The sequence below is a fragment of the Pseudomonas quebecensis genome (assembly GCF_026410085.1).
Taxonomy (GTDB): domain Bacteria; phylum Pseudomonadota; class Gammaproteobacteria; order Pseudomonadales; family Pseudomonadaceae; genus Aquipseudomonas; species Aquipseudomonas quebecensis.
On the sequence record NZ_CP112866.1, the window covers coordinates 1,080,046 to 1,193,582 of the forward strand.

Genomic DNA, 113,537 nt, shown 5'->3' on the forward strand with positions numbered 1-113,537 from the left:
CCTCAACGGCGTGATCGAGCTGGTGCCGGTGGCCAACCCGATGGGCCTTGGGCAGCTGCTGCAAGGCAGCCACCAGGGCCGTTTCGAAGTGGGCAGCGGCAAGAATTTCAATCGCGACTTCGTTGAATTGAGCGAGCCCGTGGCCGAGCTGCTCACCGGCAAGCTGGGGGATGACCCTCACGCCAATGTGCGCCTGATTCGCCAGGCGATGAGCCAGGCGTTGGACGCACTGCCCGAGCCGAGCAGTCAGCTGCAGGGCATGCAGCGCGTATTGCTCAAGCATGCGTGCACCGCCGATATCGTGCTCGACCTGCACTGCGACGCCGAAGCCGCGCTGCACATGTACGCGTTGCCCCAGCACTGGCCGCAGTGGCGTTCGCTCTCGGCGCACCTGAATGTGAAGGTCGGCCTGCTCGCGGAAGACTCCGGCGGCAGTTCGTTCGATGAAGCCTGTTCGCTGCCGTGGTTGCGCTTGTCGCGGGCATTCCCCGAGGCACAGATCCCGTTGGCGTGCCTGGCGACGACGCTGGAGCTGGGCGGTCAGGCCGACACCGGTCGCGACGAAGCGATCTTCCATGCCGAAGGCATCCTCGCCTTCCTCGCCGAGCAGGGCCTGATCAAAGGCGAGTGGCCGGCGCCGCAACACGAACCGTGCGAAGGCGTGCCGTTCGAAGGCACCGAGTTGCTGTTCGCGCCCCACGCCGGGGTGATCAGTTACCTGCGCAAGGCCGGGGACTGGGTCGACAAAGGCGAACCGATTTTTGAAGTGATTGATCCCCTGACCGACCGCGTGAGCATTATCTGCGCGGGCACCTCGGGGGTGCTGTTTGCCGTTGAACGGCTACGTTATGCCCAAGCGGGTTTCTGGCTGGCCAAGGTGGCGGGGCGCGAAGCGCTGCGACACGGGCGCTTGCTCAACGACTGACCACCTGTTTTTGTGAGAACCGACCGCATGTACAAGCTTGAAGTCCAAGACCTGCATAAACGCTATGGCAGTCATGAAGTGCTCAAAGGCGTGTCCCTGGCCGCCGCCGCCGGTGATGTGATCAGCATCATCGGTTCCAGCGGTTCGGGCAAAAGTACCTTTTTGCGCTGCATCAACCTGCTGGAGCAACCCCACGCCGGCAAGATCCTGCTCAATAACGAAGAGCTGAAACTGGTGGCCAACAAGGACGGCGCCATGAAGGCGGCCGATCCCAAGCAACTGCAACGCATGCGTTCGCGCCTGTCCATGGTGTTCCAGCATTTCAACCTGTGGTCGCACATGACCGCGTTGGAAAACGTGATGGAAGCACCGGTGCATGTGCTGGGCATGTCGAAAAAAGACGCCCGTGAAAAGGCCGAGCACTACCTGGCCAAGGTCGGCGTGGGCCATCGCAAGGATGCGTTCCCCGGCCATATGTCCGGCGGCGAGCAGCAGCGCGTGGCGATTGCCCGTGCCCTGGCGATGGAACCGGAGGTGATGCTGTTCGACGAACCCACCTCGGCGCTCGACCCTGAGCTGGTGGGCGAAGTGCTCAAGGTGATGCAGGACCTGGCCCTGGAAGGCCGCACCATGGTGGTGGTGACCCACGAAATGGGCTTTGCTCGTGAAGTGTCCAACCAGTTGGTGTTTTTGCACAAAGGCATCGTCGAAGAACGCGGCAACCCGCGTGAAGTGCTGGTGAATCCACAATCGGAGCGGTTGCAGCAGTTCCTGTCCGGCAGCTTGAAGTAGCCACTCCGTGTGAGCGCTGCTTTATGTGGGAGGGGGCAAGCCCCCGCCCACATTGGATGTTCATCGTTTTTGAGATTTGTGTTCATTTACGGGCTAGCATTGGCCCACGGCTTCTTTCACTGTTTCTGCTTCGGATAGCCTTCCATGACCGCCCACAAAATTGGTTTCCTGATCTGGCCCAGCACAAAAGCACTCACGCTTGCGCTGGCTGAGGAGGCCTTGCGCGTGGCCCAGCGGGTGCATCCGGAAGTGGTCTACGAGCTGTCGTTTCTGCTCGCCGAACCTGCCGCCGAAGGTGCCTGGCAACTGCCGGGCGAGCCGTGGGCCGGCAAGCTCGAAGGCTTTCAGAAACTGTTCCTGCTGGCCGACGAGCCGCCCACCGTCATCGCCTCTCAACTGAGCAGCGCGCTCAAGCAATTGGTGCGCGCCGGGTGTGTGATCGGCGGGTTGTCGGCCGGCGTCTATCCGTTGGCCCAGCTCGGTCTGCTCGACGGTTACCGTGCCGCTGTGCACTGGCGCTGGCAGGACGACTTTGCCGAGCGCTTCCCCAAGGTCATCGCCACCAGCCATCTGTTCGATTGGGACCGCGACCGCCTGACCGCCTGCGGCGGCATGTCGGTGCTCGACCTGCTGCTGGCGGTGCTGGCCCGTGACCACGGCGCCGAACTGGCCGGTGCGGTGTCCGAAGAACTGGTGGTCGAGCGCATCCGCGAAGGCGGCGAGCGCCAGCGTATCCCCCTGCAAAACCGCCTGGGCTCCAGCCATCCGAAGCTGACCCAGGCAGTGCTGCTGATGGAAGCCAACATCGAAGAGCCGCTGACCACCGACGAAATCGCCCAGCACGTGTGCGTGTCGCGACGACAACTGGAACGCATCTTCAAGCAATACCTCAATCGCGTCCCCAGCCAGTACTACCTGGAACTGCGCCTGAACAAGGCGCGCCAGATGCTCATGCAAACCAGCAAGTCGATCATCCAGATCGGCCTGTCCTGCGGCTTCTCTTCGGGGCCGCACTTCTCCAGCGCCTACCGCAATTTCTTCGGCGCCACCCCCCGTGAAGACCGCAACCAGCGCCGCAGCAGCAGCCCATTCGAGTTGTCGTCGGTGCCGGCCGAGCGCGGCTGACGGGTTACTCCTCCACGGGCTCCGGCGGTGTCGGCGGCGCCAGAGGGGCGCCTGCATCATCGTGGGCCGCATCCGCGACTCCCAGGTCATTGCCGGTCTGCAAGAAATAGGTTCTTAAACGCTCGATGCTGGCAGGCGAAAACGAGTTCCCACTGAAGTCAGACTCTTCATCGAAGGGCAGTTGCCGTTCGAGGATGTCGGCGGGCACCTCTACGATGGCGTTGTCGCTGACGTCCAATGTGGTCAGGTGATGCAGGCCAAATACGCCACTGGGAAACTCGGTGAGCCCGACGTCCTGCATATACAGCGACTGCAGGTTGGACAGCTGGCTCACGTCAATCGGCAGGCCCAGTGGGTTCTCGCTCAGGTCCAGGTACTCCAGTTGCGTCATCGCCGCCAGCGCGCCGGCGGTTTCCTCAGTCAGGATAATCCGGCATTCCTGAAGGCTCAGGGAGGTCAGGCTGGGTATGTCGAATATCGAGGAAGGCAGCTTGCTCAGGGCGTAACGGAACACCGACAGGCTTTTGAGTTTGGGAAAGCCTGCGAGCAACCCGTCGATGTCGGTGGTGATGTCGCCCGTGCTCAGGTCCAGTCGAGAGATGTGTTCGAAACGCGCGTTCAACCTCGGTAGTGCGCCACGCAGCGGTGTCTCAAACGTCAGCTCGTGAGTGGGTGGCTCGCCGCCATTGAGTTCATCCAACGGACTCTCGCGGCGCCAGCCCTGTTCCAGCAACTCTTTGAACATCAGGCGGTTGATCTGCTCCTGGGCCTGGAGCTGCTCATCCATCCGGGCGCCTTGCGTGGGCTCGGGTGCCGGGACATCCAGTGCCCACGTCTGCAAATCTGCGCAGAGCTGGCGGTACTCGGCTTCCAGGCTGTCGAGTGCTCGAGGTACGGCGTCCATATCGCCTGGCAGGTTGAACACAAAACGGTTGGCCTCCGCCGAAGAGAATGTTGGGTAAAGCACTGATACCCGCGCGCGCTCGTTGGCTGGCGCATCGGCTTGCAGATGCTCGCCCTGGGCCTGGCTGTAGGTTTTGATGTGCTGCAATGCCTGGCGCGACAGCGGGTTGCCCGATAGGTTGAAGGCTCTGGTGGCCGACGCAGGCAGTGCGAACAAATCCTCGGGCAACTGGCTGATCCGGTTGTGGCTCAGGTTGATTTCACGGCGTCCCGTGGGCACCAGCAGGCTGGCGGGGAGCTCGGTCATGCCGGTGTTTTGCAGCGATAGCCTGAACAACCTGGGCAGACGTTCGAAATCGGGTAGGTGGGTGAGCGGGTTGTGACTGAGGTCCAGGTGCTCAAGGTAGTACAGGCCGATAAGGCCTTGTTCCTCGCCGGCCGACAGGCGCACGCCGCAGCGTGGCAGCTGCAGCGAGACCAGGTAGGGCAGCTCGAAGACCGTGGGTGGAATGGCACCGAGCAAGGCGTTTTCCACCCGCAGGCTGGTCAGTTGAGGAAACGCTTTAAGGAACTGCGCCACTTGCAGTGGGCTGGCGTTACCTTGCAGCTCAAGCGATGAAACCTCGCGGAAAAGCACGCCCAGCGCCGGCAGGTCACCGGCAAGCGGCGAGGGAACACGCAGTGCGTAGGTCGGTACGATGCTGGTACTGCGCTCGTCCAACGCCGACTCCTTGCGCCAGCAGGCTTCAAGCAATGCCTTGAAGGTCTGGCGCGTCTGGATGTCCTGCGGACGTGGCGCTTGCGTGGCCCATTGGGTCAATTCTGTCTGCAGGGCTGCGTACTCCTGCTCAAGGCGTGTCAGTTCTATTCGCCCCATTTCCAAAGTGCCGTGCAGGCCAAAGATAAAACTGCGCACTTCACTGTCATTGAAGGACGGATAAAGCGCTTTAACCCGGGCGACGTCCAAGGCGTGTGGCGTGGCTTCCCAGTGGCTGCCGGTGCGTTGGAAGTAGATTTTCACCTGTTCCAGGGTCGTCGGGGTGAACGGGTTGTTCGCCAGGTCGAAGTGTTCGCTGACAGCCGCCGGCAAGGTGAACAGCTCGGCGGGCAACGCGCTGATGCGGTTGTTCGACAGGATCGCGGCTTCCAGTCGCGGGCGATTCGCCAGGCCTGGCGGTACTTCGGTGATACCTGTGTGGTTGAGGTCCAGAAAGCTCAGCTGCGGCATGTTCGTCACATCGGGCGTGATGCCCAACGGGTTGTTGTAGAGATCCAGGCTTCTGAGGCGCGTCATGGCCGACAGCGTTTGCGCGCTCCGGGCATTCAAGGTGATCGAACAGTTGCTCAGAATCAGTTCATTGAGGTGCGGCATGCCCGGTGTGGCGGCGGGAAGTGCGTTCAGCGGCATGTCGCGCACCGCCAGCAGGCGCAGGTTTGGAAACAGCGCCAGGAAGGCGTCGAGGTGCGCGACCGGGCGCTCGCTGCCTTGCAGTTCCAGGAGTGTCACGTGAGGCAAGCGTGCGGTCAGTTGTGGCAGCTCGCCTTCGATGGGGGCGCTGAGCAGCAGGCGCAGGCCGTTGCGGGTGATCGGCTCATAGTAGTCGTCGACCGTGGTTTCGTGGCGCCAGGCGCGCCGGATTTCATCGGCCCAAAGGCGGCGATTGCGCCTTGCATACGTGTAATCCTGATGCCTCAGGCGTTCTCCGGTGGTGGACCGCTGAGGTGTATTGCTTTCCCAGATATCCAGGTCATTGTCCAGTTGCGCGTATTCGACTCTCAGTGCCGCCACCGCGCTCGAGGGTCCACCGGGTAGGCGCTGCAGGGTGATGACCAGCGCATTGATGCGTTCTTGAGAGAGGCGGGGATAGAGCTGTTGCAACTGCGCCTGGATGCTTGGCACGGTGCCGGGCTGGTGCGCGGGTGCCGCTCGATAACCCTCCATGCCGCCGAGCAGGCGCATGGTACTGGGGTCATGGCTGGGCTTGAGAATGGGATCGGCCGCCAGTAACGGGCTGAGTTGGCGGTGTTCCAGTGCGTGTTCGGCCATTGCCTGCCTGAGCTGCGGGCCTTGGCCGATGTGCAGGCCCAGTGCGTCGCGTTGGGTGTCGGGCAGGGCCTGCAGGACGGCGGTGTACAGGTCGGTGACCCCGAGCAGCTCATCGGTGAGCGTGGTCGGTGTATAGCCTCCGGTTTCGTGGCGGATCAAGGTTCGGTGGATAGGGGCGCTGGCGCTGCCAATGCTGTCGCGCAGCGGGCCGCTGGCACTGTAGTCCCTGACCTCGATACGCACGTCACTCGACCAACCCGGCAGGCGCTGCAATGAATGCAGGGCCAGGCGGTGGGTGTCCAGCGAAGCCAGCGACTCCCGATACAGCCCTTCATAGGCGCGAGCCACGCGTACCTGATGCAAGGCGGCGCGTGCCCGCTGTTGAAGGGATTGCGGGATATTGCCCTGGTTCAGCTCACGCAGTTCGCTGGTGCTGGCGTGATGCAGCAGCGCTTCGGCGGCGCTCAGAGGCAGGCCGCGCTCTGCGTTGATAAGACTTTGCAACCCAGCGTCGGTGGTGTGTTCCAGGCTGTGGTAGCGCGACTCGAACAGCGCCGCATGTTTGTCCTGGGCCAGGTCGGCCAATCGAGCCCTGAGGGTCCCGGCTCGTGCCTCCAGGGAGATCGGCGGCAAGCCGAACTCTTCCTCCAGCAACTGTTTACGTTCAGGTTCGTCCAGTGCCTGCAGCAGGGTTTTCAACAGGTCGCCGTTCGTTAACTGTTCCTCGGGTATCTGCACCACGGCGGCATCCGGGTTGCCGACGACTTCCCAGGCAACGGTGCCGTGGCGGTCGAGAAAACGCAGGGTTTTGGTCTTGGGCCACAGGCCGTAACGGGTCAGCAGGAACAGCTGGGTCTGGGCATCGGCGTGACTATATACGGCCGGATCGTCGCTGCGCAGTTGAGCGGCGAAGGTGTGCAGGTCGTGGTCGATCTTGAAGCGCCTGAGGCTGTCGGCCAAGAGTGCCGGCGGCGGCTGCCGGTTCAGGTAGTGCGCGCGCAGCGCATCGTCATCGACCCCGCTGATGTGGCGAACCTGCTCCAGTTGGGCATCGCTCAGGGCATCGACCTGATGGCCGAGCCGGCGCAACAGGGTCGGGCGGTCCCACGCCAGCGGGTAGTCCAGTTCGGTGACCCAGGCACCGCGGTCATTGGTGTACAGGCGCGGACGGTAGGCATCGGGGCGTGAAGGATGTTGCAGGCGATAGTGCCCGGTTACAGGGTCCGTCGCTACGGCGTAGTGCTGGCCGGCCAGGGGCAGGACGTCTTTGCCGGCGTGGCGATACAGGCCCTTGGCATCGGGCATGGCGTCGGCGGGCAGCGACAGGTCGTGGGCATAGGGTGCCAGGTCCGCATTCCACAGCCTGGAGGAGCCATCCTTGCGCATGACCGGTGTGAGCGTGTCAAAAAATGCCCACACGTGCGCGGGCAGCGCCTGGCGCAGCAAACTTTCGGCGATGGGCAGGCCGGTGGCGAACAGGCCCAGTTGCACCAGTTGTTCAAGCACCGACATCAGGTGTTCGAAGGCTTGGTCCTTGACGCCTTCGGCCCAGTCGACAATGCCCTCGAAGGTCTCATCGAGCAATTGGTAGGCGGTGTAGCCGAGCATCAACAGCCCCAGTGGCGGCACGAAAGGCGCGGCGATGAAGGCGACGACCTGCAGCAAGGCCGAACTGATCTTACCCAGCAGGTCCCAACGCCGCCAGCGCGCCTGCTGGTCGACGCTGGCGGTAGCGATCGCCATGCTCCGCGCATCGTTGAGCAGCTTATTCAAGTGGCTGTGGTAGAGGTGCTCGAACAGGTCTTCGCCGAAAGGGGTGGAGACCGCTTGCAGGTCAGGAGCGGCTGTCGGTGTTTCGCGCCAGCTGGGGCGTGCGTCCCCCTGGGTGTGTGGATGCCAGGTGACTTCGCTGAGGCGCGTGTCCAGCAGGGTGAAAAAACGGCCCTGTTCCTCATGGCCGACAAAATGGCTGAAAAAGCGCTGGTACTTGGGATGGCGCAGTTTGATCGTCAGTTCCTGCATGAAGTGGGCGGTGGAGGGGTAGTACTTGAGCGGGTGTTCCGGGTCGCCGGGAATGTAGGCCACTACGGGCACCACGGTTTGACTGCGTTCAAGGTCTGCGGCAAACAGCACGATGCCGGTGAGCGGGGTGGACAGCAGGCTCAAGTCGTGACGCAGCAGCGAAGTGCAGTCCTGGCCATTGAACAGGCGCGCGAGGGGATCAACACTGGCTTGCGGGATGTCGCCCTTCATCCGTGCCATCTGCAAGGCGACCTTCAAGGCCGACTGGTGGCTCTGCCTGAGCTTGAGCTGCAGGGCCGCCTTGGCCGCCGCATCCTGCACCCCCAGGTACTGCTCGAGGTAGGCGCTGTACTGGCGGCCGATATCCAGCTCGCGGCATAGCTGGGTGAAGGCGGGTACGCTGATGCGGGTGGCGACGCCGGGCAGGCTTTCGAAATGGCCATCGGCACCGGGGCGGGTGATGAAGGTGGACGCTTCTTCGTACGCGCCTTCTCGGGTTTCCGATTCTTCGAAGTTGTGCAACGCCGCTTCCAGCAGCGACACCGTCCAGGTACGCGCGGCACCGGACTTGACCTTGAGCCAGGGAATGGTGGCGGGGATATAGAGCCGAAGGTAGGTGCTGCGCACATCACGCTCGACACCGAAGCGCTGCTTGAGGGCTTGTTGCAGAATCGGTGCGCCGAAGTCTTGGGGGGATTTGAGGCTGGTCATCACCCGGTCCACTTGGTTTTGCGCGGCCCACGCTTCGCCGATCAGCGGCTTGAGCGCGTCATGTTGCTCGGCGGTGGCATTCGCATGCCAGGGCTCGATGCGCGGGGTGACAGCCTTGAGGGCTGCCCGGCGAGCATCGGACGCGTTGCCCAGCCAGGCGGGAATGGCCTTCGCCAGTAGGTCGTGGTGAAGGTCGCGATAGGTGGGAAGTAAATCGAGCGGGGCGGTTGGGTCGGGTTGCACGGGCATCGGCTGGCGCCTTCATGTGGTAAATGAAGGCCTAGCAAGCCAGAGGGTGACATAGGGGCGGTGTTAGATAGTTGCGCGGCTTGTCCGGATTAAAACAATCCGCCTTGGCCTGCCTCTGCGGCTTTACACGGTTTAAACTGCGCCATTGCGACGCTATTTGTCGCATTGGCGTAAACCCACGAAAATCGCGGGTTGGCGCTATAAGAAGTTGTCGCTTGGCGGCAAGGCCGCGCCGAAAACTGTCCTTACAATCCCTGCATCGCCCGCCAGTTCCAGGCAGGCGTTCCTCTTCAGGAGACTCCGATGTCCGTTGAGCAAGCCCCGGTGCAACGTGCCGATTTCGACCAGGTCATGGTTCCCAACTACGCACCTGCCGCGTTCATTCCCGTGCGTGGCGCAGGTTCACGTGTATGGGACCAGGCCGGTCGCGAGCTGATCGACTTTGCCGGCGGCATCGCGGTCAACGTATTGGGCCATGCCCACCCGGCGTTGGTCGGCGCGTTGACCGAACAGGCCAACAAGTTGTGGCATGTCTCCAACGTGTTCACCAACGAGCCGGCCCTGCGCCTGGCGCATAAGCTGATCGACGCCACCTTTGCCGAGCGCGTGTTCTTCTGCAACTCCGGCGCCGAGGCCAACGAGGCCGCCTTCAAGCTGGCCCGCCGCGTGGCGTTCGACCGCTTCGGCAGCGAAAAATACGAGATCATTGCCGCGCTCAACAGCTTCCACGGCCGTACCCTGTTCACCGTCAACGTCGGTGGGCAGTCCAAGTACTCCGATGGTTTCGGGCCTAAAATCACCGGCATCACCCACGTTCCTTATAACGACTTGGAAGCGCTGAAAGCCGCCGTGTCGGATAAGACCTGCGCCGTTGTATTGGAACCGATCCAGGGCGAAGGCGGCGTACTGCCGGCCGAACTGGCTTACCTGCAAGGCGCCCGCGACCTGTGCGACGCGAACAACGCGCTGCTGGTGTTCGACGAAGTGCAGACCGGCATGGGCCGCAGCGGCCACCTGTTCGCCTACCAGCATTACGGCGTGACCCCGGACATCCTCACCAGCGCCAAGAGCCTGGGTGGCGGTTTCCCGATCGCGGCGATGCTCACCACCGAAGCGCTGGCCAAGCACCTGGTGGTCGGCACCCACGGCACCACTTACGGCGGCAACCCGCTGGCATGTGCGGTGGCTGAAGCGGTGATCGATGTGATCAACACCCCTGAGGTGCTGGCGGGCGTGAAGGCCAAGCACGCACTGTTCAAGGCGCGCCTGGAGCAGATCGGCAAGCAGTACGGCCTGTTCACCGAAGTACGCGGCATGGGCCTGCTGATCGGTTGCGTATTGAGCGATGCATTCAAGGGCAAGGCCAAGGACGTGTTCAACGCGGCCGAAAAAGAAAACCTGATGATCCTGCAAGCCGGCCCGGACGTGGTGCGTTTTGCCCCGAGCCTGGTGGTGGATGAGGCGGACATCAGCGAAGGCCTGGACCGTTTCGAGCGTGCGGTAAAGACGCTGACCCAAGCCTGATACACATCTGTCTGTCGGACCGGATCAAATGTGGGAGGGGCTTGCCCCCGATGGCGGTGTATCAGTCACAGATGTATCAACTGACAGACTGCTATCGGGGGCAAGCCCCCTCCCACACTGGAATATGCCCACTTGAAGCTATGTGGCGTTCCTGACCTGTCCGGTATTTTTTTCTGTGAATTTTCGAGTTAAGGAGTGACACCATGCTGGTGATGCGCCCCGCGCAAATGGCTGATCTGGGCGAGGTACAGCGTCTGGCTGCGGACAGCCCGATTGGTGTCACCTCCTTGCCGGACGATGTGGAACGCCTGAGCGACAAGATCGCCGCCAGCGAAGCGTCTTTCGCGGCCGAGGTGAGTTTCAACGGCGAAGAAAGCTATTTCTTCGTGCTCGAAGACACCGAGACCGGCAAGCTCGCCGGTTGCTCGGCCATCGTCGCCTCGGCCGGTTATTCCGAGCCGTTCTACAGTTTTCGCAACGAGACCTTCGTGCACGCCTCTCGCGAGCTGAAGATCCACAACAAGATTCACGTGCTTTCCCAGTGCCACGACCTGACCGGCAACAGCCTGCTCACCAGTTTCTACGTGGTGCCGGAACTGGTCGGCTCGCCGTGGTCGGAACTCAATTCCCGCGGGCGCCTGTTGTTTGTCGCCAGCCATCCGGAGCGCTTTGCCGATTCGGTGGTCACCGAGATTGTCGGCTACAGCGACGAGAACGGTGACTCGCCGTTCTGGGACGCCATCGGCCGCAACTTCTTCGACCTCAACTACGCCGCCGCCGAGCGCCTGTGCGGGCTCAAGAGCCGCACCTTCCTCGCCGAGCTGATGCCGCATTACCCGATCTACGTGCCGCTGCTGCCGGACGCAGCCCAGGAGGCGATGGGCCAGGTGCACCCGCGCGCGCAGATCACTTTCGACATTCTGATGCGCGAAGGCTTCGAGACCGATCATTACATCGACATCTTCGACGGCGGCCCGACGCTGCATGCGCGGGTCTCGGGCATCCGTTCGATTGCCCAGAGCCGCGTGGTGCCGGTGAAGATCGGCGAGATGGTCAAGGGCGTCGGCCGCCAGTACCTGGTCAGCAACGCGCAGCTGCAGGATTACCGTGCGGTGATGCTGGAGCTGGATTACGCGCCTGGCAAGCCGGTAACCCTGGACCTGGCCGCGGCTGAAGCCCTGGGCGTCGGCGAGGGCGCCAGTGTGCGCCTGGTCGCGGTTTAAACGCAGAGTTTCGCGGGTGGCCAAGAGCGGCCCGTCTGAGGAGATAGCATGATCGTTCGTCCCGTACGCAGCAGCGATTTACCGGCCCTGATTGATCTGGCGCGCAGCACCGGCACCGGCCTGACCACCCTGCCGGCCAACGAAGAGCGTCTGACCCACCGCGTGGGCTGGGCGGAGAAAACCTTTCGCGGCGAGGCCGGTCGCGGCGATGCCGACTACCTGTTCGTGCTGGAAAACGACGAGGGCCGCGTGGTCGGCATTTCCGCGATTGCCGGTGCCGTCGGCCTGCGTGAGCCCTGGTACAACTTCCGGGTGGGCCTGACCGTCAGCGCGTCCCAGGAATTGAACATCTACCGCGAGATCCCGACGCTGTTTCTGGCCAACGACCTCACCGGCAATTCCGAATTATGCTCGTTGTTCCTGCACGCCGATTACCGCAACGGTCTCAACGGCCGCATGCTGGCCAAGGCGCGCCTGTTGTTTATCGCGGAGTTCGCGCAACTGTTCGGCAACAAGATCATTGCCGAGATGCGCGGCGTGTCCAACGAGGCCGGGCGTTCGCCGTTCTGGGAGAGCCTGGGCCGGCATTTCTTTAAAATGGAATTCAGCCAGGCCGACTACCTCACGGGCGTGGGCAACAAGGCGTTTATCGCCGAGCTGATGCCGAAGTTTCCGCTGTACAGCTGCTTTTTGTCCGAAGACGCGCGCAGCGTGATCGGCAAGGTCCACCCCGACACCGAACCGGCGCTGAGCATGCTCAAGAGCGAAGGCTTCAGCTACCAGGGCTATGTCGACATTTTCGACGCCGGCCCGGCGGTGGAATGCGAAACCAGCAAGATCCGTGCGGTGCGCGACAGCCAGTCGCTGGTGTTGGCCATCGGTACGCCAGGGGACGACGCCACGCCGTTCCTGATTCATAACCGCAAACGCGAAGATTGCCGCATTACCGCCGCACCGGCGCGCCTGGCCGCCGGCACGCTGGTGGTCGACCCGTTGACCGCCAAGCGTCTGCAACTGGTGGTCGGCGATCAGGTGCGTGCCGTACCGTTGTCCGCTGCTCGGGAGTCGAAGTAATGAATTCGTTGTATATCGCAGGTAGCTGGCTGGCCGGCCAGGGTGAACTGTTTGAATCGCGCAACCCGGTGACTCAGCACGTGCTGTGGGCTGGCAACGGCGCCACCGCCGAGCAGGTCGAGTCCGCCGTACAGGCCGCGCGTCAGGCGTTCCCGAGCTGGGCTCGGCGCAGCCTGGAAGAACGCATCGCGGTGCTGGACGCTTTCGCCGCCACGCTCAAGCGCCGCGCCGATGAAATCGCCCGCTGCATCGGTGAGGAAACCGGCAAGCCGCTGTGGGAAGCGGCGACTGAAGTCACCAGCATGGCGAACAAGATCGCCATCTCCGTGCAAAGCTATCGCGAACGCACCGGCGAGAAGAGCGGCCCGCTGGGCGACGCCACCGCTGTGCTGCGCCATAAGCCTCACGGCGTGGTCGCGGTGTTCGGTCCGTATAACTTCCCCGGTCACTTGCCCAACGGGCATATCGTGCCGGCGTTGCTGGCGGGCAACACGGTGCTGTTCAAACCCAGCGAACTGACCCCGAAGGTCGCCGAGCTGACCGTGCAATGCTGGATCGAAGCCGGCCTGCCGGCGGGCGTACTGAACCTGCTGCAAGGCGCGCGGGAAACCGGAATCGCCTTGGCGGCCAATCCAGGCATCGACGGCCTGTTCTTCACCGGTTCCAGCCGCACCGGCAACCATCTGCACCAGCAATTCTCAGGGCGCCCGGACAAAATCCTGGCCCTGGAAATGGGCGGCAACAACCCGCTGGTGGTGGACGAAGTGGCCGACATGGATGCGGCGGTCTACACCATTATCCAGTCGGCATTTATCTCGGCCGGCCAGCGTTGTACCTGCGCCCGTCGTCTGCTGGTGCCGCAAGGCGCCTGGGGCGATGCGTTGCTGGCGCGGTTGGTGGCAGTCAGTTCGACCATTGAAGTCGGCGCGTTCGATCAGCAACCGGCGCCGTTCATGGGCTCGGTGATTTCCCTCGCCGCCGCCAAAGCTTTGATGGACGCCCAGGAATTGATGCTGGCCAATGGCGCCGTGGCGCTGCTGGAAATGACCCAGCCCCAGGACCAGGCAGCGTTGCTGACGCCGGGTATCATCGATGTGACCGGCGTGACCGAACGCGAAGACGAAGAACTGTTCGGCCCGCTGCTGCAGGTGATCCGTTACCACGACTTCGAAGCGGCGATTGCCGAAGCCAACAACACCCAGTACGGCCTGGCCGCAGGCTTGTTGTCCGATTCCGAAGCGCGCTACCAGCAATTCTGGCTGGAAAGCCGCGCCGGTATCGTCAACTGGAACAAACAGTTGACCGGCGCCGCCAGCACCGCGCCATTTGGTGGAGTAGGGGCCTCGGGCAATCATCGCGCCAGTGCGTATTACGCGGCGGATTATTGCGCGTACCCGGTGGCATCGCTGGAAACCCCAAGCCTGGTGGTGCCCGCGACACTGACCCCTGGCATTACCCTCATCTAGAGGTGGGAGGGGATGTGTTGAAGACTTTTGATGCCTATAAAAACAGATGTTCGTGGAGCCTCGCCGATGAAATCCTATGAAGTCAATTTTGACGGTCTAGTGGGGCCGACCCATAACTACGGCGGGTTGTCCTACGGCAACGTCGCGTCCCAGAGCAACAGCCAGCAGTCTTCGAACCCCAAGGAAGCGGCGTTGCAGGGCCTGCAAAAAATGAAGGCCCTGATGGACATGGGCTTCGTGCAAGGCGTGCTGGCTCCCCAGGAACGTCCCGACGTGGCCGCGCTGCGCAACCTCGGCTTCAGCGGCAGCGATGCTCAGGTGATCCAGCAGGCGGCCAAGCAGGCCATGCCGTTGCTGGTTGCCAGTTGTTCGGCATCGAGCATGTGGGTGGCCAACGCCGCCACCGTCAGCCCCAGCGCCGACACCGCCGACGGCCGCGTGCATTTCACCGCCGCCAACCTCAACTGCAAATACCACCGCAGCATCGAGCACCCGACCACCAGTCGCGTGCTGGGCGCCATGTTTGCCAACCCGCAGCACTTCGCCCACCACGCCGCGTTGCCGGCAGTGGCGCAGTTCGGCGACGAGGGCGCCGCCAACCACACGCGTTTCTGCCGTGACTACGGCGAGGCCGGTGTGGAGTTTTTCGTGTTCGGCCGCAGTGCGTTCGACACCCGCTACCCGGCACCGCAGAAGTACCCGGCGCGCCAGACCCTGGAAGCTTCCCAGGCCGTCGCCCGTCTGCATGGCCTGAAGGATGACGGCGTGGTCTACGCCCAGCAGAACCCGGCGGTGATCGATGCCGGCGTGTTCCACAACGATGTGATCGCGGTGGGCAACGGCGAAGTGCTGTTCTACCACGAGGATGCGTTTCTCAATACCGAGCAGATGCTGGGCGAACTGCAGGCCAAGCTGGGCAAGCTGGGCGGCAATTTCCAGTCGGTGTGTGTACCGCGCGCCCTGGTGAGCGTCGAGGATGCGGTGCGTTCCTACCTGTTCAACAGCCAGTTGCTGACTCGCGCCGACGGCTCGATGCTGCTGATCGTGCCGGAAGAGTGCCGCGCCAATGAACGCGTCTGGCAGTACCTGCAGGGCCTGACCGCCTCGGGTGGGTTGATCCGTGAAGTGAAGGTCTTCGACCTCAAGCAAAGCATGCAGAACGGCGGTGGCCCGGCGTGCCTGCGCCTGCGCGTGGCGCTGAACGAAACCGAACTGGCGGCGGTAAACCCAGGGGTTATCATGACCGCGCCGTTGTACGACACGCTGACCCAATGGGTCCACAAGCACTATCGCGACAGCCTGCGCGAAACCGACCTGGCTGACCCGCAATTGCTGCTTGAGTGCCGGACGGCACTGGATGAACTGACGCAAATCCTTAAACTGGGCGCGGTTTATCCTTTCCAGATCAATTAACGCCGCACGGCTGAGAGCATTTTATGACCGACACCCTGAAACTGATCCTTGAAGACACCGACGGCACCCAGCTGGAAACCTCCTGCACCCGCGTCGCCGTGGTGTGGCAGGGCAAGGAAATCTGGATTCAGCACGACGGCCGCGGCCAACTGCTGATCGGTGTGGACGTGGAGGAAGGCGACGCCGAGTACGCCAACCTGCTGATGCGCCCGTTGGCCACCAACCTGATGAGCCTGCAACTGGAAATGGAACCGGCCGACGTTGACGGCGATGATGACGATCACGTCCACGGTCCTGGCTGCAACCACTAAGGAAGCTTGCGTATGCTCGCCCTCGGCAAACTGCTTGAACTGACCCTCGCCGGTCGCGAACCGGCGCAAAAAATTCAACTGACTGTCGACGGCGTGCAGATGCGCTGGCTCAGCGAGGGCGCATTGGAAGTGCGACCTCCCGAGACAAGGGACAATGGCAGCGATCTGCTGCTGTCGTCCGGCATCCATGGCAACGAAACCGCGCCGATCGAACTGCTCGACCGCCTGTTGCATGGCATCGCCCGTGGGGACATCAAGCCCCGCACCCGTATTCTGTTCCTGTTCGGCAACCCCGAGGCCATGCGCCGCGGCGAGCGTTACCTGGAACTGGACATCAATCGGCTGTTCAACGGCCGTCACGAAAAAAACATCGGCCCCGAAGCCATGCGTGCCGCAGAGCTGGAACAACTGGCGCGCAGTTTTTTCAGCAAACCCGAGCGCACGCGCCTGCATTACGACCTGCACACCGCCATCCGTGGCTCCAAAATCGAGCAGTTCGCGCTGTACCCGTGGAAAGACGGGCGCCAGCATTCGCGTCGCGAGCTGGAACGTTTGCGTGCGGCGGGCATGGAAGCGGTGCTGTTGCAGAACAAAACCTCGATCACCTTCACGGCGTTCACCTACGAGCAACTGGACGCCGAGGCTTTCACCCTGGAATTGGGCAAGGCGCGGCCGTTCGGGCAGAACCAGGGGGTGGACGTTTCACGCCTGGAATCGCGCCTGACGCAGATCATCGAAGGCACCGAGCCTGCGACCGACAGCCTGGATGGGTTGAAACTGTTTGCCGTGTCGCGGGAAGTGATCAAGCACAGCGATGCGTTCCTGCTGCACTTGCCGGCGGATGTGGAAAACTTTTCTGAGTTGAAAAAGGGTTATCTGCTGGCCGAAGACGTGGCCAAGACCCGTTGGGTAATCGAGGAGGAGGGTGCGCGCATCATCTTCCCCAACCCGAAGGTGAAAAACGGTTTGCGGGCAGGGATATTGATTGTGCCGACCACGGACGTGGGCCTGGCATAGACCTGGACCGAATGTGAGAGGGGGCAAGCCCCCCTCCCACATTTTGTTTTGCAGTATTGCTTAGACTGCTACCGCCCGTGGCTCGCTGCGACGGATCGCCCGCACTTTGTGCAGCGTGTCGGCGCAGGTCCGTGCCGCTTCCTGGCCCTTGTGCACGAAGTGCTCGTAGAAGAACGTCGTGTGTTCGCTGCCGCCGTGGAAGTGATGCGGCGTCAGGGATACCGAGAACACCGGCACTTCGGTTTCCAGTTGCACCTGCATCAGGCCGCTGACCACCGATTGGGCGACGAACTCATGGCGGTAGATACCGCCATCCACCACCAGCGCAGCAGCGACGATGCCGGCGTAACGGCCGGTCTTGGCCAGCAGTTTGGCGTGCAGGGGCATTTCAAAGGCGCCGCCGACTTCGAAGAAATCGATGTCCGATTCCTGGTAGCCCTGGGCGATCATTTCGGCGAGAAAGCCTTTACGGCTCTGGTCGACGATATCCTTGTGCCAGCAGGCCTGGATAAACGCGACGCGCTCGCCGTGATGGTTTTTGCTTTTGCTGTCGATAGCGGTGGGTTGCATGTTCTGACTCCTGTTTAAGAAAAAAACAGGGCGTTATGAATCGAATGGGATTTAAGGGTACGCATGCGCAAACAGGCGTGCGGCCCTTAGGTGCCAATCCCGTTCTCTCTTCATCCGGACTATGACCGTCGGCCCCGGGATCACACCGGGTCTGCTGACCTTGGCGCCGGCCTGCGTGAGCAGTCCAAGGCGTCAAGCGCTCGCGGGCTATGCACATTGCGTGCAATTACCGCCGGTGGGGAATTGCACCCCGCCCTGAGAACGTTGCCGCCAGAACCCTGGCGGCGCAGAGTTTTTAACACGGTTTTTCAGAAACTGCACGGACGCCGTATCGATAAGCTATATCGGTTTGTTTGGTAGCTATTCGATTGACTGCACATAGGGCTTGATATCTCGCGGGTTTGCCCGCAGTAATCGTCAATACGACAAAACGCCCCACCTGCCCGAGGCCAGTTTGATGACCGTGATAGACCTTCGCAGCGATACCGTGACCCAACCCACCGCCGGCATGCGCGATGCCATGGCCAGCGCCGTCTGCGGCGATGACGTCTACGGCGAAGACCCCAGCGTCAACCGCCTGGAAGCCGAGCTGGCGCAACGCCTGGGGTTCGCCGCCGCGTTGTTCGTGCCCACCGGTACCATGAGCAATCTGCTGGCGCTGATGGCCCACTGCGAGCGCGGCGAGGAATACATCGTCGGCCAGCAGGCCCACACCTACAAATACGAAGGCGGTGGTGCGGCGGTGCTGGGTTCGATCCAGCCACAGCCGCTGGAAGTGCAGGCGGACGGTTCGCTGGATCTGGAGCACGTGCTGGCCGCCATCAAGCCCGACGACTTCCACTTCGCCCGCAGCCGCTTGCTGGCCCTGGAAAACACCATGCAGGGCAAGGTGCTGCCGATGGAGTACCTGGCCAGGGCACGGGCATTTACTCGCGAACACGACCTGGCCCTGCATCTGGATGGCGCGCGGCTCTACAACGCGGCGGTCAAGCTGGGCGTGGACGCGCGTGAGATCGCCGCGCATTTCGATTCGGTGTCGGTGTGCCTGTCCAAGGGCCTCGGTGCACCCGTAGGCTCGGTGTTATGCGGCTCAACCGCGCTGATCGCCAAAGCGCGCCGGCTGCGCAAGATGGTCGGTGGCGGTATGCGCCAGGCCGGTTCTCTGGCGGCGGCGGGCCTGTATGCACTGGACCATCAGGTGCAGCGCCTGGCCGAAGACCATGCCAATGCCCAGTGGTTGGGGGATGAGCTGCGCAAGGCCGGCTACACGGTGGAGCCGGTGCAGACCAACATGGTCTATGTGCAGGTGGGCGACCAGGCGCAGGCCTTGAAGGCGTTTGCCGCCGAGCGCGGGATCAAGTTGAGCGCCGCCCCGCGTCTGCGCATGGTCACTCATCTGGATGTAAGCCGGGCGCAGATGGCGCAGGTGCTGGAGACATTCGTCGAATATTCGCAAAAATGATCGTGCAGACCGTCTAATTGAACGTCGCTATCGCATAAACACGCTGTACCACCGGCAAAGGGCCGATATAATGCGGCCCTTTGCCGTCGCTCCGTCTGATGATGTTGCGCACTGGCCTTTGGCCGCAGCCTCCGTGGAAGAACCTAATGAAAAGCGCAGAAATCCGTGAAGCCTTCCTTCGCTTCTTCGAAGAGCAAGGTCACACCCGTGTCTCCTCCAGCTCCTTGATCCCAGGCAATGATCCCACCCTGCTGTTCACTAACGCGGGGATGAACCAGTTCAAGGACTGCTTCCTGGGCCAGGAAAAGCGCGCCTACACCCGTGCAGTCAGCAGCCAGAAGTGCGTGCGCGCCGGTGGTAAGCACAACGACCTGGAAAACGTCGGCTACACCGCCCGCCACCACACCTTTTTCGAAATGCTCGGCAACTTCAGCTTTGGCGATTATTTCAAGCAGGACGCGATCAACTTCGCCTGGACCTTCCTCACCGGCGTACTGAAACTGCCGAATGAAAAACTGTGGGTCACCGTTTACGAAAGCGATGACGAGGCGTACGACATCTGGACCAAACAGGTCGGCGTGCCGGCCGAGCGCATGGTGCGCATCGGCGACAACAAAGGCGCGCCGTACGCGTCCGACAACTTCTGGACCATGGGCGATACCGGCCCGTGTGGCCCATGCACCGAGATCTTCTACGACCACGGCGCCGACATCTGGGGTGGCCCGCCGGGTTCGCCCGAAGAAGACGGCGACCGTTACATCGAGATCTGGAACAACGTCTTCATGCAGTTCAACCGCACCGCCGACGGCGTGCTGCATCCGTTGCCGGCGCCGTCGGTGGACACCGGCATGGGCCTGGAGCGGATCAGTGCGGTGATGCAGCACGTCCATTCCAACTACGAAATCGACCTGTTCCAGAGCCTGTTGGCGGCAGCCGCCAAGGCTATCGGTTGCAGCAATGACAACCAGGCGTCGCTCAAGGTAGTGGCCGACCACATTCGTTCATGCGGCTTCCTGATCGCCGACGGCGTGCTGCCGTCCAACGAAGGCCGTGGCTACGTGCTGCGCCGCATCATTCGTCGCGCCTGCCGCCACGGCAACAAGCTGGGCGCCAATGGCAGCTTCTTCTACCAGATCGTCGCGGCCCTGGTCGCCGAGATGGGCGATGCCTTCCCGGAACTCAAGCAGAACCAGGCGCACATCGAGCGTGTGCTCAAGGCCGAAGAAGAGCAGTTCGCCAAGACCCTGGAACAGGGCCTGAAGATTCTCGAGCAAGACCTTGCCAACCTGTCGGGCAACGTGGTGCCGGGTGACGTGGTGTTCAAACTCTATGACACCTACGGTTTCCCGATGGACCTGACCGGCGACATCGCCCGCGAGCGCAACCTGACCCTCGACGAAGAAGGTTTCGAGCGCGAGATGGAAGCCCAGCGCGTGCGCGCACGTTCGGCCAGCGCTTTCGGCATGGACTACAACAGCCTGGTCAAGGTTGACGTGGCCACCGAGTTCACCGGCTACAAAGCCACCAGCGGAGCGGCCAAAGTGGTTGCCCTGTATAAGGACGGCCAGTCGGTCGACGTTTTGAACGAGGGCGACGAGGGCGTCGTGGTGCTGGACCAGACCCCGTTCTACGCCGAATCCGGCGGTCAGATCGGCGACTGCGGTTTCGTCAAATCCACCTCCGGCCGTTTCGACGTGCGCGATACCACCAAGACCGGTGGCGCCTTCCTGCACCACGGTGTGCTGGCTTCGGGCAGCCTGACCGTGGGTTCGCCGGTCGACACCCAGGTAGACGCCGATGTGCGTCACGCCACGGCGCTGAACCACTCGGCCACCCACTTGCTGCACGCCGCACTGCGTCAGGTGCTGGGCGAGCACGTCCAGCAGAAAGGTTCGTTGGTCGACAGCCAGCGCCTGCGTTTCGACTTCAGCCACTTCGAAGCGATCAAGCCTGAGCAGATCAAGGCGCTGGAAGACATCGTCAACGCCCAGATCCGCAAGAACACCCCGGTCGAGACCGAAGAGACCGATATCGAGACGGCCAAGGCCAAGGGCGCCATGGCGCTGTTCGGCGAGAAGTACGGCGACAGTGTGCGCGTGCTGAGCATGGGCGGCGACTTCTCGGTGGAACTGTGTGGTGGTATCCACGCCAACCGCACCGGCGACATCGCTTTGCTCAAGATCATCAGCGAAGGTGGCGTGGCGTCCGGTGTGCGTCGTATCGAAGCGGTGACCGGTGCTGCGGCCCTGGCCTACCTGAATGCGGCGGAAGAACAACTCAAGGAAGCGGCCAGCCTGGTCAAGGGCAGCCGCGACAATCTGGTCGACAAGCTGTCCGCCGTACTGGAGCGCAACCGTGCGCTGGAGAAACAGCTGGAGCAGTTGCAAGCCAAGGCCGCCAGTGCTGCGGGCGACGATCTGTCAGCTTCGGCCGTCGACGTCAAGGGCGTGAAAGTTCTGGCTGCGCGCCTGGACGGTCAGGACGGCAAGGCGTTGTTGGCGCTGGTCGATCAGTTGAAGAACAAGCTCGGCCGCGCAGTGATCCTGCTCGGCGGTGTCCATGAGGAAAAGGTCGTTCTGGTTGCCGGTGTAACCAAAGACCTGACTGGCCAACTCAAAGCCGGTGATTTGATGAAGCAGGCCGCCGCGGCAGTGGGCGGGAAGGGCGGTGGTCGTCCGGACATGGCGCAAGGCGGTGGTGTAGACGCCGGTGCCCTGGATGCGGCCCTGGCCCTGACCGTGCCGTTCGTCGAGGCTGGCATTTAAGGCGCTGTTAATCGGCCCGTGGTCTAGTCGCGGGCCTGACCAGTGCGGGTGGATTGGAAATTTAGGCGCCCCTTTACGGGCTGAGGCGGCTGGAAATGGCTTTGATCGTACAGAAATTTGGAGGCACCTCGGTCGGTTCTGTCGAAAGAATCGAGCAGGTGGCCGACAAGGTTAAGAAATTCCGCGACGCGGGCGACGACCTGGTGGTGGTGCTGTCGGCCATGAGCGGCGAGACCAATCGCCTGATCGATCTGGCCAAGGCAATCAGTGGCGACCAGCAACCGCTGCCGCGCGAGCTGGATGTGATCGTGTCCACCGGTGAGCAGGTGACGATCGCTTTACTGGCCATGGCCCTGAACAAACGCGGCGTGCCGGCGGTGTCCTACACGGGCAGCCAGGTGCGCATTCTGACCGACAGCGCGCATACCAAGGCGCGTATCCTGCAGATCGACGATCAGAAAATCCGTACTGATCTCAAGGCCGGGCGCGTGGTAGTTGTAGCAGGCTTCCAGGGTGTGGACGAGCAGGGCAACATCACGACCCTGGGGCGTGGCGGTTCGGATACCACCGGCGTAGCGCTGGCGGCGGCCCTCAAGGCTGACGAGTGCCAGATCTACACCGATGTGGATGGCGTCTATACCACTGACCCACGCGTGGTGTCGGTGGCCCAGCGCCTGGACAAGATTACCTTCGAAGAGATGCTGGAAATGGCCAGCCTCGGTTCGAAGGTGTTGCAGATCCGCGCGGTGGAATTCGCCGGCAAGTACAACGTTCCGCTGCGCGTATTGCACAGCTTCAAAGAGGGTCCGGGCACCCTCATTACTATTGATGAAGAGGAATCCATGGAACAGCCGATCATTTCCGGCATCGCTTTCAATCGCGATGAAGCCAAGCTGACGATCCGTGGCGTGCCAGACACTCCGGGTGTGGCGTTCAAGATCCTGGGCCCTATCAGCGGCGCGAACATTGAAGTCGACATGATCGTGCAGAACGTTTCGCACGATAACACCACCGATTTCACCTTCACCGTGCACCGCAATGAATACGATGCGGCGGAGCGGATTCTGCAGAACACGGCCAAGGAAATCGGTGCCCGTGAAGTGGTGGGCGACACCAAGATTGCCAAGGTGTCGATCGTTGGTGTGGGCATGCGTTCCCATGCCGGCGTTGCCAGCCGCATGTTCGAGGCTCTGGCCAAGGAAAGCATCAACATCCAGATGATCTCCACCTCGGAAATCAAAGTCTCGGTAGTGATCGAAGAAAAGTACCTTGAGCTGGCCGTACGCGCGTTGCACACCGCTTTTGAGCTTGACGCTCCGGCCCGACAGGGCGAGTGATGCACTGCCTGAAAGGCGCGGTTTACCGCGCCTTTCATTTTTTTGTAGGGCGCATGGTCTTTTGCCTGCGCTGGACAATACTTAGGTGGGTAGGGCTATGGCCTTCTGGTTGTAGGTCGATTGCCTTTTTTTTGCAGACTGTTGTTCCTGAACTGAAATGCGTGAGGAGAAAGGCATGCTGATTCTGACTCGTCGTTGCGCAGAAAGCCTGATTATCGGTGATGGCGAAATCACCGTGACCGTGCTCGGCGTCAAAGGCAATCAAGTGCGTATCGGAGTTAACGCTCCGAAAGAGGTAGCGGTTCACCGCGAGGAAATTTACCTGCGGATCAAGAAAGAGAAGGACGAAGAACCAAGCCTTTAATTTTTATCGTTTTTTATGTTTGCAAACGGGGATCAACGTGGTTAATATACGCCCCGTGTTGCGGAGAGCTGGCCGAGTGGCCGAAGGCGCTCCCCTGCTAAGGGAGTACACCTCAAAAGGGTGTCGGGGGTTCGAATCCCCCGTTCTCCGCCATTATTTGCTTAGTACGTTGCAATCTGGATTTATCGGTAAGTTGTTGAAATTACTCGAAAAAATCGCTTTACATAGAGATTGAACGGCCTATAATGCGCGGCAACAAATGCACTCGTAGCTCAGCTGGATAGAGTACTCGGCTACGAACCGAGCGGTCACAGGTTCGAATCCTGTCGAGTGCACCATTTAAGAGTTAGTTGCAGCAATGCAGGTAGCTTGGCTCCAACCAGTTGTGATCTGGTCTAAAAACACAATATGCACTCGTAGCTCAGCTGGATAGAGTACTCGGCTACGAACCGAGCGGTCACAGGTTCGAATCCTGTCGAGTGCACCATACAAACAAAAAGCCCGCCTAGTGCGGGCTTTTTGCCGTCTGGGTTTTATCTTTTTTCGCTCCAGTCATGTGTTTTCCTTTTCTGCTGCGTCGTCGCAGTTCATAGATGCGGCTACTACTCAACTTTGGCTTGCAAGCGCTTGTTCTTTCCAGTTTTTTAACATTAAAAGCGCCCGCAAAGGTGTATCATTGCGCCCGTCAGCCCCGCCGGGGCTTGTGGAATACCTCCATGGACTTACCCAGTAGTTACTCAGTACCGCGTTTTACCAATCATGAATTGACTGATTGATCCTTCCGGCGTGCCCTGCTGCTGGGAGTGGAGCTCGCCTATGACCGAAGTTGAAGTAAAGAAAACTCAAGAAAGCCTGCAGGATCGCCTTGCTCAAGTCATCGAGCTGCTGCAGCGCCAACGTGTGGTCGAAGACCTCACGCATCGCCAGGAAGGTCCGCACCACGACCGCGTCGAAAACCTGGTACACCGGCAAAACCTCGTCGAGCTGCAGCGCAAGCTCGACGACTTGCACTCCGCCGACGTCGCTTACATTCTCGAAGCCCTTCCGCTCGATGATCGCCTGACCCTCTGGCAGTTGGTCAAGGCTGATCGCGACGGCGACATCCTGCTCGAAGTATCCGACTCGGTGCGCGAAACCCTGATCGCCGACATGGACGATCATGAGCTCCTCGCCGCTGCCAAGGAGATGGATGCCGACGAACTCGCCGACCTGGCCCCTGAGTTGCCTCGGGACGTTGTCCATGAGCTGATGGAAGCGCTCGACGGTCAGCAGCGTGAGCGCGTGCGGTCGGCGTTGTCCTATGACGACGACCAGGTCGGCGCGCTGATGGACTTCGAGATGGTCACCATTCGCGAAGACGTCAGCCTGGAAGTGGTGCTGCGTTACCTGCGCCGGCTGAAAGAATTGCCTGGCCATACCGACAAGCTGTTCGTGGTCGACTACGAAGGCATTCTCAAGGGCGTCCTGCCGATCAAGCGCTTGCTGGTCAATGACCCGGAGAAAAAAGTAGCCGACTTGATGGCCAGCGACACGGTGAGCTTCCATCCTGACGAGGACGCCTATGAGGCGGCCCAGGCGTTTGAGCGGTATGACTTGATCTCCGCGCCGGTGGTCGACAAGAACGGCAAGCTCATTGGTCGTTTGACCATCGACGAAATCGTCGACCTGATCCGTGAAGAGAGTGAAACCGAAGTCCTCAACATGGCGGGTCTGCGTGAAGAGGAAGATATTTTTGCTTCGGTCTGGCGCTCGCTGCATAACCGCTGGGCCTGGCTGGCAATCAATCTGATTACCGCGTTTATCGCTTCACGCGTAATCGGACTGTTTGAAGGCTCCATCGAGAAACTGGTGGCGCTGGCGGCATTGATGCCGATTGTGGCGGGTATCGGCGGTAACTCCGGTAATCAGACCATTACCATGATCGTGCGTGCGATGGCGCTGGATCAGGTGAGCACAGCCAACTCCTCGCGGTTGTTGCGCAAAGAGCTGGCGGTTGGTCTGATCAATGGGCTGGTATGGGGTGGAGTGATCGGCGTAGTGGCTTACTTGCTCTACGGCAGCTGGTCGCTCGGGGTGGTGATGACGGCTGCCATGACCCTGAACCTGTTGCTCGCTGCCCTTATGGGGGTGCTGATCCCGATGACATTGGCGCGCTTGGGGCGCGACCCGGCCATGGGCGCCAGTGTCATGATTACGGCCATGACCGACAGTGGCGGTTTCTTTATCTTCCTGGGTCTGGCGACGATCTTCCTGCTCTGAGCCATGCCCATGCGCGGCGTTCCCGTCGCGGCGCTGCGGGAGCGAGCTCGCTCCTGCATTTCAACACTCAAATCCCAGGCAAAAAAAAGCCAGCACTAGGCTGGCTTCGGCTTTCAGTAGCGTATCAGTCGGCTTCTGCGGCCGCCTCGACGTCGTGCGCAATAAGCGAGACGAGCGCATTTTGCTGGCGGTGGGAGAGCTGACGGAAACGCTGCAGCAGTTCGCGTTCGTGCAGCGACAGCTCCGGGCTGTCCAGGCGCATGCTCAACTCTTCGCCCAGCGCACCTTCCTGAATAAGGCTCTGTTCCAGGCGCGCGATGATTTCGGAGTTCATGCTGCGGTGATGATTGCGAGCCACCTCGGCAATGCGTTCCCGCATTCCGTCTGGCAGACGTACGACGAACTTGTCAGCCGTACGGCTGGAATAAATTGCCTGTTTCAATGGGCGCATATATTTAACCGGTTAGTTCAGGGGAGCGGTTTTTGGAATTGGCCGCAAGATGAGTGTTAAGACAAGACTCACGACCAAAGTTCAACCCGAATTGCAAAGAGGCCGCATCATGCCTCAGATTTGCCAGTTCCTTGGCGTCAATTCTGTGACAAATATTGAACTGCCTGGAGGCTTTATGCCAGCACTGATTTACATTTTTGCGGACTGGTTGGAAAACTTCCCGTCGGGAGGATTTCAGTAATCATTCCTGAAAAACCAAGCCACAGCTGGGGTTGAGGGCCGCACATCCTAACGCAGAGTGGCCTTTTGCCCTTATGTTTAAGACTAGTGGCAATCTGCCGATTGACTAGGTCGAGGCGACGTAAGGTAGGGCGAAGGAGAGGGGGGGGTGGCAGGTGTCGGGCGAATATCCATGATTCAGACGCGAGAGTCAGCGCAACACTGGGTCGAACTTGATACGGCGCCCTACGATCAGGGTCAGCAACCACAGGCAGGCGCAGACGCTGCTGGCAATGAATGCCGTGGTCTGCTCGTCTTGGGCATGCGTTCCCAAGCCATATATGCAGGTTGCAGTGGTCAGGCAAAGGAAAAACCAGGCGGATTTACTCATCGATCGTGTCCTTAGAAAACCCAGTGTTCGGATGCGGGGGCGCCCTGGGTATCTTGTGCAAGGCGTACCGGGGATTGCGCGCCAGGCGTCATTACCGCCAGTTGCGGGCGTTGTTGCAGATGGTGCGGAATCGCCTGGCTGATCTGGGCCGGATCCGGCGCCTGTGACGACTGGAAGTGAAACATCACCAGCGCAGCCAAGGCGATTGTATTGAGGGCTAACAGAAGGGCACTGTTCATGGTGATGTACTCCGCTTACCGCCGTGGCTGAATAGGGTGTTTGCGAGAGGGATAGTGCAGGTCTCGTGCCAAACTATTTTATTAATGAAATCAACGGTTTGGTTGAGTATTGAAGGCTTTGGAGGTTGCAATTTGCAACATGGTCACTGAGGGGGAGTGCATTTTGCACGATGACGGCTATCTCCCGTGTTTGCTGGACGAAACTGCACATTCCGGCCTCGGGATCGCCCTACACTCAAAAAGCTGACGGACGACATGACAAAATGCACCTCGGCCGTTAACATGCACGCCGTCCATCGCCTTACCCGGCTTGGTGGCTGTCATTAGTCCCAGTAGCTCAATTGGATAGAGCATCCCCCTCCTAAGGGGAAGGTTGGCCGTTCGAACCGGCCCTGGGACACCATATAATTCAATGATTTAGCACTCCCACAACACTTCTGTTTTTGATCCGTGGGTGCATGGCGGGTGCAACGATCCGATTAGAGCCTCGCGCAACTCCTTGCGCGGGGCTTTTACGTTTGTGGTTCACGCATATATGCAGGAGGCAAAATGCACCCGTTGTTAGAAGAATTAAGTAGTGAGCTTGAGTTGCTAGCGCAGGAGATTGCCGATCAATTTCCAAGTGACGAGCCCCTTTCAACATTCCAGTCGAACTGGTCCTTTCCTGGTCTCACTGGCACTGAGCTAATGAGTAAGGCGCACCGGCTCGAACGCCTTATCACTGATAGGGGGGGCGATTTTCTTGGATCTTATGAAGAGGACCTTGCGAGCTACCCTAAACGCCTGCAGTACCTCAGGAAAGCAACTGTCCCGAATATGTGGGACAACGCTTCTCAGGCGGTGCCTGCCTATGTTTTGACGTTAGAAGGCTTGGAGCAGGCTCTTGAGCCGATCCTTCTGAGCGAGCACGACCTATCGAAGAGTATTCAGCAGTCGCTTAAGAAGGTTCGAGCTATCGAGGCGCGTGTTGGCGATTTAGCTGAGAGGTCGTTGGACTTAGATCAGCAGGTAGCGCGTATCGAAAACGCCAATAGTGCAGCCGAGGAATTACCTGCCGATCTTCAGTTGCTGAAGGAGGCTAGGCAGCGGGTCGACATCGTTGTTAAAGGCGCCGATTCCGACAAGGCAGCTATCGAAGCTGCCAAAAAACGGATTGAAGAGTTAGAGGTCACAATATCAAAAGCCGCTGAAGATGCCCGGAATGTCACTGAGCTTTGTGAGCAGGCTTATGCTTCTGCCACAAGTACGGGGCTTGCGGCTGCGTTCACTGAGCGATCCCGCGCATTAGATTTTTCAATGTGGGGCTGGGTGTTTGGGCTAGTTGTCGCTCTGGGGGCTGGGAGCTTTTTCGGGTCAATTCAAGTGGAGCGGCTTGGACGAATGATCGGTGACTCGTCAGCGAGTGGCTTTTCGATCACCGTTAACCTGGTGCTAGCGGTGCTTTCTGTGGGTGCGCCGGTATGGTTTGCATGGCTGTCAACGAAGCAAATTGGACAGCGCTTCCGGCTTTCTGAAGATTATGCATTCAAAGCATCCATTTCTCGTGCTTATGAAGGTTATCGTCGGGAAGCTGCGAAGATTGATCCAGATCTGGAAAAGCAGCTCCTGAAGTCTGCGCTGTCTAGGTTTGATGAGCAGCCACTCAGGCTTGTAGAAACCGACAGTTTCGGTAGCCCATGGCATGAGTTTCTGTCGTCTGGAATCATCAAGGACGCTGCCAAAAGCGTTCCTGGCTTTATGCAAAAAGTCACAGACTTGGCGGCGTCCTCCCTTGAGCGAAAAGGAAAGATCGAGCCCCCTAAAGTTGCGTCGAACGACCCATCTCCAGTAGAGGAAGCCAAGGCCTAGTTTTGATCGCGGATTCTTAAAACTGTCGTTGTCGAGTAGCCGGCGTGTCGTGCGGTTGCTCGAATTCCCAACCCGGCGTTAAGCAACTCTCTAACACGCCCATGTAGGTCTACGTCGATGGTCTACCTTGGTATTTTCCGGCAGCCATGGCCTTTTCAATGCCTTGGGCCTGACGCTGCCGGCGTTGCTCGTAATCCTTGCGGGCAATCGCTGCCATCATCTCCACCAGCATTAAGTTGATCGCCCCCAGTATTCTGCCGGTGTAACATCTGAGGTGCTGTAACACCCACTTCTACATCACGGCAGAGAACGTGTAACAAATAAAAATCCTTTATATTCAATTGTTTATGTTTTTTGTAACGTATGTAACACCAGTAACACGACTTGTAAGTCCCGTCCCCTTGCCCCTCTTATAGAGGTTCCTACAGCGAGAGTGACCTCCCTCCTGGTTGCAGCATTGAATACCTGACAGTGTTAGCCGGATCCTATTAGGCACCGATGTTGCTATCGGCCTGTACGACGCTTTGTCGCTAAGCGTTTGGGCATGTGCGATGTCCTGCCCTCAGGAATTGGGCAGGCGTGATGCGCTGAGTCCATGTCACACGTGGTCCGTAGTGCGACGTTCCAAATGGTGCACCGAAAAGTCGCCGGGGACCCTGACGACATCCTAGCGACACGGGGCATGAAACCCGCGGGATCGTGGTAGCGGCAACCACACCAGCTTACTGAAATTTCAATGTTGAAATTGAAAGGATCTTGAAGAAAAAAGGGCATCGTTACCGTGTTGGTAACGGTGCTCGCAGATGGCTGAAAGAGTAGGGCATATGCACAGGTGAACAGGAGTTCATCAGGTTCACCTGTTCACTAAGCTGGGTGCCCTTCCGCTAACATGATCCGGCGGGTTCTTTGCCCCGTACCTAGAAGAATTCTTCAGGGTCCCCACCATCGAACCCAAGCCAAGAGCATGATCCACCTCGCTTCGCTGAAGGAGCAATACCACAGGGGCTAGGGGGCTGCCCTAATAAAACCGTGTTACCGGTGTTACGCGTGTTACATAAGCATATAACTATATGATTTTAATAGGTTTATATGGCGTTACACAGCTGGGTCTGGTTTGCCGATATACGTGTTACATGGCGAAGAGGTGTTACATCAATTAATGCCTTGGCAGGAGCTGTTTGTGATGATTGCGGCGGGTGCCATCTCGACCGAGGGGCTTCGTTTAGAGGGGCAGCTACCGGCCAATAGCAGACAGATCGTTCTACAGCCTCGGCGCTTTGTATCAGCCAGCAGAGCACTAGCGCAGAGAGGAAAAATACTGAGTAGGCGGTTTACCCAGTGCTTTCTTGAACATAGTGATGAATGCATTAACAGAGTCATATCCCAGGATGCCCGCCACACGTTGCACGGATACCCCCTCCGCCAAATGACTCAGTGCGATCATCAAATGCAATTGTTGACGCCAGCGTCCGAAGCTCAGCCCGGTCGTGCTTTCTACAAGCCTGGCCAGCGTTCGTTCACTGGTTGCAAGCCGAGTGGCCCACTCGCGCAACGTGGTTCGGTCGCCTGGATCTGAGAAGAGCGTATCCGCGAGTTGTTTGATCTTGGGGTGGTCTGATATCGGCAAATGCAGCTCTTTCAGCGGGGCATCGGAAAGCTGCTCAAGCAGCACTGCAACCAGCCGAGCTGTCTTGCCCTCGGAATGGTAAGCAGGTTCCTGTTCAGCGAGATGCAGGACCATCTCCCGAACAAGGGGCGTAATGGCAACCGTGCAGCATTCTTCAGGCATGGCTGCCGCACCGGGCTCAACGAACAGAAAGCAGGTCCGGGCGTTTTCGGTCACTCGGCAACTGTGCGGCGTGCCGCCCGGGATCCATACGGCGTGCTGGGGAGGGACAAGCCAGAGTGCATTTTGCACCTCACAGCTCACTGCGCCATGCAAAGACAGGATGAGCTGGCCTTTGCGATGATCATGCGGACGGGCACCCGAATCATTGAGGTCAGGCGCAACCTTGAGGGCAATCGCTGCCTGGGCGAAAAGGTCTGAATCGAAATCTTCCGGCGAGGAAACGACATTTTTTGAGCTTGGCATAATTTAGATATCAGGTGTCTTGATATCTATATTAGCCGGTTCTGAAGTTCTCTACAGTTGTCTTCTTTTAAGAGGACAGATAAAGAATATGTCAGATACAAAAAACAAGTGGCATGCCATCGCGCTCGTCGCAGGCATTCTGCTTATCGCCGTGAACCTGCGCGTTCCCTTTACCAGCATCGCGCCCGTTTTGCCGCTGATCCAGATTGATTTTGGCTTGAGCGCCTCAGCTCTAGGCCTGCTTACTTCACTGCCATTACTTGCCTTTGCAGCCTTCTCCCCGCTCAGCGCATCGGTCGCCCGCAGGTTCGGCATCGAGCGCACGCTTTTCGGTGCACTGTTGGTCATTTCAGCGGGCATCCTGCTCCGCTCCGCAGGCAGCGCATGGGTGTTGTACGCCGGTACGATATTGATAGGCACTGGGATCGCCCTGGGCAACGTGCTGCTGCCCGGCCTGATCAAACGCGACTTCTCGACAAAAATGGCGTCCATGACCGGCGCTTATTCCATCACCATGGGTGCAGCGGGCGCTGTCGGTTCAGCCGTAATAGTTCCGCTGACCCAATCATGGGGATGGCCGATTGCCCTGAGTTTGTTGGTCGCAGCCCCGTTGTTGGCGCTGGTGGTGTGGCTGCCGCAGTTGAAAAAACACGAACACGTAAATCTGTCAGGTCCGAAACAAGCGCCAACCGTGGCCGTCTGGCGTTCGCCGCTGGCATGGCAGGTCACACTGTTCATGGGGCTGAACGCGATGCCTTTTTATGTCGCCGTCGGCTGGCTGCCGACCATTCTGATGGACCATGGCATATCCCCGGAGCAAGCAGGCACGGTACACGGCACGCTTCAACTGACGACGGCCATTCCCGGCTTGATTCTGGCGGCCACGCTTCGTCGTCTCAAAGACCAGAAACTGGCAGCCGCTACCGTCAGCCTGTTAACCGCCTCATCCCTGATCGGGCTCATTTACGCGCCAGACTACGCCATGTTGTGGGCCGCGGTCCTGGGCTTCGGCTCTGGTGCCAGCATGATGCTCGGCCTGACCTTCATCGGCTTGCGCACAAAAAATGCCGGTGACACGGCGGCACTTTCAGGAATGGCGCAGTGCGTCGGCTACCTGATGGCAGCCGCAGGCCCCTTGCTGCTGGGCCAACTGCACGACTGGACTGGTGGCTGGACAGGACCGCTGCTGATCACAGCCGCAATCTCCGTAGCCGGAGCATTCACCGGCATGCTGGCCGGGCGCAACGTTCAACTTGAATCTGCTGAATCATCGTCGCGAACAAGCCCAGCAATCCAGTCAGCGAATGCGCTCACAGCTGGCGATAAAAAGCGCTGATGCGGGTATAGCAGGTGAACAGGAACCGATGCGGGCTGCCAGTCAGCAAGCACTTCGACCAGTCGCCCTTCTCGCAGATGCTCGCTGACCACGTTCTCAGCGAGCTGCACCAGCCCGAAGCCTTCAAGGCACATTTTGATGTAAAGCCCAGTCTCGTTGACGGCCGCTGTGCCGTTCACCGGGACTGAGATTTTTTCGGTACCACGGGCAAAGCGCATTTCACCTGCTTGCCTTGCGCGGCCCGAGAAGTAATGGATGGCCCGGTGGTGAGACAAATCTTGCGGATTTTGCGGAGTGCCGTTCTCTTCGAGATAGGCGGCAGACGCACAGGTTACCCAGCGAAACCGACCGAGTGGGCGCGCAACGAGCGTTGAGTCATCGAGCTCGCCTGTACGAATAACGCAATCGACACCCTCTTGAACCAGATCAACCTGCCGATCGTTGACGCCTATCATCAGGTAGATATCCGGGTAGCGCCTGTAGAAGTCTTGCAGGTTTGGCATGACGATGAAGTGTGCAATGCCACCCGGCATATCGACACGCAAACGCCCCTGTGGCCGTTTTACGGAATCCGTCAGGCTGGTCTCTGTGTGTTCGATCAGCTCCAATATTTCCCGGCATTGCGCCAGATATTGTGCGCCCTCAGAGGTCAGGCTGACCCGACGCGTTGTTCTGTTCAGCAGGCGTACCTGCAAGTACTTCTCAAGATTTTTAACGCTGCTGGTAACTGTGGAGGCCGGCAGAGAGAGCGTCTGCGCCGCCTGGATAAAGCTTCCTGCTTCAGCCACACGTACGAAAACCTGCATCGCTTGAATACGGTCCATGACTGTTAGCAGCCTCAAAGCAGTGATCGGGTAAAGTCGTTATTATTCGTAGATATTGAATAATAAAAACAGTTTAACCATCTTTTTCCCGCAGTATCGCATTGCGTACATTGCTTCCAACGAAATTTGAAGAGGTGTACAGAAAATGGCTGAATATAACCGCAGCATTGTGCAGGCCCCGACCGCTCAGGCCGCCCGCACCCTTATCCGCGGCGCCACTGTGCTGAGCATGGACGGTGATATCGGCAATCTGGCGCGCGGCGATATCCTTATCGAAGGCAGCACCATCACGGCCATAGGTGAAAACATCGAGGCCGGCGACGCTATGGTTATCGAGGCATCCGGCATGATTGCCATGCCCGGCATGGTCGATACGCATCGTCACTCCTGGGAGGGCCAACTGCGTCGAATCAATCCGAATGCCGAAACCCTGGAAGACTACTGCAACGCAACGCACTTCTCGTTCGCCAAATACTATCGCCCGGCTGACATGTATATTGGCAATCTACTGACTGCATTGGGGTGCATCGATGCGGGCATCACGACCGTGGTCGATAACTCGCACAACAGCCGCACCGGCGCGCACTCCGACGCCGCGGTCGAGGCGCTGCTCGATGCTGGTATCCGGTCTGTACACGCCTCCGGTGCGCCAGTTTCTGGTGAGTGGGACAAAGCCCACTGGCCCGGCAACCTGGAGCGTCTCCAGGGGAAATACGTCAAGAACGGTGACAACCCGCTGCTCTCGCTGGCGGTAATGGCGCAGCTGGAGCCTGAGCTATGGGCTGAGGCCCGGCGCTTGGGGCTGCCTATCATTACCGAATTCTTCGGCGGGGACATGGCAGCTGAGTTGGAGGGTTTGCATCGCGAGGGTCTGCTGCGCCCCGATAACATCTTCAACCACTGCACAGCGCTGCCGGACGCCGGCTGGAAAATCATTCGCGAGGCTGGCGTGCGGGTCAACGTATGCCCGCGTTCAGATGCCCACTACGGCATTGAAGATGGAATGTTCGCCATGCAGTCGGCCCAGCGTCACGGCATCAGCCCGGGGCTGAGTGTCGATAACGAAACCTCCTATAGCGGTGACATGTTCATGGAGATGCGGGTGGCGTTCTACCTGCAACGCGTCATGGGCATGCACCAGCAGCGCTGCTGCGGCGCAGAGCATCATCCGGTGACCCTGTCGGCTCATGGCCTGCTCAAAGCCGCCACTCTTGACGGCGCCACCTGTGCAGGATTGCAGGACAAAGTCGGCACCCTGACCCCCGGCAAACAGGCCGACCTGATCCTTATCAATGCGCAGGACATCAACCTTTACCCGTCGGGTAACGCATTCGGCACCGTGGTACACGCGGCCGAACGCAGCAATGTCGACACGGTCATGATTGGCGGGCGCATCGTCAAGCGCGGCGGCAAGGTGCTGGGCGTGGACAGCGAAAGGCTGCGTGCAGCAATCGACGAATCCCGTGAGCATCTGTTTGCTGCCGCAGGCTACCAGCCGGATATTTTTGCCGAGACATTCATGCCGCTTGAGTCAGCCAAGTAAGGAGGCGCGAAATGAACGCAGCTTACTACCTGCTGGCCATCGCCGCGGGGCTTGGCATTACCCTGCAGACCACGCTGAATGGTCAACTCGCTAAAGGTGTGGGTGGAGATTCCGTAGCGGCGGCGCTGTTCTCATTTACTGCCGGAGCGGTGTGCCTGGGCGTCTTTTCATTGATGCGTGGCGGGATAGTGGCCTCACTGGCGGCTATACCTGCCCAGCCCTGGTGGAGCCTGCTGGGCGGTCTGCTGGGTGCCGGTGCCTTGCTTAGTTATGTGGTGCTTGCGCCAAAAATCGGCCTGTCAGCCCTGCTGGGCCTCGCTATCGCAGGTCAGATTATCTCCTCACTGGTTATCGATCATTTCGGATTGATGGGGGCATCGGAAAGGCCGGTGTCTCTCATCAAGTTGGCCGGGTCGATGGTGATGCTCGCAGGACTGGCCATCGCCCTGTTCGGTGACAGGTGGTCAGCGCTTTTCTCCAACTGACTGCCTTGTTTGCCCCATCCTGTTTCGTAGGACGCAACCATGTTTAAAACCCTAAGCGGCACCACCAGTCTTCTTGGCGAGTGCCCTGTCTGGTGTGAAAGAACGGAACGCCTGTTCTGGACCGATATCCCTGGTTGCGAACTGCTTGCTCTGGACCCCGTGAGCGGTGAAGTACAGCACTGGCGAGTGCCCGAGCCGCTGGGGTCGTTCGCCCTTACGACCAATACAGACGTATTGCTAATGGGATTGGCCTCCTGCCTAGGTTATTACAACCTGAGTACTCTTCGCTTCACCAAAATTACCATCACGCCTGGAGTACCCGGAACCCGGGTCAATGATGGCCGCTGCGACCGTATGGGCAACTTTGTGTTTAGCACTATGGATGCCGGTGAGGCGGTGCAAACTATAGGGCGATTTCACCGGTTCAATGCCGCGACGCTCAAGACTGAAACGCTGGACCTTCCCGAAGTGGCGATCCCGAACAGCATCTGTTTTAGCCCGGACGGTTCCACCATGTATTACGCGGACTCCCTGCAAGGATGCATTTTCTGCTGCGATTACCCGTCGCTAGAAAACCAGCGTGTATTCACTACAGTCAACGGTCAGGGTGCTCCAGACGGTTCTTGTATTGATGCGCAGGGCTTTCTCTGGAATGCGGAATGGGGCGGTAGCAGAGTCGTGCGTTACGCGACTGACGGCAAAGTTGACAGCGTGATCGACTCCCCGTGTATTCAGACCACTTGTCCGGTGTTAGCGGGACTTGGTTATGAAACGCTTTACTGCACCAGCGCACGGATAGGGCTGGATAAGCCGGCAGATTTCGATGGCACGCTGATAAAAGCCGAAGCCGTTTTAGCTGCCGGATCCCCTGAAGAGCGATTTACAGGACGACTGCACTGAATAGTAGTTTCTAGCCTGTCGCGCCGTTCTGAATGCCAACTTGGTAGACGCGTATGAATGACCGCTTCTGGCCGAAAGCGCTAGTCCGCGAGCGACTGCTATCGGCCATAAGCTGCCCTTTACAACTCGTCAAATCGACGTTGCTTTAGACCACTGAACAGGCTTTTGTAACTTTTTCTCGCTTCACAATGGCGTACGCCGGCTTCATCCTAAGCCGGTATAGATGGACGCGAGTCCGCTGACGGAACTGGGGGCGACTGCGTGCGCAAAACTCGACCGGGAAAAATACAGCCGGCGAAACTACCAACGCTGCGGATGCCAAAATGATGGCATTCGATAAGAACTTGACTAGAATAGAACCTTTACAAAAAGAGGGAGCATTCATCACCTCATTACTGTGCCGCTCTCTGTGACCTTGACTCGACCGTAGGGAATTGAAGAAAATGGATTTGTCCGAAATTAAAATTGCTCATTACACTGGACAGCGTATTTGGATGGTTCGCGCTCAGGGCGGAAAGTACTTACGTCATTTCAGAACGGGTTCAGTTATTTCTATTGAGCATTTGGATAGATTCTATAATCACCTAGACCATGGAAGTCCAAAGATCCCCAGTAACGAGCAGATCAGGCGCTTAATACTTGAAAACGAAAGATACATTGACAAAACCTCAAAAATACCGAAGTTTAACGCATCCGGCAGAAACTGCTTTCACCAGATAGATCACTTCCTCAACGATATTAAGAAAGGAGATTTAGTTGTCTCACTTGACACCACTCATATCATGATTGGTGTCTGCACATCATCAAAAGCCACACTTAGCAGTCGAGCTATTGCCTCTTCTGCCGATCCTGAGAAAATGACGACAGTCAAATTGAAACACCGACTCAGGAAAGGTGTCGAATGGGGGCCTATAATAAAAAGAGAAACTGTAGGAGGATTGCTTAAGGGAACATTTCAATCGCGTCATACCGTCACCAATCTAGACACACACTGGCGGGATATATTTGGACTGATCTATCCATTCTTCACCTATAACAATGAGCTCTATTTCTCCAATCGAATCGGCACACGATCAGACATTAACGGGAAAATAATTAGCAAGTTGTTTGACAATCTCTCAAGCGTCCAGGTAATACTTGAAGAGCTTCTAGAAAGAAAGCTTAGTGACGAATTTGTCAACAATCTTTTAAACGACGATATCGCTTGGGAAGAATTTGATTTAACCGCCAAGGCATATTTTGGATCGCCTGGAGGGATTTTTAACAAGGTTCCCCTTCCCCTATCTGTGAACCCTAAGTTCGTTTTACGAGCCTTTGCTCTGGCGTTTCTACTCACCTCGGGGCAGATAACCGCGGTAGCGGCGGCTGACCAACTTAGTCCCGCTGACGACGCGTTCAATATTTACACTCCTGCAGAAATAGTTGACGAACGGCTCTTACAGAGGGATGGAGACGAAAACGTAGACCGGTTATTAGGAGAGCTCGCAAGAAAGAATGCTGATGCATTCGGAAAAATCAAAACTGGTCAGAAAACGGCTAAAGTCAAGGCTAAGCTTCGCCTTTCAGTACCCAAGCATGACACGACGAACCTTGAAGACAAGGCGGGAATAAAAGTAACAAGAGTTGGCTCAAATGCGCAGTAATATTGTTGACATAGCCGGCGGAACATTCGTAGTAACAGGTATTTCCTACGCAACCGGAATTGCTTATTACAACTCCTTTTTCCGAAAAATAAACGGCAATCCAGATTTATTTTCCGTATCGCTTGAAAGAATATTGTTTGAGGGCGGGAGACAGCTTTTACATATTGCTTTTAAGCCGGCCTTAATTATAATCGCAATAACACTAGTATTAGCCATTATAAATTCCATACTCAAAAAACTTGGATCGGGCTTTTTAGAAGAGCTATTTGTAAATATAAAGAATTCAAGCATAGGAAAGTCCGTTCACACAATTAGCTGGGCGTACTTATTTGTAATGATGTCCATCATCACCAGCTACTCTTTTACCTCGGGGAAAGAAGCTGGTGAAAAACATGCAGCTTCTACTACATGCACTCGAGCAAGCATTGTTACAGAGAAAAAAACAATAGTCGGGTGTTTGATTTACAAGAGCGACTCTGAGGTCTGGGTGATTACTATCGACAAAGACCAAAAAGTTTTGCTAAACATACCAAACGATAAATATTTATCAATATCAATTTATTGATACCATCACGATTAGCTTAGTGGCCAAGGAAAAATTGCGCGCAGCATCCTGAGCGGGCTCTTATACAGGGGTATGCAGTCTGCGTACTCCGTTTTTAGGAGTGATAGATGAAGTACAGATATCGACTATCAGCAACTGCACAAGGGAAACCTGCGACCTTCTGACGATGGAGATGTCGTCGGTGTCGAATTTGAAAGCGAGTCGGGATTCGCTCTCATACCCAACGTTGGGGACGTGGTGCACGTCCCAGCGATGGAGGGGCACGTTAGCGTGAAAGGTCTGGTGAAAACGCGCCTTTGTTAGCTACACCCGCGTCGGCGCAGAACTCTTCTGTAGCATCAACATCGTGGTTGAAGAACGCGATGACATTGACTGGGGCGCTCTGACCAAAGAGTAAATCTAGGTAGTCCCGCGAGCGGGTCGGCTTTGTTGCAAGAAAAGGATGTTTAGGGGCGCGCCCTTCGTCCGCGAAACCTGTGACTGAAACTCCCGGTTTCGTAGGGGCGACGGAGTGACCGCTTCTAGCCGAAAGCGGTCCTAAGTCCACATCCGCCAAAGATCAGAAGCCGAAAAATCTGGAGGCTTTTTCGTAATGGGAGGACCTATCGAAGCGGAAGCTTCTTAGGCTTCCGCCTCTTTATCAGTCGCCCTTTCTTTTGAGTTGAAGGTCAATGAAATCAAGCTCTGCCTTGATTGCATCAATCGTGAGCGTCTCAACCTTGGTATTTTTGTTTGCTCTTGCGTTGAGCTTTTTCACGCCAGCTAGGACGACAATTATCCCGTTTAAATGGAGCTTTCGGGCCTTCAGGTAATCAGGCATCTGTGCGCTGTTCTGTGGTGGTTTGTTCATGATTGGACCGATGGTAGGCCCGAAGCAACCAGCCCTCGCCGGTTGCTTCGGGGTAGGTTTGGATTAGGCGGCCAGCAGGTCAAGCAGGCTGTGTTGGTGTGAGCGATCCACGAGTTCGCGCCAGGTCCAGCTTCCAAAGTGCTCGCCCTGTTCAGGGATATCCAGCTTCATCAGTCCCACCGGGTCACGACTAATCAGGTTGCGTGCTGCCCAAAGCTTGCCGCCTGTCTCCAGCAGTGTTTTCGCGGCCTTATTCCATTGTTCTTCTAACACTGTGTTCGCCAGATGAGCCGCTTGGTTTTCGATCTTGGCGCGCTCTTTTTGTGCTTCTGTGATATGCAGGTCAATCGTCACGAGCTCCTGCTCCAGCGCGGTGATGAGCAGTTGTTGGCGGCGGTGATGCTCAGCAGCACCCGTGAGGTTCTTTGCTGCCTTTTGAGCTTCTGCGTTAGCAGCTTTCTCGCCTTCGACATCGCCCCAGGCGACGGCCTGTGCATAGGCAGTGGCTGCGTCAGTTTCAGCTTGTCGGGCCTTTGCCATGTCTTCCTGATCGCTCTGGCGGACCTGCTGCAACCGGATCTCGATGCTGCTGCGCTTTTCGTTGAGTTCCATTTCGTCGGCTTTCCAGTTCGCCATATCGCTGAGATAGCCCGCAGCCAAGCTCTCACGGTTTGCCAATGTATCAAGGCGGTCTATCTTCTGGTTCAGTGCGCTGATCTCTAGATTTCGCGAGTCGATGCGTCTTTTGTGATCGTTGATTTCATCCTGCACGGCCCGTTGACGGCCCTGTTGGATAACCTCTGGGCTTTCTAGTGCCGCTTCAAAGGGTGCCAGGTCGAGCCGAATGCTCTCCATTTCGTGTGTCAGTGTGTCGCGGCGGTCTTTCAGTTCTTGGATAGTGGTCATCTGTATTATCTCTGGGCACTACGTTTGATAGGCATGGTCGTTGAACGGCTGGCGAGGCCGGGAATGAGCCGGCGCTACCTCGATCTGTAGGCTTACAGCTAGGCGGCTTTTGCCTCGCGTTCGTCCTTTCCTGGAACTGTCTTCACCACATAGCAGCGCTGAGGTCCTAACCCAGGTAGACGAATCAAGCTGTACGCCTTGCCATCGCTTCCCGGTTCGAGCATGCCCCGTTGCAGCAGCTCCTTATTTACTGCACTGATGTTCATGCCTCTGAAGATTTCGGCACGCCAGGCTTCAGGCAAAACGTAGTAGGTGTTGGTGGTGTGCAGGGCGTCGCCCATGCCGTGTTCCAGGGTCTTGCGAAAGCCCAACCGATCAATCGTGCGCGGCCCGTGCTCATCGATCTTTGCGGCGGTAGACTCCCAGCGAGTAAAGCGGCTTTCGCCAAAGCGCTCTATGACCTGACGCAATCGCGCCGAGATCGCATCGCCCTCGAAGTTCCCGGCGCCGCCGCGTTCGGTCAGCCATGCATGCAGACACACGCGGGCAGCGGTCGTAGCTGTGCCATCCGGCCAACCAGTCACATCGAAAGCGGTAGCCAGCTCTCCGGCCGCTGCCGCGAGGCCAAAGCGAAGTGCTGCACGCTGTGCCTGACCACTGGCCGAGGCGGGCAGGTTTTGGGTGATGAACTGCTCCACCGTGCGGCGCACGATCACCGACCACCTGAGCATTTCTCCTGGCGCGCACAGTGCGTGCAGGAAGGCGGTGAGGGGTGTGCCGTAGTATTTTGCTACACGGGCCTTGAGCGCATCGGAGAGGGCAGCAGCATCCTCAAAACCGTTCAGCACATCGAACATGCCGAGACCTTTGCTCGCATCCGCAGGCACGGCGAGCATGCGCACCTCCATACCGGCTTTCAGCTCCTTGTTGGCATCCGCCATGTGCTGCGCCAACGTTTTCTCGCCGGTCGAGAGAAACAGCAAGCGCCACTCCTGCACCTGTCGGCCCGCTTGTCCTCGATCATTCGCCCGGGCCTTACCAGTGCCGTTGCCGAGCATGTAGACCGTCTCGCCAATAATGCGCGGGTCGCACATGCCGATTTCATCCAGCACCAGAAGACCGTCTGAGTGGGCGGCGGCGATAGACTCCAGGGCGTTATCCGTGGAACGCCACGAACGCACCAGACGCGGCCCGCCATAGACCGAGGCAGCGACCTGCAAGTGGGTGGTCTTGCCGCCGGAGCTGTCGCCGTAGAGGTGGAAACCGCCCGACTCATGACCAAGCAGGTTCAGCAGAGGTCCCGCAAAGGCCACAGAGACGACAAACGCCAATCGGTGATTACCAACGCACAGCGCGCCGATTTGCTGCTGCCATTGCTCCAGAGAACCCGCTTCGCTGATTGGTGGAAGCTGCGCACCGGCTTCATAAAAATGCAGGTGTTCGGCGTGTGAGCCGATTTGCTGTTCGGGCAATAGGAATGCGTTGTCGTGCCAACCCAAGCGTGTGACCAAACGTGCGCGCTGGGCGCTGTCGAAGCCGCCGAGGTAGCTTTGTAGGTCGTTGCGGGCATTGCGTCCTGATCGGCTCCCGGCAAGGCGCAGGCCCATGTCTACCAGCGGACCAAGCACGTCTTTGCCGAAGTCGCCGGTCATGGTTCGGGCCGGAATGTTCCAGCGCTTTCTGGCGCCGTCTGGGTCGTCAAACTCGACCAGCAAGCCCCAGTTGTGACCCTTGTCGTCGCGAGTGCGAGCGATGATTTCGAGAGGTGAACACACGGGGCGCGCCTCGCCATCATCACCAGAGTAAAACACCCCTTCAGGTGTTAGGCGAAAGCCGCCCGGCAATGAGTCATTTTTCGATTTCGCAGGGCGTTTGGAAGGTGGCTTCCCCTTCGTTTGTTGAGGCTCAGTGGGCTCAACGACAGTGCCGAAAAACTCGCCGTTGCGTACCAACTCGGCGACGTGGCCTGCGGTCCAGCCTTTGGCTAACGCATCTGCTGCGTCGTCGCTATCCGCCCATTTTCCACCCTTAACGATCGTCGGTTTCCCGCCTTTGCTGCTTGGCTTGAGCTTGAACACGTCGAGCGAGATTCCTTGCACTGATGCAGCGCCCAGTTCTATCAGCTTGAGCTCAATGGCCTCCATGCAGGTCTTGCCGCTGGCATCGTTATCTGGCCACAGCACCACCGTGCGACCTTTGAGTGGCGTCAGGTCAGCCTTTTGCCAAGAGTTGGAGCCGTTCGGCCAGCAGGTGGCGACGTAGTCGGGCATCAGTTCAGCAGCGGCATCAGCGGCCTTTTCACCCTCACATAGCACCACAGGCGCATCTGCACGCTGTACCAGCTCATCCAGACGCAGCAAGGGCCTTGGCTGAGGCAAGCCTTGCCAACGCCATTGTGTGGTTTGTCCATCGGAGCGTTTGCACCAGGTCAACGGCGCAAAGACCTTTCGCGGTTTGCCATCTTCATCTGGGCCCAGGTCGAAGCGATACAACGCCATGACCGGCTGGCCCTGAGCATCGCGATAGATCCACACCTTGGACGGGGTGCCGTGTTGTCGGTGCTTGGCAGGGCACTTGTTCATGGCCTCGGCCGGGATCGGCTGAATCGCGACCCACTCAGGCACTGCGCTTTTCGTCGGTGCGCTTTTGGTGGTTGCAGATCCTGCGGAAACACTGAGCAGATCCGCCAGCTTTTTGCAGGCCTCAACGTCGGTGCCGCCATCGATGTAACGCACCAGGTCGATCAGGTCCCCGCCCTTATCTCCAGTGGCAAAATCCGCCCAGGTGCCTTTGCTCAAGTTGACCTTGAGTGAGCCTGCGCGTTTGTCCGTGCGCGTCGGGTTCGGTGCTGTGTATTCATTACCGCCGTCGACACGTTTGCCGTTTGGCAGCCAGTGAGTAAGGACGCGGTCGATATTCTTCAAAGCGGCACTTTTTACGTCGGCAAAGCTGGGACGTTTTGAGTTGTTGCCAGTGCGCTGAGTCATGGTGTGGTCCTCGACTCAAGCAACGCCTCGTTCACGTCGTCGATCAGTGCCTTTGCCATTTCGCCGAGGTAGAAGGCAGGCCAACTAAAACGCTCGCCCGCATCACTGATGGCTGCATCGAGGATCAGTTGATTGGCGTGGTGCAGAATCTGGGAGACGGCTTCAAGTGCATCCTCCAGCGGGATACCGGCATTCACCCGAAACAGGTTTTGGCCGTTACCGTTGGCAGGGGAAAACTCGGAGCGTCCACGCGTGCTGGAGTGGGTCACAGCGCACCGCCTTTCTGGCCCATCGGCACAGAGGAGGCATCACCGTACATGGCGAGTGTTTTGATCAAACCCAAGGTGCCGCGCACGTCCCAAATAACAGACGACAGCACGCGGTTGGAAAGCAGGGGTTTATCGCCGTCTAAGTGATCTTCCAACAGCATGAGAACTGAATCGGCACGGTCGAGCGCACAGGTGATGGCGTCGATAGGCAGACCGGCTTCGGCGTCCTGGCTGACGCAGAGCAAATCCTCGGGCAGTGCAAAGCCTGGGAGCATGCTCATTGGGCACCCCCAAAGACTCTCAGATTTTCATGTTTGATTGTTTGGGCGTTTGAGTCCGCCCATTCGGCGTATTGATAATCTTGCTTGTTGAGGGAGTTGAGCGGCACTTGAATTTTATAGGCGCCACAGCAACGAAGGACTTCAAGGTCAACTACTCGTGTCGTGTTCGACATTCTGCGTTGATCAAGAATTACCCCCATATGGTCTATCAAATTTATGGTGATATGCTTAGAAGGTTGCATTGCGGTCTGCTCAGATTTGCTGTGTGACAGTCGAGTCAGTGGTACGAACACTGACTCGACACCCTTTTCTTCGAGGGACAGGTATAGAGCTAAGCTGCGCGATAGAATTCTTTGCAGATTTGCCCCCTCGAATAACGACGCGCTCACCTTGATCCTTCCTTTGCTGCGCGTTCAATCCACGCCTTGAGCTCGGTCATCAGAATCAGACGCCGCCGTCCGAGTTTGAAAGCTTTAAGGTCGCCCGCAGCGATGAGCTCATAAACGCCTGATCTTGAATAGCCAACCACGCGGGCTGCGTCTTCAACGCTAACTGCAAGGGGGGAAATGTGTTCGGGATTGTTCATTAGCTTGCCTGTCCTTGATCGGTGGAGCGGACTGTACGATACTGGTCCGGACGTAAACATCCTATTTGTAAGTAACACGATCTGCAAGCAAAAATATTGTGGACATTCAGAGGAGGGAAAATGGCTAATCGTTCAAAGAAGGCGGTTTTATCAGCTAGGGTCGACCCCTACCTCAAAGCCGCGCTGGAGTTGCTGGCGGTCTCGCGAAACGAGAAAATCGTAAAGATCCTAGAGTCATGCCTTGAGAATGGGATGAATGACAGAATCATTGCGAATCCGTTTAAAACTCCGCAAAAAAAATTGGAGAAAGTCAGTTTCATGGTCGCATTCGCGGCGATCTGGTCGGAGAATGAAACGCTTTACAAATTACGCGCTGGAACTCTAGGGCCTGATTTTGCTGGCGAGGAGTTGTCGATGGTCGCTATGTTTATCAACGGCGATAAGTATTTCGACGGGGAATTCGATGTTTTTGGGGATCTAAACGGTTCGAAAGATACGTTTGGCTTTGAACCGCGAATGCAACCTCGCGTGAACCTTGCGTTGGTGGAGAGGGAATGGCCAATTGTTGAGGAATACGTGAGGTTCCTCTCGAACAACAAGCCACTTCAGCCGGGCTATGCCGATTACAAAAGTATGCGAGCTCACTCTCTGGCTAAATGAGTTCAACCGCAGCGGCTTTTGTTTCAGGCGCCAGATGGGCATATCGTAGTGTCATCTTAATATCGGCGTGCCCTAGCAGATCCCGTACCGTGTTGAGCGGTACGCCGGCCATTACGAGGCGTGAAGCGAAGTCGTGACGCATATCGTGCCAGCGGAACCCGTCGATCTGCGCCCGCTCAAGTAACTTGAGCCAGGCGCTTTTCACGTCTTCAAAGCGACCGCCGTCCTGGCCAGGGAACACATACGGCGATTTTTTCACCTGCTTCTTCCAGGCTTCAAGTACGCCCAACGCCTCCTTGTTCATCGGGATGTGGCGCGTATCGCTGGTCTTGGTGGTGGCCCCAGCGACTGTGATTGTCTTGGTGCCGAAGTTCACTGCTGACCATTTCAGGTCGAACAGCTCTCCGCGCCTCATGCCGGTATTCAACGATACCAACACCATTGGCTTCAGGTGATCGGTGAAAGGCAGTTCCAGCAGGCTTGGCATCGGCTCTCTGTGGCGGTCCGTCCGCCAGGTGTTTGCACTCTCGCGCTCGGCCCTCATTTCATCCTGTCGAGCGTCCAGGGCGTCGCGTAGACGCTTGGTCTCGTCAGCAGCCAGGTAGCGAATCACCCCCTTTGAATCGACTTTGAGCTGTTTCAGCTTGGTCAGCGGGTGTGTATCGATGTACTCCCACTCAACGGCACGACTGAAAACACCACTAATCGAGCCCATTTTTCGATTCACCGTCGAGGCCTTGTTGCCGGCCTGCATCCAACCGGTGCGGATCTGCTCCAGGTCTCGTCCGGTGATCGCGTCCAGGCGCTGGGACATGATTGGGTCAAAGTTATTACTGAGGGTGTGCTGCGTCTTCTCGTGGCCTTTGTGATGAGCCTTGAACCACGGCATATAGGTGTCTTCAATGAAGTCGCGTAAGGAGGGCAGGGTGGCGCCCCTTCGGCCTTGACTGACCGCCAGAGGCTCTCCATGTGCTCGGGCTTCTGCGAGGTACTGAGTGGCCTCAGTGCGCGCTTGATCAAGCGTGAGTATGCCGACACGGCCTAAAGTCTTCTTCCGGCCACGGGCCCAGGAGACGACGTAAGATTTTGCACCTGCGGCAGTAACACGCACGAATAGACCGCCGACGGTGGTATCGTGAACTTCGTATTCGTTGCCAGTGACGTGCAGTGATCCGAGCAGTTTGGCTGTTAGCTTCTCTTTCAATTTGTTCCCATGGGTGCATGGTGGGTGCAAAAAGAACTATACGTAGTCGTTTTTACGGACACAACCGGACGCTAGGGCCAATAAACGCTGCGCTTCCTCAATGGTGGCTGGGCTTTATATGACCCTCCTAAGGGGAAGGTTGGCCGTTCGAACCGGCCCTGGGACACCAGATTCAAAGCCCCGCACGGAGATATCCGGCGGGGCTTTTTTGTGTGCGCCGGATCTTTTCCAACCCCGGTCGAACCTTGGCGACGATCCAGGTTCACAGCAGGGGCTTGGCGTGTATTTAGTGCAACGTTGTAACTTGCACCTCACTGGGCAGCGTCTGAGCTGTAGCCAATCGTTTTAAACAAATTTTCCCCGGAAACCGCCCGTACCGCCTGTCCGGAACCGGCTACCCAGGACTATCATGCCGATAGCCCTGTCTCTCACTGCAAGGAGCCGCTCGGAACGCCGATGCGCCAGATCTGGAAATCTTTTCGAGCCCTTTATTTCGCCTCCTTGATGATGCTGATCGGCTCCGGCCTGCTCAGTACTTACCTGGCCCTGCGCCTGGCGGCCGATCATGTCGACAGCCTGTGGGTGGGTGCGCTGATGGCGGCCAACTACTTCGGCCTGGTGCTGGGCGGCAAAATCGGGCACCGCCTGATTGCCCGGGTCGGGCATATCCGCGCCTATGCTACCTGCGCCGGCATCGTCGGCGCCGCAGTGCTTGGCCATGGTCTGATCGACTGGCTGCCGGCCTGGATCGTGCTGCGGGTGATCGTGGGCCTGGGGATGATGTGCCAGTACATGGTTATCGAAAGCTGGCTTAACGAACAGGCGGATGCCAAGCAGCGTGGCGTGGTGTTCAGCGGTTATATGATCGCTTCGTACCTGGGCCTGGTGCTCGGGCAGTTGATCCTGGTGATGCATCCCCAGCTCGGCCTTGAGCTGCTGATGCTGGTGGCGCTGTGCTTTGCGCTGTGCCTGGTGCCAGTGGCGATGACGCGGCGCATCCACCCCGCACCCTTGCACCCGGCACCGATGGAGCCGCGCTTCTTTATCAAGCGCGTGCCGCAATCACTGAGCACGGTACTCGGCGCGGGGCTGATCGTCGGGTCGTTCTACGGCCTGGCGCCGCTCTACGCGGCCCAGCAAGGGTTGACGACCGAGCAGGTCGGTCTGTTCATGGGTAGCTGCATTTTCGCCGGCTTATTGGTGCAGTGGCCGCTGGGCTGGCTGTCGGACCGCTATGACCGCGCGCTGCTGATCCGCTGCTTTGCGCTGTGCCTGGCCGTTGCGGCCCTGCCGCTGGCGATCCTCACCCAAGTACCGCTGGAGGTGCTGTTCGTCGCCGGATTCCTGTGCTCGCTGGTGCAGTTCTGCCTTTACCCGTTGGCGGTGGCGTTTTCCAATGATCATGTCGAGGGCGATCGTAGGGTTTCCCTGACGGCCATGCTGCTGGTGACTTATGGCGTCGGCGCCAGTATCGGGCCGCTGCTCGCGGGCGTGGTGATGAAGCTGTTCGGCAGCCAGATGCTGTACGCGTTTTTCAGCCTGTGTGCGCTGATTCTGGTATGGCGCATTCGTCCTAAAGCGGTGACCAACCTGCACCAGGTGGACGATGCACCGTTGCACCACGTGGCCATGCCCGACAGCATGTCCAGTTCGCCGCTGGTAGCGGCACTGGATCCGCGGGTGGATGAGCAGGTGGTGCAGGACCAGATGCAGACCACCCCGCCTGAGGCGCAAACCGACCCCGAGCAGCCGCCGGTCGACGAGCCGAGCCCTGAACCGCCCACCGAACCGTTGGACCCGGACGAGCATCCTCACGACTTGAGCAGGGCGCGCCCCTGAAACAAAAAACGGGCAGCCCCTTTAAGGAGCTGCCCGTTTTTTTGTCGCTGACCGGACCGTTTAAAAATCGTCGTCTTTATCGAATCGACGGGCTTCGCGCTGCAACTGGTAAACAAATCGCTCAACCTGGCGCTGCACCAGGCCACTCATGTTGTGGAAGCGTACGCCGGCGAAAGTGGTGTTGATCTTTTCTTCGAAGTGCAGGTAACGCAGTTCGACTGAAGTGGTCATGCTGCCGAAGGGCAGGGCGGCGACAAAGCGGTCGTACACCTGTCCCAATTGCAGGCGCGCGCAGATATCACCCTCAAAACGCAATTTGCAGCCGGTAGCGGAAATATCCAGCAGCTTGCCGCTGACCGGTGCCTTGAGCTTTTCGCCGCCCAGCTCGATGTTCACCAGTTGCGCCAGTTTCAGAGCGGCGCGAAAGGCATTGCGCCGCTGATGGTAGACCACCTCGTCGGGCATGCTGCCGGTATAGATGCGATGGCCGTTTTTTTCGCTGATGGTCAGGCTGCCGTTGCTTTCCCAGGCGACACGCACGCCGTCGTGAAAGCCTTCGATGCGGAACGGCTCGCCGTTTTCAAGGTGGCGTTCACCGTCGCGGGGGATCATTTCGTCCAGCGCCAGGGTCTTGTTGTCCCGGTCGACATCCACCAGATAACTCTGGAAACGCTGGCTGCGCTCGTGGAAGGTGATGATCAGCGGGTCATGGCTTTCCTGCAGCATTCGCAAGGTGCCGGCGATTTCCAGGGGCGTGGTGAGGACCTTGGGGGGCTGCGGAGCATCTTCCGCATTAAGGGCGTTGAACACGGTTCTTCCATCTCCAGGCAAAATACGACTACACGCAAGAACCGGCATTTTGCCAGCATGTAGCGCGCCTTGGATAGGGCGCGCGATAAACGATGTCAGGCTTGGCTGCGAGTGCTTGGCTTGACCAGGCGCGAGGTGGAACCCTGGGCATTGTAAAGCGCCGGTGGCTCGCCGCCGTGGAGGATACGCAACTGGTTGGCCGTGGTGGCTTGCTGAAGCTGGATCGATTGGCCGTTAAGCTGGTTGGCTTCCTGGCACTTGGCAAGCAATTGATTGAGTTCTTTGCTCTGGGCCAGCAGCTGTTCGCCGACCGAGGAGTGGCTGGCCAGTTGCGCGAGCCCGTCGTGATTGGCCGGCAGGCCCAGGCTGATCAGGATCTGGCTGCGTTTTTTGCCGTGCTGCTCCAGCAGGACAATCAGCGACTGCTTGCGCGCGAGAATTTCTTCGAGCAGCGGCATGTCCCGACCGTAGAGGGCCAGGGACTCTTCTTTGAGCAGATCGAGCAATTGTTGCGTCGGCTCAAGATCATCGATGATCAGTTGAAGCAGATTTTCGTCGTGATGCATGGCTGGCCTTGGGATTTAAGCGTCCAGAAGCCCAGCGCAGGCCTTTGCCTAGCGCTCGGCTTCGAAGTTAAGCAGCTTGCTGGCGACACGGTTGCTGTCGACTTTGTAGCTGCCATCAGCGATTGCCTGTTTCAATTCGGCCACGCGGGCTTTATTGACGACCGGTTGATCGCGCAGCGAGTCAGTGACCTTCTGCAACTGTTGAGCCTCATTGCTCAGGTGTACCGATTCCCCGCTCTGGCTGGCGCTGGCCTGTTCTGCCTTGGCGGGCAGCGCAGCCTTGGCGTCTGCACTTTCCTTGGCACCTGAAGTGCGCGTGGCGCCGGACGTAGCCGGGGAGTTATTTAAACGACTGAAATCAATGACCATGATAAAAAACCTCTGGGTATTTGGACGCTTGCCATGTTTTCGGCCATACCCGGATTAACTTTAGGCGCGAATGACAATAAATCTCCACACGGGACTTGTCCGTGCACAGTGTAGGAAAACCCAGCGTCCTCTACCAGTGATCTATAAGGCCACCTCGACTTGCCCCGGCGCGGTCACGCGCGCCTTGATGACGCGATTGGAGTTGAGATTCTTGACGCGGATCTGTTCGCTCATGCCCCCGTTGGACAGCGCTTCTCCCGGCATTTTCACGTTCAAGGCGCCGCTGCTGGCGGAAATCACCACTTGATCGCCCTTGCGAATCACCTCGGCCTGCTCCAGATGGACCAGCGTGAGGAGCTGGTCGGTGACCACTGGTCGGGTCAACCTCTGGCCGATGGCCTGATCAACGGACGTCAGATAGCCCTGATTGATCTGGCTGATGTCGCGTTCACGCAGCACCACGTCTTCAAAACTGATGATGCCGGTGCGTTTGAGCGGTCTCGCTACCACGACCACATCGCGAAACAGTTTGACCTGCGCCGGCACAAATACGGTCCAGGGCGAGGCGCCGTCGCAGCGTACACGCACCGTCACGCGGCCGATGGGCTGGGCCGGGCTTTCCAGGGTCGCTGTCAATTCCTTGTCGCATAGTGGCATGCGCAGGCGTGGGTCCAGCTGGTTGACTTGGATTTCATAACGCCCCGGCGTCTGTGTGCTTGCCAGATAATCTTCTACAGTGAACTCAAGAAAGCCCTGAGTGACGCCGATAAGGAGATCAGGCAAGGTGACGTTCTCTGCGCGGGCCGTGGCGCCCAGGCAGAAAGCAAGCAATGCCAACGTGACGCAGAGCAATCTGCGGTGGCGGGGGTGTCGGGAAACTGTCGTTTTCATATCCATAGCCAACAAATAGCAAAGCTCGTGCCGTTTAGTGTTGGGTGCGCGTCGTACCCCCGAAGGTTTTAGCGTAGGAGTCTGGGCATGGCAGGTGTAATGGATTCAGTAAACCAGCGCACACAGCTGGTAGGGCAGAATCGCCTGGAATTGTTGCTTTTTCGCCTTGATGGCGGGCAGCTGTACGGCATCAACGTGTTCAAGGTGCGGGAAGTGTTGCAGTGCCCCAAGCTGACGATCATGCCCAAGTCCAGTCCGGTGGTGTGCGGCGTGGCGAATATTCGTGGCGCGACCATCCCGATTCTTGACCTGGCGTTGGCGACCGGTTCGTCGGGCCTGCAGGATCGCGAGAGTCCGTTCGTGATCATCACCGAGTACAACACCAAGACCCAGGGCTTCCTGGTGCGCTCGGTGGAGCGCATCGTCAACATGAACTGGGAAGAGATCCATCCGCCACCCAAGGGCACCGGCCGCGATCATTACCTCACGGCGGTGACGCGGGTCGATAACCAGTTGGTCGAAATCATCGACGTGGAAAAAATTCTCGCCGAAGTGGCTCCCACCTCGGAGACGATTTCGGTGGGAGTGGTGGACGCCGAGACGGCGCACAAGGCCGTGTCCCTGCGTGTGCTTACCGTGGACGATTCCTCGGTGGCGCGTAAGCAGGTGACCCGTTGCCTGCAAACCGTCGGCGTTGACGTGGTGGCGCTCAATGATGGCCGCCAGGCGCTGGATTACCTGCGCAAACTGGTGGACGAAGGCAAGAAGCCGGAAGAAGAATTTCTGATGATGATCTCGGATATCGAGATGCCGGAAATGGACGGCTACACTCTCACGGCCGAGATACGAAGTGACCCGCGTATGCAAAAACTGCATATCGTCCTGCATACTTCGCTGTCGGGCGTCTTCAACCAGGCTATGGTCAAGAAGGTCGGGGCGGATGACTTCCTGGCCAAATTCCGTCCTGATGACCTCGCATCCCGGGTAGTCGACCGGATCAAGGCAGCAGATCACAGCTAAGGTATTTCCTTGGCGGTCACACGATTTAAGAGGCGGTAGTATCAGTGTCTACGGGTAATTTGGATTTTGAACAGTTCCGGGTCTTCCTGGAAAAAGCCTGTGGCATATTGCTCGGTGAGAACAAGCAGTACCTGGTATCCAGCCGTCTCAACAAGCTCATGGAGCAGCAGGGCATCAAGTCCCTGGGCGAGTTGGTTCAGCGGATCCAGAGTCAGCCGCGCGGTGGGCTCAAGGAGATGGTGGTCGATGCCATGACCACCAACGAAACCCTGTGGTTTCGAGACACTTACCCCTTTGAAGTGCTCAAGAGCAAGGTGCTGCCGGAGGCCATCAAGGCCAGCCCCGGCCAGCGCTTGCGCATCTGGTCGGCGGCCTGTTCGTCGGGGCAGGAGCCGTACTCGATTTCCATGGCCATCGACGAGTTCGAGCGGACCAACATGGGCCAGTTGAAGGCCGGGGCACAGATCGTCGCCACCGACCTGTCCGGGACCATGCTGACCAATTGCAAAACCGGCGAGTACGACAGCCTGGCCCTGGGCCGTGGTTTGTCCCAGGAGCGTCTGCAACGTTACTTCGACTCCAAAGGGGCGGGGCGTTGGGCGGTCAAGGCGCCGATCAAGAGCCGCGTGGAGTTCCGTTCGTTCAACCTGCTCGACAGTTACGCCAGTCTGGGCAAGTTCGACATGGTGTTCTGCCGTAACGTGCTGATCTATTTCTCGGCGGAAGTGAAGAAAGACATCCTCTTGCGCATCCATGGCACGCTCAAGCGGGGCGGCTACCTGTTCCTCGGGGCCTCCGAAGCACTGAACGGCCTGCCGGACCATTACCAGATGGTGCAGTGCAGCCCTGGCATCATTTACCAGGCCAAGTAAACAAGGCCTGTGCAGTCAAAAATGTGGGAGGGGGCTTACCCCCGATAGCGTTTGGATCAGTCACCTATCCATGACTTGATACGCCGCTGTCGGAGGCAAGCCTTCTCCCACTTTTAGTTTCGCGGCAATCCCCCATTGCCGCTTTACTGGCGCCAGGCGGAAGCCGCTTGCCGCTTTTCTGGCATTGCCGCCGGCAATATCGGCTTAAGTCCTTGATATACGGGCGTTGAAAAGATTGGCATGCACCTTGCTATACCTCTGTTAACGAACAGCAGGTCAGCCTAAAGGTTTCCGCCATGAGCATCAGCTTCGATAAAGCGCTCGGTATCCACGAACAAGCCCTGGGCTTCCGCGCCCAGCGTGCCGAAGTCCTGGCCAACAACATTGCCAACGCCGATACCCCGAACTACAAGGCTCGGGACCTGGACTTTTCTGCCGTGCTCGCCGCGCAGCAGGACAAGACCAAGAACGGCACCTTCGCCTTGAACATGACCAACAACCGTCATATCGAAGCGCAAGGCCTGAGCAGTGGCGACGAGTCGCTGCTGTATCGCACGCCGATGCAGCCGTCCATCGACCAGAACACCGTCGATGCGCAGTTGGAGCAATCGGCCTATGCCGAGAACTCGGTGAACTTTCAGGCCAGCTTTACCCTGCTCAACAGTAAATTCAAAGGGCTGATGTCAGCCCTGCGTGGAGAGTAAGCCATGTCCCTGTCCAGTGTTTTCAATATTGCCGGCAGTGGCATGAGCGCGCAGACCACGCGCTTGAACACCGTCGCCAGTAACATCGCCAACGCCGAGACTGTGTCTTCGAGCATTGACCAAACCTACCGCGCCCGTCACCCGGTGTTCGCCACCATGTTCCAGGGCGGCCAGAGCGGCGGCAGCGATTCGCTGTTCCAGAACCAGGATGCCGCAGGCCAGGGCGTGCAGGTGCTCGGTGTGGTCGAAGACCAGAGCAACCTCGAAGCCCGTTACGAGCCGAACCATCCGGCGGCCAACGAAAAAGGCTACGTGTACTACCCGAACGTCAATGTGGTCGAGGAAATGGCGGACATGATTTCGGCCAGCCGCTCGTTCCAGACCAACGCGGAAATGATGAGCACCGCCAAAACCATGATGCAGAAGGTCCTGACCCTGGGTCAGTGATAAGGGGCGCCAACCATGGCCATTGTCGATACGTCTAACAATACGGCGGTTCAGGACCTTTTCAATTCGAAGGTCAAGACGGCGTCGGATAACACTAATCTGGCGAACGCCTCCAAGGCCGCGACCGGCAATCAGTCGCTGGGCAAGGACGCGTTTCTGCAGTTGCTGGTTACCCAGCTGAAAAATCAGAACCCGCTGTCGCCCCAGGACAACGGCGCGTTCGTCGCCCAACTGGCGCAGTTCAGCAGCCTGGAAGGCATCAACACCCTGAACGACTCGGTGAACTCGATTTCCAGCAACTTCAGCTCCTCCCAGGCGTTGCAGGCTTCGTCGTTGGTGGGGCGCTCGATCATCACCCAGACCGACAAGGCGCTGGTCGATACCAGCAAGAGCATGAACGGTTCGGTGGCAGTGACGGCGGCGACGGGCAATGTGTCCGTCAAGATCACCGACAAGGACGGCAACGTGGTCCGCACTATCGACATGGGTGCCCAAAGCGCCGGCACGTCCGACTTTATCTGGGACGGCAAGAACGACAAGGGTGAAGTGGCGGCGGCGGGTACTTATACCTTCGCGGCCACCACCAAGAACGACAAGGGCGAATCGGTGGCCCTGGCCACCTCGCTGCCGGCAACCGTCACCAGCGTGACATTGAGCAAGACCGGCGGCGAAATGCTGCTGAACCTGGCGGGCGGCATGGGCAGCGTCAAGCTGTCGCAAATTCAGACTATCGGTACATAGAGCCGGCTAAATACGGCAGAGGGAGAGAAACATGTCTTTTAACATCGGCCTTAGCGGCCTCTATGCGGCCAACAAACAGCTGGACGTGACCGGCAACAACATCGCCAACGTTGCGACCACCGGCTTCAAGTCGTCCCGTGCGGAATTCGCCGACATCTACGCCGCGTCCAAACTGGGCACCGGCCAGAACAGCATCGGTAACGGCGTGAACCTGGCGGCGGTGTCGCAGCAATTCACCCAGGGCGACGTCAACGGCAGCGGCGGTATCCTGGACATGGCGATCCAGGGCGGCGGGTTCTTCGTGCAGAAGGGCAGCGACGGTTCGCTGGAGTACACTCGTTCCGGTGCGTTCCGTGCCGACAAGGACGGCTACATCACCAACAACACCGGCACCTCGCGTCTGCAGGGCTACGCCGCGGATGACGACGGCAAGATCATCAAGGGCGGCCTGACCGACCTGCAATTGAACCTGTCCAACCTGCCGCCGAAGGCGTCCACCAAAGTGGACTCCACCAGTAACCTGAACTCCTCTGAGCCGGTGATCGACCAGACGCTCAAGCCGTTCAACCCGTCCGATACCAGTACGTTCACCACCCAGTACAGCACCACGTTGTACGACTCCCAGGGCAACGCGCACCCGATGGTGCAGTACCTGGTGAAAACCGACGGCAACAAGTGGAACGCCTATACCTTGATCGATGGCCGCAACCCGGACGGTTCGGCGCCGACCGGCACGCCTTCGACGCCGCCTGTACCGTCGACCCTGAGCTTTGACGGTGCCGGCAAACTCACCGGTATTCTGACCGGTACCGTTTCCAGCACGACCCTGAACGTTACTGGGTGGGTACCGGGTACCGTGACCAACGGCGTATGGAAGGCAAACGGCGCGGATGCCAACCCGACCGGTATCGCCATCAACATGGCTAACATCACCCAGTACAACTCGGCCACCTACCGTAACCCACCGGTGACCGACGGTTATGCCACCGGCCAGATCACCGGCCTCAAAATCGACGGCAACGGTGTACTGTTCGCAACGTTCAGCAACCAGCAGAGCAAGGCCATCGGCCAGATTTCTCTGGCCAGCTTCAACAACGAACAAGGCCTGCAGCCGGCGGGCGGCACTTCCTGGCGTGAAACCTTCGCCTCGGGCCAGCCAGGTTACGACACCCCGCAGTCCGGGACCTTGGGCTCGATCGTGGCCAACTCCCTGGAGAACTCCAACGTCAACCTGACCAACGAGCTGGTGGACCTGATCAAGGCCCAGAGCAACTACCAGGCGAACGCCAAGACCATCTCCACCCAAAGCACCATCATGCAGACCATCATTCAGATGACCTGATGCCATGGCGTCACGCGCTTGACTGAAAACCCCTCGATCGAGGGGTTTTTTTTTCTGACGAATATCGTATGGAACGCCCTACGCCCTCAATGCCACCCAGGAGGCGGCAAGCCGTTGAGCTTGTGATCTGGGGTGGGGACAGCGATGGGAAATCAGTGGCAGGTGGGTTTTGCCGGGGCCGCTGCAGCGGCACCGCTTTATTTGAGCGGCAAGGGCGCGACAGACGATATCAGCGAGGACGCGGGCGCAACTAAGAACGCCGTCGCAGCACTGCTCAAGGAACTGGACGACGCCCAAAGTACCGGCAAGAGCCAGACCGTCCGGGAGCTACGCGACAAGCTCAACGAGAAGCGCAAAGCGCTGGGGGACGATGCGTTCAAGAAGATCCTCGAGCAACTCAAGGACGAATGGTCCCGGCGATGGCTTGAGCTGTTGAAGATGCTGTTTCCGGATTTGTTTCCGGATGCGCCTTCTCCTTCTCCCGCGCCCCCATCGCCTGGTGGCGGCGGTGGCGGTGGCGGCGGTCATTTTCCTGGCCGCGGCGGGTTCGGTCCCAGCGAGTCGATGAGCCACAAGCCGATTACCGAAGGCTCAAGGCACTATAACTACAAGCCCGACACGAGCAGCCCCGGGCAGAAGCCGAACAATATCTGGAGTGGGTTCAGCCAGGGGCCTGACGGCAATTGCGTGACGGTATCGGCAATAAAGGCTGCAATGATGCAGTACGGCCAAAAACCTACGGACGTTTTCAAAGAGGTCAAGGAGGTTGGCAACGGCTATGAAGTGACCATGCGTGACGGCTTCCAGCTGTCTTTGTCCAAGGATGAAGTGAGGCAGGCGGCCACTCATGCGCGTTTCAAGGGCGATGACCCGGCAATGATGACCGATGCCAACTTCATGTATGCCGCGAGCGCCAAGCGGGCGCAGATGGAAAACAACGATGGTAGCGCCGGACGCAGTTTTCAGGCGGCCATGAACAGCCTCAACGATGGTGAACACTCGCGTGAAGGGCTGGATCGTTTGGGTTTGAGGGGACGTTACCGGCCGGCAACCGATGCTGACTTGAGAAGCAGCAAGGTGGGGACGGTGGAATACGACGGTCATTCGATGGCCGTGATTGAGGGCCGTATTGAGTTGTGGGGCAAACGCGGCGGCATGCCTCGATCGGGTATTGCAACCGTCTTGTTCTAGTCGCGGCGCTGTTCATCCGGCAAAACAAAGCCCCCGGTATGCGATAAGCATAACGGGGGCTGGTTAACCCAGCGGGCTCAGCTTATTGGCAAGCTTCGCAATCCGGCTCGTCGATCGCGCAGGCCTTTGGCACTGGCGCCGGGCCGGCCGGGGCGGCGAGTACCGAATCATCACCGTGGTTGCCGCTGGACACTGCGTTCAGCTTACCGGTGTTGATGGTCGACTTCTCGGTGCTGGTCGCGGCCAGGGCACGGAGGTAGTAAGTGGTTTTCAGGCCACGGTACCAAGCCATGCGGTAGGTCACGTCCAGCTTCTTGCCCGAAGCGCCGGCGATGTACAGGTTCAGGGATTGCGCCTGGTCGATCCACTTCTGACGACGGCTGGCGGCGTCAACGATCCACTTGGTGTCCACTTCGAACGCAGTCGCGTAGAGCTCTTTGAGTTCCTGCGGGATGCGCTCGATCTGCTGCACGGAACCGTCGTAGTACTTCAGGTCGTTGATCATGACCGAGTCCCACAGGCCGCGGGCCTTGAGGTCGCGCACCAGGTACGGGTTGATCACGGTGAATTCGCCCGACAGGTTCGATTTCACATACAGGTTCTGGTAGGTCGGTTCGATCGACTGCGACACGCCGGTGATGTTGGCGATGGTGGCGGTCGGTGCGATGGCCATGATGTTGGAGTTACGAATACCTTTCTGCACACGGGCACGTACCGGTGCCCAGTCCAGGGTTTCGTTCAGGTCAACGTCGATGTACTTCTGGCCACGGGCTTCGATCAGGATCTGTTGCGAATCCAGCGGCAGGATGCCCTTGGACCACAGCGAACCCTGGAACGTCTCGTAGGCGCCGCGCTCGTCGGCCAGGTCGCAGGAAGCCTGGATCGCGTAGTAGCTGACCGCTTCCATGGACTTGTCGGCGAACTCGACCGCAGCGTCCGAACCGTAAGGAATGTGCTGCAGGTACAAAGCGTCTTGGAAGCCCATGATCCCGAGGCCCACCGGGCGGTGCTTGAAGTTGGAGTTCTGCGCCTGCGGCACCGAGTAGTAGTTGATGTCGATCACGTTATCGAGCATGCGTACGGCGGTGTTGACGGTGCGCTCCAGCTTGGCGGTGTCCAGCTTGCCGTTGACGATGTGGTTCGGCAGGTTGATCGAGCCCAGGTTGCAAACGGCGATCTCGTCATTGTTGGTGTTCAAGGTGATCTCGGTGCACAGGTTCGAGCTGTGGACCACGCCCACGTGCTGCTGCGGGCTGCGCAGGTTGCACGGGTCCTTGAAGGTCAGCCATGGGTGGCCGGTTTCGAACAGCATGGACAGCATCTTGCGCCACAGGTCTTTGGCCTGGATGGTCTTGAACAGCTTGACCTTGCCTGGGTACTCGGTGAGGGCTTCGTAGTACTCGTAGCGCTCTTCGAAGGCCTTGCCGGTCAGGTCGTGCAGGTCCGGTACTTCGGAGGGCGAGAACAGGGTCCACTTGCCGTCATCGAAGACGCGCTTCATGAACAGATCCGGGATCCAGTTGGCGGTGTTCATGTCGTGGGTACGACGACGGTCATCACCGGTGTTCTTGCGCAGCTCGATGAACTCTTCGATGTCCATGTGCCAGGTTTCCAGGTAGGCACACACAGCGCCTTTGCGCTTGCCGCCCTGGTTGACCGCTACGGCGGTGTCGTTCACCACTTTCAGGAACGGTACGACGCCCTGGGACTTGCCGTTGGTGCCCTTGATGTACGAACCCAGTGCGCGCACCGGCGTCCAGTCGTTGCCCAGGCCACCGGCGAATTTGGACAACATGGCGTTGTCGTGGATCGCGTGGTAGATGCCCGACAGGTCGTCCGGCACGGTGGTCAGGTAGCAGCTCGACAGCTGTGGACGCAGGGTACCGGCGTTGAACAGGGTCGGGGTCGACGACATGTAGTCGAAGGACGACAGCAGGTTGTAGAACTCGATCGCACGGTCTTCTTTGTGCTTCTCTTCGATCGCCAGGCCCATGGCCACGCGCATGAAGAACACTTGCGGCAGTTCGAAACGGATACCGTCCTTGTGGATGAAGTAACGGTCGTACAGGGTCTGCAGGCCCAGGTAGGTGAACTGCTGGTCACGCTCGTGGTTGATCGCCTTGCCGAGTTTTTCCAGGTCGAAAGTGGCCAGGACCGGGTTCAGCAATTCGAATTCGATACCCTTGGCGATGTACGCAGGCAGGGCCTTGGCGTACAGCTCTGCCATTTCGTGGTGGGTGGCGCTGTCGGCCACGCCCAGGAAGCCCAGGCCTTCGGCACGCAGGGTGTCCATCAGCAGGCGCGCGGTCACGAACGAGTAGTTCGGTTCGCGTTCAACCAGGGTACGGGCGGTCATCACCAGGGCGGTGTTGACGTCGGTCAGGGCCACGCCGTCGTACAGGTTCTTCAGGGTTTCGCGCTGGATCAGGTCGCCGTCGACTTCTTCCAGGCCTTCGCAGGCCTCGGTGATGATGGTGTTCAGGCGGCCCAGGTCCAGCGGCGCGAAGCTGCCGTCGGCCAGGGTGATGCGGATCGACGGGTGCGCTTGTACCGCCGCTTCTTCGGCGGGCGTGCGCACGGCACGTTCCTTGGCGCGCGAATCGCGGTAGATCACGTAGTCGCGAGCCACTTTCTGCTCGCCGGCACGCATCAGGGCCAGTTCGACCTGGTCCTGGATTTCTTCGATGTGGATGGTGCCGCCCGAAGGCATGCGGCGCTTGAAGGTCGCAGTGACTTGTTCGGTCAGGCGGGCAACGGTGTCGTGGATGCGCGACGAAGCGGCAGCGGTGCCGCCTTCAACTGCAAGAAACGCTTTGGTGATGGCGACGGTGATTTTGTCATCGGTGTAAGGAACGACAGTGCCGTTACGCTTGATCACGCGCAGCTGGCCAGGTGCGGTGGCGGACAGATCCATAGTCGAATCGGCGGCCTGCGGCACGGAGCCCTGCGGGTTCTCACGAGTTGTGTCGGTTTGCATGGGGGGATGTCTCCACGTTCTATATTTGATTGCGAGTGCCAGGCTCTTCCTGCAACACCCGTACCGTTTTCCATATCGGGATGGAGAAACAGGTGCCATCCGCGTGAGCGGTTTGGTCTACTGAAAATCGGTTGGTTCCACGCTGCACTAACAAATAAAGCGCTTGAGTTTCGAGCCACTTGTGTGGTTGGGCGTTTAGGTCGAAAACGCTACATGTAGGGTCTTCGATGCCGCCGAGCTACAAGATAATGCGTTTTGGAGGGCTTAGCAACGCAGTAACCTGTGGATAACGCTGTGGGTAAAATGTGTATGAAAGGTGCAATGGTCTTGTAGGCCGCGTTACCACTGCGTCGGACCGTTTGTCATGAAATGTTTCGTCCAAAAAACCAGGGTGCCCTTTTCGAAGGGCGCGAACCCTATCACAAAAAAACACGATCACCGAATGGATTTCCGCCTTGTGTTTGAGGGCTGGCCCATGGCTACAATCGGCGCTAGTTTGTCCGCGCCACATGACAACTTAAGGCGCGTGCTTGCGGGCCTCTGGGCTTTTCGCGAGCGCGCTCGCTCCAATAATAAATACAACCGAGGTAGCTGATGGAGCACGACGCCTGGCACATACTGATCGTCGAGGACGACGAGCGACTGGCCGAGCTGACGCGCGATTACCTGCAAAGCAACGGTCTGCGGGTCGCAGTGGAAGGCAATGGGGCGCTGGCGGCTGAGCGCATCATCCGCGAGCAGCCGGACCTGGTGATCCTCGACCTGATGCTTCCCGGCGAAGACGGCCTGAGCATCTGTCGCAAGGTGCGTGAGCGCTACGACGGTGTCATCCTGATGCTCACCGCGCGCACCGACGATATGGACCAGGTGCTGGGCCTGGACCTGGGGGCCGACGATTATGTGTGCAAACCGGTACGCCCGCGCCTGCTGCTGGCACGGATCCAGGCGCTGTTGCGCCGCAGCGAGCCGGCGCAAGCGCAGGCCTTGGCGCTTGAGCGGCGCCTGCAATTCGGCCCGCTGGTGGTGGACAGCGCGTTGCGTGAGGCGTGGCTGCATGACGCCGGTATCGAACTGACCAGCGCCGAATTCGACCTGCTGTGGCTATTGGTCGCGAATGCCGGGCGCATTCTGTCCCGCGAAGAAATCTTCATCGCCCTGCGCGGCGTCGGCTACGACGGTCAGGACCGGTCCATTGATGTGCGCATCTCGCGCATTCGCCCTAAAATCGGTGACGACCCGATCCACCCGCGCCTGATCAAGACCATCCGCAGCAAAGGTTACCTGTTCGTCCCCGAAGCCGCCGTCGACCTGCAGCTGTGAACTCAATCTTCCTGCGCATCTATGGCGGTATGTGTGCCGCACTGATCCTGGTGGCGCTGCTCGGCGTGCTCGCCTTGCACCTGCTCAACGAGGTGCGCAGCGACCAATACCGCGAGCGCCTGGCCCACGGCACATTTGCCCTGATGGGCGACAACCTTCAGCCCATGAACCGCATCGAACGCCAGCGCGCCCTGGCGGTGTGGGAGCGTTTACTCGGCATACCGCTGGAGTTGCGCACCTTCGCCGACGCCCGCCTGGACCTGGGCCAGCGCACCAGCCTGCAGCGCGGCCAGGTGCTGGTGCAACAGACCGGCCCGCATGCGGCGCGGGTGGTGCGGTTGGTCAGCGAGCAGGAACAACTGGTGCTGACCGGCGAAGTCCAGCAAATCAGCGAACAGTTGGCGCGCGCGACGATTTACCTGCTGTCCGATGAACTGGTGCGCTATCCCGTGGCGGAACAGCCTCAACGGCTGGCGGCTATAAAGGAGACCAAAGGCTTTGGCTTCGACATGCGCCTGATGACCCTGGACCAGGCCGACATGGATGACGACCAGCGCCGGCGCGTCTCCGAGGGCGATACGGTGATGGCGCTGGGCAAGGGCGGCGACTCGATCCGTGTGTTTGCCGGCATGGTCGGCACGCCGTGGGTGTTGGAGATCGGCCCGCTGTACCAGATGAACCCGTATCCGGCGCAATGGCTGATCCTGATCGCCTTGATCGGCCTGACCCTGATCGGCCTGATCGTGTATTTCCTGGTGCGCCAGCTGGAACGTCGGCTCAAAGGGTTGGAAGCCGCCGCCACGCGTATCGCCAAGGGCAACCTGCATGTGCGTGTGCCGGCCCGGGGCGCGGACTCGGTCGGGCGTCTGGCGGCGGCCTTTAATGGCATGGCCGAGCACTTGCAGCAGTTGCTGGCGATCCAGCGCGAACTGGTGCGTGCGGTGTCCCATGAGCTGCGCACGCCGGTGGCGCGCCTGCGCTTTGGCCTGGAGATGCTTGGCGAGGCCGCTACGTCTGAAGCGCGCCGCAAATACCTGGAGGGCATGGACAGTGATATCCAGGATCTGGACGGCCTGGTGGATGAAATGCTGACCTACGCGCGACTGGAGCAGGGGTCGCCGGAGCTGAATTTCCAGCGCGTGGACCTGGATGGGCTGCTCGATCAGGTGATCGGCGAATTATCGCCACTGCGCCCGGCCATCGTCGTCAGTCGCGGCATTTGCCTGTCATCGGCCCTTTGGGACGGCGCCCGGGTCGATGCCGAGCCGCGCTACCTGCACCGCGCGCTGCAGAATCTGGTGACCAACGCCATGCGTCACGCCCGCAGCCAAGTGTTGATCAGTTATCAGGTGGGGCAGGTACGCTGCCGTATCGACGTGGAAGATGACGGCCCCGGCGTACCGGAAAGCGCCTGGGAGCGCATCTTCACGCCGTTCCTGCGCCTGGACGACAGCCGCACCCGCGCTTCCGGCGGGCATGGGCTGGGCTTGTCGATCGTGCGGCGCATCATTTATTGGCACGGCGGGCGAGCGTTGATCAGCAAAAGCAACAACCTGGGCGGCGCGTGTTTCAGCCTGAGCTGGCCGAGGGACCAGGATAAGCACGCGCACTGATCAGCACGCCTGGGCCTGCACGGCCACCAGGCTCAGCAACTGACCGTCGTCCAGTGCGAACTGGCCTTGCAGCTCCGTACCCTGGCACCATTCGTGGGACAGGTCCGTGAGCAACCGCAGGCGTGCATGGCCTGTGTCAGACCACTCCAGCAGCTCGGCATGCTCAAAGTAAAAGCGCTTGTGCACGAGCGGGTAGAGCGCCTTGAACAGGCTTTCCTTGAGCGAAAACGTCAGTGTCACCAGCAGCGCGACCTGCTCTGGCTTGAGTCTGGCCATGCGTTGCAGTTCATCGGCGGTCAGAATCTCCCCGGCCAGGCGTTGCGCCCGTTCGGCACTCAGCAGATTTTCCAGGTCCATGCCCAGGCCGCGCCATTGCGCCGTGTGCCCGACAATTGCGGCGGCGTGCCCGGTGCTGTGGGTGATGGAACCGCTGACAGAGGGGGGCCAAACCGGCGCGCGATCTGCGCCGATCGCCGGGATGCAATCGGGATGACCTAGCTGGTGCAGGGCGGCGCGGGCGCACACGCGGCCGGCCAGGAATTCGGCCTGACGCTTGGCGACCGAACGCTGGATGCTCGCCGGTGGCGGCACGGCGCAGCGTTGAAAATCGTCCACCGCCAGCATCGCGGGATCGAAACGGGTGCTGAGCAACACCGTGCCCGCCAGTGGATCGGGCAGGGGCCAGCGGGCGTCGAGCGGAGTGCAGCAAGCGGGTAGGAGATTCATGGGGCGGTATTTTGCCCAGTTGCCGTCTCACAGGATAGCCCGCGCCGGTTCAGGCCAGGTTCAGAGCCTGTTCAGGGGGAGTTCAGGGGCGCCTGCGTAGTCTGGCCGGACAGCCAAACGCGTATGAGGTAACACCATGACTGCGATCAAAAAGCTGATGCTGGCCTTGACCCTGCTGAGTGCCGCTGCCGGAGCGCAGGCGTCGGAGGGCGCCTTCGCCGAATTCGGCAGGGAGAAAACCAGAAAGCCCAGTAACCTGATCCATCGTGTGAGCTTCGAAGAAGCGGGCAGCCAGACCTCGCCGTGGGGCCAGGCCTTGGGCGCGACGACCCCGCAGCCAGCCTACCGCGTCGGTTATGCGCAGCTGACCGGTCAATTCAATGGCATCAAACTGCGCCCGCAAGACCTGCAGGGCCGCTATGATGTCACCCAGTCGGACAGTTGATACGCTTTGGAGAGCCCTATGAAATTGCTGGTGGTGGAAGATGAGGCGCTGCTGCGCCATCACCTGTTTACCCGCCTGACCGACAGCGGCCATGTGGTCGAGGCCGTGGCCAATGCCGAGGAGGCCTTGTACCAGACCGGCCAGTTCAATCACGACCTGGCCATCGTCGACCTGGGCCTGCCGGGCATGGGCGGCCTGGACCTGATCCGCCAGTTGCGCGCCAAGGGCAAGACGTTCCCGATTCTGATCCTCACCGCGCGCGGCAACTGGCAGGACAAGGTCGAAGGCCTGGCCGCCGGCGCCGACGACTATGTGGTCAAGCCGTTCCAGTTCGAAGAGTTGGAAGCCCGCATGAACGCACTGTTGCGCCGCTCCAGCGGGTTTACCCAGTCCACCATCGTCGCCGGGCCGTTGCTGCTGGACATCAACCGCAAGCAGGCGTCCCTCGACGAACAGCCCCTGGCGCTGACCGCCTACGAATACCGCATCCTCGAATACCTGATGCGCCATCACCAGCAAGTGGTCGCCAAGGACCGCCTGATGGAACAGCTCTACCCGGATGATGACGAGCGCGACCCGAATGTCATCGAAGTGCTGGTCGGTCGTCTGCGCCGCAAACTGGAAGGCCCGGCCGGGTTCAAGCCGATCGACACCGTGCGTGGCCTGGGCTATCTGTTTAATGAGCGCTGCCGTTGATTCGCTCGTTACGTGTGAGACTGATGCTGGCGGCCGCCACCCTGGCCGTGCTGTTTATGCTCGGCCTGCTGCCGGCGATGCAAGGTGCGTTCAGCCTGGCGTTGCAGGATTCCATCGAGCAGCGCCTGGCGTCGGATGTGACCACGCTGATCTCCGCCGCGCGGGTGGAAAACAACCACTTGCTGATGCCGGCGCAACTGCCGGATGAACGCTTCAACCTCGCCGACAGCCGGCTGCTGGGTTATATCTACGACCGCGAAGGGCACCTGGTGTGGCGCTCGCGCGCGACCCGCGAAGAAAACATCAATTACAAACCGCGCTATGACGGGCGCGGCAACGAGTTTGCAAGGATTCGCGAGGCCAATGGCCAGGAATTCTTCGTGTATGACGTCGAGGTCAAGCTGCTCGGCGGCAAGAGCGCGGCATTCAGTATCGTCGCCCTGCAACCGGTGCGCGAATACCAGTTGACCCTCGAAGGTCTGCGCGAAAACCTCTACCTGGGCTTCGGCGCGGCGTTGCTGGTGCTGCTGACTCTGCTGTGGCTGGGCCTGACCTGGGGCCTGCAGGCGTTGCGGCGGTTGAGCCAGGAACTGGACCAGATCGAAGGCGGTACCCGCGAAAGCCTGTCCGAACAGCATCCCCGCGAACTGCTGCGTCTGACCGGTTCCCTGAACCGTTTGTTGCACAGCGAGCGCGAACAACGCACGCGTTACCGCGATTCCCTCGACGACCTGGCCCACAGCCTGAAAACCCCGCTCGCGGTGTTGCAGGGTGTGAGCGAAGACATGGCCCAGCGCCCCGAAGACCGCGATCAGGCCCGGGTACTGCAAACGCAGATCGAACGCATGAGCCAGCAGATCAGCTACCAGCTGCAGCGTGCCAGCCTGCGCAAGAGCGGCTTGGTGCGCCATCAGGTGCGCCTGGAACCGGTGGTCCAGAGCCTGTGCGACACATTGGGCAAGGTGTACCGCGACAAAGCAGTGACGGTCTCCTTCCAGTTGCCCCAGGCGTGCGACGTGCCCATCGAGAAGGGGGCCTTGCTCGAGTTGCTCGGCAATCTGTTGGAGAACGCCTACCGCCTGTGCCTGAGCCAGGTGCGCATCAGCCTGATCGAAAACGAAGACGGCACGGAACTGTGCATCGAAGACGATGGCCCCGGTGTGCCGCCGGACCAGCGGGCGCGCATCCTGCAACGCGGCGAGCGCCTGGACCGCCAGCATCCTGGGCAGGGCATCGGCCTGGCGGTGGTCAAGGACATTATCGAAAGCTACGGCGCGCGGCTGACCCTGGACGATTCACCCCTGGGCGGCGCGGCGTTCAGGATTCACTTCCCCGCCGTGTGATCTTCAGTGGCTGGGCTGGCCATGCACGGGGCAAGCCCGCTCACCATAGCAAGCCCCCGATGAGGCCCTCACACACGACGCAGTGCTAGCTCTCCTGCGCCCGATAGGCGCCCGGTGTCAGCCCCGTCCACTTCTTGAACGCCCGATGAAACGCCGACGGTTCTGAAAAACCCAACTGCTCGGCGATCTGCTGCAAGGACAGATCCGCCCGACCCAGGTGGTAGATGGCGATGTCCCGCCGCAATTCATCCTTGAGCGCCTGGAAACTGGTGCCTTCTTCGCGCAGGTGCCGGCGCAGGGTTTGCGGGCTGATATGCAGATGCTGGGCGACCGCTTCCAGGTCGGGCCAGGGCGTGCGGTCGCGGCTCAGCAGGCGGCGCAACTGGCTGCTCAGGCTGTCGCCTTCATCCGGGCGCGATAACAGGTCGGCCGGGGAGCGCGCGAGGAAATGCTTGAGGGTGCGCTCGTCCTGCAGCAACGGCAGGCTCAGGTAGCGCACCGGAAACACCAGGCTGCTGTGCGGTGCACCGAACACCTGGGTGCAGGGGAACAGCAGGTCGTATTCGCTGGCATGGGGCGGCCTGGGGTAGGCGAAGGTGGCCTGGTGCAATCGGATACGCTGGCCGATCAGCCAACTGCCCAGGCGGTGCCAGATCACAAGCAGGCACTCGCTGAGGAAGTGGTCCGGGTCCCAGAGTTGCGAATGGTCCAGGCTCAGGCGCGCCATTTCGCCTTCGCGCGTCAGCTGCCAACGCGGGCCCTGCGGGAATAAGCTATAAAACAGTAAGCCGCGTTTCAGAGCCTTCTCCAGGGTGCGGCAGTGGATCAACGCGTGGCACATCATGGCGAAGGTGCCGCGTTTGCTGGGGCCATCGGCGAACCCCAGGTATTCGTCGTCCAGCGCCAGCCAGAGCATTTGCAACAACCGGGTAAATTGCTCCGGCGCGATGCGGGCGCGGGGTTCGGTCAACAGTTCCTGTGGGATGCCCACCTGCTGCAGCAGGGCCGAATAGTCATGACCGGCCCGACGCGCACCCCCCAGAGCGGCGCGGGCAAAGTGGCTGGCAATGGTTCGTTCACGCATGCGGGGCCCTCGTCCATGGAGTGGCGGATGGTAGCCACCACCCGGCGGGCGCGGCAAGGCGGATATCCGCCAAATTGCAGGGCACTGCAGAGCGGTGCGGCGGAAAACCGCCACGTATTGATCTGCGTTGGTGGCGGCTTGAAACCGCCGGCCCCGGTGTCTAAAGGCCCTCAGCGGATTTATGCAAAGTGGCACGGCGTTTGCGATAGGTCGACAGGTAAGGCAGTGAAAGATTTATCCCACTGCCCTCACAAACAACAAATCCCTCCAGTGCAGGAGGGTTCGCAATTCAAGTGTCGTGGGCAATGGCGGATATTTGCCACACGGGACGTTTGAGGAATTTTGCAATGACGACTCGTCAGCCACTCTACAAATCCCTGTATTTCCAGGTGATCGTTGCAATCGTTATCGGTATCTTGCTCGGTCACTTCTACCCGCAGACCGGCGTGGCCCTCAAGCCACTGGGTGACGGGTTCATCAAACTGATCAAAATGGTCATCGCCCCGATCATCTTCTGTACCGTTGTCAGCGGCATCGCCGGCATGCAGAGCATGAAATCGGTGGGCAAGACCGGCGGCTACGCGCTGCTCTACTTTGAAATCGTCTCCACGATTGCCCTGCTGATCGGTCTGGTGGTGGTGAACGTGGTGCAGCCGGGTGCCGGCATGCACATCGACGTAGCCACCCTGGACGCTTCTAAAGTCGCGGCCTATGTGACCGCCGGTGCAGACCAGAGCGTGGTTGGCTTTATCCTCAACGTCATCCCGAACACCATCGTCGGCGCCTTCGCCAACGGCGACATCCTGCAAGTATTGATGTTCTCGGTCATCTTCGGCTTTGCCCTGCACCGCCTGGGTGCCTACGGCAAGCCGGTGCTGGACTTCATCGATCGCTTCGCCCACGTGATGTTCAACATCATCAATATGATCATGAAGCTCGCGCCGATCGGTGCCCTGGGTGCCATGGCGTTCACCATCGGTGCCTACGGTGTGGGTTCGCTGGTGCAACTGGGCCAGCTGATGATCTGCTTCTACATCACCTGTGTGCTGTTTGTGGTCGTCGTGCTGGGCGCCATCTGCCGCGCCCACGGTTTCAGCGTGCTGAAATTGATCCGCTACATCCGTGAAGAGCTGCTGATCGTTCTGGGTACGTCCTCCTCCGAATCCGCGCTGCCACGCATGCTGATCAAGATGGAGCGTCTTGGCGCGAAGAAATCCGTAGTCGGTCTGGTGATCCCGACCGGCTACTCCTTCAACCTCGACGGTACCTCGATCTACCTGACCATGGCCGCCGTGTTCATCGCCCAAGCGACCGACACCCACATGGATATCACCCACCAGATCACCCTGCTGCTGGTGCTGCTGCTGTCTTCCAAGGGTGCTGCGGGCGTGACCGGCAGCGGCTTCATCGTCCTGGCGGCGACCCTGTCGGCTGTCGGCCACCTGCCGGTCGCCGGTCTGGCGCTGATCCTGGGCATCGACCGCTTCATGTCCGAAGCCCGTGCGCTGACTAACCTGGTGGGTAACGCCGTGGCCACCATCGTCGTGGCCAAGTGGGTCAAGGAACTGGACACCGATAAACTGCAGAGTGAGCTGGCGTCGGGCGGTACCGGTATTTCCGAATCCCGTGAACTCGATGACCTGGGCGTGGCCGAAGGTCCTGCACCGGTGGTCAAGTAAGACGCTGATGGCGTGAACTGACGCCCCCAGCCTTGCACAAACGCCCCGACAAGTTCGGGGCGTTTGCGTTTATGGCTCGGCACTTCGGGCGATTTTTTGATTTACAGTGAGCGCGATAGTGACCGCGGGAGGCTTGATGGACAGTGTGGATCTGAATGTTCTGCGTAGCGTGCTGGAGTGGCGCCGCGCCGGGCAGCGAGTGGTGTTGTACAGCGTGGTCCAGACCTGGGGCAGCGCGCCACGCCCACCGGGCGCCATGTTGGCGTTGCGCGGCGATGGCGTGGTGATCGGCTCGGTATCCGGCGGTTGCATCGAAGATGACCTGATTGCCCGCCTGCACGACGGCCGCCTGGTAGACGACGGTCCGCCGGTACAGTTAGTGACCTACGGCGTCACCCAGGACGAAGCCGCACGTTTTGGTCTGCCTTGCGGCGGCACCTTGCGCCTGACCGAAGAGCGGGTGCAGGACTGGCAATGGGTCGCCGACCTGCTGGCACGCTGCGAGGCCCATGAGATTGTCGCACGGGAGCTGAACCTGACCACGGGCGAGGTCACCTTGAGCGGCGCCACCAAAACCGATGGTCTGAGCTTTGACGGTGAACGCCTGCGCGCCATCTACGGCCCGCGTTGGCGCCTGCTGCTGATCGGCGCCGGGCAGCTGTCGCGCTACGTCGCGGAAATGGCGCGCTTGCTGGATTTCGAAGTGCTCATCTGCGATCCCCGCGAAGAGTTCGTGTACGGCTGGGAGGCGCAGCACGGGCGCTTCGTGCCGGGCATGCCCGATGAAGCGGTGCTGTCTATCCAGACCGACGAGCGTACGGCTATCGTCTGCCTGACCCACGACCCGCGCCTGGACGATATGGCGCTGCTGACGGCGTTGGACTCCCGTGCGTTTTACATCGGCGCGCTGGGCTCGCGGGTCAACAGTCAGAAACGCCGGGACAACCTGGCGGCGTTGGGGCTGACGGCGCAGGCGATTGCGCGGTTGCACGGGCCGATCGGCCTGCATATCGGCAGTCACACGCCGTCGGAAATCGCCTTGTCGCTGATGGCGGAAATTGTCGCGATCAAGAACGGCGTGGCGCCTATGCAGAAAAAACCCTTGCCGGTGCTGGCTGAGTGACCGTCACGGCGATAGTGCTGGCGGCAGGGCAGGGCAGTCGTTTTCGCGCCGAAGCCGGGGCTGACCAGGACAAATTGCTGGCGCCCTGCGTGGGGCTGGACGGTGTGACCCGGCCGGTGATTGAGCAGGTGCTGGTCAACCTACCCGCCGCTGTGGTTGAGCGCTGGGTCGTGACACTGCCGGAGCGCACCGACGTCATTCGGCTGGCTGAAGCCTACGGCTGCCAAGTCCTGACGTTGTGCTCCGCCGGCATGGGCGAAAGCCTTGCGGCGGCCGTCGCGGCCAGTGATAACGCCGAGGGCTGGCTGGTGGTGCTGGGGGATATGCCGTTTATCCAGGCATCCAGCATCGAGCAGGTGATCCAGGGGTTATCCAGAGAAGGCATCCGTGTGCCTGTGCAAGCCGGCCGTTATGGGCACCCTGTGGCCTTTGGTGGTGATTTCGGGCCGGGGTTGATGGCGTTGACGGGTGATCGCGGCGCCAGGTCTTTGTTCACTCAGGCAGATGTCACCCAGGTGCCGGTGAACGATCCGGGGGTGTTGTGGGATGTGGACGTACCTGCGCTGTTGAATTACCGCTGAGCGATACAAAAAAGCCCCGCCTGATCACTCAGGCGGGGCTTTTTAGTGGCTGATGGAATCAGGCGAGAGGTTTAGGCTCGTGCTCTGCTTCCTGGGCCTTGTGCTCTGCCGCTTCTTCGACGACGCGCGGGGCTTCGTCAGCGACAGGGGCGGCGGGTTCTGCCACCGGTTCAGCCGAGGCTTGAGCAGCTGCCGCAGCCGCAGCGGCAGCGGCTTCAGCTTCTTTGCGACGGCGACGCACTTCACGTGGGTCGTTCGGCGCGCGGCCATTTTCGGTCAGGGCAGTGACTGGCGCGGCTTCAACCACTGGGGCTGCAACCTCGGCGACCACAGGGGCCTCGACGACCGGCGCGGGCTCGACGACTGGCGTCGGCTCGACCACCACGTTTTCGGCAACCGGCGCTGGTGCTTCTTCTGCCACAGGGACAGGCGCTGGTGCTTCAACCGGAGCGGCAGGTTCAGCGTTCCATTGGAAGGCGGTCTGTTCTTCGCGAACTTCACGCACTGCCGGGGCGGCTTCTTCGGCGACCGGTGCTTCAATCGCTGCTTCCACCACTGCCTGAGGCTCAGCCTGCGGCGCAACCTCAACGGCTATCACATCGGTGACCGGCTGGGCGTCGCGAACCGGTGCTACTTCCACTTCCGGAACCACGGGGGCTTCGATCGGGGTCGTTGCTTCTACCGTCGGAGCTTCCACCACGGCAGGCTCAACGGCCGCAGTTTCGGTAACCGGGGCTTGCACGGCAGCAGTCTCTTCGACAGCGGCGGTTGCGCGTTCAGCCTGCTCGTGGGCCTGGGCTTCAGCTGGTGCGCTGATAACCGAGCTGGCCACGGCAGCGGTGACGGCAAGGCCGGCGGCCAGTTCGTCGCCAGTCGGTTGCTGGGCACCGGCTTCGGTGTGTTCGCCGGTTTCTTCCGAACCTTCGATCACGTTGCCGTTGGCGTCGCGCTGACGCTCACGACGGTTGCTGCGACGACGCTGGCCACGGGAGCGGCGGCGTGGACGATCGCCTTCGGCGTTGTCCTGGCCGTCTTCCTGCAGTTGCTCTTCGCCGGTCAGCACTTCTTCTTCGCTGGCGGCAGCGGCCTGTTCGGCGCGCGGTTGACGCTCTTCACGCGGGGCACGAGGCTGGCGTTCTTCACGCGGCGCACGTTCTTCGCGCGGCGGGCGAGCCGGGCGCTCTTCGGTGGCGGCGGCAGCGGCAACGGCCGGAGCAGCGTCCAGCGGCTCACGCAGTTCACGTACGCGCTCTTCACGCTCACCGCGAGGCTTGCGATCTTCGCGCGGAGCGCGTGGGGTGCGTGGCGCGCGCTCTTCACGTGGTGCACGTTCTTCACGGGCTACGGTCGGCGTGTCTTCGCGGGCTTCGCGAGGCTGGCGCTCTTCGCGTGGCGCGCGTTCTTCACGCGGTGCACGTTCTTCGCGCGGCTTGCGTTCTTCGTCACGGCGGCCGTTGCGGTTACGGCTCTGCTGGCGACCGTTGCGACGCTCTTCATTACGCGCCGGGCGCTCGGTGGCAGGCTTTTCAACCACGACCGGGGCGGCGGCAGGCTCTTCCTTGGATGCGAACAGGCTGACCAGCGACTTGACCAGGCCTTTGAACAGGCTCGGCTCAGGCATTGCGGCCGGTGCTGCAGCCGGCGCGGCGACTTCAACCGGAACCGGTGCATTGGCGCGCGCCGGCGCGGTCTTCACGGCAGCTTCCTGGCGAACCAGGGTGCGGGTCGCGGCGGCTGGCTGGACTTCTTCCACTTCCGCGGCGGCAGCGGCGATTTCGTAGCTGGACTGGCCGCTGTGGGCTTCCGGGCTGTCGTCACGCAGGCGCTGTACTTCGAAGTGCGGCGTCTCGAGGTGATCGTTCGGCAGGATCACGATGCGGGCACGGGTGCGCAGTTCGATCTTGGTGATCGAGTTGCGTTTTTCGTTGAGCAGGAAGGCCGCAACCGGGATCGGCACTTGCGCGCGGACTTCGGCGGTGCGGTCTTTCAGGGCTTCTTCTTCGATCAGGCGCAGGATCGCCAGGGACAGCGATTCAACGTCACGGATGATGCCGGTGCCGTTGCAACGCGGGCAGACGATGCCGCTGCTCTCGCCCAGGGATGGACGCAGGCGCTGACGGGACATTTCCAGCAGGCCGAAGCGCGAGATGCGGCCAACCTGCACGCGGGCGCGGTCGGCTTCCAGGCATTCGCGGACTTTTTCTTCCACGGCGCGCTGGTTCTTGGCCGGGGTCATGTCGATGAAGTCGATCACGATCAGGCCGCCGATATCACGCAGGCGCAGCTGGCGGGCGATTTCTTCAGCCGCTTCCAGGTTGGTCTGCAGGGCGGTCTCTTCGATGTCGCTGCCTTTGGTGGCGCGCGCCGAGTTGATGTCGATGGACACCAGGGCTTCGGTCGGGTCGATCACGATGGAACCGCCGGAAGGCAGTTCGACCACGCGCTGGAAAGCGGTCTCGATCTGGCTTTCGATCTGGAAACGGTTGAACAGCGGGACGCTGTCTTCGTACAGCTTGATCTTGCTGGCGTACTGCGGCATCACCTGGCGAATGAAGGTCAGGGCTTCGTCCTGGGCTTCAACGCTGTCGATCAGCACTTCGCCGATGTCCTGGCGCAGGTAATCGCGGATAGCGCGGATGATCACGTTGCTTTCCTGATAGATCAGGAACGGCGCGGAGCGATCCAGGGAGGCTTCTTTGATGGCGGTCCACAGTTGCAGCAGGTAGTCGAGGTCCCACTGCATTTCTTCGCTGCTGCGGCCCAGGCCGGCAGTGCGCACGATCAGGCCCATGTCGGCTGGAGCGATCAGGCCGTTGAGCGCTTCACGCAGTTCGTTGCGCTCTTCGCCTTCGATGCGACGGGAGATGCCGCCGGCACGCGGGTTGTTCGGCATCAGGACCAGGTAACGGCCGGCGAGGCTGATGAAGGTGGTCAGGGCGGCGCCCTTGTTGCCACGTTCTTCTTTTTCGACCTGGACGATGACTTCCTGGCCTTCGCTCAGGACGTCCTTGATGTTTACGCGGCCTTCGGGGGCTTTCTTGAAGTACTCGCGGGAGATTTCTTTGAGGGGCAGGAAGCCGTGGCGCTCGGAGCCGAAATCGACAAAGGCAGCCTCAAGGCTTGGTTCGATGCGAGTAATACGGCCTTTGTAGATGTTGGCCTTCTTTTGCTCGCGTGCACCGGATTCGATATCCAGGTCATAGAGGCGCTGGCCATCTACGAGTGCAACACGCAACTCTTCGGGTTGAGTTGCGTTAATCAGCATTCTTTTCATGTTGTACCGTCGGTTTCCGGGCTGCCGGAAACGGCGTTCGGCACACACGACTTCTCACGGTCGGTGTCAGGTGCGTCAAGAGTGGTTGGCCACTCCAGTGTCCAGCAAAATCGGCCAATTGGGCCGGTATGCGACGGACGCGTCCTGCTTGTTAGCGGTGGTGACAAAGGCACCACTTCAACAAAAGCTAAGGTCAGGAGGAGGAATCAACCGGCGACTGTGGACGAGATGAAGCGTCTAAATATAAGCCTAGTGCTACACGGTCCGACGGTTGTGCATCTCCACCCTACACGTATCCCTGATAATTCGGGTGCTGCCGCGCGCAGAATCCGCAGCGGGTTGGCATTTACCGTGTACTCCAATGGGGAGTTCACGCTCATGGCTAAACAGGCCTGAATGAAAGCGACTGCGCTCTCACTCAGCTCTTAACAGGCGTTGTTTCCGAAGCATTCGCCATGGTCTGGCTCAAGACTGACTGCACTTTGTGAACTGGCCGTAAATATCGGCGCAGAAGGCGAGTATTCACTCTGCTTTCCGCGCTCGCTTCAGGCCTCATGTCACCTGCGCTTGTTACAATCCCGAGCTTTCCAAGGTGGCGAACGCCCCGTAGGACGGCCTCGCGTCCTGATGAATTGCGATGGTCAGGGCCGGCAGTTTGCCGCAAGTCCTCTGGCCAGGCCGCTTTTGGCGGCGTTCGCGACTATAGCAGCAATGATTAAGTGCTTCAATTCCATAAAAAATTGTTATCATCGCCGCCATGACGACTACCACCCCCCCGACCCCCAGCGTCCAGCTGCTTGAGGTCTCGCCGGAATATGCCGGCCAACGCATCGACAATTTTCTCCTGGCCAGGCTCAAGGGCGTGCCCAAGACCTTGATTTACCGCATCTTGCGTAAAGGCGAAGTGCGCGTGAACAAGGGGCGCATCAAGCCCGAGTACAAGTTGCAGGCCGGCGATATCGTCCGCGTACCGCCGGTTCGCGTGCCCGAGCGCGACGAACCCGTACCGCTGGCCCAGGGCCTGCTGCAACGCCTGGAAGCCTCGATTGTCTTTGAAGACAGCAAGCTGATCGTGATCAACAAGCCCTGCGGGATTGCCGTCCACGGCGGCAGCGGCCTGAACTTCGGCGTGATCGAGGCCTTCCGTCAGTTGCGTCCGGATGCCAAGGAGTTGGAGCTGGTCCACCGTCTGGACCGCGACACGTCCGGACTGCTGATGATCGCCAAGAAGCGCAGCATGTTGCGCCATCTGCACACAGCTCTGCGCGGCGATGGCGTGGACAAGCGTTACATGGCGCTGGTACGCGGCAATTGGGCCAGTTCGATCAAGAGCGTCCGCGCGCCGTTGCAGAAGAGCAACCTGCGTTCCGGCGAGCGCATGGTCGAGGTGGACGAGGAGGGCAAGGAGGCGCTGACCCTGTTCAAGGTGCTGCGCCGCTTCGGTGACTTTGCCACTATGGTCGAGGCCAAGCCGGTCACCGGCCGCACCCACCAGATTCGTGTGCATACCCTGCACGCGGGTCATTGCATTGCCGGTGACACCAAGTACGGCGACGAAGATTTTTCCAGGGAGATTCGCGATCTGGGCGGCAAACGTCTGTTCCTGCACGCGTACATGCTGACGGTGCCGCTGCCCGATGGCGGTGAGCTGAAGCTTCAGGCACCGGTTGACGAGATGTGGGCCAAGACCGTGGAGCGTTTGAGTGTCGCACCGTGATTACAAGCTGCTGATTTTCGATTGGGACGGCACGCTGGCCGATTCCATCGGTCGCATCGTCGAATCGATGCACATGGCTTCGACCCGCTCGGGGTTCGAGTTGTGCAGCGACCTGGCGGTCAAGGGCATTATCGGGCTCGGCCTGCCGGAAGCGATTCGCACCCTGTATCCGCAGATATCCGATGGCGAGCTGCTGGCGTTCCGTGAACATTACGCCGAACACTACATTGGGCTGGAGGTCGAGCCTTCGCCTCTGTTCGAGGGTGTGCGGCAATCGCTTGAGGCTTTCCGTGCCGATGGTTATCACCTGGCGGTGGCTACCGGCAAGGCTCGTCGCGGCCTGGATCGGGTGCTCAAGGCTCATGGCTTTGAGGATTATTTCGATGCGACCCGCGCGGCCGATGAAACCGCCAGCAAGCCTCACCCTCTGATGCTGGAGCAGATCGTGGCGCATTGCGGGGTGTCGCCGCGCCAGGCATTAATGGTGGGCGATGCCAGCTTCGACCTGATGATGGCGCGCAACGCCGGCATGGACAGTGTGGCCGTCAGTTATGGCGCCCAGTCCGCCGAGGCGCTGCAGCAATACGAGCCGAGGGTCACGATTGATCATTTTTCGCAATTGCAGGCCTGGCTTGGTCGGGCCCAATAAGTCTTTGCTGGGGTTGATGGCATGAGTGACGAGTGGAAAGCGCCTGAGAAGGCTCAAAGCGGTGACGACAAGAGCTGGCAGTTGCTGGAGAAGACGCTCCTGGCCAGTGTCCAGGAGCAGCGGCGTGCGCGGCGCTGGGGGATTTTCTTCAAGCTGCTGACCTTTACTTACCTGTTGATCATGCTGGCGCTGTTCAGCCCGCTGATGGATATGGAAAAGAGTGCGACCCGTGGCGCCAATTACACCGCGTTGATCGAAGTACGTGGGGTGATTGCCGATAAGGAGCCTGCCAGCGCCGACAATATCGTCAGCAGCCTGCGTGCCGCGTTCGAGGACCCCAAGGTCAAGGGCGTGATCCTGCGAATCAACAGTCCCGGCGGCAGCCCGGTGCAGTCGGGTTACGTGTATGACGAGATTCGTCGCCTGCGCGGCCTGCACCCCGATATCAAGCTGTATGCGGTGATCGCCGATCTTGGCGCCTCCGGTGCTTACTACATCGCCAGTGCAGCCGATCAGATCTACGCCGACAAGGCCAGTCTGGTGGGCTCCATTGGCGTGACGGCGGCCGGTTACGGCTTTGTCGGAGCCATGGAGAAGCTGGGGGTTGAACGTCGGACCTACAACTCCGGCGAACACAAGTCCTTCCTTGATCCGTTCCAGCCGCAAAAGGCCGATGAAACCCAGTTCTGGCAGGGAGTGCTCGACACCACCCATCGCCAGTTCATCGCCAGCGTGAAGCAGGGGCGTGGGGATCGCCTGAAGGACAAAGACCATCCGGAGTTGTTCTCCGGGTTGGTGTGGTCGGGCGAGCAAGCATTGCCGCTGGGCCTGGTCGATGGACTGGGCAGTGCCAGTTCGGTAGCGCGGGATGTGGTCGGCGAGAAAGAACTGGTGGACTTCACCGTTGAAGAATCGCCGTTTGATCGTTTCTCCAAGAAGCTAGGCGCCAGCGTGGCTGAGAAACTGGCGCTGTATATGGGCTTCCAGGGGCCGGCGCTGCGTTAATATCTCAAGTCTGCCGTAGATCAACATGTGGGATGGAGCTTGCTCCCTCCCGCATTTGGTTGTGTTCTTAAGGGATTTGCACGCCTTCGCTGAGCAGCATGTCCACCAGCCGAATCAATGGTAAGCCGACCAGGCTGGTCGCGTCCGGCCCTTCGGTGCTTTGGAACAAGCTCACGCCCAACCCTTCCGCCTTGAAGCTGCCCGCGCAGTCGTACGGCTGCTCGATCTGCAGGTAGCGCTCGATGCGCGCTGCATCCAGTTCGCGCATGTGCACAGTGAACGGCACGCAGTCCACCTGGCAGTGCCCCGTCTCGCTGTTAAGCAGGGCCAGGCCGGTGAGGAAGCTGACGCGCTTGCCACTGGCGGCCAATAACTGCTCGCGCGCATTTTCGAACGTGTGGGGCTTGCCGATGACGCGGCCTTCCAGCGTGGCAACCTGGTCTGAACCGATGATCAGGTGGCCTGGGTGGCTGGCGGCGAGGGCATGGGCTTTCTGTTTGGCCAGGCGTTTGACCAAGTCTGTGGCGGACTCATTTGCAGCGTGGCTTTCGTCGATATCCGGCGAGCGGCAGATGAACGGCAGATGCAGGCGACTGAGCAGTTCCCGGCGATAAACCGAGCTGGAAGCGAGTAATAAAGGCAGCATATACGTCTCCTCAAGGCAGCCGCCGATTCTAGCGGGGCGACCGGCTGACGCACAGGGCTGAATTTCCTTTGACATGGCTGGGTGCATCCCTATAATGCTGCGCCTATGTTGAATGACCCGATTCCACCTCACGTTGACCCGCGCAAATTGGCTGATCGTGGCACCTCCCTTCAAGGTGAAGTGCTGCTGGCCGATTTGGAGAGACTCTGCGACCCGCTTTCCGACACTGTCGGTACGGTGCAGGCCAAATTCGATTTTGAACGAGATGAACGTAAATCTGTGGTGATCCACAGTTTTATCGACACCGAAGTCAAAATGGTTTGCCAGCGTTGTCTTGAGCTGGTCACCCTGCCGATCCACAGCGAATGCAGTTACGCCGTGGTGAAGGAGGGTGCGAATACCCAGTCGTTGCCGAAAGGTTATGACGTGCTGGAACTGGGCGAAGATCCATTGGATCTGCATGCACTGATCGAGGAGGAGCTTCTGCTCGCCTTGCCCATTGTGCCTGCTCATCATCCGGAAGAATGCCAGCAGCCGGCGGGCCTCGATGCCGAGCCCGAACCGAGCGAGGACGAGGTAACGCGGTCCAACCCGTTCAGTGTATTGGCGCAGTTAAAGCGTGACCCAAACGTTTAGGAGTTAATCAATTATGGCTGTTCAGCAGAACAAAAAATCCCGCTCCGCCCGTGACATGCGCCGTTCGCACGACGCTCTCGAGGCAAGCACCCTGTCCGTGGAAAAGACCACTGGTGAAGTTCACCTGCGTCACCACGTATCGCCAGAAGGCGTATACCGTGGCCGTAAAGTGATCGACAAGGGCGCTGACGAGTAATCACTTGTCTGCTCTCGTCATCGCGATTGACGCAATGGGCGGGGACTTCGGTCCCCGCAGCATTGTTCAGGCCTGCCTTGCCAGCCTGTGCGCTACACCCTCGTTGCACCTGACCCTCGTCGGTCAACCCTCCCTTCTTGAAGAACTGATTGCCAGCCATCCGGCGGTGGATCGCGCGCGCCTGAGCATTGTGCCGGCCAGCGAAACCATCACGATGGATGAAAAGCCGTCGGCGGCCTTGCGCGGCAAGCCTGACTCTTCAATGCGGGTGGCCCTGGAGCTGTTGCGCGACGGCAAGGTGCAGGCCTGCGTCAGTGCGGGTAATACCGGGGCCTTGATGGCGTTGTCGCGGCATGTGCTCAAGACGCTGCCCGGGATTGATCGTCCGGCGATGGTGGCGGCGATTCCGACGCAGAACGGCTATTGCCAGTTGCTGGACCTGGGCGCGAACGTGGACTGCAGCGCCGAGCACCTGTTCCAGTTTGCCGTGATGGGCTCGGTAGCCGCCGAAGCGCTGGGCGTGGCACGGCCGCGCGTAGCGTTGTTGAATATCGGCACCGAAGACATCAAGGGCAACCAGCAGGTCAAGCTCGCCGCGACGCTGTTGCAGCAAGCGCGCGGGCTGAACTACATCGGATTTGTCGAGGGCGATGGTTTGTACCGAGGCGAAGCGGATGTGGTGGTGTGCGACGGATTTGTCGGCAATATCCTGCTCAAGTCCAGCGAGGGCCTGGCGACCATGATCGCCTCGCGTATCGAAGTGTTGTTCAGACGCAACCTGGCATCGCGCCTGGTGGGCGCCCTGGCGCTACCGCTGATGCGGCGCCTGCAGGCCGACCTGGCCCCGGCGCGGCATAATGGGGCGAGTTTTCTGGGGCTGCAGGGCATCGTGGTGAAAAGCCATGGTTCGGCCGGGGTCGAAGGCTTCCAGAGTGCGATTGCCCGTGCGGTGATCGAGATTCAGGAAAACCTGCCGCAGCGCTTGCACGGCCGTCTCGAGGACTTGTTGCCTTAGGCGAATCGGCCCGGGAATGGTTAAATGTGACCGGCCAGTTCAATTGACCATCCAATCTGTCAGTTTCGTGCGCTCCCACCGTAGGAGCGACCATTTCCGACGACCAGATCATTAGGGGCTTGTTACATGTCTACATCCCTCGCATTCGTCTTTCCAGGGCAGGGTTCGCAGTCCCTCGGCATGTTGGCCGAGCTGGGCGCGCAATACCCGTTGATCCTGGACACTTTCAAGGAAGCTTCCGACGCCCTGGGTTACGACCTGTGGGCCCTGACCCAGCAAGGGCCGGAAGAGCAGCTCAATCAGACCGACAAAACCCAACCGGCCATCCTGACCGCTTCGATCGCCCTGTGGCGCTTGTGGTTGGCAGAAGGCGGCGCGCGTCCGGCGTTTGTTGCCGGTCACAGTCTGGGTGAATACAGCGCGCTGGTAGCGGCGGGCAGCCTGACCCTCGCTGAAGCGGTCAAGCTGGTCGAACGTCGTGGCCAGTTGATGCAAGAGGCCGTTCCGGCCGGGCAGGGCGGCATGGCCGCGATCCTGGGCCTGGACGATGCCGTGGTGATTGAAGCCTGCGCCGAAGCGGCCCGGGGCGAAGTCGTCAGCGCGGTGAACTTCAACTCCCCTGGCCAGGTGGTGATCGCCGGTGCCAAGGCCGCCGTCGAGCGCGCCATCGAAGGCTGCAAGGCTCGTGGGGCCAAGCGCGCGCTGCCGCTGCCGGTGAGCGTGCCGTCGCACTGCGAACTGATGCGTCCGGCTGCCGAGCGCTTTGCCGAAGCCATCGCCGCCATCGACTGGCAGGCGCCGCAGATTCCGCTGGTTCAGAACGTCAGCGCCGCCGTGGCTGCCGACCTCGACACCCTCAAGCGCGACCTGCTGGAGCAACTCTACAAGCCGGTTCGCTGGGTCGAATCGGTGCAGACCCTGGCGGCCAAGGGCGCGACCGAACTGGTCGAATGCGGCCCAGGCAAAGTGCTGGCCGGTCTGAACAAACGCTGCGCCGAGGGCGTGTCCACTTCCAATCTCAACACCCCAGACGCTTTCGCTGCCGCTCGCGCAGCACAAGCTTGAACAGGAGAAACCTGCATGAGTCTGCAAGGTAAAGTTGCACTGGTTACCGGCGCCAGCCGTGGCATCGGCCAGGCGATCGCCCTGGAGCTGGGCCGTCAGGGCGCCGTTGTGATCGGCACCGCCACATCCGCCTCGGGCGCCGAGCGTATTGCCGCCACCCTGAAGGACAATGGCGTTCAAGGCACCGGCCTTGAGCTGAACGTGACCAGCGATGAGTCCGTGGCCGCTGTACTGGCCGAGATCACCGCACAGTTCGGCGCGCCGTCGATCTTGGTCAATAACGCCGGCATCACCCGCGATAACCTGATGATGCGCATGAAAGACGACGAGTGGTACGACGTGGTCGATACCAACCTGAACAGTCTGTTTCGCCTGTCCAAGGGTGTTTTGCGCGGCATGACCAAGGCGCGTTGGGGCCGAATTATCAATATTGGTTCCGTAGTGGGTGCCATGGGCAACGCAGGCCAAGTAAACTACGCTGCCGCCAAAGCCGGCCTGGAAGGTTTCAGCCGCGCACTGGCGCGTGAAGTCGGTTCGCGTTCGATCACGGTCAACTCGGTGGCCCCTGGGTTCATCGACACCGATATGACTCGCGAACTGCCGGAAGCACAGCGTGAAGCCTTGCTGACGCAGATTCCGCTGGGTCGTCTGGGCCAGGCTCAAGAGATCGCGAATGTGGTCACTTTCCTGGCATCCGACGGTGCGGCATACGTGACTGGGGCTACAATCCCGGTTAACGGCGGGATGTACATGAGTTAAATTGTGACGGATCGCTTCAAAAAAATGTCATACGAGCTGTCTAAAATCCGTTATAAAGCTGCAACTTAATTTATAGGCGGGTGGCCGAGCGGGTTCGGGGTGAAGCTTTCAGTTGAAAAGCTGAAATGGCTTTCTATACACTTACCCACTGGCCAGCTGCCTGAATTTGTCCATTAGGAGTTAAACAAGGTATGAGCACCATCGAAGAGCGCGTCAAGAAAATCGTCGCCGAGCAACTGGGCGTTAAGGAAGAAGAAGTGGTCAACACTGCTTCCTTCGTAGAAGACCTGGGTGCCGATTCCCTTGACACCGTTGAGCTGGTGATGGCTCTGGAAGAGGAATTCGAGACCGAAATCCCGGACGAAGAAGCTGAAAAAATCACTACTGTTCAAGCTGCCATCGACTACGTTACTGCCCACCAGGCGTAATAGTTTGTAGTCGTCGCTTGCTGTCAGGGAAAAACCGCACTGCTGTAACGGCGTGCGGTTTTTTCTTTAGCTCCAATGAAAAGTGAGCGCTGAAGCATAGTGTCGTCATCATGAAAAAGGAGAGTGCTGTGTCGCGTAGACGCGTCGTAGTCACCGGTATGGGTATGTTGTCGCCACTGGGTACGGATGTGCCGAGCAGTTGGCAGGGCATTCTGGCTGGCCGCAGTGGCATTGGTCTGATCGAACATACGGACCTTTCTGCCTATTCCACCCGTTTTGGCGGCTCGGTAAAAGGGTTCAACGTCGAGGAATATCTCTCGATCAAAGAGTCCCGCAAGCTCGACCTGTTCATTCAATACGGCCTGGCCGCCGGTTTCCAGGCAGTGCGTAACGCCGGCCTGGAAGTCACCGACGCCAACCGTGAGCGCATCGGCGTAGCCATGGGGTCTGGTATTGGCGGTTTGACCAATATCGAAGACACCAGCCGCACGCTGCATGAGACGGGCCCACGTCGAATTTCACCGTTTTTTGTACCGGGCTCGATCATCAATATGATTTCCGGTTTCCTGTCCATCCACCTGGGCGCACAGGGGCCTAACTACGCGATTGCCACGGCGTGCACCACGGGCACCCACTGCATCGGCATGGCGGCGCGCAACATCGCCTATGACGAGGCGGACGTGATGATTGCGGGCGGCGCGGAAATGGCTGCCTGCGGCCTCGGCATGGGCGGCTTCGGTGCTTCCCGTGCACTGTCGACGCGCAACGACGAACCGACCCGTGCCAGCCGTCCCTGGGACAAAGGCCGTGATGGCTTCGTATTGTCCGACGGTGCCGGGGCTCTGGTCCTGGAAGAGTTGGAGCATGCCAAGGCGCGTGGTGCCACCATCTACGCCGAGCTGATCGGCTTTGGCATGAGCGGCGACGCCTACCACATGACTTCGCCACCGTCCGACGGTGCCGGCGCTGCGCGGTGCATCACCAATGCGCTGCGTGATGCAAAGGTCAATGCGGACCAGGTGCACTACATCAATGCCCATGGCACCTCGACCCCCACCGGCGACCTGGCGGAAGCCGAGGCCATCAAGTCGGTATTCGGCGAGCACGCCTATAAGCTGGCGGTCAGCTCCACCAAGTCCATGACCGGGCACCTGTTGGGTGCGGCGGGCGCGGTCGAGGCGATCTTCAGTGTGATGGCCATCAAGGATCAGGTCGCTCCGCCGACCATTAACCTGGATGAGCCGGACGAAGGCTGCGACCTGAACTTCGTGCCTCACGAAGCGCAGCCGATGCCGATCGATGTCGCCATTTCCAACTCGTTTGGCTTTGGCGGCACCAACGGCTCTCTGGTGTTCCGCCGGTTCGCCGAGTGATGCACAGCTGGGTCGACGGTCAGCCAGCGGACGCCGTGCCCCTGAAAGACCGCGGCCTGGCATACGGCGATGGTCTGTTCGAGACCATTGCCGTCAAGGCCGGGCAGCCTGTGCTGCTCGACCGGCATCTGCAGCGCCTGCACGAGGGCTGCAGGCGCCTCGCCTTTGCGGTCGATCACGTGCTCGTACGCGGTGAGGTGCAGGCCTATGCCGCCGCCCTCGGCGACGGTGTTCTCAAGTTGATCCTTACTCGGGGCGACAGCCTGCGTGGTTATGGCATCAACCCCGGCGCCCCCGTGCGTCGAGTGATTCAGGGCAGCCCGCCCGCATCCTATCCGCAGGCCCATGGAACCGTCGGTATCCGTCTGTTTTCATGCGCCACTCGCCTCGCCGAGCAACCGCTGCTGGCCGGTCTCAAGCACCTCAACCGCCTGGAGCAGGTGATTGCCCGCGCCGAATGGCAGGACGCCGAGCACGCCGAAGGCTTGATGCGGGATACGTCCGGGCGTGTCATCGAAGGCGTGTTCAGCAATTTATTCATTGTAAGCAACGGCTTGTTACTAACCGCCGATCTGAAGCGTTGTGGGGTTGCCGGCGTCATGCGCGCCGAGATTCTGGCCCAGGCTCAAGTGCTGGGCGTCCCGGTGGCCGTGGCCGACATCAGCCTGGAGCAGTTGCGTCAGGCTGACGAAGTCTTCACCTGCAACAGCATTTATGGCATTTGGCCGGTGCGTGAGTGCGCTGCGATGAGCTGGTCGGTTGGCCCGCTCACCCGTAAACTGCAGGGCATTGTTCGCGCGCTATTGGATATTTGAGTTGATACGAAAACTGGTTGTACTGCTGCTGATCGGTCTGTTCTGCGCCGGTTTGCTGTTGGGCTTTTCTGCCTGGAAACTCGACTCTGCCCTTACGCAGCCCTTGAAGCTGACCCAGGAGCAATTGCTCGATGTACCTTCCGGGGCAACGCCCACCGGCACCTTCAACCGCCTCGAAGCCGACGGTGTGCTTGACGACGCTTTCTGGCTGCGCCTGTACTGGCGCTTCAACCTGGACGGCCAGCCGCTGCACAGCGGCGAATATCGAATGACCCCCGGCATGACTGCCCAAGGGCTGATCGGCCTGTGGCAACGCGGCGAAGTGGTGCAATACGGCCTTACATTGGTCGAAGGCTGGAATTTCCGTCAGGTACGCGCGGCGTTGGCCAAGCACGAAAAGATCGTGCAGACGTTGTCGGGGCTGACGGACAGCGAAGTCATGGACAAGCTCGGCCATCCCGGTGTGTTCCCGGAGGGACGGTTCTTCCCTGACACCTACCGTTTTGTGCGCGGTATGACCGACGTCGAGTTCCTTAAAAAAGCCTATAACCGCCTGGACGACGTGCTGGCCCAGGAATGGAGCAAGCGCGCCGCCGATGTGCCGTACACCGAGCCCTATCAAGCCTTGATCATGGCATCGTTGGTGGAGAAGGAAACCGGCGTACCCGAAGAGCGCGGGCAGATTGCCGGCGTGTTTGTGCGCCGCATGAAGATCGGCATGCTGCTGCAGACCGACCCCACGGTGATCTACGGCCTGGGCGAACGTTACAACGGCAAGTTGACCCGCGCCCATCTCAAGGAAGCCAACCCGTATAACACCTACATGGTGGCCGGCTTGCCGCCGACGCCGATCGCCATGGTCGGCCGTGAGGCGATTCATGCGGCGTTGAACCCCGCGCCGGGCAGCAGCCTGTATTTTGTCGCGCGTGGCGATGGCAGCCATATTTTCTCGGATGACCTGGATGCGCATAATGCGGCCGTGCGTGAGTTTCAGCTCAAGCGGCGGGCCGATTATCGCTCCAGCCCGGCGCCGGCGGTGAAACCGTCCGAGCCGGCGGCACCTGCGACCGATGCCGCCCCGGACACCGCCGCACCGCAAAGCCCGCAATGACTCTGACTAAGGACCGCCTGTGACTGGCTTGTTTATTACCCTGGAAGGCCCGGAAGGCGCCGGCAAAAGCACCAATCGCGATTACCTGGCAGAGCGCTTGCGTGCAGAGGGTATCGAGGTGGTGTTGACTCGTGAGCCGGGCGGAACCCCGCTGGCCGAGCGCATCCGTGAAGTGTTGCTGGCTCCGGGCGAAGAACAGATGAACCCGGACACCGAGTTGCTGCTGGTGTTCGCTGCCCGTGCCCAGCATCTGGCCGAGGTCATCCGCCCGGCCCTGGCGCGTGGTGCCGTAGTGATCTGCGACCGTTTTACCGATTCCACCTACGCGTACCAGGGCGGTGGCCGTGGCCTGTGCCTGGAACGTATCGCTACGCTGGAAGCGTTCGTGCAGGGCCAACTGCGTCCTGACCTGACCCTGCTGTTCGATCTGCCGGTGGAAGTGGGCATGGCCCGCGCCAGTGCCCGAGGTCGCCTGGACCGTTTCGAGCAGGAGGGCCAGGCGTTTTTCGACGCCGTGCGCAGCGCCTTCCTCACGCGGGCCGCAGCCGAACCCGCGCGCTATCACCTGCTGGATGCGGCGCAACCGTTGAGCCATGTGCAGCGCGCCATCGACATACTGTTGCCGACGCTCTTGGAGCGTGCCCGTGGCTGAAGCCTATCCGTGGCAGGACGGCCTCTGGCAGCAATTGGCCGGTCGTGCCCAGCACGCCCATGCGTACTTGTTGCATGGCCCGGCGGGGATCGGTAAGCGCCATCTGGCCGAGCGCCTCATGGCCAGCCTGCTGTGCCAGCGGCCGGTTAATCTGCAGGCCTGCGGTGAATGCAAATCCTGCATGCTGCTCAAGGCAGGCAGCCACCCGGACAATTACCTGCTCGAACCCGAAGAGGCCGACAAGGCGATCAAGGTCGACCAGGTGCGTGATCTGGTCAGTTTTGTGGTGCAGACCGCGCAGATGGGCGGGCGCAAAGTGGTATTGATCGAGCCGGTGGAGGCGATGAACATCAACGCCGCCAACGCCTTGCTTAAAAGTCTTGAAGAACCTTCCGGCGATACCGTGTTGTTGCTGGTCAGCCATCAGTCCAGCCGTTTGCTACCGACCATTCGCAGCCGTTGCGTGCAGCAGGCGTGCCCCCTGCCGAGCGAGGCCATGAGCCTGCAGTGGCTGGGACAGGCTCTGCCGGATTGCTCTGCTGAGGAACGTGGGGAGTTATTGACCCTGGCCGCAGGCTCGCCATTGGCTGCCGTCAAGCTGCAGGCCCAGGGCGTGCGCGAACAGCGAGCCCTGGTAGTGGAGGGCGTGAAGAAGTTGCTCAAACAGGAATTGTCCGCTACGCAGTTGGCCGAAACGGCCTGGAAGGACATCCCCTTACTGCTACTGTTCGACTGGTTCTGCGACTGGTCGAGCCTGATCCTGCGTTATCAGTTAACCCAGGACGAAAACGGTCTTGGCTTGCCGGACATGCGCAAAGTGGTGCAGTACCTTGCGCAGAAAAGCCCTCAGGACAAGGTGCTGAACATCCAGGACTGGATCCTTGCCCAACGCCAGAAAGTCCTTGGCAAGGCCAACCTCAACCGTGTGCTACTGCTTGAAGCGCTGCTGGTGCAATGGGTTGGCCTGCTCGGGCGCCGTTAATCCCTCGATGGCCGACGGGTGTATCGTTGGCCGGACATTTACCGTGATTTCAAGTCGTACCTTCTTATGCTCGTAGATTCCCATTGCCACCTTGACCGTCTTGACCTTGCCCAGCACGCAGGCTCCCTTGACGCCGCACTCGAAGCGGCACGCCAGCGCGGGGTCGGGCATTTCCTGTGCATCGGCGTCAGTGCTGAAAACGCCACCGACGTCAAAGCCCTCGCCGATCGCTATGCCGATGTGGATTGTTCGGTGGGTATCCACCCGCTGGACCTCAAACCCGGCGAAGCGCCGGCGCTTGAGTGGCTGCTGGCGGAACTCAATCACCCGCGCGTCGTGGCCATCGGTGAAACCGGCCTGGACTACCATTACGAGCCCGAAGCCGCCGAGTTGCAGCAGGCTTCCTTTCGTTTGCACCTGCAGGCTGCCCGCCAAACCGGCAAGCCAGTGATCGTCCACACCCGCGGCGCGCGTGCCGACACCCTGGCCCTGCTGCGCGAAGCCGCGTTGCCCCAGGGCGGCGTGCTGCACTGCTTCACCGAGGACTGGGACATGGCCAGGGCTGCCCTGGACCTGGGCTTCTACATCTCGTTGTCGGGGATCGTTACTTTCCGCAATGCCGATGCGCTGCGCGACGTGGCGCGGCAAGTGCCGGCCGACCGCTTGCTGGTGGAGACCGACTCGCCCTACCTGGCGCCCATCCCTCATCGCGGCAAGCCCAACCTGCCGGAGTATGTGCGCGACGTAGCGGAGTACCTGGCGATGTTGCGCGGGGAGCCCTACGAGCGGTTCGCCGAGCAGACCACCGAGAATTTCAAGCGCTTGTTCCCATTGGCTCACGTAGCGGGTTGAAGGCCAAATCGCAGGCAAAAAAAACCCGGGTTCTGGGGGGTGAATCCGGGCTAAGACCATTAGGAGTAAAACAAGGGCACTCAGTCCGTCGGTACCCAGGTCGGCGCTTCACTTGGGGGAGATGTCACGCCGACAGTTGAAGTATTGATCAGTATCCCATTCAGTCCAGTGGCGGCTGGTCGTTTTTTAAACAGATTTGGAATACGTGCGCTTCAGTTGAGTTCTCATTGAGCGGTGGGCAACAGTGGATGTTGCGTATTATTTCTGACTGATCGGCGCCTATTCGTTGGCGTGTTGTCATTAAAGTGCCGGGTCGGTTCATATAGGCGTTGCCCAACGACCGTTCAGTCGGGATAATCCCTCGCATCGGGTAAATCGTATCGTCACGTGTCCGTGGCCTTGCGCAACCCTCCCTCTACCGACCTCTGCAGACCTCTTCCTCATGCACAAAGAACCCCGTAAGGTCCGTGAGTTTCGCCGCCGTGAGCAGGAAATTCTCGACACCGCGCTCAAATTGTTTCTCGAACAGGGTGAAGACAGCGTCACCGTCGAGATGATTGCGGATGCCGTAGGTATCGGCAAAGGCACTATCTATAAGCACTTCAAATCCAAGGCCGAGATCTATCTGCGCCTGATGCTCGACTATGAGCGCGATTTGAATGAGCTGCTGCATTCGGCAGACGTGGACAAGGATAAGGAAGCCCTGTCCCGCGCCTATTTCGAGTTCCGCATGCGTGACCCGCAGCGCTATCGCCTGTTCGATCGTCTGGAAGAGAAAGTGGTGAAAGGCCATCAAGTCCCGGAGATGGTTGAAGAGCTGCACAAGATTCGCGCGTCCAACTTCGAACGACTGACCCTGTTGATCAAGGGCCGTATCAGCGAAGGCAAGCTTGAAGATGTGCCGCCGTATTTCCACTACTGCGCCGCCTGGGCGCTGGTGCACGGTGCGGTCGCGCTGTATCACTCGCCGTTCTGGAGCAATGTGCTGGAAGATCAGGAAGGTTTCTTCCAGTTCCTGATGGACATTGGCGTGCGCATGGGCAATAAGCGCAAGCACAGCAGTGAGCCTGCGCTGGAAGCGGCTCCCGCCGAAACGCCCGCCACGCAATGATTTGCTGCCAGGTGCAGTAACCCAGGAATATACTCAGGCAAGGACCTTGCTAAAAGCTGATTTATAGGTCAGTTTTTAGCGCGCCCGAATTAACCGCTGCCGGAGTGATCCATGATCGTTGATCGTCAAGGCAGGCGTTTTCGCAATCTGCGAATCAGCCTGACCTCAGCCTGCAATTATGCGTGTACCTACTGCGTGCCTGACGGCAAGCGGCTGGTGGCTGCCCAGGACGAACTCTCGGCTCAGGCCATGGCGCGTGGTGTGGCGTATCTGATTGAAGCGGCGGGTATCGAGCGCCTGCGCATCACCGGCGGTGAGCCGCTGGTGAGCCCCAAACTGGAGGCTTTTCTGGGCGCTGTGGGCGGGATGGGGCTCAGTGATATCAGCTTGACCACCAATGGTCAGTTGCTGGCGCGCAAATTGCCGCTGTTGGTGGACGCCGGCATCCGTCGCATCAACGTTTCCCTCGATACGCTGGACGCCGGGGCGTTTCGCAGCATCGCCCGTGGCGGCGACCTGGCGACCGTGCTGGATGGCATGGACCAGGCGCGTGCCGCCGGGCTCAAGATCAAAGTCAACATGGTGCCCCTGCGCGGCCAGAACCTGGACCAGGTCATGCCGCTGCTCGACTATTGCCTGGAACGCGGCTACGAACTGCGCTTTATCGAACTGATGCGCATGGGCCATCTGGCCAAGGATTCGAACGCATTCCTGCAGCAATTCGTCAGTCTGCAACAATTGCTCAGCCTGATCGGCGAGCACCACGAATACCTGCAGGCCAACGCCCCCGTGGATGCTACCGCGGTACGCTACGAAGTGCCTGGCAAAGGCCATTTCGGCGTGATTGCCAACGAGAGCGTGCCATTCTGTCGTACCTGTTCGCGGCTGCGTCTGTCATCCACCGGCTGGTTGCATGGCTGCCTGTCGTCGAGCAACCGCCATTACGTCGGCGACTTGCTCGACAAGCCTCGCCACCAGGCGCTGCCTGCGCTGCAGGGCCTGTTGATGAAGGCTCTGGGCGACAAACAGGAAGTGGCCTTCTCCGGCGGTGCAACCGTCATGAAGATTATTGGCGGCTGACGCCGAGCGGCTCCCCTGGCCCAGAACCTGCATCTCGTGCCCATTCGCCGGTTTTCCGTCACCGGCTTCTGGAGGATTAGGATGCGTAGTCTGGTGTTATTGCTGGCGTCGTTGACGCTGAGTGGCTGCATGACCGTCAGCGATATGGCCGAAGGCACCCGCTATCAGATGAGTGACGCCGGTTTGCTGGACCACAGCGATACCCGCCGCACCGCGTCGATTCGCGTGCAGCCCGATTCGTTCATCTTCATCGCCCAGGGGGCCTTCGTACCGCCCGGCAGTGCCTATCCACGTCCGAACGTGGTGGCCGAGGAAGCCTTCAACGGTTTCGTCGAGTACTTCCCCATGGTACGTCGCGCGCGCCAACCCGAAGGCCTCGAGCAAGCCATGGCGGAAGCCCGTGCGGCGGGCGCCCATTACCTGTTGTATTGCCGCTTCGCCAAGGCCGACGACCGTATCGGCAACGCCGATGAATGGGCCGATCAGGAGGCGCTTGACCGCGTTGGCGTGGACAGCGGTGTCATCCAGATCATGTTGATCGAGACCAGCACCCAGTATTTGATTGATACTGCACGCATTCGCAGTCGTGGCGGTTTACTGACATTCCACGACAACAAGCCACAAGACCTGATTGCCCGCCCACTGGCGCAGTACGCACGCGGCCTGCTGGGCATGAGTGATCAGTAGGTTCGTCAACCAGGGAGAACCCATGACCGATTCCGCCAAAACCAATGATCTCTTGGCCCAACTGCCAAAAGGCAAGGGCCCGGCGCCGGTGCATCTGTGGAACCCGGATTTCTGCGGCAATATCGACATGCGTATCGCTCGGGACGGTACGTGGTATTACCAGGGCACGCCGATCGGGCGCAAGCCGATGGTCAAGCTGTTCTCCAACATCATTCGCCGCGACGGTGATGATTATTTCCTGATCACGCCGGTGGAAAAAGTCGGGATCGTGGTCGACGATGCACCCTTCGTTGCGGTGACGCTCGAGGTCGAAGGCGAGGGTGAACGTCAGCAATTGCGCTTCACCACTAACGTCGACGAGCAGATCGAGGCTGGCCCTGAACATCCGCTGCGGGTGGTGATTGATCCGGTTACCGACGAGCCGTCGCCTTATCTTTGCGTACGCAACAACCTCGAAGCGCTGGTGCATCGCAATGTGTTCTACCAGTTGGTAGAACTGGCGGTGAGCCGTCCGATCAATGGGCAAAACTGGCTTGGGGTCTGGAGCGGCGGAGCGTTCTTTGTGATTGGCCTGGAGCCGTGAGTTCAGTTTTTACGCGGCCCTGACATAATTCGCTTGCCGCTGATGGGGGCTTTCGGTTATCAATTTGTACATGATTAGACATGTCCGATTTGATAAGAAAAAACGCGTCGTCGACGAACTCATTCGCCGTATCGAAGGCGGGGTGATGGCCGACGGTTTCCTGCTGCCAGGCGAGCACCAGTTGGCCGAAGAGTTTGCGGTCAGCCGAGGCACGTTGCGCGAGGCACTGGCCGAACTCAAGCGGCGCAATTACATCGCCACCCAAAGCGGGGTCGGCTCCATCGTCACCTTCGATGGCATGGTGCTCGATCAAGCCAATGGCTGGGCCCAGGCCCTGGCCGACACGGGCGCACTGGTGAACACCGAGGTGCTGCGCCTGGAAGCTGTGACGCGAGAGGACCTGCGCAGCCGCTTCGGCAGCGACCAATTCATCGCCCTCGACCGCCGCCGGCGCACTACCGACGGCACTGCCGTGTCCTTGGAGCGCTCGTTGATGCCGGCCTCCGGGAGTCTGGAAAGCCTGCCCCGCGTGGGCTTGATCGACAATTCCCTGACCATCACCCTCGCGGCCTACGGCTATATCGGCGCCGACGGCGATCAGTGGATCGGTGCCGAGCCTCTGAGCGCTGCGGACGCCGAGTTGCTCGGGCGTACGGCCGGCACAGTGTTTCTGAAGGCGTCACGCACCACCTATGACCGCCGTGGGCGTTTCATGGAGTACGTCGAAAGCCTTCTAGACCCTGTGCACTTTCGCCTGCACCTGCAATTCGGAACCGCCAAATGACTCCGCACGACCGCGCCCTCGGCGCCTTCTACGGCCTGGCCCTGGGCGATGCCCTGGGCATGCCCACCCAGTCTCTGAGCCGTGAACAGGTTCGCGCGCGTTTCGGCGCTATCACCACGCTGGTCGACGCCCACGCCGACCAGCCCATCGCCCCCAACATGCCGGCCGGCTCCATCACCGATGACACCGAACAAGCCATCCTCGTGGGCGAGCTGCTGGTGCAGGGGCAGGGCACGATCCAACCCTCGGTGCTCGCACATCGGCTGATCGAATGGGAAGCGAGCATGCGCGCCAAGGGCTCCCAGGATTTGCTCGGCCCTTCCACCAAGCGCGCCATCGACATGATCCTCGCCGGCCATACCCCGGAAGAGTCCGGGCGCTATGGCACCACCAACGGTGCCGCCATGCGCATTACGCCCGTGGGCATTGCCGCCGACGTCAACGACTCGGCGCGGTTTATCCAGGCGGTGATCCAGGCGTGCCAGGTCACCCATAACACCACCTTGGGGATTTCCAGCGCGGCGGCGGTGGCGGCGGTGGTCTCGGCCGGCATCAACGGTGCGGACCTGGGCGAAGCCTTGAACATCGGCACTCAAATGGCCCAGCAGGCTGAAACCCACGGGCATTGGATTGCCGGCGGGCGGATTTCCACCCGCATCAGTTGGGCGCGTACCCTGAGCGTCGGCAGTGGCGACACGGCGCTGTTCGCCGACTTGCTGTACGAGTTGATCGGCACTTCCGTCGCCTCCCAGGAGTCGGTGGTGGTGTCGTTTGCCCTTGCGCAGCAAGTGGCGGTGGGCGAGCTGACGGCGCTGGATGCCCTGTGCCTGGCCGCCAGCCTCGGTGGGGACACCGACACCATCGCGGCCATGCTCGGCGCCATGCTCGGCGCTTGCCTGGGCATGCCGTGCTGGCCGTCGGCGATGATCGAGCAGATCAGGCGGGTCAATCGCCTGGATCTGCAGCCCTTGGTCCAGGGGCTGCTGGCCTTGCGTCAAGCACATGATTGAACAGTCAGGATGACGGGTTAACCCTTTAACCATTTGCCATCACATAACAACTACAGGCATCAGGAGCACCACGATGGGCAGCATGACTTCCGGCCAAGGCGCCGGGCAATTGGAAACACGCGGTATCGAGCCCGTCCCGGAAGGGGAGTGCAACGGCCACCCGCTGCAACTGTTCTGGGTATGGTTCGCCGCCAATATCAGCATCCTCGGTTTGCCGCTGGGCGCCACGTTGGTGGCGTTTCGCGGCCTGGCGATCTGGCAGGCAGTGATCGTGGCAATCCTCGGCGCCGCCGGTTCCTTTGCCGTGGTGGGCATCATTTCCATCGCCGGCCGACGGGGCCGCGCGCCCAGCCTGACACTGTCCCGAGCCATTTTCGGCGTGCGCGGCAATATCGGTCCGACGCTGGTCTCGCTGATGTCGCGCCTGGGCTGGGAAACCGTCAACACCACCACCGCCGCGTTTGTGCTGCTGTCGCTGTGTTCGATTCTGTTCGGCTCGGCGGTCGAAGCTAAAAGCGCGCCGGTGCTGACCCTGATCTTTATCGGCATCTTCGTGCTGCTGACCCTGGCCGTCTCCGGCCTGGGCCACGCCACCTTGCTGGTGATCCAGAAGTGGGCCACCTATGTGTTCGGTGCGCTGAACATCCTGGTGGGCGGTTTTCTCTGCGCCACCATCGACTGGAGTGCCGTCTTCAACGCCGCCCCGGCTCCGCTGAGCGCGATGATCATCGGCATCGGCACCATGGCCGCCGGTACCGGTATCGGCTGGGCCAATGCCGGTGCCGATATGTCGCGCTACCAGCACCGCAGCGTCAAGGCCGCACGACTGGTGGCGTCCGCCGCATTTGGCGCGGGTATCCCGCTGGTACTGTTGATCACCCTCGGCGGTCTGCTGTCGGTGGGCAACAATGACCTGGCGGCGGCCACGGACCCGATCATCGCGATCCGCGACATGCTGCCCACCTGGATGGCCGTGCCGTACCTGATCACCGCGTTCGGCGGGCTGTTGCTGTCAAACAACCTGTCGGTGTATTCGGCCGGCCTCACTACCTTGACGCTCGGCCTGAAGGTCAAGCGCGTGCATGCGGTGATCGTCGATATCGTGGCGATTTTCGCCGGTTCGATTTACTTCATGCTGATCGCCGACAGTTTCTATGGCCCGTTCATCACCTTCATTTCGCTGCTGGCGGTGCCGATTACCGCGTGGGTCGGGATCTTCGTGGTCGATCTGATTCACCGTCACTACTACAGCGCCAAGGATTTGCTGGACGTCAGCCCCAGCAGCGCCTATTGGTATCGCGGCGGCGTGGAATGGCGCGCGTTCGGCGCCTGGGCCGTGGCGATCGTGTTGGGTTTCAGCTTCACCACCATTGGCACCACCGCCGACAACATCTGGTTTGCCGGACCATTGTCTGATTCCTGGCTGGGCCACAACGGCCTGGGCTGGATCGTAACGTTCCTGGTTGCGGGTGGGCTTTATGCCGTACTAGGTGGCGCCTCCGATCGCCGTCCGGCGCTGGTCGAGGGCGCGCATGTCTAGGTTGCTGCACACCGGTCAGGTTATTGTCGACCTGGTCATGGCCCTCGATGCGTTGCCCGAATCCGGTGGCGACGTGCTGGCGCAATCGGCCAGCTTCGAAACCGGCGGGGGCTTCAACGTGATGGCCGCCGCACGCCGCAACGGGATGCCGGTGGTGTACCTGGGGCGCCATGGTACCGGGCGTTTCGGCGACCTGGCCCGCGCGGCAATGCAGGCGGACGGCATCGAGATAGCCCTTGCGCCCACCACTGGCAAGGACACCGGCTTGTGCGTTGCCCTGACCGAAGCGTCCACGGAGCGAACCTTCATTTCTCGCCTCGGCGCCGAGGGTGACCTCAGTGCCGAGGACCTCGCCAGCGTGGCGCCGCATGCAGGTGATTATGTCTATGTGAGCGGCTACAGCCTGTTGTTGGAAGGCAAGGCGCAACCGCTGATTGACTGGGTGCTGGCGCTGCCGCGCGCCATTGTGGTGGTGTTCGATCCGGGGCCTTTGGTCAAAGCGCCTGATTCGGCCCTGATGCGTGCATTGCTGCCGCGCATCGATATCTGGACCAGTAACGCTCCCGAGGCGCTGGCATTCACCGGCGCGGTGGACATCGCGCATGCCCTGTCCGCGCTCGCTCGGCACCTGCCCGCCGACGCGCTGCTGGTGGTGCGCGACGGGCCGAATGGCTGCTGGGTAGGGAGGGGCGCCCACATCGACCACGTGCCGGGTTTCAAGGTACGGGCAGTGGACAGCAACGGCGCCGGGGATGCGCACGCAGGGGTAATGATGGCCGGCCTTGCCCAAGGCCTCACGCCGGTGGAATCGGCGCGCCGTGCCAATGCCGCAGCGGCATTGGCGGTGACCCGTCGGGGCCCGGCCACATCGCCGGGCGCTGGCGAAGTCGACGCTTTCCTCAACGGATAACACGCCACCGATGTGAGGACGTGCGCGCCCTCACATCGGTGACATTGGCGTCAGAGCAGGGCTAACCCGCCTTCTTCAACGCCTCGATCAATTCGTCCTTGCGCATGCTCGAACGCCCGGGGATATCCTTCGCCCGAGCTTCTTTGAGCAAGCTTTGCTTGGTCTGGGCGCTTAACGCCGCACGGCTGTTGCGCGGATGTCCCTCGCGGCTGGCGGCAGCGCGTTTGGCCGATGCCTGACGATCCTCGGCTTTCTTCGCCGGGGCCTTGCGCTGGCCGGAACCGCCGGCTTTTTCGCCACCACCGGATTGCTTGTTGACCGTGGCCCAGGCGCGCGCTTCGGCTTCGGCCTTTGGCACGCCTTTATCCTCGTAACTGTGCTCGATACGGGCGGCTTTGCGCTTCTGTGCGGCGGTGTATTTGGCTTTGCTTCCAAGAGGCATTGCGATACTCCTACTGGCCCTGTCGCCAGGGCCAGACCAGACAAAACGAATTACTGAGCGTCTGCGCTTTCCAGCTTGCGCGCTTCATCGACACCCGACGCGGTCAGCTTGATCGGCAGGTTCAACGCATATTCACCGGCAGCGTCGGTGGTCACATGACCATCCTTGATCAATCCACGGTCCTGGAGAAACGCCAAGGCACTGGCGACCTCTTTTTCGCCGCGGTAGTTGTCCAGCACTTCCTTGCCCAAACCGTGGGGATGGGCGTGCAGCAGGCGGGTGAGGACTTCTTTTTCAAGGTTCTTATCGACGTTCATGCGTACCTCTTCATGGGGAAATGATCGGGTGTTCGGCTGGCGTGCGATGGATCAAGGTGTCGGTTGTTTAGGCGCGCCCGGCAGGTTCGAGTCGTCGCCTTTGTTGATCTTCGGCTCGTTCACCGATGGACCCATCTTGCCATTGCCTACCGCAGCCGGTGCCTGGCGCTGGGTGTCGTGGCCTTGGGTGTGCGGGTCGGCGGCGTTGGTGTTATCGATCACCGCGCCGCCATTGGCGTCCAGGCCCGTGCCCATGGATTTCTGCGATTCGGTGGTGGCGTCCGGGTTGGTCGGGCCGGTGGACGAAGTCGCCGCGAAGCTGCTCAGGGAAACCGCGGACAGCAGGCCGGCGAGGGCGAGGGCAGCACATTTGGAATGGTTCATGAGGGTGTCTCCATATGATTAATGTCCTTACCCTCTATTGGTCAGCCGGTGTTTATTGATCGTGCCTTAAGGGCGACGAACGGTATCAAGTCGCCTGTAAGAATTTGTGTGACAGCGCACCCGGCCACTACGACGGCACCCCGCAGCGCATAAAATTGCGCTGCAATCGCTCATCGAAGCGTCTTGATATGTGGCCTTTCACATTGCCAAGGCTCGCCCATGACCATCGAGATTCGTCCCGCCGTGCCCAGTGACGCTGCGCAGATCCTGACTTTCATCACCGAGCTCGCCGAGTACGAAAAGGCCCGGCATGAAGTGATCGCCAGCGTGGCGGATATCCAGCGCAGCCTGTTTGGCGAAGGTGCGACTGCCCATGGCCTGATCTGCTCGCGAGACGGTGTGCCGATCGGCTTCGCGGTATTCTTTTTCAGCTACTCCACCTGGCTGGGCAGCAACTGCCTGTACCTCGAAGACCTCTACATCAACCCGGAACAACGCGGCGGCGGGGCAGGCAAGAAGCTGTTGCGCCACTTGGCCAAGATCGCCTTCGACAACGGCTGTGGTCGTTTCGAGTGGAGCGTGCTGGACTGGAACGAGCCGGCGATTGCTTTCTATAAGTCCATCGGCGCCCAGCCCCAAGAAGAGTGGGTGCGTTATCGCATGGAAGGCGACGCGTTGCGCGACTTTGCCTTGGGCTGAGGCTGAAAGCCGCCGTAGCGATTGCTCAATAAACCGGCATCTTAATGCCGGTTTTTTTATATCTTCTCTCACATTATGGGATGCAAATTTATATATTGAGATGTTTCAGGGTCTGGGTTTATAGTCGGCGGCATCAGCACTCACTACCAAAAATAAAACAGGTGAAGCGATGCAGGCACAACCGTTGTCCTTACCCGTGGTGCCCGAGCCTACCTACGGCGAGCGTCTCAAAGGCAAGGTGGTGATTATCACCGGTGCCGCCCAAGGCATTGGCGAGGCAATCGTCGCGTGTTTCCAGGCCCAGCAGGCGCAGTTGGTGATCGGCGATATCCAGGGTGAGAAAGTCCAAGCCGTAGCCGCCCGCTGGCGCGAACGTGGCGCCCGGATCCATGCGCTGCCTATCGATATCACCGTGAAGGAGCAGTGGCAGGCGCTGGTCAGCCTGGCCATCGAGCGTTTCGGGCGCGTGGATGTGTTGGTCAACTGCGCCGGCGTCAATGTGTTCCGTGACCCATTGGAGATGACCGACGAAGACTGGCGCCGCTGCTTCGCCATCGACCTCGACGGAGCCTGGTTCGGCTGCCGCACGGTGCTGCCGCACATGATCGAGCAGGGCATCGGCAACATCATCAATATCGCTTCCACCCATTCCAGTCACATCATTCCCGGTTGCTTCCCGTACCCGGTCGCCAAGCATGGCCTGCTCGGCCTGACCCGTGCCCTGGGCATCGAATACGCGCCCAAAGGCATCCGCGTAAATGCCATCGCGCCGGGTTATATCGAAACCCAACTCAATGTGGACTACTGGAACGGTTTCCCCGACCCCCACGCCGAGCGTCAGCGCGCCTTCGACCTGCACCCACCCAAGCGCATCGGCCAGCCGGTTGAGGTGGCGATGACGGCGCTGTTCCTGGCCACCGACGAAGCGCCTTTTATCAATGCCACCTGCCTGATGATCGATGGCGGGCGGTCTGTGATGTACCACGACTAAAACCCGCTGCTCTCCCATAACAACAAGAGGTGCCGTTCATGAAAAAAGCCTTACGTGTGCTTGCTACCGCCGTTGCGCTCAGCGGCCTCAGTTCCTTCGCCCTGGCCGCCGATCCCGTCAAAATCGGTTTTCTGGTCAAACAGGCCGAAGAACCCTGGTTCCAGACCGAGTGGGCCTTCGCCGAAAAAGCCGGCAAGGAGCATGGCTTTACCGTGATCAAGATCGCCGTGCCCGACGGCGAAAAAACCCTCTCGGCCATCGACAGCCTGGCCGCCAACGGCGCCAAGGGTTTTGTGATCTGCCCGCCGGATGTGTCCCTCGGCCCGGCTATCGTGGCTAAGGCCAAAGTCAACGACCTGAAAGTCATGGCGGTGGACGACCGTTTTGTCGATGCCAAGGGCAAGTTCATGGAAGACGTGCCGTACCTGGGTATGGCGGCCTTTGAAGTGGGCCAGAAGCAGGGCGCGGCCATGGCGGATGAAGCGAAAAAACGCGGCTGGGACTGGAAAGAAACTTACGCGGTGATTACCACCTACAACGAACTCGATACCGGCAAGAAACGCACCGACGGTTCGATTGATTCGCTGAAAAAAGCCGGCATCCCTGCAGACCATATCCTCACCGCACCGCTGAAAACCCTCGACGTCCCCGGCAGCATGGACGCCACCAACTCGGCCCTGGTCAAACTGCCCGGCGCGGCGAAAAACCTGATCATCGGCGGCATGAACGACAACACCGTGCTCGGCGGCGTACGCGCCACCGAGGCGGCCGGTTTCAAGGCGGCTAATGTGATCGGTATCGGCATCAACGGCACCGACGCCATCGGCGAGCTGAAAAAACCGAACAGCGGCTTCTTCGGCTCGATGCTGCCAAGCCCGCATATCGAGGGTTACAACACCGCGTTGGCGATGTACGAGTGGGTCACCACCGGTAAGGAACCGGCCAAGTACACCGCCATGGATGAAGTCACCCTGATCACCCGCGCCAACTTCCAGGAAGAACTGACCAAGATCGGGCTGTGGAAATGACCGCTGCGGCTTTGCGCTTCGACGGTATCGGCAAAACCTTCCCCGGCGTCAAGGCGCTGGACGGTATCTGCTTCACCGCCCACCCGGGGCAGGTACACGCCTTGATGGGCGAAAACGGCGCGGGCAAGTCGACGCTGCTGAAGATCCTCGGCGGGGCCTATATCCCGAGCAGCGGCACGGTGCAGATCGGCGCGCAGACCATGGCCTTCAAATGCGCCGCCGACAGCATCGCCAGCGGCGTGGCGGTGATTCACCAGGAGCTGCATCTGGTGCCGGAAATGAGCGTGGCCGAGAATCTGTTCCTCGGCCATTTGCCCACGCGCTGGGGCGTGGTCAACCGTGGCCTGCTGCGCAAGCAGGCCCTGGCGTGCCTCAAGGGCCTGGCCGATGAGATCGACCCGGACCAGAAGCTGGGGCGCTTGTCCCTGGGCCAGCGCCAATTGGTGGAAATCGCCAAGGCGTTGTCCCGTGGCGCCCATGTGATCGCCTTCGACGAGCCGACCAGCAGCCTGTCGGCGCGGGAGATCGACCGCTTGATGGCGATCATCACGCGCCTGCGCGACGAGGGCAAAGTGGTGCTCTACGTGTCGCATCGCATGGAAGAAGTGTTCCGCATCTGCGACGCGGTCACGGTGTTCAAGGACGGCCGCTACGTGCGCACGTTCGAGGACATGAGCGCACTGACCCACGACCAGTTGGTGACCTGCATGGTCGGTCGCGACATTCAGGACATCTACGACTACCGCCCGCGCGAGCAGGGCGAGGTGGCGCTCAAGGTCGACGGTCTGCTTGGGCCAGGCTTGCGCGAGCCGGTGAGTTTCCAGGTGCGCAAAGGCGAAATCCTCGGCTTGTTCGGCCTGGTCGGGGCAGGGCGTACCGAGCTGTTCCGTCTGCTCAGCGGCCTGGAGCGTGCCCGCGCCGGCAGCCTTGAGCTCTGTGGTGAGCCATTGCAACTGCGTTCGCCGCGCGACGCCATCGCCGCCGGGGTGCTGCTGTGCCCCGAAGACCGCAAGAAGGAAGGCATCATCCCGCTGTCCAGCGTGGCCGAGAACATCAACATCAGTGCCCGTGGCGCCCACTCGCGCTTCGGCTGGCTGCTGCGCGAGGGCTGGGAGAAGGGCAACGCCGCGCAGCAGATCCAGGCGATGAAAGTCAAAACCCCGAACGCCGCGCAAAAGATCCTGTACCTCTCCGGCGGCAACCAGCAGAAGGCCATTTTGGGCCGCTGGCTGTCGATGCCGATGAAAGTGCTGCTGCTCGACGAGCCGACGCGGGGCATCGATATCGGCGCCAAGGCCGAGATCTACCAGATCATCCATAACCTCGCGGCCCAGGGCATTGCGGTGATTGTGGTGTCCAGCGACCTGATGGAAGTCATGGGCATTTCCGACCGCATCCTGGTGCTGTGCGAAGGCGCCCTGCGCGGCGAACAACTGCGCGAACACGCCACTGAATCCAACCTGCTGCAGCTGGCCTTGCCGCGCCGCGTGACGAACTGAGAGAAGACCATGACCACTCAAAACAACGCGCTGCCCCGCGCACGCAAACCCCTGGACATGCGCGCCTTGCTCGACAACTGGGCGATGCTGCTGGCGGCCATCGGCATCTTCGTGCTGTGCGCCTTGCTGATCGACAACTTCCTCTCGCCGCTGAACATGCGTGGCCTGGGCCTGGCGGTGTCGACCGTGGGCATCGCCGCGTGCACCATGCTGTTCTGCCTGGCGTCGGGGCATTTTGACCTGTCGGTGGGCTCGGTGATCGCCTGTGCCGGCGTGGTCGCGGCCATCGTCATGCGCGATACCGACAGCGTGATGCTGGGCATTGGCGCAGCATTGCTGATGGGCCTGGTCGTCGGGCTGATCAATGGCATCGTGATCGCCAAACTGCGGGTCAACGCGCTGATCACCACGTTGGCGACCATGCAGATCGTGCGCGGCCTGGCCTACATATTTGCCGACGGCAAGGCCGTGGGCGTGTCCCAGGAGCAGTTCTTCATCTTCGGCAACGGCCAGCTGTTCGGCGTGCCGGTGCCGATTCTGATCACCCTGGTGTGCTTCCTGTTTTTCGGCTGGCTGCTCAACTACACCACCTACGGGCGCAACACCATGGCCATCGGCGGCAACCCGGAAGCGGCGCTGCTGGCGGGCGTGAACGTGGACCGCACCAAAATCCTGATCTTCGCCGTGCACGGCCTGATCGGCGCACTCGCCGGCGTGATCCTCGCCTCACGCATGACCTCGGGCCAACCGATGATCGGCCAGGGTTTTGAACTGACCGTGATCTCCGCCTGCGTACTGGGCGGCGTGTCGCTGAGCGGCGGCATCGGCATGATCCGCCATGTGATCGCGGGCGTGCTGATCCTGGCGATCATCGAGAACGCGATGAACCTGAAGAACATCGACACCTTCTACCAATATGTGATTCGAGGTTCGATCCTGCTGCTGGCCGTGGTCATCGACCGCATGAAACAACGCTGACTCCAGGCCATGTGAGGACTGAATGTGGGAGGGGGGCTTGCCCCCGATAGCGGTGTATCAGAAGCAAAAATTGCAGCCTGAGACTCCGTAATCGGGGGCAAGCCCCCTCCCACAGTAAGGCGGTTCGATGTTGTTGCTGGCAGCGGTGATTGAGTCCATGAAACAAAGCTGAGCCCTGGTCATGTGAAATCAAAAGGTGGGAGGGGGCTTGCCCCCGATAGCGATGTGTCAGACCCGGATGTTCAAACTGACCCACAGCCATCGGGTAAAGCCCCCCGCCACATAGATATCCGCACTGTGTTGCCCTCGGGTATTTGCCATAATGGCGCCCGTTTTCGTACTTCCCAATAGGCCCGATATGCAGGAAAACGCCCACACCCCCGCCAAAGACGCCGCTCCCACCGGCACCCAGACCCTGTTGCGTGGCCTGGGGGTGGTGCAAGCGGTGGCGGCGGGTGCGCGGGATCTGAAAGAGATCGCCAGGCGCATCGGCACCACCCGCAGCACCACTCACCGCCTGGCCAGTTGCCTGGTGGACGAGCGTTACCTGCGTGTGGTGCCGCAAGTCGGTTATCTGCTGGGCCCCAAGTTGATCGAATTGGGGTTCCAGGCACGCGAAGAGTTGCCGCTGGTCACCCTGGCAGTGCCCTATCTGGACGAGCTCTCGGCGCTGACCGGCGACACCATCCACCTGGCCATCCGTGAACACGACGACGTGCTTTACCTGCACAAGAACCCAGGCCGCTACGGGCCGGAAATGCGCTCGCGGGTCGGCCACCGCATGCCGTTGGCGCGTACCGGGGTGGGCAAGGCGATGTTGCTGGATGACTCGGTACAGGAGTGGCAACGCCTGTACGACGCCAGCTTGCCGGCAGGCGGGAAGAATCTGCAGTGGCCCCATCATCCGGAGCAATCCTGGGCGCAGTTCGAGCAACGCATGCACGAGTACGTAGCGGGTGGTTATGCCTTCGACTTGGAAGACAACGAACCGTCGATCCGTTGCGTGGCTGCACCGGTGCGCGATGCCAGCCGGCGGATCGTCGCCGGCATCAGCATCGCCAGTACCGTGCCCTACATGCCGCTGGAAAAAATGGCCGAGCTGATCCCTGTGATCAAACAGGTCGCAGCGCGGCTGTCGGCGGAGTTGGGCGCCAAGGCCTGATCAGACCTTGAGGGTCGCCATGTCGATGACAAAGCGGTACTTCACATCGCCGGCGATCATGCGGGTATAAGCCTCGTTGATCTGGCGGATGTCGAGCATTTCGATATCGCAGGTGATGTCATGCTCGGCACAGAAATCCAGGACTTCCTGGGTTTCGGCAATACCCCCGATCAACGAGCCGGCCAGCACTTTACGGCCCAGCACCAGCTTGGCGGCGTTGACGGGCGGGTCCACTGGCTCGATCAGGCCCACCAGGATATGCACGCCGTCAAAGCGCAGGGTATCGAGGTAGGGGTTCAGGTCGTGCTGCACCGGAATGGTGTCCAACAGGAAGTCGAACTGCCCGGCGGCGGCTTTCATTTGCTCGGCATCGGTGGACACGATCACATGATCGGCGCCCTGGCGGCGGCCTTCTTCGGCCTTGCTCGCGGAGCGGGTGAACAGCGTCACTTCGGCGCCCATGGCCTTGGCGAACTTGATACCCATGTGGCCCAGGCCGCCCATGCCGAGAATCCCGACCTTGTCGCCGGCCTTCACGCCGTAGTGCTTGAGCGGCGAGTAGGTGGTGATGCCCGCGCACAGGATCGGCGCAGCGCTGGCCAGGTCGAGCTTGGCCGGGATCTTCACCACAAAATGCTCGCTGACCACGATGCTGTCGGAGTAGCCGCCCATGGTGTTGCTGCCGTCCACGCGGTCGGGGGTGGCGTAGGTCATGGTCGGGCCTTCGAGGCAGTATTGCTCCAGGTCCGCCTGGCAGGCCTGGCACTGGCGGCACGAATCGACCATGCAGCCCACGCCCACCAGGTCGCCGACTTTGTGCGCGGTGACGCTGGCGCCCACGGCGGTGACTTTGCCGACGATCTCATGGCCGGGCATCAGCGGGTAGACGGCGATGCCCCACTCGTTGCGTGCCTGGTGGATGTCGGAGTGGCAGACGCCGCAGTACAGAATCTCGATGGCCACGTCGTCGGCCCGTGGGCTGCGACGTTGGAAGCTCATGGGGGCGAGGGGAGTGGTAGCCGACTGGGCGGCGTAACCGATGGCGGTGTACATGGGGAGAACCTCGCAAAAGCAATGGCAAGTGAGGCGGGCCATTGTCCCCATCGACTTGGTTGGCGGCCATGGCGATTGCTCCGAGTCTTATGCCTAAAGCTCCGGGGGAGCAGCTAAAAGCAGCAAGCTGCAAGCCGCAAGCTATAAACTGCGCGCTCTCTTGCAGCTTGAGGCTTGAAGCTTGCTGACGCTCAGATCTGAAAACTCCCGAGAACTGCTTTTATGCTATTGACCCGCCATCTCGACGCCAACGCCACGCTGGTTTCCTTGATCGAGGGCCTCACGACCCGTGACGGTTTCTCCCCGACCCACTTGCCTGGCGTACAGGTTTTGCGTGCCAGTTGTGATGTGGCACGCGGCCCGCAGATCTATGAGCCGAGCCTGATGTTCGTGGCTCAGGGCAGTAAGGTCGCGTACCTGGGACCGCGCACGCTGGAGTATGGTGCCGGGCACTATCTGATCCAGGCGATGCCGGTGCCGTTCGAGTGCGAGACTTTCGCCATGGCGCCTGGTGCACCGCTGTTGGGCGTGACGGTGGCGATCGACCGCGTGGTGCTTGGCGAGCTGGTCATGGCCATGGGTATTCAGGCCGGTCCGCCGCCCGCTGCGCAGACGTTGGCATCGATGAGTTCGGTGGTGCTCGACGAAGCGATGCGCGGCTGCGTCGAGCGGCTGTTGCAGTGCCTGCACGATCCGCTGGAAAGCCGGATCATCGGCCCATCGCGGGTGCGCGAATTGCTGTTTACCGCCTTGCGCGGGCCCCAGGCCGATGTGCTGCGCGCGCTGGTGGAGCAACAGGGGCAATTCTCACGCATCGCCACCTCGTTGAATCACCTGCATGCCCATTACGCCGAGCCGCTGAATATCGAGACCCTGGCCGGCTATGCACATATGAGCGCGTCGACCTTTCACGAGCATTTCAAGCGTTGCACGTTGTTGTCGCCGGTGCAGTACCTCAAACGGCTGCGCCTGCTCAAGGCCCAGCAATTGCTGCTGGTGGACGGCATGGGCGTGGCGCAGGCGGCACACAGCGTGGGGTATCAGAGTACGTCGCAGTTCAGTCGGGAATATAAGCGCTACTTTTTGCGCAATCCGGGTGAAGAACGAGCGGCGTAGGGAGTCCAGGCGAAGACACAAATCCCAAGGTGCGAAGGGGCCTCCGATGGCGGTGTGAAGTCAGCATTTCTGCAACTCACCACCGATATCGGGGGCAAGCCCCTGCCACATTGGATTGATGTTAACTATAAAAAAGGCTCCCATTTGGGAGCCTTGTCTGGCTTACATATTCGGGTAAGTCGGCCCGCCCGCGCCTTCCGGCGTGACCCAGGTGATGTTCTGCGAAGGGTCCTTGATGTCACAGGTCTTGCAGTGCACGCAGTTCTGGGCGTTGATCTGGAAGCGTTTCTCGCCGTCTTCTTTCGTCACCACTTCATACACCCCGGCCGGGCAGTAGCGCTGCGCCGGTTCATCGTAGAGCGGCAGGTTGGTGCCGATCGGGATGCTTGGGTCTTTCAATTTCAAGTGGCACGGCTGCTCTTCTTCGTGGTTGGTACCGGAGATGAACACCGAGCTGAGCTTGTCGAAGCTCAATTTGCCGTCGGGCTTGGGGTAATCGATTTTCTGGCTGTCCTTGGCCAGTTTCAGGCAGGCGTAGTCCGGCTTGGTGTCGTGCAGCGTGAACGGCATCTTGCCGCCCAGAATGTTCTGGTCGAACCAGTTGAAGCCGGCGCCGAGGATCGGGCCGAACTTGTGCATCGCCGGGCCGAAGTTGCGTGTGGCGAACAGTTCTTCGTAGAGCCAGCTGGACTTGAAACTGTCGACGTAGGCGGTCAGTTCATCGCCGCCTTCGGACGCGGCGAACAGGCGATCGGCCACGGCATCGGCGGCGAGCATGCCGGACTTCATGGCAGTGTGGCTGCCTTTGATCTTGGCGAAGTTCAGGGTGCCGAGGTCGCAACCGATCAGCGCGCCGCCTTTGAAGACCATCTTCGGCAGTGAGTTCAGGCCGCCTTTGCAGATGGCGCGGGCGCCGTAGCTGACGCGTTTGCCGCCTTCCAGGTACTGAGCCAGTACCGGGTGATGCTTGAGGCGCTGAAACTCATCGAACGGCGACAGGAAAGGGTTGCTGTAGGACAGGTCGACGATCAGACCCACCACCACCTGGTTGTTTTCCAGGTGATACAGGAACGAGCCACCGGTGTTCTCGGCGCTCATGATGTCCAGCGGCCAACCGGCGGTGTGCACCACCAGGCCTGGCTGGTGCTTGGCCGGGTCGATTTCCCAGATTTCCTTGAGGCCGATGCCGTAGTGCTGGGCGTCGGCATCGCTGTCCAGGTTGAAACGCTGGATCAGTTGCTTGCCGATATGGCCACGGCAGCCTTCGGCGAACAGCGTGTATTTGCCGCGCAGCTCCATGCCGGGGGTGTAGAGGCCTTCCTTGGGGTTGCCTTCACGGTCGACGCCGAGGTCGCCGGTGATGATCCCGCGCACCACGCCGTTTTCATCGAACAGTGCTTCCTGGGCGGCGAAGCCGGGGTAGATTTCCACACCGAGGTTTTCGGCCTGTTGGGCCAGCCAGCGGCACAGGTTGCCCAGGGAAATAATGTAGTTGCCTTCGTTGTGCATGGTCTTGGGCACAAAGAAGTCAGGCACCTTGGTGGAGGTGTCGCTGCTGCGCAGTACATAGATGTCGTCGCGCACCACCGGGGTGTTGAGCGGGGCACCGAGTTCTTTCCAGTCCGGGAACAATTCATTCAGGGCGCGTGGTTCGAATACGGCACCGGAGAGGATATGGGCGCCGACTTCAGAGCCTTTCTCGACCACGCAGACGCTGATTTCCTTACCGGCTTCGGCGGCCTTCTGCTTCAGTCGGCAGGCGGCGGACAGGCCAGCCGGGCCAGCGCCGACGATGACCACGTCGAATTCCATGTATTCGCGTTCCACAGGCTATCTCCTACTCAAGGCTCAACAGGCTTTTTTTCTAATGGGTGGAGGTTCGGTTTCGTCTTGCAGACAGGGCAAGACCCACCTCTCTCTCTAGGTGGCGCATTATATATAGACCACCGACAGCGTCCAATACAAACGTTTGTTTGAATTGCCCGCAGGCTAGATAAATCAAAGCAACGCGGCTTATGACTGACCATTTTGCCGTATTGACCAGAATAGGCGTTCCGGTCAAGATACGGTCGGTTTTGCGCTTACCGTAGGCAGACAGCAGGTTTCAAGAGCACGTCCAAAAGCAATGCAACGGCATGAACGGCGGGTACGCGTGCAGAGGGTGGCGCGCAGTTTACACGCCGCGATAGAGAATGACCTCCCAGTCACTCCTGACGAACGGTCTGCATTTTACTGTCGATTCGCCGCTGCGGATGTTTTTGGAGGTGCCCTTGTGTGCCGATGAGCATCAACCGCCAGGTTCGCCTAGGCGACTTTCTTTTCACCGGAGAGTAACGAGGAATCCATGAAGGTTCTTGTAGCTGTCAAACGCGTTGTCGATTACAACGTGAAAGTTCGCGTCAAGGCGGACAATTCCGGCGTCGATCTTGCTAACGTCAAAATGTCGATGAACCCTTTCTGTGAAATCGCTGTTGAAGAAGCGGTGCGCCTGAAAGAGAAAGGCGTCGCGACTGAAATCGTCGTAGTGTCCATCGGCCCGACCACCGCTCAAGAGCAGTTGCGTACTGCCCTGGCCCTGGGTGCCGACCGCGCCATCCTGGTCGAGTCCGCCGAAGACCTGACCTCTCTGGCCGTGGCCAAGCTGCTCAAGGCCGTTGTCGACAAGGAACAGCCCCAGTTGGTGATCCTCGGCAAACAAGCCATCGACAGCGACAACAACCAGACTGGCCAGATGCTGGCTGCACTGACCGGTTACGGCCAGGGCACCTTCGCTTCCAAAGTCGAAGTGAGCGGCGACAGCGTTGCCGTGACCCGTGAGATCGACGGCGGCGCCCAGACGGTTTCCCTGAAATTGCCGGCCATCGTCACCACCGACCTGCGTTTGAACGAGCCGCGCTACGCGTCCCTGCCAAACATCATGAAAGCCAAGAAAAAGCCGCTCGAGTCGCTGACTCCGGATGCCTTGGGCGTTTCCACCGCCTCCACCAACAAGACCATCAAAGTCGAAGCGCCGGCTGCACGCAGCGCGGGCATCAAGGTCAAGTCGGTGGCTGAACTGGTCGAGAAACTGAAAAACGAAGCGAAGGTAATCTGAACATGACTATCTTGGTAATCGCCGAACACGACAACAAGGTGCTGGCTCCGGCCACCCTTAACACCGTGGCTGCCGCCGCTAAGATCGGTGGCGACATTCACGTACTGGTTGCCGGCCAGGGCGCGGGCGCCGTTGCTGAAGCCGCTGCGAAAATCGCCGGTGTGAGCAAGGTTCTGAACGCTGACAACGCGGCCTACGCGCATCAGCTGCCGGAAAACGTTGCGCCGCTGGTCGCCGAGTTGGGCAAGGGCTACAGCCACATCCTGGCGGCCGCCACCTCCAACGGTAAAAACATCCTGCCGCGCGTAGCCGCGCAGCTGGACGTTGACCAGATCTCCGAGATCATCTCGGTCGAAAGCGCCGACACGTTCAAACGCCCGATCTACGCCGGTAACGCCATCGCTACCGTACAGTCGACCGCCGCCATCAAAGTGATCACCGTGCGTGCCACCGGTTTCGACCCGGTTGCTGCAGAAGGCGGTTCGGCTGCTGTTGAAGCCGTTGCGGCTGCTCATGACGCCGGCATATCCAGCTTCGTAAACGAAGAACTGGCCAAGTCCGATCGTCCTGAACTGACCGCTGCCAAGATCGTCGTTTCAGGCGGGCGTGGCATGCAGAACGGTGACAACTTCAAACACCTGTACGCCCTGGCCGACAAGCTCGGCGCCGCGGTTGGCGCTTCGCGCGCCGCAGTGGACGCAGGTTTTGTGCCCAACGATATGCAGGTCGGCCAGACCGGCAAGATCGTTGCGCCACAGCTGTACATCGCCGTCGGTATCTCCGGCGCGATCCAGCACCTGGCCGGTATGAAAGACTCCAAAGTGATCGTTGCGATCAACAAGGACGAAGAAGCTCCGATCTTCCAGGTGGCCGATTACGGCCTGGTGGCGGATTTGTTCGAAGCCGTACCCGAGTTGGAGAAGCTGGTCTAATCCAGTCGCTTCACTTATAAAGAGCCCGGTCGTATGACCGGGTTTTTTTTGCCCGGCTTTTTGCCTATCGGAGAAATGCACCATGCAATTGCGTCCCTGGACTGCGCTGCTGGGTTTCACACTGTTGCTGCCGACCTTGTCGCTGGCCGCCGGTAAATGTGACCGCCTGGTGATTACCGGCAGCCCGGATGCACCGCCTTTATTGTGGCGCGACCCGCAGGACCCTACGCGCTTGATTGGCGCTACCGCGGATGTGTTGCAGCAAGTGGCCAAGGACCTGGGCGTAAAGATCGATCTGCTTTATGGCGGCAAGCGCGCCCTGGCCCTGGATGAAGCGCGCAGCGGGCGCATGGATATGTTGGCCGATGCGCCGCTAAATGTCGGCGAGCTGGAAAACTTTGACTACATTCATCCAGCCCTGATGCAGAACGATTACCTGGTCTGGACGCGCAAAGACTCGACGCTGGCTTACGCCACGGCTGCGGATCTGCACGGCCATCAGGGCGCGGTGTCGGAACGCGCGCGGCTGAGCCGTGGTTTTGAAACCTTCGCGGGCCAGCAGTTGAGCCTGCAACGCTTTGCCACCTTGACCCCGGCGTTCCAGAAACTGCTGCTGGGCGAGGTGGATTATGTGCTGGCCGGGCGTTACTCCGGCATGGCCATGGCGCAGTCGTTGGGCATGAGCAATGACTTGGTCGCCCGCGATGTACCGGTCGATCAGCCTGGCCTGTACCTGGCGATTTCCCACAACTCGGCCTGTAATGATCCGTGGCTGCGCGGACAGCTGGCCAAAAAGATGACAGAATTGCGCGGGTCCGATGGGGTGCAAGCTGCACTGCAGCGCAATATCGAGCGCTGGAAGGCGCAATTGCAACAACCCGTCGGCACCCCAACAAAGTAGGGATTTTCAGTGACTCTTCGACCTCTTTTCGCGGCCCTCGCCGTTGTCGCTCTGGCGGGATGTGCAGCCGATCCTGCGCCGAATGAACAAATACGCCTTACTCAGCAGGCTCTCGAACAGGCCAGCGCCGTCGGTGCCAATGCCGATGACTCGCCCGAGCTGAAGCTGGCCGAGGATAAATTTGCCCGGGCCAGGGCCGACATGGCCGACCAATCCTTCAAACATGCGCGCATGCGCGCTGAGCAGGCCGAGCTGGATGCGCGTCTGGCCGAGGCCAAGGTGCTGACCCGCAAAAGCCAGGAACAACTGAACGTGCTCAATACCCGCATCACGCGCCTGCGCAAGCAACTGCAATTGGGAGATGCCCAATGAGCCTGACGATCCGAGGTCTGGGCTTTGCAACGTTGTTGGCCGGTGCGGTACTGGGCGGGTGTGCCAGCCATCCCAACAGCGAGCAGGCATTGCAGCAGGCCGGCAGCGACTTCCAGAAGGTCAAGGAAGATGCCAATGTGCTGCGCATCGCGCCCAAGGACGTGATCCGCGCCGGTGAATCCCTGGCCAGGGCCGACCGACTGTCCAGCTATTGGGGCAGCGGCAATGACGTCGTGCACTACGCCTACCTGAGCCAGCGCTACAGCGCCATCGCCCGCGAACACACCGAGCAGGCACTGAATGAAGAACGCGGCGCCAAACTTGAGCTGGAGCGTCAGCGCCTGCAACTGGCCCTGCGCGAAAGCAAATTGAGCAGCGTGCAGCAACAGGGCAAGTGGCTTGAAGAGCAGATCGCCAGTTTGGCCACTACCCAGACCGATCGCGGCCTGGTGATGACCCTGGGTGACGTGCTGTTCGACACCGGCGAAGCGGAACTGAAAAACTCGGCCAATCGCACCGTGCTCAAGATCGTGCAATTCCTGCAACTGAACCCCAAGCGCGTGGTACGCATCGAGGGCTACACCGACAGTACCGGTGGCGAACAGGAAAACCTCAAACTGTCGCGTGATCGCGCGCAGGCGGTGGCGGACGTTCTGGTAGATCTGGGCATTGATGAAAAACGCATCCAGGTCGAAGGCTATGGCGACCAGTATCCAGTGGAAGCCAATGCTTCCGAGCGCGGTCGTGCGCAGAACCGCCGGGTAGAAATCGTATTCTCCGACGCCAAGGGCCAGTTGGGCGCCGCCCGCTGAAGCCTTGGGCTGATTGACAAGGTGGGGCTCACCCCAAAAGCCTCAGGCTCGCAGGTGAGGTGTTTACTGAAGAGAAGTCGATACCCATGCCCCGATCGCGGTGGGTCAGTCAGCCCAGCTGTCACTGACGCACCGCTATCGGGCCAATCGAATCGTCGCACCGCCCCTCCTGCTTTTTTCTGCATAAGCCTGAAAGCTCTCTCCACCACCCTTACAGTTTTTGCTGTCACTGCCAGCCGCGCTCGACTATTGTGGCAACTGTTCCCGTACACTTCTAAACTGTGCCGGTATGTTTCACACAAAAATAAAATGCCCGTGAAATCGAGTGCTGCGACATGACCAATCTTCTGCTCTACCAACGTATCGCTCAGCAGCTGGCTGAGGATATCCGGCGTGGTGTCTATCAACCGGGCGAACGGGTGCCTTCTGTACGCAAGATGAGCTCCCAGCTCAATGTGAGTCATGCCACGGTATTGCAGGCTTATGCCAACCTCGAAGACCAGGGGCTGATCAGGGCGCGACCGCAGTCCGGTTATTACGTACACCAGACCCCCGCGCTCACCGCGCCCACGCCGGATATCGCACGGGTCGAGCGTCCGGGGCTGGTCACGCGCAGCAGCATCATCCAGCAGGTATTGGGCGAGTCGCGCCGCGAAGGGGTATTTCCCCTGGGCGCCGCAGTCCCGAGCGTCGATTACCTGCCGGTGCGCGCGTTGCATCAGCAACTGGCCAAGGTCACGCGTTTCCAGAGCCCGCGCGCGTTCAGCTACATGTTCAGTCCCGGCTTCGAGCCGCTGCGCCGCCAGGTCGCTATCCGCATGCGCGATGCCGGGGTGGTGGTGGACCCTTCCGAAGTGGTGATCACCCACGGATGCGTCGATGCGTTGCAGATGTCACTGCGCGTGCTGACTCGCCCCGGCGATCTGATCGCGGCGGAATCCCCCACCTATTACGGCTTGCTGCAATTGGCGGATCTGCTGGGCCTCAAAGTCATTGAGATCCCCAGCGACCCGTCCACCGGCATGAGCCTGGAGGCGCTGCAACTGGCCGCGAACCAATGGTCGATCAAGGCGCTGGTGCTGACCACGCGGCTGAGCAACCCGCTGGGTGGCACCATGCCGGAGGAGCGTCAGAAGCAGTTGCTGCGCCTGGCGTCGGATTTCGATATTCAGATTGTCGAGGACGACATCTACGGCGAGCTGATGTTCGAGCTGGGCCGCACCAAGGCCCTGAAAGCCTATGATCGCCTGGATCGGGTGATCTATTGTTCGAGCTTCTCCAAGACGTTGTCGCCGGGGGTGCGTATCGGCTGGATGATCGCCGGCAAGTACCAGCAGGAAATCCAGCGCCTGCAAATGTTCAGCACCCACTCGGCCTGCAGCGTGACTCAAATGGGCGTGGCTGCGTACCTGGAGAACGGCGGTTACGACCGACATTTGCGCTACATCCGTCAGGAATACCGCAAGAACCTCAGCGCCTTTCAATTGGCGGTGCAGCAATACTTCCCGGAGGGCACGCAGATGACCCGTCCCACCGGCGGCTTCATCCTGTGGGTCAGTTTGCCAGGACGGGTCAATACTCAGGAACTGCACGTACGTGCACTGCAACAGGGCATCAGCATCGCGCCAGGGTTGATCTTCAGTAATACCGAGCAATTCAACCACTGCATCCGCCTTAACTGCGGCACGCCGTGGAACCGCGAGGCAGAGCGCGCGCTGATGACGTTGGGCATGCTGGCGAGCCAGCTGTGCCAGGAAACCGCTGCCGGTTTTTGAGCGCTGATGAGCGTGCAAAACAGGGCTATGCCGATAGCTGGCTAATCACCGCGCTTGTCATGGCGCGCACAACAAGCGAGCATATGGCCCTCTGCCTTTAATGCTGTAGGCGATATGACCTCGATGTTCCGAGCTGTTCTGGTAATTGGCCTGTTAAGCCTGTGCAACGTCCACACCGCGCTGGCGGCGGCGCCTGTGAGCGAAAACAAGCCGGCCGCCGGCAGTGAGCAGAGCACTCCCGCGAAAACGCCGGCTCCGGCAAAAAAAGCGCCTGCCGTGAAGAAAAACACCACCAACGCCAAGAAACGTACGGCGGCCAGGAAGGCCAAATCCGCCCATGAAGTGGCCGAGACCAAATTGCCACCGGCCCAATTGGACCTGTCGCTGCCCTCGGACATGGTCCGGCACCTGCAGCCGCTGGGCACCTTGCCGCAGCCTAAGAGCGTGCCACTGCTGCCGCCGATGTTCGGTGAGAAACCCACCGATAAAAGCGATTTCCAGATCAACGGACGTCTGCTCAGTAACGAAATGCGCCTGCAATTGCGCAATGAAGAGCGGCGCGAGGTAGAGGGTGCCGCGCTGGATTTCGAATTCAAACAGTAAGCGCTTCCTACCTTTGCAAGATGACCCTTCGACCATTTGTCGCGGACTGGTCGGTCACTTCGGTTTTCTGCATAAAACCCCTGTTGGACCATTTTAAAACGGCTGTTTAAGGGCGTAGTCTAGCCCGGCCATCCCTATTGAGTCGTCGAGGACCCACTGGTCATGAAATGCCGTGAAGGCTGTGGCGCTTGCTGCATCGCCCCCTCCATCAGTTCGCCGCTGCCCGGCATGCCCAATGGCAAACCGGCGGGCGAACGCTGCGCGCACCTGTCGGTCGAACTG

Annotated in this window: 105 protein-coding genes, 4 tRNA genes, 1 pseudogene and 1 riboswitch (2 of these 111 only partly in view); of the genes and pseudogenes, 81 read left to right on the plus strand and 29 right to left on the minus strand. The window is 60.1% G+C overall.

The window, feature by feature from the left end:
- The 3 genes from OSC50_RS05140 to argR form a co-directional block, all read left to right on the plus strand.
- On the plus strand, positions 1-925 hold the 3' portion of the coding sequence (locus tag OSC50_RS05140) for a succinylglutamate desuccinylase/aspartoacylase family protein (RefSeq protein WP_253509036.1). 188 nt of this gene lie to the left of the window's left edge; only the last 925 of its 1,113 coding nucleotides appear in the window; its start codon lies beyond the left edge, outside the window; the stop codon is at positions 923-925.
- Positions 926-952: 27 nt separating this feature from the next.
- Complete coding sequence (locus tag OSC50_RS05145) at positions 953-1,717, plus strand: ABC transporter ATP-binding protein (RefSeq protein WP_124368064.1); 765 nt, start codon at positions 953-955, stop codon at positions 1,715-1,717.
- A 144-nt stretch (positions 1,718-1,861) separates the two neighbouring features.
- Entirely contained in the window at positions 1,862-2,842 is a 981-nt protein-coding gene (argR, locus tag OSC50_RS05150; RefSeq protein WP_181081209.1) for a transcriptional regulator ArgR, read from the plus strand.
- A 4-nt stretch (positions 2,843-2,846) separates the two neighbouring features.
- Here argR and OSC50_RS05155 read toward each other — a convergent pair whose 3' ends face one another.
- A complete protein-coding gene (locus OSC50_RS05155) occupies positions 2,847-8,774 on the minus strand; it encodes a dermonecrotic toxin domain-containing protein (RefSeq protein WP_266246465.1) in 5,928 nt (1,975 codons plus the stop codon).
- Between the two features lie 303 nt (positions 8,775-9,077).
- Here OSC50_RS05155 and OSC50_RS05160 point away from each other — a divergent pair, with 303 nt between their 5' ends.
- The 7 genes from OSC50_RS05160 to astE all read left to right on the plus strand — a co-directional run bounded on the left by OSC50_RS05160 (position 9,078) and on the right by astE (position 16,802).
- Positions 9,078-10,298: an aspartate aminotransferase family protein gene (locus tag OSC50_RS05160; protein WP_253509030.1), complete on the plus strand. Its 1,221-nt coding sequence runs from the start codon at positions 9,078-9,080 to the stop codon at positions 10,296-10,298.
- A gap of 203 nt (positions 10,299-10,501) precedes the next feature.
- Entirely contained in the window at positions 10,502-11,521 is a 1,020-nt protein-coding gene (gene aruF, locus OSC50_RS05165) for an arginine/ornithine succinyltransferase subunit alpha (protein WP_181081206.1), read from the plus strand.
- 48 nt (positions 11,522-11,569) lie between these two features.
- The gene (astA, locus tag OSC50_RS05170; protein WP_181081205.1) at positions 11,570-12,595 is read left to right on the plus strand and encodes an arginine N-succinyltransferase; all 1,026 of its coding nucleotides are present in this window, start codon (positions 11,570-11,572) and stop codon (positions 12,593-12,595) included.
- Complete coding sequence (gene astD / locus OSC50_RS05175; protein WP_253509028.1) at positions 12,595-14,061, plus strand: succinylglutamate-semialdehyde dehydrogenase; 1,467 nt, start codon at positions 12,595-12,597, stop codon at positions 14,059-14,061. The genes astA and astD overlap by 1 nt, the downstream gene beginning before the upstream one ends.
- 66 nt (positions 14,062-14,127) lie before the next feature.
- Positions 14,128-15,474 carry an N-succinylarginine dihydrolase gene (gene astB, locus OSC50_RS05180; RefSeq protein ID WP_253509026.1) on the plus strand — a complete coding sequence of 449 codons (1,347 nt, stop codon included), beginning with the start codon at positions 14,128-14,130 and terminating at the stop codon, positions 15,472-15,474.
- Between the two features lie 23 nt (positions 15,475-15,497).
- Positions 15,498-15,785 (plus strand): topoisomerase II, encoded by a 288-nt coding sequence (locus tag OSC50_RS05185; RefSeq protein WP_181081202.1) that lies wholly within the window; start codon positions 15,498-15,500, stop codon positions 15,783-15,785.
- A 12-nt stretch (positions 15,786-15,797) separates the two neighbouring features.
- Positions 15,798-16,802 (plus strand): succinylglutamate desuccinylase, encoded by a 1,005-nt coding sequence (gene astE / locus OSC50_RS05190; RefSeq protein ID WP_266246463.1) that lies wholly within the window; start codon positions 15,798-15,800, stop codon positions 16,800-16,802.
- Positions 16,803-16,862: 60 nt separating this feature from the next.
- Here astE and OSC50_RS05195 read toward each other — a convergent pair whose 3' ends face one another.
- Positions 16,863-17,372, minus strand: a complete 510-nt coding sequence (locus tag OSC50_RS05195) for a 6,7-dimethyl-8-ribityllumazine synthase (protein WP_057723717.1) — start codon at positions 17,370-17,372, stop codon at positions 16,863-16,865.
- A 97-nt stretch (positions 17,373-17,469) separates the two neighbouring features.
- Positions 17,470-17,639: riboswitch (FMN riboswitch) on the minus strand.
- Between the two features lie 190 nt (positions 17,640-17,829).
- On the opposite strand from OSC50_RS05195, the gene ltaE reads away from it, so the two are divergent.
- The 8 genes from ltaE (at position 17,830) to mgtE (ending at position 25,559) form a co-directional block, all read left to right on the plus strand.
- Positions 17,830-18,834 carry a low-specificity L-threonine aldolase gene (gene ltaE, locus OSC50_RS05200; RefSeq protein ID WP_266246460.1) on the plus strand — a complete coding sequence of 335 codons (1,005 nt, stop codon included), beginning with the start codon at positions 17,830-17,832 and terminating at the stop codon, positions 18,832-18,834.
- A gap of 146 nt (positions 18,835-18,980) precedes the next feature.
- On the plus strand, positions 18,981-21,599 hold the full coding sequence (alaS, locus tag OSC50_RS05205; RefSeq protein WP_266246458.1) for an alanine--tRNA ligase: 2,619 nt from the start codon (positions 18,981-18,983) through the stop codon (positions 21,597-21,599).
- A gap of 95 nt (positions 21,600-21,694) precedes the next feature.
- Positions 21,695-22,936, plus strand: a complete 1,242-nt coding sequence (locus tag OSC50_RS05210) for an aspartate kinase (RefSeq protein ID WP_010208327.1) — start codon at positions 21,695-21,697, stop codon at positions 22,934-22,936.
- Between the two features lie 175 nt (positions 22,937-23,111).
- Positions 23,112-23,300, plus strand: coding sequence for a carbon storage regulator CsrA (gene csrA, locus OSC50_RS05215; RefSeq protein ID WP_003175645.1), 189 nt, complete (start codon positions 23,112-23,114; stop codon positions 23,298-23,300).
- A 62-nt stretch (positions 23,301-23,362) separates the two neighbouring features.
- Positions 23,363-23,453: transfer RNA gene (locus OSC50_RS05220), tRNA-Ser, on the plus strand.
- Positions 23,454-23,561: 108 nt separating this feature from the next.
- Positions 23,562-23,638: transfer RNA gene (locus OSC50_RS05225), tRNA-Arg, on the plus strand.
- Positions 23,639-23,710: 72 nt separating this feature from the next.
- Positions 23,711-23,787, plus strand: a tRNA-Arg gene (locus OSC50_RS05230).
- 329 nt (positions 23,788-24,116) lie between these two features.
- On the plus strand, positions 24,117-25,559 hold the full coding sequence (gene mgtE / locus OSC50_RS05235) for a magnesium transporter (RefSeq protein WP_181081198.1): 1,443 nt from the start codon (positions 24,117-24,119) through the stop codon (positions 25,557-25,559).
- A gap of 124 nt (positions 25,560-25,683) precedes the next feature.
- On the opposite strand, the gene OSC50_RS05240 is transcribed toward mgtE, so the two are convergent.
- The 3 genes from OSC50_RS05240 to OSC50_RS05250 form a co-directional block, all read right to left on the minus strand.
- Positions 25,684-26,010: an Arc family DNA-binding protein gene (locus OSC50_RS05240; RefSeq protein ID WP_024076996.1), complete on the minus strand. Its 327-nt coding sequence runs from the start codon at positions 26,008-26,010 to the stop codon at positions 25,684-25,686.
- Between the two features lie 430 nt (positions 26,011-26,440).
- Positions 26,441-26,620 carry a PA3371 family protein gene (locus OSC50_RS05245; RefSeq protein WP_266246454.1) on the minus strand — a complete coding sequence of 60 codons (180 nt, stop codon included), beginning with the start codon at positions 26,618-26,620 and terminating at the stop codon, positions 26,441-26,443.
- 11 nt (positions 26,621-26,631) lie between these two features.
- A complete protein-coding gene (locus tag OSC50_RS05250; protein WP_181081196.1) occupies positions 26,632-26,859 on the minus strand; it encodes a hypothetical protein in 228 nt (75 codons plus the stop codon).
- Positions 26,860-27,185: 326 nt separating this feature from the next.
- Between OSC50_RS05250 and OSC50_RS05255 the strand changes: the two genes are divergently transcribed.
- Positions 27,186-27,262 (plus strand) — tRNA-Arg (locus OSC50_RS05255).
- Between the two features lie 146 nt (positions 27,263-27,408).
- Positions 27,409-28,707, plus strand: a complete 1,299-nt coding sequence (locus OSC50_RS05260) for a hypothetical protein (RefSeq protein WP_065936188.1) — start codon at positions 27,409-27,411, stop codon at positions 28,705-28,707.
- Here OSC50_RS05260 and OSC50_RS05265 read toward each other — a convergent pair.
- Positions 28,704-28,972 (minus strand): annotated as a pseudogene (locus OSC50_RS05265) (recombinase family protein); the annotation flags it as partial. The gene OSC50_RS05260 and the pseudogene OSC50_RS05265 sit on opposite strands and share 4 nt — an antisense overlap.
- A 1,032-nt stretch (positions 28,973-30,004) precedes the next feature.
- Positions 30,005-30,799: an AraC family transcriptional regulator gene (locus OSC50_RS05270; protein WP_266246451.1), complete on the minus strand. Its 795-nt coding sequence runs from the start codon at positions 30,797-30,799 to the stop codon at positions 30,005-30,007.
- Positions 30,800-30,887: 88 nt separating this feature from the next.
- Here OSC50_RS05270 and OSC50_RS05275 point away from each other — a divergent pair, with 88 nt between their 5' ends.
- Entirely contained in the window at positions 30,888-32,135 is a 1,248-nt protein-coding gene (locus OSC50_RS05275; protein WP_266246449.1) for an MFS transporter, read from the plus strand.
- Here the strand turns inward: OSC50_RS05275 and OSC50_RS05280 are convergent.
- On the minus strand, positions 32,048-32,959 hold the full coding sequence (locus tag OSC50_RS05280; RefSeq protein WP_015371104.1) for a LysR family transcriptional regulator: 912 nt from the start codon (positions 32,957-32,959) through the stop codon (positions 32,048-32,050). The two genes, OSC50_RS05275 and OSC50_RS05280, sit on opposite strands and share 88 nt — an antisense overlap.
- A 145-nt stretch (positions 32,960-33,104) precedes the next feature.
- Between OSC50_RS05280 and OSC50_RS05285 the strand changes: the two genes are divergently transcribed.
- The 5 genes from OSC50_RS05285 (at position 33,105) to OSC50_RS05305 (ending at position 38,095) form a co-directional block, all read left to right on the plus strand.
- Positions 33,105-34,502 carry an amidohydrolase family protein gene (locus OSC50_RS05285; RefSeq protein WP_015371103.1) on the plus strand — a complete coding sequence of 466 codons (1,398 nt, stop codon included), beginning with the start codon at positions 33,105-33,107 and terminating at the stop codon, positions 34,500-34,502.
- An 11-nt stretch (positions 34,503-34,513) separates the two neighbouring features.
- Positions 34,514-34,987: a DMT family transporter gene (locus OSC50_RS05290; RefSeq protein WP_015371102.1), complete on the plus strand. Its 474-nt coding sequence runs from the start codon at positions 34,514-34,516 to the stop codon at positions 34,985-34,987.
- 39 nt (positions 34,988-35,026) lie between these two features.
- Positions 35,027-35,887, plus strand: a complete 861-nt coding sequence (locus tag OSC50_RS05295; RefSeq protein WP_065883888.1) for an SMP-30/gluconolactonase/LRE family protein — start codon at positions 35,027-35,029, stop codon at positions 35,885-35,887.
- Between the two features lie 443 nt (positions 35,888-36,330).
- The gene (locus OSC50_RS05300) at positions 36,331-37,530 is read left to right on the plus strand and encodes a hypothetical protein (RefSeq protein ID WP_266246443.1); all 1,200 of its coding nucleotides are present in this window, start codon (positions 36,331-36,333) and stop codon (positions 37,528-37,530) included.
- On the plus strand, positions 37,520-38,095 hold the full coding sequence (locus OSC50_RS05305) for a hypothetical protein (protein WP_266246441.1): 576 nt from the start codon (positions 37,520-37,522) through the stop codon (positions 38,093-38,095). The genes OSC50_RS05300 and OSC50_RS05305 overlap by 11 nt, the downstream gene beginning before the upstream one ends.
- Positions 38,096-38,735: 640 nt before the next feature.
- Here OSC50_RS05305 and OSC50_RS05310 read toward each other — a convergent pair.
- The 6 genes from OSC50_RS05310 to OSC50_RS05335 form a co-directional block, all read right to left on the minus strand.
- Positions 38,736-38,915 carry a hypothetical protein gene (locus OSC50_RS05310; RefSeq protein WP_434085160.1) on the minus strand — a complete coding sequence of 60 codons (180 nt, stop codon included), beginning with the start codon at positions 38,913-38,915 and terminating at the stop codon, positions 38,736-38,738.
- 93 nt (positions 38,916-39,008) lie between these two features.
- On the minus strand, positions 39,009-39,851 hold the full coding sequence (locus OSC50_RS05315) for a chromosome segregation protein SMC (protein ID WP_266246437.1): 843 nt from the start codon (positions 39,849-39,851) through the stop codon (positions 39,009-39,011).
- 98 nt (positions 39,852-39,949) lie between these two features.
- On the minus strand, positions 39,950-42,838 hold the full coding sequence (locus tag OSC50_RS05320) for a DUF927 domain-containing protein (protein WP_266246435.1): 2,889 nt from the start codon (positions 42,836-42,838) through the stop codon (positions 39,950-39,952).
- On the minus strand, positions 42,835-43,107 hold the full coding sequence (locus tag OSC50_RS05325) for a DUF3077 domain-containing protein (protein ID WP_048363502.1): 273 nt from the start codon (positions 43,105-43,107) through the stop codon (positions 42,835-42,837). The genes OSC50_RS05320 and OSC50_RS05325 overlap by 4 nt, the downstream gene beginning before the upstream one ends.
- On the minus strand, positions 43,104-43,388 hold the full coding sequence (locus tag OSC50_RS05330; RefSeq protein ID WP_048363503.1) for a hypothetical protein: 285 nt from the start codon (positions 43,386-43,388) through the stop codon (positions 43,104-43,106). Before OSC50_RS05330 ends, OSC50_RS05325 begins: the two co-directional genes overlap by 4 nt.
- A 385-nt stretch (positions 43,389-43,773) precedes the next feature.
- A complete protein-coding gene (locus OSC50_RS05335) occupies positions 43,774-43,974 on the minus strand; it encodes a helix-turn-helix domain-containing protein (protein WP_048363505.1) in 201 nt (66 codons plus the stop codon).
- A gap of 120 nt (positions 43,975-44,094) precedes the next feature.
- Between OSC50_RS05335 and OSC50_RS05340 the strand changes: the two genes are divergently transcribed.
- Positions 44,095-44,634: a hypothetical protein gene (locus OSC50_RS05340; protein ID WP_048363506.1), complete on the plus strand. Its 540-nt coding sequence runs from the start codon at positions 44,095-44,097 to the stop codon at positions 44,632-44,634.
- Here the strand turns inward: OSC50_RS05340 and OSC50_RS05345 are convergent.
- A complete protein-coding gene (locus OSC50_RS05345; protein WP_266246428.1) occupies positions 44,627-45,838 on the minus strand; it encodes a site-specific integrase in 1,212 nt (403 codons plus the stop codon). The genes OSC50_RS05340 and OSC50_RS05345 overlap by 8 nt on opposite strands.
- 456 nt (positions 45,839-46,294) lie before the next feature.
- Here OSC50_RS05345 and OSC50_RS05350 point away from each other — a divergent pair, with 456 nt between their 5' ends.
- Positions 46,295-47,677, plus strand: a complete 1,383-nt coding sequence (locus tag OSC50_RS05350; RefSeq protein ID WP_181081195.1) for an MFS transporter — start codon at positions 46,295-46,297, stop codon at positions 47,675-47,677.
- A gap of 60 nt (positions 47,678-47,737) precedes the next feature.
- Here the strand turns inward: OSC50_RS05350 and OSC50_RS05355 are convergent, their stop codons facing one another.
- From OSC50_RS05355 to flgA, 4 genes are all read right to left on the minus strand, one after another.
- The gene (locus OSC50_RS05355; protein WP_181081194.1) at positions 47,738-48,487 is read right to left on the minus strand and encodes a flagellar brake protein; all 750 of its coding nucleotides are present in this window, start codon (positions 48,485-48,487) and stop codon (positions 47,738-47,740) included.
- Between the two features lie 95 nt (positions 48,488-48,582).
- On the minus strand, positions 48,583-49,053 hold the full coding sequence (locus tag OSC50_RS05360) for a flagella synthesis protein FlgN (RefSeq protein ID WP_181081193.1): 471 nt from the start codon (positions 49,051-49,053) through the stop codon (positions 48,583-48,585).
- Between the two features lie 48 nt (positions 49,054-49,101).
- Complete coding sequence (gene flgM / locus OSC50_RS05365) at positions 49,102-49,422, minus strand: flagellar biosynthesis anti-sigma factor FlgM (RefSeq protein ID WP_181081192.1); 321 nt, start codon at positions 49,420-49,422, stop codon at positions 49,102-49,104.
- Positions 49,423-49,563: 141 nt separating this feature from the next.
- Positions 49,564-50,319, minus strand: coding sequence for a flagellar basal body P-ring formation chaperone FlgA (gene flgA, locus OSC50_RS05370; protein WP_181081215.1), 756 nt, complete (start codon positions 50,317-50,319; stop codon positions 49,564-49,566).
- Between the two features lie 81 nt (positions 50,320-50,400).
- Here flgA and OSC50_RS05375 point away from each other — a divergent pair, with 81 nt between their 5' ends.
- The 7 genes from OSC50_RS05375 (at position 50,401) to OSC50_RS05405 (ending at position 56,630) form a co-directional block, all read left to right on the plus strand.
- Entirely contained in the window at positions 50,401-51,333 is a 933-nt protein-coding gene (locus OSC50_RS05375) for a chemotaxis protein CheV (protein WP_181081191.1), read from the plus strand.
- 44 nt (positions 51,334-51,377) lie between these two features.
- Positions 51,378-52,205 (plus strand): protein-glutamate O-methyltransferase CheR, encoded by an 828-nt coding sequence (gene cheR, locus OSC50_RS05380; protein ID WP_181081190.1) that lies wholly within the window; start codon positions 51,378-51,380, stop codon positions 52,203-52,205.
- A 296-nt stretch (positions 52,206-52,501) separates the two neighbouring features.
- Complete coding sequence (gene flgB / locus OSC50_RS05385) at positions 52,502-52,909, plus strand: flagellar basal body rod protein FlgB (protein WP_017529461.1); 408 nt, start codon at positions 52,502-52,504, stop codon at positions 52,907-52,909.
- Between the two features lie 3 nt (positions 52,910-52,912).
- Entirely contained in the window at positions 52,913-53,356 is a 444-nt protein-coding gene (flgC, locus tag OSC50_RS05390) for a flagellar basal body rod protein FlgC (RefSeq protein ID WP_266246423.1), read from the plus strand.
- A 15-nt stretch (positions 53,357-53,371) separates the two neighbouring features.
- Positions 53,372-54,097 carry a flagellar hook assembly protein FlgD gene (gene flgD, locus OSC50_RS05395; protein WP_253509022.1) on the plus strand — a complete coding sequence of 242 codons (726 nt, stop codon included), beginning with the start codon at positions 53,372-53,374 and terminating at the stop codon, positions 54,095-54,097.
- A gap of 31 nt (positions 54,098-54,128) precedes the next feature.
- Complete coding sequence (flgE, locus tag OSC50_RS05400; protein WP_181081188.1) at positions 54,129-55,439, plus strand: flagellar hook protein FlgE; 1,311 nt, start codon at positions 54,129-54,131, stop codon at positions 55,437-55,439.
- A gap of 144 nt (positions 55,440-55,583) precedes the next feature.
- Entirely contained in the window at positions 55,584-56,630 is a 1,047-nt protein-coding gene (locus tag OSC50_RS05405; protein WP_266246420.1) for a hypothetical protein, read from the plus strand.
- Positions 56,631-56,712: 82 nt separating this feature from the next.
- Here OSC50_RS05405 and OSC50_RS05410 read toward each other — a convergent pair whose 3' ends face one another.
- The gene (locus OSC50_RS05410; protein WP_266246418.1) at positions 56,713-59,607 is read right to left on the minus strand and encodes a ribonucleoside-diphosphate reductase subunit alpha; all 2,895 of its coding nucleotides are present in this window, start codon (positions 59,605-59,607) and stop codon (positions 56,713-56,715) included.
- A gap of 594 nt (positions 59,608-60,201) precedes the next feature.
- On the opposite strand from OSC50_RS05410, the gene OSC50_RS05415 reads away from it, so the two are divergent.
- On the plus strand, positions 60,202-60,927 hold the full coding sequence (locus OSC50_RS05415; protein ID WP_181081186.1) for a response regulator: 726 nt from the start codon (positions 60,202-60,204) through the stop codon (positions 60,925-60,927).
- Positions 60,924-62,540, plus strand: a complete 1,617-nt coding sequence (locus OSC50_RS05420) for an ATP-binding protein (RefSeq protein ID WP_253509018.1) — start codon at positions 60,924-60,926, stop codon at positions 62,538-62,540. Before OSC50_RS05415 ends, OSC50_RS05420 begins: the two co-directional genes overlap by 4 nt.
- Here the strand turns inward: OSC50_RS05420 and OSC50_RS05425 are convergent, their stop codons facing one another.
- Entirely contained in the window at positions 62,541-63,266 is a 726-nt protein-coding gene (locus OSC50_RS05425) for a 4'-phosphopantetheinyl transferase family protein (RefSeq protein ID WP_253509016.1), read from the minus strand.
- A gap of 136 nt (positions 63,267-63,402) precedes the next feature.
- On the opposite strand from OSC50_RS05425, the gene OSC50_RS05430 reads away from it, so the two are divergent.
- The 3 genes from OSC50_RS05430 to OSC50_RS05440 are packed head-to-tail and all read left to right on the plus strand — an operon-like array spanning position 63,403 to position 65,750.
- On the plus strand, positions 63,403-63,711 hold the full coding sequence (locus tag OSC50_RS05430; RefSeq protein ID WP_181081183.1) for a hypothetical protein: 309 nt from the start codon (positions 63,403-63,405) through the stop codon (positions 63,709-63,711).
- 18 nt (positions 63,712-63,729) lie between these two features.
- Positions 63,730-64,407, plus strand: coding sequence for a response regulator (locus tag OSC50_RS05435; protein WP_181081182.1), 678 nt, complete (start codon positions 63,730-63,732; stop codon positions 64,405-64,407).
- The gene (locus tag OSC50_RS05440) at positions 64,404-65,750 is read left to right on the plus strand and encodes an ATP-binding protein (protein WP_181081181.1); all 1,347 of its coding nucleotides are present in this window, start codon (positions 64,404-64,406) and stop codon (positions 65,748-65,750) included. Before OSC50_RS05435 ends, OSC50_RS05440 begins: the two co-directional genes overlap by 4 nt.
- Positions 65,751-65,835: 85 nt before the next feature.
- Here OSC50_RS05440 and OSC50_RS05445 read toward each other — a convergent pair whose 3' ends face one another.
- Positions 65,836-66,834 (minus strand): AraC family transcriptional regulator, encoded by a 999-nt coding sequence (locus OSC50_RS05445; protein WP_266246414.1) that lies wholly within the window; start codon positions 66,832-66,834, stop codon positions 65,836-65,838.
- Positions 66,835-67,181: 347 nt separating this feature from the next.
- Between OSC50_RS05445 and OSC50_RS05450 the strand changes: the two genes are divergently transcribed.
- From OSC50_RS05450 to OSC50_RS05460, 3 genes are all read left to right on the plus strand, one after another.
- Positions 67,182-68,513: a dicarboxylate/amino acid:cation symporter gene (locus tag OSC50_RS05450; RefSeq protein ID WP_181081179.1), complete on the plus strand. Its 1,332-nt coding sequence runs from the start codon at positions 67,182-67,184 to the stop codon at positions 68,511-68,513.
- Positions 68,514-68,649: 136 nt separating this feature from the next.
- Positions 68,650-69,636, plus strand: coding sequence for an XdhC family protein (locus OSC50_RS05455; protein WP_253509012.1), 987 nt, complete (start codon positions 68,650-68,652; stop codon positions 69,634-69,636).
- Positions 69,633-70,217 carry a nucleotidyltransferase family protein gene (locus OSC50_RS05460; RefSeq protein WP_253509010.1) on the plus strand — a complete coding sequence of 195 codons (585 nt, stop codon included), beginning with the start codon at positions 69,633-69,635 and terminating at the stop codon, positions 70,215-70,217. Before OSC50_RS05455 ends, OSC50_RS05460 begins: the two co-directional genes overlap by 4 nt.
- Before the next feature lie 58 nt (positions 70,218-70,275).
- On the opposite strand, the gene rne is transcribed toward OSC50_RS05460, so the two are convergent.
- Complete coding sequence (gene rne / locus OSC50_RS05465) at positions 70,276-73,482, minus strand: ribonuclease E (RefSeq protein WP_266246410.1); 3,207 nt, start codon at positions 73,480-73,482, stop codon at positions 70,276-70,278.
- A gap of 766 nt (positions 73,483-74,248) precedes the next feature.
- On the opposite strand from rne, the gene rluC reads away from it, so the two are divergent.
- Genes rluC through OSC50_RS05480 form a run of 3 tightly spaced genes read left to right on the plus strand, consistent with a single transcriptional unit; the run spans position 74,249 to position 76,862 of the window.
- Entirely contained in the window at positions 74,249-75,208 is a 960-nt protein-coding gene (gene rluC / locus OSC50_RS05470; protein WP_181081175.1) for a 23S rRNA pseudouridine(955/2504/2580) synthase RluC, read from the plus strand.
- Positions 75,195-75,857 (plus strand): HAD-IA family hydrolase, encoded by a 663-nt coding sequence (locus OSC50_RS05475; protein ID WP_181081174.1) that lies wholly within the window; start codon positions 75,195-75,197, stop codon positions 75,855-75,857. Before rluC ends, OSC50_RS05475 begins: the two co-directional genes overlap by 14 nt.
- A gap of 21 nt (positions 75,858-75,878) precedes the next feature.
- Positions 75,879-76,862 carry a S49 family peptidase gene (locus OSC50_RS05480; protein ID WP_181081173.1) on the plus strand — a complete coding sequence of 328 codons (984 nt, stop codon included), beginning with the start codon at positions 75,879-75,881 and terminating at the stop codon, positions 76,860-76,862.
- Between the two features lie 67 nt (positions 76,863-76,929).
- Here OSC50_RS05480 and OSC50_RS05485 read toward each other — a convergent pair whose 3' ends face one another.
- Positions 76,930-77,508 (minus strand): Maf family protein, encoded by a 579-nt coding sequence (locus OSC50_RS05485; RefSeq protein ID WP_266246406.1) that lies wholly within the window; start codon positions 77,506-77,508, stop codon positions 76,930-76,932.
- A gap of 105 nt (positions 77,509-77,613) precedes the next feature.
- Here OSC50_RS05485 and OSC50_RS05490 point away from each other — a divergent pair, with 105 nt between their 5' ends.
- The 20 genes from OSC50_RS05490 (at position 77,614) to OSC50_RS05585 (ending at position 95,097) form a co-directional block, all read left to right on the plus strand.
- Entirely contained in the window at positions 77,614-78,144 is a 531-nt protein-coding gene (locus tag OSC50_RS05490; protein ID WP_181081171.1) for a YceD family protein, read from the plus strand.
- A 13-nt stretch (positions 78,145-78,157) separates the two neighbouring features.
- Positions 78,158-78,340: a 50S ribosomal protein L32 gene (gene rpmF, locus OSC50_RS05495; RefSeq protein ID WP_003179396.1), complete on the plus strand. Its 183-nt coding sequence runs from the start codon at positions 78,158-78,160 to the stop codon at positions 78,338-78,340.
- 4 nt (positions 78,341-78,344) lie between these two features.
- Complete coding sequence (gene plsX / locus OSC50_RS05500; protein WP_181081170.1) at positions 78,345-79,355, plus strand: phosphate acyltransferase PlsX; 1,011 nt, start codon at positions 78,345-78,347, stop codon at positions 79,353-79,355.
- Between the two features lie 126 nt (positions 79,356-79,481).
- On the plus strand, positions 79,482-80,420 hold the full coding sequence (gene fabD / locus OSC50_RS05505; RefSeq protein ID WP_253509000.1) for an ACP S-malonyltransferase: 939 nt from the start codon (positions 79,482-79,484) through the stop codon (positions 80,418-80,420).
- A 15-nt stretch (positions 80,421-80,435) separates the two neighbouring features.
- The gene (gene fabG / locus OSC50_RS05510; RefSeq protein WP_266246402.1) at positions 80,436-81,179 is read left to right on the plus strand and encodes a 3-oxoacyl-ACP reductase FabG; all 744 of its coding nucleotides are present in this window, start codon (positions 80,436-80,438) and stop codon (positions 81,177-81,179) included.
- A 191-nt stretch (positions 81,180-81,370) separates the two neighbouring features.
- Complete coding sequence (gene acpP, locus OSC50_RS05515; protein WP_007987170.1) at positions 81,371-81,607, plus strand: acyl carrier protein; 237 nt, start codon at positions 81,371-81,373, stop codon at positions 81,605-81,607.
- Positions 81,608-81,735: 128 nt separating this feature from the next.
- Positions 81,736-82,980, plus strand: coding sequence for a beta-ketoacyl-ACP synthase II (fabF, locus tag OSC50_RS05520; RefSeq protein ID WP_181081168.1), 1,245 nt, complete (start codon positions 81,736-81,738; stop codon positions 82,978-82,980).
- A complete protein-coding gene (pabC, locus tag OSC50_RS05525; RefSeq protein ID WP_266246399.1) occupies positions 82,980-83,795 on the plus strand; it encodes an aminodeoxychorismate lyase in 816 nt (271 codons plus the stop codon). The genes fabF and pabC overlap by 1 nt, the downstream gene beginning before the upstream one ends.
- Position 83,796: 1 nt before the next feature.
- Positions 83,797-84,906: an endolytic transglycosylase MltG gene (mltG, locus tag OSC50_RS05530; RefSeq protein ID WP_266246397.1), complete on the plus strand. Its 1,110-nt coding sequence runs from the start codon at positions 83,797-83,799 to the stop codon at positions 84,904-84,906.
- Positions 84,907-84,925: 19 nt separating this feature from the next.
- A complete protein-coding gene (gene tmk / locus OSC50_RS05535; RefSeq protein WP_266246395.1) occupies positions 84,926-85,558 on the plus strand; it encodes a dTMP kinase in 633 nt (210 codons plus the stop codon).
- Positions 85,551-86,540 carry a DNA polymerase III subunit delta' gene (locus OSC50_RS05540; RefSeq protein ID WP_266246393.1) on the plus strand — a complete coding sequence of 330 codons (990 nt, stop codon included), beginning with the start codon at positions 85,551-85,553 and terminating at the stop codon, positions 86,538-86,540. Before tmk ends, OSC50_RS05540 begins: the two co-directional genes overlap by 8 nt.
- A gap of 66 nt (positions 86,541-86,606) precedes the next feature.
- Positions 86,607-87,392, plus strand: coding sequence for a TatD family hydrolase (locus OSC50_RS05545; protein ID WP_266246391.1), 786 nt, complete (start codon positions 86,607-86,609; stop codon positions 87,390-87,392).
- A 442-nt stretch (positions 87,393-87,834) separates the two neighbouring features.
- Positions 87,835-88,503, plus strand: coding sequence for a TetR/AcrR family transcriptional regulator (locus tag OSC50_RS05550; RefSeq protein ID WP_181081162.1), 669 nt, complete (start codon positions 87,835-87,837; stop codon positions 88,501-88,503).
- A 111-nt stretch (positions 88,504-88,614) separates the two neighbouring features.
- Positions 88,615-89,583 (plus strand): GTP 3',8-cyclase MoaA, encoded by a 969-nt coding sequence (locus OSC50_RS05555; RefSeq protein ID WP_266246389.1) that lies wholly within the window; start codon positions 88,615-88,617, stop codon positions 89,581-89,583.
- 81 nt (positions 89,584-89,664) lie between these two features.
- Positions 89,665-90,270: a DUF4823 domain-containing protein gene (locus OSC50_RS05560; protein WP_181081160.1), complete on the plus strand. Its 606-nt coding sequence runs from the start codon at positions 89,665-89,667 to the stop codon at positions 90,268-90,270.
- 22 nt (positions 90,271-90,292) lie between these two features.
- Positions 90,293-90,853: a DUF1285 domain-containing protein gene (locus tag OSC50_RS05565; protein WP_181081159.1), complete on the plus strand. Its 561-nt coding sequence runs from the start codon at positions 90,293-90,295 to the stop codon at positions 90,851-90,853.
- A gap of 70 nt (positions 90,854-90,923) precedes the next feature.
- On the plus strand, positions 90,924-91,637 hold the full coding sequence (locus tag OSC50_RS05570) for a GntR family transcriptional regulator (RefSeq protein ID WP_181081158.1): 714 nt from the start codon (positions 90,924-90,926) through the stop codon (positions 91,635-91,637).
- Positions 91,634-92,647, plus strand: coding sequence for an ADP-ribosylglycohydrolase family protein (locus tag OSC50_RS05575; RefSeq protein ID WP_253508985.1), 1,014 nt, complete (start codon positions 91,634-91,636; stop codon positions 92,645-92,647). The genes OSC50_RS05570 and OSC50_RS05575 overlap by 4 nt, the downstream gene beginning before the upstream one ends.
- Before the next feature lie 73 nt (positions 92,648-92,720).
- Complete coding sequence (locus OSC50_RS05580; RefSeq protein ID WP_181081156.1) at positions 92,721-94,187, plus strand: purine-cytosine permease family protein; 1,467 nt, start codon at positions 92,721-92,723, stop codon at positions 94,185-94,187.
- Complete coding sequence (locus tag OSC50_RS05585; RefSeq protein WP_253508983.1) at positions 94,180-95,097, plus strand: PfkB family carbohydrate kinase; 918 nt, start codon at positions 94,180-94,182, stop codon at positions 95,095-95,097. Before OSC50_RS05580 ends, OSC50_RS05585 begins: the two co-directional genes overlap by 8 nt.
- 61 nt (positions 95,098-95,158) lie before the next feature.
- Here OSC50_RS05585 and OSC50_RS05590 read toward each other — a convergent pair whose 3' ends face one another.
- Genes OSC50_RS05590 through OSC50_RS05600 form a run of 3 tightly spaced genes read right to left on the minus strand, consistent with a single transcriptional unit; the run spans position 95,159 to position 96,240 of the window.
- Complete coding sequence (locus tag OSC50_RS05590; RefSeq protein WP_253508981.1) at positions 95,159-95,539, minus strand: Rho termination factor N-terminal domain-containing protein; 381 nt, start codon at positions 95,537-95,539, stop codon at positions 95,159-95,161.
- A 50-nt stretch (positions 95,540-95,589) separates the two neighbouring features.
- On the minus strand, positions 95,590-95,856 hold the full coding sequence (locus tag OSC50_RS05595) for a hypothetical protein (RefSeq protein WP_181081153.1): 267 nt from the start codon (positions 95,854-95,856) through the stop codon (positions 95,590-95,592).
- A 51-nt stretch (positions 95,857-95,907) separates the two neighbouring features.
- Positions 95,908-96,240, minus strand: coding sequence for a hypothetical protein (locus tag OSC50_RS05600; RefSeq protein ID WP_253508979.1), 333 nt, complete (start codon positions 96,238-96,240; stop codon positions 95,908-95,910).
- A 219-nt stretch (positions 96,241-96,459) separates the two neighbouring features.
- Between OSC50_RS05600 and OSC50_RS05605 the strand changes: the two genes are divergently transcribed.
- The 6 genes from OSC50_RS05605 (at position 96,460) to OSC50_RS05630 (ending at position 102,597) form a co-directional block, all read left to right on the plus strand.
- Positions 96,460-96,939: a GNAT family N-acetyltransferase gene (locus tag OSC50_RS05605; protein WP_181081151.1), complete on the plus strand. Its 480-nt coding sequence runs from the start codon at positions 96,460-96,462 to the stop codon at positions 96,937-96,939.
- Between the two features lie 169 nt (positions 96,940-97,108).
- A complete protein-coding gene (locus tag OSC50_RS05610; protein ID WP_253508977.1) occupies positions 97,109-97,930 on the plus strand; it encodes an SDR family oxidoreductase in 822 nt (273 codons plus the stop codon).
- 38 nt (positions 97,931-97,968) lie between these two features.
- The gene (locus OSC50_RS05615; RefSeq protein WP_266246383.1) at positions 97,969-98,958 is read left to right on the plus strand and encodes a substrate-binding domain-containing protein; all 990 of its coding nucleotides are present in this window, start codon (positions 97,969-97,971) and stop codon (positions 98,956-98,958) included.
- Positions 98,955-100,457: an L-arabinose ABC transporter ATP-binding protein AraG gene (gene araG / locus OSC50_RS05620; RefSeq protein WP_266246381.1), complete on the plus strand. Its 1,503-nt coding sequence runs from the start codon at positions 98,955-98,957 to the stop codon at positions 100,455-100,457. Before OSC50_RS05615 ends, araG begins: the two co-directional genes overlap by 4 nt.
- Before the next feature lie 9 nt (positions 100,458-100,466).
- Entirely contained in the window at positions 100,467-101,435 is a 969-nt protein-coding gene (gene araH, locus OSC50_RS05625) for an L-arabinose ABC transporter permease AraH (protein WP_181081933.1), read from the plus strand.
- A 358-nt stretch (positions 101,436-101,793) separates the two neighbouring features.
- A complete protein-coding gene (locus OSC50_RS05630) occupies positions 101,794-102,597 on the plus strand; it encodes an IclR family transcriptional regulator (RefSeq protein WP_181081712.1) in 804 nt (267 codons plus the stop codon).
- On the opposite strand, the gene OSC50_RS05635 is transcribed toward OSC50_RS05630, so the two are convergent.
- Positions 102,598-103,650, minus strand: coding sequence for an NAD(P)-dependent alcohol dehydrogenase (locus OSC50_RS05635; protein WP_266246378.1), 1,053 nt, complete (start codon positions 103,648-103,650; stop codon positions 102,598-102,600).
- A 222-nt stretch (positions 103,651-103,872) separates the two neighbouring features.
- Between OSC50_RS05635 and OSC50_RS05640 the strand changes: the two genes are divergently transcribed.
- Positions 103,873-104,766: an AraC family transcriptional regulator gene (locus OSC50_RS05640; RefSeq protein ID WP_181081710.1), complete on the plus strand. Its 894-nt coding sequence runs from the start codon at positions 103,873-103,875 to the stop codon at positions 104,764-104,766.
- Positions 104,767-104,928: 162 nt separating this feature from the next.
- Here the strand turns inward: OSC50_RS05640 and OSC50_RS05645 are convergent, their stop codons facing one another.
- A complete protein-coding gene (locus tag OSC50_RS05645) occupies positions 104,929-106,593 on the minus strand; it encodes an electron transfer flavoprotein-ubiquinone oxidoreductase (protein WP_181081709.1) in 1,665 nt (554 codons plus the stop codon).
- A gap of 517 nt (positions 106,594-107,110) precedes the next feature.
- Here OSC50_RS05645 and OSC50_RS05650 point away from each other — a divergent pair.
- From OSC50_RS05650 to OSC50_RS05685, 8 genes are all read left to right on the plus strand, one after another.
- Positions 107,111-107,860, plus strand: coding sequence for an electron transfer flavoprotein subunit beta/FixA family protein (locus OSC50_RS05650; protein ID WP_181081708.1), 750 nt, complete (start codon positions 107,111-107,113; stop codon positions 107,858-107,860).
- Between the two features lie 2 nt (positions 107,861-107,862).
- Positions 107,863-108,792: an electron transfer flavoprotein subunit alpha/FixB family protein gene (locus OSC50_RS05655; RefSeq protein WP_253508967.1), complete on the plus strand. Its 930-nt coding sequence runs from the start codon at positions 107,863-107,865 to the stop codon at positions 108,790-108,792.
- An 82-nt stretch (positions 108,793-108,874) separates the two neighbouring features.
- Entirely contained in the window at positions 108,875-109,693 is an 819-nt protein-coding gene (locus OSC50_RS05660) for a substrate-binding periplasmic protein (RefSeq protein ID WP_253508965.1), read from the plus strand.
- Between the two features lie 9 nt (positions 109,694-109,702).
- Positions 109,703-110,065 (plus strand): DUF4398 domain-containing protein, encoded by a 363-nt coding sequence (locus tag OSC50_RS05665; protein ID WP_181081705.1) that lies wholly within the window; start codon positions 109,703-109,705, stop codon positions 110,063-110,065.
- Positions 110,062-110,877, plus strand: a complete 816-nt coding sequence (locus OSC50_RS05670) for an OmpA family protein (protein ID WP_253508963.1) — start codon at positions 110,062-110,064, stop codon at positions 110,875-110,877. Before OSC50_RS05665 ends, OSC50_RS05670 begins: the two co-directional genes overlap by 4 nt.
- Positions 110,878-111,212: 335 nt before the next feature.
- Entirely contained in the window at positions 111,213-112,652 is a 1,440-nt protein-coding gene (locus OSC50_RS05675) for an aminotransferase-like domain-containing protein (protein WP_017527404.1), read from the plus strand.
- A gap of 114 nt (positions 112,653-112,766) precedes the next feature.
- A complete protein-coding gene (locus tag OSC50_RS05680; protein WP_181081703.1) occupies positions 112,767-113,255 on the plus strand; it encodes a translation initiation factor 2 in 489 nt (162 codons plus the stop codon).
- Positions 113,256-113,417: 162 nt separating this feature from the next.
- On the plus strand, positions 113,418-113,537 hold the start of the coding sequence (locus tag OSC50_RS05685) for a YkgJ family cysteine cluster protein (protein WP_181081702.1). 135 nt of this gene lie beyond the right edge of the window; only the first 120 of its 255 coding nucleotides appear in the window; the start codon lies at positions 113,418-113,420; its stop codon lies beyond the right edge, outside the window.

What these genes read in the sequence shown, in the direction of transcription:
- OSC50_RS05145 (WP_124368064.1), top strand. Translation starts at nt 953, where the DNA reads ATGTACAAGCTTGAAGTCCAAGACCTGCATAAACGCTATGGCAGTCAT.
- argR (WP_181081209.1), top strand. Translation starts at nt 1,862, where the DNA reads ATGACCGCCCACAAAATTGGTTTCCTGATCTGGCCCAGCACAAAAGCA.
- OSC50_RS05155 (WP_266246465.1), bottom strand. Translation starts at nt 8,774, where the DNA reads ATGCCCGTGCAACCCGACCCAACCGCCCCGCTCGATTTACTTCCCACC.
- OSC50_RS05160 (WP_253509030.1), top strand. Translation starts at nt 9,078, where the DNA reads ATGTCCGTTGAGCAAGCCCCGGTGCAACGTGCCGATTTCGACCAGGTC.
- aruF (WP_181081206.1), top strand. Translation starts at nt 10,502, where the DNA reads ATGCTGGTGATGCGCCCCGCGCAAATGGCTGATCTGGGCGAGGTACAG.
- astA (WP_181081205.1), top strand. Translation starts at nt 11,570, where the DNA reads ATGATCGTTCGTCCCGTACGCAGCAGCGATTTACCGGCCCTGATTGAT.
- astD (WP_253509028.1), top strand. Translation starts at nt 12,595, where the DNA reads ATGAATTCGTTGTATATCGCAGGTAGCTGGCTGGCCGGCCAGGGTGAA.
- astB (WP_253509026.1), top strand. Translation starts at nt 14,128, where the DNA reads ATGAAATCCTATGAAGTCAATTTTGACGGTCTAGTGGGGCCGACCCAT.
- OSC50_RS05185 (WP_181081202.1), top strand. Translation starts at nt 15,498, where the DNA reads ATGACCGACACCCTGAAACTGATCCTTGAAGACACCGACGGCACCCAG.
- astE (WP_266246463.1), top strand. Translation starts at nt 15,798, where the DNA reads ATGCTCGCCCTCGGCAAACTGCTTGAACTGACCCTCGCCGGTCGCGAA.
- OSC50_RS05195 (WP_057723717.1), bottom strand. Translation starts at nt 17,372, where the DNA reads ATGCAACCCACCGCTATCGACAGCAAAAGCAAAAACCATCACGGCGAG.
- ltaE (WP_266246460.1), top strand. Translation starts at nt 17,830, where the DNA reads ATGACCGTGATAGACCTTCGCAGCGATACCGTGACCCAACCCACCGCC.
- alaS (WP_266246458.1), top strand. Translation starts at nt 18,981, where the DNA reads ATGAAAAGCGCAGAAATCCGTGAAGCCTTCCTTCGCTTCTTCGAAGAG.
- OSC50_RS05210 (WP_010208327.1), top strand. Translation starts at nt 21,695, where the DNA reads ATGGCTTTGATCGTACAGAAATTTGGAGGCACCTCGGTCGGTTCTGTC.
- csrA (WP_003175645.1), top strand. Translation starts at nt 23,112, where the DNA reads ATGCTGATTCTGACTCGTCGTTGCGCAGAAAGCCTGATTATCGGTGAT.
- mgtE (WP_181081198.1), top strand. Translation starts at nt 24,117, where the DNA reads ATGACCGAAGTTGAAGTAAAGAAAACTCAAGAAAGCCTGCAGGATCGC.
- OSC50_RS05240 (WP_024076996.1), bottom strand. Translation starts at nt 26,010, where the DNA reads ATGCGCCCATTGAAACAGGCAATTTATTCCAGCCGTACGGCTGACAAG.
- OSC50_RS05245 (WP_266246454.1), bottom strand. Translation starts at nt 26,620, where the DNA reads ATGAGTAAATCCGCCTGGTTTTTCCTTTGCCTGACCACTGCAACCTGC.
- OSC50_RS05250 (WP_181081196.1), bottom strand. Translation starts at nt 26,859, where the DNA reads ATGAACAGTGCCCTTCTGTTAGCCCTCAATACAATCGCCTTGGCTGCG.
- OSC50_RS05260 (WP_065936188.1), top strand. Translation starts at nt 27,409, where the DNA reads ATGCACCCGTTGTTAGAAGAATTAAGTAGTGAGCTTGAGTTGCTAGCG.
- OSC50_RS05270 (WP_266246451.1), bottom strand. Translation starts at nt 30,799, where the DNA reads ATGCCAAGCTCAAAAAATGTCGTTTCCTCGCCGGAAGATTTCGATTCA.
- OSC50_RS05275 (WP_266246449.1), top strand. Translation starts at nt 30,888, where the DNA reads ATGTCAGATACAAAAAACAAGTGGCATGCCATCGCGCTCGTCGCAGGC.
- OSC50_RS05280 (WP_015371104.1), bottom strand. Translation starts at nt 32,959, where the DNA reads ATGGACCGTATTCAAGCGATGCAGGTTTTCGTACGTGTGGCTGAAGCA.
- OSC50_RS05285 (WP_015371103.1), top strand. Translation starts at nt 33,105, where the DNA reads ATGGCTGAATATAACCGCAGCATTGTGCAGGCCCCGACCGCTCAGGCC.
- OSC50_RS05290 (WP_015371102.1), top strand. Translation starts at nt 34,514, where the DNA reads ATGAACGCAGCTTACTACCTGCTGGCCATCGCCGCGGGGCTTGGCATT.
- OSC50_RS05295 (WP_065883888.1), top strand. Translation starts at nt 35,027, where the DNA reads ATGTTTAAAACCCTAAGCGGCACCACCAGTCTTCTTGGCGAGTGCCCT.
- OSC50_RS05300 (WP_266246443.1), top strand. Translation starts at nt 36,331, where the DNA reads ATGGATTTGTCCGAAATTAAAATTGCTCATTACACTGGACAGCGTATT.
- OSC50_RS05305 (WP_266246441.1), top strand. Translation starts at nt 37,520, where the DNA reads ATGCGCAGTAATATTGTTGACATAGCCGGCGGAACATTCGTAGTAACA.
- OSC50_RS05310 (WP_434085160.1), bottom strand. Translation starts at nt 38,915, where the DNA reads ATGCCTGATTACCTGAAGGCCCGAAAGCTCCATTTAAACGGGATAATT.
- OSC50_RS05315 (WP_266246437.1), bottom strand. Translation starts at nt 39,851, where the DNA reads ATGACCACTATCCAAGAACTGAAAGACCGCCGCGACACACTGACACAC.
- OSC50_RS05320 (WP_266246435.1), bottom strand. Translation starts at nt 42,838, where the DNA reads ATGACTCAGCGCACTGGCAACAACTCAAAACGTCCCAGCTTTGCCGAC.
- OSC50_RS05330 (WP_048363503.1), bottom strand. Translation starts at nt 43,388, where the DNA reads ATGAGCATGCTCCCAGGCTTTGCACTGCCCGAGGATTTGCTCTGCGTC.
- OSC50_RS05335 (WP_048363505.1), bottom strand. Translation starts at nt 43,974, where the DNA reads ATGAACAATCCCGAACACATTTCCCCCCTTGCAGTTAGCGTTGAAGAC.
- OSC50_RS05340 (WP_048363506.1), top strand. Translation starts at nt 44,095, where the DNA reads ATGGCTAATCGTTCAAAGAAGGCGGTTTTATCAGCTAGGGTCGACCCC.
- OSC50_RS05350 (WP_181081195.1), top strand. Translation starts at nt 46,295, where the DNA reads ATGCGCCAGATCTGGAAATCTTTTCGAGCCCTTTATTTCGCCTCCTTG.
- OSC50_RS05360 (WP_181081193.1), bottom strand. Translation starts at nt 49,053, where the DNA reads ATGCATCACGACGAAAATCTGCTTCAACTGATCATCGATGATCTTGAG.
- flgM (WP_181081192.1), bottom strand. Translation starts at nt 49,422, where the DNA reads ATGGTCATTGATTTCAGTCGTTTAAATAACTCCCCGGCTACGTCCGGC.
- flgA (WP_181081215.1), bottom strand. Translation starts at nt 50,319, where the DNA reads ATGGATATGAAAACGACAGTTTCCCGACACCCCCGCCACCGCAGATTG.
- OSC50_RS05375 (WP_181081191.1), top strand. Translation starts at nt 50,401, where the DNA reads ATGGCAGGTGTAATGGATTCAGTAAACCAGCGCACACAGCTGGTAGGG.
- flgB (WP_017529461.1), top strand. Translation starts at nt 52,502, where the DNA reads ATGAGCATCAGCTTCGATAAAGCGCTCGGTATCCACGAACAAGCCCTG.
- flgC (WP_266246423.1), top strand. Translation starts at nt 52,913, where the DNA reads ATGTCCCTGTCCAGTGTTTTCAATATTGCCGGCAGTGGCATGAGCGCG.
- flgD (WP_253509022.1), top strand. Translation starts at nt 53,372, where the DNA reads ATGGCCATTGTCGATACGTCTAACAATACGGCGGTTCAGGACCTTTTC.
- flgE (WP_181081188.1), top strand. Translation starts at nt 54,129, where the DNA reads ATGTCTTTTAACATCGGCCTTAGCGGCCTCTATGCGGCCAACAAACAG.
- OSC50_RS05405 (WP_266246420.1), top strand. Translation starts at nt 55,584, where the DNA reads ATGGGAAATCAGTGGCAGGTGGGTTTTGCCGGGGCCGCTGCAGCGGCA.
- OSC50_RS05410 (WP_266246418.1), bottom strand. Translation starts at nt 59,607, where the DNA reads ATGCAAACCGACACAACTCGTGAGAACCCGCAGGGCTCCGTGCCGCAG.
- OSC50_RS05415 (WP_181081186.1), top strand. Translation starts at nt 60,202, where the DNA reads ATGGAGCACGACGCCTGGCACATACTGATCGTCGAGGACGACGAGCGA.
- OSC50_RS05425 (WP_253509016.1), bottom strand. Translation starts at nt 63,266, where the DNA reads ATGAATCTCCTACCCGCTTGCTGCACTCCGCTCGACGCCCGCTGGCCC.
- OSC50_RS05430 (WP_181081183.1), top strand. Translation starts at nt 63,403, where the DNA reads ATGACTGCGATCAAAAAGCTGATGCTGGCCTTGACCCTGCTGAGTGCC.
- OSC50_RS05435 (WP_181081182.1), top strand. Translation starts at nt 63,730, where the DNA reads ATGAAATTGCTGGTGGTGGAAGATGAGGCGCTGCTGCGCCATCACCTG.
- OSC50_RS05445 (WP_266246414.1), bottom strand. Translation starts at nt 66,834, where the DNA reads ATGCGTGAACGAACCATTGCCAGCCACTTTGCCCGCGCCGCTCTGGGG.
- OSC50_RS05450 (WP_181081179.1), top strand. Translation starts at nt 67,182, where the DNA reads ATGACGACTCGTCAGCCACTCTACAAATCCCTGTATTTCCAGGTGATC.
- OSC50_RS05455 (WP_253509012.1), top strand. Translation starts at nt 68,650, where the DNA reads ATGGACAGTGTGGATCTGAATGTTCTGCGTAGCGTGCTGGAGTGGCGC.
- rne (WP_266246410.1), bottom strand. Translation starts at nt 73,482, where the DNA reads ATGCTGATTAACGCAACTCAACCCGAAGAGTTGCGTGTTGCACTCGTA.
- rluC (WP_181081175.1), top strand. Translation starts at nt 74,249, where the DNA reads ATGACGACTACCACCCCCCCGACCCCCAGCGTCCAGCTGCTTGAGGTC.
- OSC50_RS05480 (WP_181081173.1), top strand. Translation starts at nt 75,879, where the DNA reads ATGAGTGACGAGTGGAAAGCGCCTGAGAAGGCTCAAAGCGGTGACGAC.
- OSC50_RS05485 (WP_266246406.1), bottom strand. Translation starts at nt 77,508, where the DNA reads ATGCTGCCTTTATTACTCGCTTCCAGCTCGGTTTATCGCCGGGAACTG.
- OSC50_RS05490 (WP_181081171.1), top strand. Translation starts at nt 77,614, where the DNA reads ATGTTGAATGACCCGATTCCACCTCACGTTGACCCGCGCAAATTGGCT.
- rpmF (WP_003179396.1), top strand. Translation starts at nt 78,158, where the DNA reads ATGGCTGTTCAGCAGAACAAAAAATCCCGCTCCGCCCGTGACATGCGC.
- fabD (WP_253509000.1), top strand. Translation starts at nt 79,482, where the DNA reads ATGTCTACATCCCTCGCATTCGTCTTTCCAGGGCAGGGTTCGCAGTCC.
- fabG (WP_266246402.1), top strand. Translation starts at nt 80,436, where the DNA reads ATGAGTCTGCAAGGTAAAGTTGCACTGGTTACCGGCGCCAGCCGTGGC.
- acpP (WP_007987170.1), top strand. Translation starts at nt 81,371, where the DNA reads ATGAGCACCATCGAAGAGCGCGTCAAGAAAATCGTCGCCGAGCAACTG.
- pabC (WP_266246399.1), top strand. Translation starts at nt 82,980, where the DNA reads ATGCACAGCTGGGTCGACGGTCAGCCAGCGGACGCCGTGCCCCTGAAA.
- OSC50_RS05545 (WP_266246391.1), top strand. Translation starts at nt 86,607, where the DNA reads ATGCTCGTAGATTCCCATTGCCACCTTGACCGTCTTGACCTTGCCCAG.
- OSC50_RS05550 (WP_181081162.1), top strand. Translation starts at nt 87,835, where the DNA reads ATGCACAAAGAACCCCGTAAGGTCCGTGAGTTTCGCCGCCGTGAGCAG.
- OSC50_RS05555 (WP_266246389.1), top strand. Translation starts at nt 88,615, where the DNA reads ATGATCGTTGATCGTCAAGGCAGGCGTTTTCGCAATCTGCGAATCAGC.
- OSC50_RS05560 (WP_181081160.1), top strand. Translation starts at nt 89,665, where the DNA reads ATGCGTAGTCTGGTGTTATTGCTGGCGTCGTTGACGCTGAGTGGCTGC.
- OSC50_RS05565 (WP_181081159.1), top strand. Translation starts at nt 90,293, where the DNA reads ATGACCGATTCCGCCAAAACCAATGATCTCTTGGCCCAACTGCCAAAA.
- OSC50_RS05570 (WP_181081158.1), top strand. Translation starts at nt 90,924, where the DNA reads ATGATTAGACATGTCCGATTTGATAAGAAAAAACGCGTCGTCGACGAA.
- OSC50_RS05575 (WP_253508985.1), top strand. Translation starts at nt 91,634, where the DNA reads ATGACTCCGCACGACCGCGCCCTCGGCGCCTTCTACGGCCTGGCCCTG.
- OSC50_RS05580 (WP_181081156.1), top strand. Translation starts at nt 92,721, where the DNA reads ATGGGCAGCATGACTTCCGGCCAAGGCGCCGGGCAATTGGAAACACGC.
- OSC50_RS05585 (WP_253508983.1), top strand. Translation starts at nt 94,180, where the DNA reads ATGTCTAGGTTGCTGCACACCGGTCAGGTTATTGTCGACCTGGTCATG.
- OSC50_RS05590 (WP_253508981.1), bottom strand. Translation starts at nt 95,539, where the DNA reads ATGCCTCTTGGAAGCAAAGCCAAATACACCGCCGCACAGAAGCGCAAA.
- OSC50_RS05595 (WP_181081153.1), bottom strand. Translation starts at nt 95,856, where the DNA reads ATGAACGTCGATAAGAACCTTGAAAAAGAAGTCCTCACCCGCCTGCTG.
- OSC50_RS05600 (WP_253508979.1), bottom strand. Translation starts at nt 96,240, where the DNA reads ATGAACCATTCCAAATGTGCTGCCCTCGCCCTCGCCGGCCTGCTGTCC.
- OSC50_RS05605 (WP_181081151.1), top strand. Translation starts at nt 96,460, where the DNA reads ATGACCATCGAGATTCGTCCCGCCGTGCCCAGTGACGCTGCGCAGATC.
- OSC50_RS05610 (WP_253508977.1), top strand. Translation starts at nt 97,109, where the DNA reads ATGCAGGCACAACCGTTGTCCTTACCCGTGGTGCCCGAGCCTACCTAC.
- OSC50_RS05615 (WP_266246383.1), top strand. Translation starts at nt 97,969, where the DNA reads ATGAAAAAAGCCTTACGTGTGCTTGCTACCGCCGTTGCGCTCAGCGGC.
- araG (WP_266246381.1), top strand. Translation starts at nt 98,955, where the DNA reads ATGACCGCTGCGGCTTTGCGCTTCGACGGTATCGGCAAAACCTTCCCC.
- araH (WP_181081933.1), top strand. Translation starts at nt 100,467, where the DNA reads ATGACCACTCAAAACAACGCGCTGCCCCGCGCACGCAAACCCCTGGAC.
- OSC50_RS05630 (WP_181081712.1), top strand. Translation starts at nt 101,794, where the DNA reads ATGCAGGAAAACGCCCACACCCCCGCCAAAGACGCCGCTCCCACCGGC.
- OSC50_RS05635 (WP_266246378.1), bottom strand. Translation starts at nt 103,650, where the DNA reads ATGTACACCGCCATCGGTTACGCCGCCCAGTCGGCTACCACTCCCCTC.
- OSC50_RS05640 (WP_181081710.1), top strand. Translation starts at nt 103,873, where the DNA reads ATGCTATTGACCCGCCATCTCGACGCCAACGCCACGCTGGTTTCCTTG.
- OSC50_RS05650 (WP_181081708.1), top strand. Translation starts at nt 107,111, where the DNA reads ATGAAGGTTCTTGTAGCTGTCAAACGCGTTGTCGATTACAACGTGAAA.
- OSC50_RS05655 (WP_253508967.1), top strand. Translation starts at nt 107,863, where the DNA reads ATGACTATCTTGGTAATCGCCGAACACGACAACAAGGTGCTGGCTCCG.
- OSC50_RS05660 (WP_253508965.1), top strand. Translation starts at nt 108,875, where the DNA reads ATGCAATTGCGTCCCTGGACTGCGCTGCTGGGTTTCACACTGTTGCTG.
- OSC50_RS05670 (WP_253508963.1), top strand. Translation starts at nt 110,062, where the DNA reads ATGAGCCTGACGATCCGAGGTCTGGGCTTTGCAACGTTGTTGGCCGGT.
- OSC50_RS05675 (WP_017527404.1), top strand. Translation starts at nt 111,213, where the DNA reads ATGACCAATCTTCTGCTCTACCAACGTATCGCTCAGCAGCTGGCTGAG.
- OSC50_RS05680 (WP_181081703.1), top strand. Translation starts at nt 112,767, where the DNA reads ATGACCTCGATGTTCCGAGCTGTTCTGGTAATTGGCCTGTTAAGCCTG.